100 protein-coding genes (2 of these 100 running past the window's edge) are annotated in these 115343 nt (G+C 42.4%); 56 read left to right on the forward strand and 44 right to left on the reverse strand.

The features are described 5' to 3' along the window. The 8 genes from A391_RS0104535 to A391_RS0104570 form a co-directional block, all read left to right on the forward strand. On the forward strand, nucleotides 1–491 hold the 3' end of the coding sequence (locus tag A391_RS0104535; RefSeq protein WP_051089095.1) for a M16 family metallopeptidase. Its footprint begins 835 nt before the window's first position; only the last 491 of its 1326 coding nucleotides appear in the window; its start codon lies off the left edge, out of view; it ends in the stop codon at nucleotides 489–491. 37 nt (nucleotides 492–528) lie between these two features. Next, nucleotides 529–1869, forward strand: a complete 1341-nt coding sequence (locus tag A391_RS0104540; protein WP_019897655.1) for a M16 family metallopeptidase — start codon at nucleotides 529–531, stop codon at nucleotides 1867–1869. 155 nt (nucleotides 1870–2024) lie between these two features. Next, on the forward strand, nucleotides 2025–2585 hold the full coding sequence (gene rsmD / locus A391_RS0104545; protein WP_019897657.1) for a 16S rRNA (guanine(966)-N(2))-methyltransferase RsmD: 561 nt from the start codon (nucleotides 2025–2027) through the stop codon (nucleotides 2583–2585). Next, nucleotides 2572–3072, forward strand: coding sequence for a pantetheine-phosphate adenylyltransferase (coaD, locus tag A391_RS0104550; protein WP_019897658.1), 501 nt, complete (start codon nucleotides 2572–2574; stop codon nucleotides 3070–3072). The genes rsmD and coaD overlap by 14 nt, the downstream gene beginning before the upstream one ends. 3 nt (nucleotides 3073–3075) lie before the next feature. Further along, on the forward strand, nucleotides 3076–3327 hold the full coding sequence (locus A391_RS0104555) for a YfhL family 4Fe-4S dicluster ferredoxin (protein WP_019897659.1): 252 nt from the start codon (nucleotides 3076–3078) through the stop codon (nucleotides 3325–3327). A gap of 16 nt (nucleotides 3328–3343) precedes the next feature. Next, the gene (gene gloA / locus A391_RS0104560) at nucleotides 3344–3733 is read left to right on the forward strand and encodes a lactoylglutathione lyase (protein WP_019897660.1); all 390 of its coding nucleotides are present in this window, start codon (nucleotides 3344–3346) and stop codon (nucleotides 3731–3733) included. Between the two features lie 167 nt (nucleotides 3734–3900). Continuing rightward, nucleotides 3901–4164 (forward strand): GIY-YIG nuclease family protein, encoded by a 264-nt coding sequence (locus A391_RS0104565; protein ID WP_019897661.1) that lies wholly within the window; start codon nucleotides 3901–3903, stop codon nucleotides 4162–4164. After that, complete coding sequence (locus tag A391_RS0104570) at nucleotides 4154–4399, forward strand: hypothetical protein (protein ID WP_019897662.1); 246 nt, start codon at nucleotides 4154–4156, stop codon at nucleotides 4397–4399. Before A391_RS0104565 ends, A391_RS0104570 begins: the two co-directional genes overlap by 11 nt. 181 nt (nucleotides 4400–4580) lie before the next feature. Here the strand turns inward: A391_RS0104570 and A391_RS13715 are convergent, their stop codons facing one another. From A391_RS13715 to creB, 4 genes are all read right to left on the reverse strand, one after another. Further along, nucleotides 4581–4934 (reverse strand): M23 family metallopeptidase, encoded by a 354-nt coding sequence (locus tag A391_RS13715; RefSeq protein WP_019897664.1) that lies wholly within the window; start codon nucleotides 4932–4934, stop codon nucleotides 4581–4583. 134 nt (nucleotides 4935–5068) lie between these two features. Next, on the reverse strand, nucleotides 5069–6457 hold the full coding sequence (creD, locus tag A391_RS0104580; protein WP_019897666.1) for a cell envelope integrity protein CreD: 1389 nt from the start codon (nucleotides 6455–6457) through the stop codon (nucleotides 5069–5071). 93 nt (nucleotides 6458–6550) lie between these two features. Then, the gene (gene creC, locus A391_RS0104585) at nucleotides 6551–8020 is read right to left on the reverse strand and encodes a two-component system sensor histidine kinase CreC (protein WP_019897667.1); all 1470 of its coding nucleotides are present in this window, start codon (nucleotides 8018–8020) and stop codon (nucleotides 6551–6553) included. Next, nucleotides 8020–8700, reverse strand: coding sequence for a two-component system response regulator CreB (gene creB, locus A391_RS0104590; protein ID WP_019897668.1), 681 nt, complete (start codon nucleotides 8698–8700; stop codon nucleotides 8020–8022). The genes creC and creB overlap by 1 nt, the downstream gene beginning before the upstream one ends. A 163-nt stretch (nucleotides 8701–8863) precedes the next feature. On the opposite strand from creB, the gene ybaL reads away from it, so the two are divergent. Continuing rightward, on the forward strand, nucleotides 8864–10555 hold the full coding sequence (gene ybaL, locus A391_RS0104595; RefSeq protein ID WP_019897669.1) for a YbaL family putative K(+) efflux transporter: 1692 nt from the start codon (nucleotides 8864–8866) through the stop codon (nucleotides 10553–10555). Nucleotides 10556–10676: 121 nt separating this feature from the next. On the opposite strand, the gene dnaJ is transcribed toward ybaL, so the two are convergent. The 3 genes from dnaJ to grpE form a co-directional block, all read right to left on the reverse strand. Then, entirely contained in the window at nucleotides 10677–11807 is a 1131-nt protein-coding gene (gene dnaJ, locus A391_RS0104600) for a molecular chaperone DnaJ (protein ID WP_019897670.1), read from the reverse strand. A 101-nt stretch (nucleotides 11808–11908) separates the two neighbouring features. Then, entirely contained in the window at nucleotides 11909–13831 is a 1923-nt protein-coding gene (gene dnaK, locus A391_RS0104605; RefSeq protein WP_019897672.1) for a molecular chaperone DnaK, read from the reverse strand. A 162-nt stretch (nucleotides 13832–13993) separates the two neighbouring features. Next, nucleotides 13994–14512 carry a nucleotide exchange factor GrpE gene (gene grpE, locus A391_RS0104610; protein WP_019897674.1) on the reverse strand — a complete coding sequence of 173 codons (519 nt, stop codon included), beginning with the start codon at nucleotides 14510–14512 and terminating at the stop codon, nucleotides 13994–13996. 243 nt (nucleotides 14513–14755) lie between these two features. Between grpE and A391_RS0104620 the strand changes: the two genes are divergently transcribed. The 4 genes from A391_RS0104620 to A391_RS0104635 are packed head-to-tail and all read left to right on the forward strand — an operon-like array spanning nucleotide 14756 to nucleotide 19331. Continuing rightward, nucleotides 14756–15574, forward strand: a complete 819-nt coding sequence (locus A391_RS0104620) for a glycosyltransferase family 2 protein (RefSeq protein WP_019897680.1) — start codon at nucleotides 14756–14758, stop codon at nucleotides 15572–15574. 11 nt (nucleotides 15575–15585) lie between these two features. Beyond that, nucleotides 15586–16695, forward strand: a complete 1110-nt coding sequence (locus tag A391_RS0104625) for a glycoside hydrolase family 99-like domain-containing protein (protein WP_019897681.1) — start codon at nucleotides 15586–15588, stop codon at nucleotides 16693–16695. A 2-nt stretch (nucleotides 16696–16697) separates the two neighbouring features. Beyond that, nucleotides 16698–17765, forward strand: a complete 1068-nt coding sequence (locus tag A391_RS0104630) for a hypothetical protein (protein WP_157261323.1) — start codon at nucleotides 16698–16700, stop codon at nucleotides 17763–17765. 36 nt (nucleotides 17766–17801) lie between these two features. Continuing rightward, on the forward strand, nucleotides 17802–19331 hold the full coding sequence (locus tag A391_RS0104635) for a hypothetical protein (protein ID WP_019897683.1): 1530 nt from the start codon (nucleotides 17802–17804) through the stop codon (nucleotides 19329–19331). Between the two features lie 34 nt (nucleotides 19332–19365). Here A391_RS0104635 and A391_RS13720 read toward each other — a convergent pair whose 3' ends face one another. Continuing rightward, nucleotides 19366–20088: a lipopolysaccharide kinase InaA family protein gene (locus A391_RS13720; RefSeq protein WP_019897685.1), complete on the reverse strand. Its 723-nt coding sequence runs from the start codon at nucleotides 20086–20088 to the stop codon at nucleotides 19366–19368. A 157-nt stretch (nucleotides 20089–20245) separates the two neighbouring features. After that, nucleotides 20246–21220, reverse strand: coding sequence for a lipopolysaccharide heptosyltransferase I (gene waaC / locus A391_RS0104645; RefSeq protein ID WP_019897687.1), 975 nt, complete (start codon nucleotides 21218–21220; stop codon nucleotides 20246–20248). Between the two features lie 28 nt (nucleotides 21221–21248). On the opposite strand from waaC, the gene rfaP reads away from it, so the two are divergent. Further along, the gene (gene rfaP / locus A391_RS0104650) at nucleotides 21249–23252 is read left to right on the forward strand and encodes a lipopolysaccharide core heptose(I) kinase RfaP (protein WP_019897688.1); all 2004 of its coding nucleotides are present in this window, start codon (nucleotides 21249–21251) and stop codon (nucleotides 23250–23252) included. Nucleotides 23253–23260: 8 nt separating this feature from the next. Here rfaP and A391_RS0104655 read toward each other — a convergent pair whose 3' ends face one another. Further along, nucleotides 23261–24139, reverse strand: coding sequence for a lysophospholipid acyltransferase family protein (locus tag A391_RS0104655; RefSeq protein ID WP_081621915.1), 879 nt, complete (start codon nucleotides 24137–24139; stop codon nucleotides 23261–23263). 335 nt (nucleotides 24140–24474) lie between these two features. Between A391_RS0104655 and A391_RS13725 the strand changes: the two genes are divergently transcribed. The 5 genes from A391_RS13725 (at nucleotide 24475) to A391_RS0104680 (ending at nucleotide 31289) form a co-directional block, all read left to right on the forward strand. Further along, nucleotides 24475–25896, forward strand: a complete 1422-nt coding sequence (locus tag A391_RS13725) for a lipopolysaccharide kinase InaA family protein (RefSeq protein ID WP_019897691.1) — start codon at nucleotides 24475–24477, stop codon at nucleotides 25894–25896. 46 nt (nucleotides 25897–25942) lie between these two features. Beyond that, nucleotides 25943–27661: a carbamoyltransferase family protein gene (locus tag A391_RS0104665; RefSeq protein WP_019897693.1), complete on the forward strand. Its 1719-nt coding sequence runs from the start codon at nucleotides 25943–25945 to the stop codon at nucleotides 27659–27661. 182 nt (nucleotides 27662–27843) lie between these two features. Continuing rightward, nucleotides 27844–29658: a phosphogluconate dehydratase gene (gene edd / locus A391_RS0104670; protein WP_019897695.1), complete on the forward strand. Its 1815-nt coding sequence runs from the start codon at nucleotides 27844–27846 to the stop codon at nucleotides 29656–29658. Nucleotides 29659–29879: 221 nt separating this feature from the next. Next, the gene (eda, locus tag A391_RS0104675; protein ID WP_015832665.1) at nucleotides 29880–30506 is read left to right on the forward strand and encodes a bifunctional 4-hydroxy-2-oxoglutarate aldolase/2-dehydro-3-deoxy-phosphogluconate aldolase; all 627 of its coding nucleotides are present in this window, start codon (nucleotides 29880–29882) and stop codon (nucleotides 30504–30506) included. Between the two features lie 123 nt (nucleotides 30507–30629). After that, nucleotides 30630–31289: an HAD family hydrolase gene (locus tag A391_RS0104680; protein ID WP_019897697.1), complete on the forward strand. Its 660-nt coding sequence runs from the start codon at nucleotides 30630–30632 to the stop codon at nucleotides 31287–31289. 85 nt (nucleotides 31290–31374) lie between these two features. On the opposite strand, the gene waaF is transcribed toward A391_RS0104680, so the two are convergent. The 6 genes from waaF to hrcA all read right to left on the reverse strand — a co-directional run bounded on the left by waaF (nucleotide 31375) and on the right by hrcA (nucleotide 37876). Then, the gene (gene waaF, locus A391_RS0104685) at nucleotides 31375–32403 is read right to left on the reverse strand and encodes a lipopolysaccharide heptosyltransferase II (protein ID WP_019897699.1); all 1029 of its coding nucleotides are present in this window, start codon (nucleotides 32401–32403) and stop codon (nucleotides 31375–31377) included. 49 nt (nucleotides 32404–32452) lie between these two features. Then, the gene (rfaE1, locus tag A391_RS0104690) at nucleotides 32453–33913 is read right to left on the reverse strand and encodes a D-glycero-beta-D-manno-heptose-7-phosphate kinase (protein WP_019897701.1); all 1461 of its coding nucleotides are present in this window, start codon (nucleotides 33911–33913) and stop codon (nucleotides 32453–32455) included. Between the two features lie 125 nt (nucleotides 33914–34038). Continuing rightward, the gene (locus A391_RS0104695; protein WP_019897703.1) at nucleotides 34039–34614 is read right to left on the reverse strand and encodes an SIS domain-containing protein; all 576 of its coding nucleotides are present in this window, start codon (nucleotides 34612–34614) and stop codon (nucleotides 34039–34041) included. Further along, the gene (gene rfaD, locus A391_RS0104700) at nucleotides 34614–35618 is read right to left on the reverse strand and encodes an ADP-glyceromanno-heptose 6-epimerase (RefSeq protein WP_019897705.1); all 1005 of its coding nucleotides are present in this window, start codon (nucleotides 35616–35618) and stop codon (nucleotides 34614–34616) included. The genes A391_RS0104695 and rfaD overlap by 1 nt, the downstream gene beginning before the upstream one ends. A gap of 78 nt (nucleotides 35619–35696) precedes the next feature. Beyond that, nucleotides 35697–36803 carry a ferrochelatase gene (hemH, locus tag A391_RS0104705; RefSeq protein ID WP_019897707.1) on the reverse strand — a complete coding sequence of 369 codons (1107 nt, stop codon included), beginning with the start codon at nucleotides 36801–36803 and terminating at the stop codon, nucleotides 35697–35699. A gap of 62 nt (nucleotides 36804–36865) precedes the next feature. Continuing rightward, the gene (hrcA, locus tag A391_RS0104710) at nucleotides 36866–37876 is read right to left on the reverse strand and encodes a heat-inducible transcriptional repressor HrcA (protein ID WP_019897708.1); all 1011 of its coding nucleotides are present in this window, start codon (nucleotides 37874–37876) and stop codon (nucleotides 36866–36868) included. 247 nt (nucleotides 37877–38123) lie between these two features. On the opposite strand from hrcA, the gene A391_RS0104715 reads away from it, so the two are divergent. Both A391_RS0104715 and recN read left to right on the forward strand, forming a co-directional pair. After that, nucleotides 38124–38993: an NAD kinase gene (locus A391_RS0104715; protein WP_081621916.1), complete on the forward strand. Its 870-nt coding sequence runs from the start codon at nucleotides 38124–38126 to the stop codon at nucleotides 38991–38993. Nucleotides 38994–39177: 184 nt separating this feature from the next. After that, nucleotides 39178–40830 (forward strand): DNA repair protein RecN, encoded by a 1653-nt coding sequence (gene recN, locus A391_RS0104720; RefSeq protein ID WP_019897710.1) that lies wholly within the window; start codon nucleotides 39178–39180, stop codon nucleotides 40828–40830. A gap of 31 nt (nucleotides 40831–40861) precedes the next feature. Here recN and fur read toward each other — a convergent pair whose 3' ends face one another. Further along, nucleotides 40862–41287: a ferric iron uptake transcriptional regulator gene (gene fur / locus A391_RS0104725; protein WP_019897711.1), complete on the reverse strand. Its 426-nt coding sequence runs from the start codon at nucleotides 41285–41287 to the stop codon at nucleotides 40862–40864. A 91-nt stretch (nucleotides 41288–41378) separates the two neighbouring features. On the opposite strand from fur, the gene A391_RS0104730 reads away from it, so the two are divergent. From A391_RS0104730 to A391_RS0104760, 7 genes are all read left to right on the forward strand, one after another. Then, nucleotides 41379–42395, forward strand: coding sequence for an outer membrane protein assembly factor BamE (locus tag A391_RS0104730; RefSeq protein WP_019897712.1), 1017 nt, complete (start codon nucleotides 41379–41381; stop codon nucleotides 42393–42395). A 42-nt stretch (nucleotides 42396–42437) separates the two neighbouring features. Then, nucleotides 42438–43247 carry a 4-hydroxy-tetrahydrodipicolinate reductase gene (dapB, locus tag A391_RS0104735; RefSeq protein WP_019897714.1) on the forward strand — a complete coding sequence of 270 codons (810 nt, stop codon included), beginning with the start codon at nucleotides 42438–42440 and terminating at the stop codon, nucleotides 43245–43247. Nucleotides 43248–43283: 36 nt separating this feature from the next. Continuing rightward, nucleotides 43284–43874 carry a DUF2238 domain-containing protein gene (locus tag A391_RS0104740; RefSeq protein WP_019897716.1) on the forward strand — a complete coding sequence of 197 codons (591 nt, stop codon included), beginning with the start codon at nucleotides 43284–43286 and terminating at the stop codon, nucleotides 43872–43874. A 165-nt stretch (nucleotides 43875–44039) separates the two neighbouring features. Beyond that, the gene (gene carA, locus A391_RS0104745; protein ID WP_019897718.1) at nucleotides 44040–45182 is read left to right on the forward strand and encodes a glutamine-hydrolyzing carbamoyl-phosphate synthase small subunit; all 1143 of its coding nucleotides are present in this window, start codon (nucleotides 44040–44042) and stop codon (nucleotides 45180–45182) included. Between the two features lie 208 nt (nucleotides 45183–45390). Beyond that, nucleotides 45391–48594 carry a carbamoyl-phosphate synthase large subunit gene (carB, locus tag A391_RS0104750; RefSeq protein WP_019897720.1) on the forward strand — a complete coding sequence of 1068 codons (3204 nt, stop codon included), beginning with the start codon at nucleotides 45391–45393 and terminating at the stop codon, nucleotides 48592–48594. A 90-nt stretch (nucleotides 48595–48684) separates the two neighbouring features. Continuing rightward, a complete protein-coding gene (greA, locus tag A391_RS0104755; protein ID WP_019897722.1) occupies nucleotides 48685–49167 on the forward strand; it encodes a transcription elongation factor GreA in 483 nt (160 codons plus the stop codon). A gap of 14 nt (nucleotides 49168–49181) precedes the next feature. Further along, on the forward strand, nucleotides 49182–49619 hold the full coding sequence (locus tag A391_RS0104760; protein WP_019897724.1) for a DUF4149 domain-containing protein: 438 nt from the start codon (nucleotides 49182–49184) through the stop codon (nucleotides 49617–49619). A gap of 59 nt (nucleotides 49620–49678) precedes the next feature. On the opposite strand, the gene yhbY is transcribed toward A391_RS0104760, so the two are convergent. Beyond that, the gene (yhbY, locus tag A391_RS0104765; RefSeq protein WP_019897726.1) at nucleotides 49679–49987 is read right to left on the reverse strand and encodes a ribosome assembly RNA-binding protein YhbY; all 309 of its coding nucleotides are present in this window, start codon (nucleotides 49985–49987) and stop codon (nucleotides 49679–49681) included. A 72-nt stretch (nucleotides 49988–50059) separates the two neighbouring features. On the opposite strand from yhbY, the gene rlmE reads away from it, so the two are divergent. The 5 genes from rlmE (at nucleotide 50060) to A391_RS0104790 (ending at nucleotide 55879) form a co-directional block, all read left to right on the forward strand. Further along, nucleotides 50060–50680 (forward strand): 23S rRNA (uridine(2552)-2'-O)-methyltransferase RlmE, encoded by a 621-nt coding sequence (gene rlmE, locus A391_RS0104770; protein ID WP_019897728.1) that lies wholly within the window; start codon nucleotides 50060–50062, stop codon nucleotides 50678–50680. Nucleotides 50681–50763: 83 nt separating this feature from the next. Then, entirely contained in the window at nucleotides 50764–52662 is a 1899-nt protein-coding gene (gene ftsH, locus A391_RS0104775; protein WP_019897730.1) for an ATP-dependent zinc metalloprotease FtsH, read from the forward strand. Nucleotides 52663–52867: 205 nt separating this feature from the next. After that, on the forward strand, nucleotides 52868–53707 hold the full coding sequence (folP, locus tag A391_RS0104780; protein WP_019897731.1) for a dihydropteroate synthase: 840 nt from the start codon (nucleotides 52868–52870) through the stop codon (nucleotides 53705–53707). A 52-nt stretch (nucleotides 53708–53759) separates the two neighbouring features. Next, on the forward strand, nucleotides 53760–55115 hold the full coding sequence (gene glmM / locus A391_RS0104785) for a phosphoglucosamine mutase (protein ID WP_019897732.1): 1356 nt from the start codon (nucleotides 53760–53762) through the stop codon (nucleotides 55113–55115). Nucleotides 55116–55342: 227 nt separating this feature from the next. After that, nucleotides 55343–55879, forward strand: coding sequence for a phosphatase PAP2 family protein (locus tag A391_RS0104790; protein ID WP_019897733.1), 537 nt, complete (start codon nucleotides 55343–55345; stop codon nucleotides 55877–55879). Nucleotides 55880–55907: 28 nt separating this feature from the next. Here the strand turns inward: A391_RS0104790 and A391_RS0104795 are convergent, their stop codons facing one another. Further along, entirely contained in the window at nucleotides 55908–56771 is an 864-nt protein-coding gene (locus tag A391_RS0104795; RefSeq protein ID WP_029143997.1) for a zinc dependent phospholipase C family protein, read from the reverse strand. 169 nt (nucleotides 56772–56940) lie between these two features. Between A391_RS0104795 and A391_RS0104800 the strand changes: the two genes are divergently transcribed. Continuing rightward, nucleotides 56941–58155: a glycosyltransferase gene (locus A391_RS0104800; protein ID WP_019897736.1), complete on the forward strand. Its 1215-nt coding sequence runs from the start codon at nucleotides 56941–56943 to the stop codon at nucleotides 58153–58155. A 142-nt stretch (nucleotides 58156–58297) separates the two neighbouring features. On the opposite strand, the gene pstB is transcribed toward A391_RS0104800, so the two are convergent. The 6 genes from pstB to A391_RS0104830 all read right to left on the reverse strand — a co-directional run bounded on the left by pstB (nucleotide 58298) and on the right by A391_RS0104830 (nucleotide 63935). Then, on the reverse strand, nucleotides 58298–59077 hold the full coding sequence (pstB, locus tag A391_RS0104805; protein ID WP_019897737.1) for a phosphate ABC transporter ATP-binding protein PstB: 780 nt from the start codon (nucleotides 59075–59077) through the stop codon (nucleotides 58298–58300). 44 nt (nucleotides 59078–59121) lie between these two features. Then, a complete protein-coding gene (gene pstA, locus A391_RS0104810; protein ID WP_019897738.1) occupies nucleotides 59122–60057 on the reverse strand; it encodes a phosphate ABC transporter permease PstA in 936 nt (311 codons plus the stop codon). A 2-nt stretch (nucleotides 60058–60059) separates the two neighbouring features. Then, entirely contained in the window at nucleotides 60060–61007 is a 948-nt protein-coding gene (pstC, locus tag A391_RS0104815) for a phosphate ABC transporter permease subunit PstC (RefSeq protein WP_019897739.1), read from the reverse strand. A gap of 95 nt (nucleotides 61008–61102) precedes the next feature. Beyond that, complete coding sequence (locus A391_RS0104820) at nucleotides 61103–62104, reverse strand: PstS family phosphate ABC transporter substrate-binding protein (protein ID WP_019897740.1); 1002 nt, start codon at nucleotides 62102–62104, stop codon at nucleotides 61103–61105. Nucleotides 62105–62266: 162 nt separating this feature from the next. After that, nucleotides 62267–63268, reverse strand: a complete 1002-nt coding sequence (locus A391_RS0104825; RefSeq protein ID WP_019897741.1) for an inorganic phosphate transporter — start codon at nucleotides 63266–63268, stop codon at nucleotides 62267–62269. A gap of 10 nt (nucleotides 63269–63278) precedes the next feature. After that, nucleotides 63279–63935 (reverse strand): DUF47 domain-containing protein, encoded by a 657-nt coding sequence (locus tag A391_RS0104830; RefSeq protein ID WP_019897742.1) that lies wholly within the window; start codon nucleotides 63933–63935, stop codon nucleotides 63279–63281. A gap of 286 nt (nucleotides 63936–64221) precedes the next feature. On the opposite strand from A391_RS0104830, the gene prfB reads away from it, so the two are divergent. From prfB to A391_RS0104855, 5 genes are all read left to right on the forward strand, one after another. Then, nucleotides 64222–65326 (forward strand): peptide chain release factor 2 gene (prfB, locus tag A391_RS0104835; RefSeq protein ID WP_157261324.1). Its coding sequence is split into 2 segments (ribosomal slippage): nucleotides 64222–64302 and nucleotides 64304–65326, totalling 1104 coding nucleotides; the frame shifts between segments, so codons are not numbered across the junction. A 40-nt stretch (nucleotides 65327–65366) separates the two neighbouring features. Then, nucleotides 65367–66890, forward strand: a complete 1524-nt coding sequence (gene lysS, locus A391_RS0104840) for a lysine--tRNA ligase (protein ID WP_029144001.1) — start codon at nucleotides 65367–65369, stop codon at nucleotides 66888–66890. Between the two features lie 208 nt (nucleotides 66891–67098). Continuing rightward, nucleotides 67099–68535: a porin gene (locus A391_RS0104845; RefSeq protein ID WP_019897745.1), complete on the forward strand. Its 1437-nt coding sequence runs from the start codon at nucleotides 67099–67101 to the stop codon at nucleotides 68533–68535. A 231-nt stretch (nucleotides 68536–68766) separates the two neighbouring features. Next, nucleotides 68767–69456, forward strand: a complete 690-nt coding sequence (locus tag A391_RS0104850) for a DUF2490 domain-containing protein (RefSeq protein ID WP_029144002.1) — start codon at nucleotides 68767–68769, stop codon at nucleotides 69454–69456. A 540-nt stretch (nucleotides 69457–69996) separates the two neighbouring features. Beyond that, nucleotides 69997–70968: a trypsin-like peptidase domain-containing protein gene (locus tag A391_RS0104855; protein ID WP_019897747.1), complete on the forward strand. Its 972-nt coding sequence runs from the start codon at nucleotides 69997–69999 to the stop codon at nucleotides 70966–70968. A 28-nt stretch (nucleotides 70969–70996) separates the two neighbouring features. On the opposite strand, the gene A391_RS0104860 is transcribed toward A391_RS0104855, so the two are convergent. Genes A391_RS0104860 through A391_RS0104870 form a run of 3 tightly spaced genes read right to left on the reverse strand, consistent with a single transcriptional unit; the run spans nucleotide 70997 to nucleotide 74274 of the window. Then, nucleotides 70997–71464: a response regulator gene (locus A391_RS0104860; RefSeq protein ID WP_019897749.1), complete on the reverse strand. Its 468-nt coding sequence runs from the start codon at nucleotides 71462–71464 to the stop codon at nucleotides 70997–70999. Further along, on the reverse strand, nucleotides 71461–73443 hold the full coding sequence (locus tag A391_RS0104865) for an ATP-binding protein (protein ID WP_019897750.1): 1983 nt from the start codon (nucleotides 73441–73443) through the stop codon (nucleotides 71461–71463). Before A391_RS0104865 ends, A391_RS0104860 begins: the two co-directional genes overlap by 4 nt. Nucleotides 73444–73494: 51 nt before the next feature. Further along, nucleotides 73495–74274 (reverse strand): LuxR C-terminal-related transcriptional regulator, encoded by a 780-nt coding sequence (locus A391_RS0104870; protein WP_019897752.1) that lies wholly within the window; start codon nucleotides 74272–74274, stop codon nucleotides 73495–73497. 115 nt (nucleotides 74275–74389) lie between these two features. Between A391_RS0104870 and A391_RS0104875 the strand changes: the two genes are divergently transcribed. From A391_RS0104875 to A391_RS0104890, 4 genes are all read left to right on the forward strand, one after another. Continuing rightward, nucleotides 74390–74659, forward strand: a complete 270-nt coding sequence (locus A391_RS0104875; protein ID WP_019897754.1) for a hypothetical protein — start codon at nucleotides 74390–74392, stop codon at nucleotides 74657–74659. 42 nt (nucleotides 74660–74701) lie between these two features. Next, nucleotides 74702–74974 (forward strand): hypothetical protein, encoded by a 273-nt coding sequence (locus A391_RS0104880; protein WP_019897755.1) that lies wholly within the window; start codon nucleotides 74702–74704, stop codon nucleotides 74972–74974. A gap of 159 nt (nucleotides 74975–75133) precedes the next feature. Beyond that, complete coding sequence (locus A391_RS0104885; RefSeq protein ID WP_019897756.1) at nucleotides 75134–76678, forward strand: SulP family inorganic anion transporter; 1545 nt, start codon at nucleotides 75134–75136, stop codon at nucleotides 76676–76678. A gap of 51 nt (nucleotides 76679–76729) precedes the next feature. After that, nucleotides 76730–77374 (forward strand): carbonic anhydrase, encoded by a 645-nt coding sequence (locus tag A391_RS0104890; RefSeq protein WP_019897758.1) that lies wholly within the window; start codon nucleotides 76730–76732, stop codon nucleotides 77372–77374. A gap of 107 nt (nucleotides 77375–77481) precedes the next feature. Here A391_RS0104890 and fdx read toward each other — a convergent pair whose 3' ends face one another. The 12 genes from fdx to A391_RS0104960 all read right to left on the reverse strand — a co-directional run bounded on the left by fdx (nucleotide 77482) and on the right by A391_RS0104960 (nucleotide 88299). Beyond that, a complete protein-coding gene (gene fdx, locus A391_RS0104895; protein ID WP_019897759.1) occupies nucleotides 77482–77823 on the reverse strand; it encodes an ISC system 2Fe-2S type ferredoxin in 342 nt (113 codons plus the stop codon). 105 nt (nucleotides 77824–77928) lie between these two features. After that, nucleotides 77929–79824, reverse strand: a complete 1896-nt coding sequence (hscA, locus tag A391_RS0104900) for a Fe-S protein assembly chaperone HscA (RefSeq protein ID WP_019897760.1) — start codon at nucleotides 79822–79824, stop codon at nucleotides 77929–77931. Between the two features lie 100 nt (nucleotides 79825–79924). Next, on the reverse strand, nucleotides 79925–80455 hold the full coding sequence (gene hscB, locus A391_RS0104905) for a Fe-S protein assembly co-chaperone HscB (RefSeq protein WP_029144006.1): 531 nt from the start codon (nucleotides 80453–80455) through the stop codon (nucleotides 79925–79927). A gap of 12 nt (nucleotides 80456–80467) precedes the next feature. Then, nucleotides 80468–80791, reverse strand: a complete 324-nt coding sequence (gene iscA / locus A391_RS0104910; protein ID WP_019897762.1) for an iron-sulfur cluster assembly protein IscA — start codon at nucleotides 80789–80791, stop codon at nucleotides 80468–80470. 167 nt (nucleotides 80792–80958) lie between these two features. Continuing rightward, nucleotides 80959–81354 (reverse strand): Fe-S cluster assembly scaffold IscU, encoded by a 396-nt coding sequence (gene iscU, locus A391_RS0104915; RefSeq protein ID WP_019897763.1) that lies wholly within the window; start codon nucleotides 81352–81354, stop codon nucleotides 80959–80961. Nucleotides 81355–81592: 238 nt separating this feature from the next. Continuing rightward, nucleotides 81593–82846 carry an IscS subfamily cysteine desulfurase gene (locus tag A391_RS0104925; RefSeq protein ID WP_019897766.1) on the reverse strand — a complete coding sequence of 418 codons (1254 nt, stop codon included), beginning with the start codon at nucleotides 82844–82846 and terminating at the stop codon, nucleotides 81593–81595. Between the two features lie 57 nt (nucleotides 82847–82903). Then, nucleotides 82904–84049 (reverse strand): cysteine desulfurase family protein, encoded by a 1146-nt coding sequence (locus A391_RS0104930; RefSeq protein ID WP_019897768.1) that lies wholly within the window; start codon nucleotides 84047–84049, stop codon nucleotides 82904–82906. 20 nt (nucleotides 84050–84069) lie between these two features. Next, nucleotides 84070–84597: a Fe-S cluster assembly transcription factor gene (locus tag A391_RS0104935; protein WP_019897770.1), complete on the reverse strand. Its 528-nt coding sequence runs from the start codon at nucleotides 84595–84597 to the stop codon at nucleotides 84070–84072. A 148-nt stretch (nucleotides 84598–84745) separates the two neighbouring features. Then, nucleotides 84746–85495: a serine O-acetyltransferase gene (gene cysE, locus A391_RS0104940; RefSeq protein WP_019897772.1), complete on the reverse strand. Its 750-nt coding sequence runs from the start codon at nucleotides 85493–85495 to the stop codon at nucleotides 84746–84748. A 167-nt stretch (nucleotides 85496–85662) separates the two neighbouring features. Continuing rightward, nucleotides 85663–86715: a trypsin-like peptidase domain-containing protein gene (locus A391_RS0104950; RefSeq protein WP_019897775.1), complete on the reverse strand. Its 1053-nt coding sequence runs from the start codon at nucleotides 86713–86715 to the stop codon at nucleotides 85663–85665. 129 nt (nucleotides 86716–86844) lie between these two features. Next, nucleotides 86845–87429: a type II secretion system protein gene (locus tag A391_RS14685; RefSeq protein ID WP_019897776.1), complete on the reverse strand. Its 585-nt coding sequence runs from the start codon at nucleotides 87427–87429 to the stop codon at nucleotides 86845–86847. 126 nt (nucleotides 87430–87555) lie between these two features. Continuing rightward, nucleotides 87556–88299, reverse strand: a complete 744-nt coding sequence (locus A391_RS0104960; RefSeq protein WP_019897778.1) for an RNA methyltransferase — start codon at nucleotides 88297–88299, stop codon at nucleotides 87556–87558. 122 nt (nucleotides 88300–88421) lie between these two features. Between A391_RS0104960 and A391_RS0104965 the strand changes: the two genes are divergently transcribed. Both A391_RS0104965 and A391_RS0104970 read left to right on the forward strand, forming a co-directional pair. Further along, the gene (locus A391_RS0104965; RefSeq protein ID WP_019897779.1) at nucleotides 88422–89234 is read left to right on the forward strand and encodes an inositol monophosphatase family protein; all 813 of its coding nucleotides are present in this window, start codon (nucleotides 88422–88424) and stop codon (nucleotides 89232–89234) included. Nucleotides 89235–89653: 419 nt separating this feature from the next. Further along, nucleotides 89654–91681 (forward strand): site-specific recombinase, encoded by a 2028-nt coding sequence (locus tag A391_RS0104970; RefSeq protein WP_019897780.1) that lies wholly within the window; start codon nucleotides 89654–89656, stop codon nucleotides 91679–91681. A gap of 88 nt (nucleotides 91682–91769) precedes the next feature. Here A391_RS0104970 and A391_RS0104975 read toward each other — a convergent pair whose 3' ends face one another. Together A391_RS0104975 and A391_RS0104980 are read right to left on the reverse strand one after the other, a co-directional pair. Continuing rightward, nucleotides 91770–94964 (reverse strand): methyl-accepting chemotaxis protein, encoded by a 3195-nt coding sequence (locus A391_RS0104975; RefSeq protein ID WP_019897782.1) that lies wholly within the window; start codon nucleotides 94962–94964, stop codon nucleotides 91770–91772. Nucleotides 94965–95071: 107 nt separating this feature from the next. After that, nucleotides 95072–96874, reverse strand: coding sequence for a GGDEF domain-containing protein (locus A391_RS0104980; RefSeq protein WP_019897784.1), 1803 nt, complete (start codon nucleotides 96872–96874; stop codon nucleotides 95072–95074). Nucleotides 96875–97129: 255 nt separating this feature from the next. Here A391_RS0104980 and mutS point away from each other — a divergent pair, with 255 nt between their 5' ends. The 11 genes from mutS (at nucleotide 97130) to A391_RS0105035 (ending at nucleotide 114047) form a co-directional block, all read left to right on the forward strand. Then, nucleotides 97130–99754: a DNA mismatch repair protein MutS gene (gene mutS / locus A391_RS0104985; RefSeq protein ID WP_019897786.1), complete on the forward strand. Its 2625-nt coding sequence runs from the start codon at nucleotides 97130–97132 to the stop codon at nucleotides 99752–99754. A 270-nt stretch (nucleotides 99755–100024) separates the two neighbouring features. Continuing rightward, nucleotides 100025–100588, forward strand: a complete 564-nt coding sequence (locus tag A391_RS0104990) for an ANTAR domain-containing response regulator (RefSeq protein WP_232416138.1) — start codon at nucleotides 100025–100027, stop codon at nucleotides 100586–100588. A gap of 228 nt (nucleotides 100589–100816) precedes the next feature. After that, nucleotides 100817–102121 carry a CmpA/NrtA family ABC transporter substrate-binding protein gene (locus tag A391_RS0104995; RefSeq protein WP_019897789.1) on the forward strand — a complete coding sequence of 435 codons (1305 nt, stop codon included), beginning with the start codon at nucleotides 100817–100819 and terminating at the stop codon, nucleotides 102119–102121. A 72-nt stretch (nucleotides 102122–102193) separates the two neighbouring features. Further along, nucleotides 102194–103003, forward strand: coding sequence for a nitrate ABC transporter permease (gene ntrB / locus A391_RS0105000; protein WP_232416188.1), 810 nt, complete (start codon nucleotides 102194–102196; stop codon nucleotides 103001–103003). Between the two features lie 28 nt (nucleotides 103004–103031). Continuing rightward, nucleotides 103032–103835, forward strand: coding sequence for an ABC transporter ATP-binding protein (locus A391_RS0105005; RefSeq protein ID WP_019897793.1), 804 nt, complete (start codon nucleotides 103032–103034; stop codon nucleotides 103833–103835). A gap of 55 nt (nucleotides 103836–103890) precedes the next feature. Beyond that, a complete protein-coding gene (locus A391_RS0105010; RefSeq protein WP_019897795.1) occupies nucleotides 103891–105324 on the forward strand; it encodes an alginate export family protein in 1434 nt (477 codons plus the stop codon). Nucleotides 105325–105564: 240 nt separating this feature from the next. Continuing rightward, nucleotides 105565–107994 carry a nitrite reductase large subunit NirB gene (gene nirB / locus A391_RS0105015; protein ID WP_019897797.1) on the forward strand — a complete coding sequence of 810 codons (2430 nt, stop codon included), beginning with the start codon at nucleotides 105565–105567 and terminating at the stop codon, nucleotides 107992–107994. Nucleotides 107995–108023: 29 nt separating this feature from the next. Continuing rightward, nucleotides 108024–109229 (forward strand): nitrate/nitrite transporter, encoded by a 1206-nt coding sequence (locus A391_RS0105020; RefSeq protein ID WP_019897799.1) that lies wholly within the window; start codon nucleotides 108024–108026, stop codon nucleotides 109227–109229. Between the two features lie 57 nt (nucleotides 109230–109286). Continuing rightward, nucleotides 109287–110981, forward strand: a complete 1695-nt coding sequence (locus tag A391_RS0105025) for a bifunctional protein-serine/threonine kinase/phosphatase (protein ID WP_019897801.1) — start codon at nucleotides 109287–109289, stop codon at nucleotides 110979–110981. Nucleotides 110982–111009: 28 nt separating this feature from the next. Continuing rightward, nucleotides 111010–111324, forward strand: a complete 315-nt coding sequence (gene nirD / locus A391_RS0105030; RefSeq protein ID WP_019897802.1) for a nitrite reductase small subunit NirD — start codon at nucleotides 111010–111012, stop codon at nucleotides 111322–111324. A gap of 5 nt (nucleotides 111325–111329) precedes the next feature. Further along, nucleotides 111330–114047 (forward strand): nitrate reductase, encoded by a 2718-nt coding sequence (locus A391_RS0105035; protein ID WP_019897804.1) that lies wholly within the window; start codon nucleotides 111330–111332, stop codon nucleotides 114045–114047. A gap of 173 nt (nucleotides 114048–114220) precedes the next feature. Here the strand turns inward: A391_RS0105035 and A391_RS0105040 are convergent, their stop codons facing one another. Further along, on the reverse strand, nucleotides 114221–114835 hold the full coding sequence (locus A391_RS0105040; protein ID WP_019897806.1) for a DUF4202 domain-containing protein: 615 nt from the start codon (nucleotides 114833–114835) through the stop codon (nucleotides 114221–114223). Nucleotides 114836–115074: 239 nt separating this feature from the next. Continuing rightward, nucleotides 115075–115343 carry the 3' portion of a hypothetical protein gene (locus A391_RS0105045; protein ID WP_019897807.1) on the reverse strand. Its footprint extends 223 nt past the window's final position, so only the last 269 of its 492 coding nucleotides appear in the window; its start codon lies beyond the right edge, outside the window; it ends in the stop codon at nucleotides 115075–115077.

Consider the following 115343-nt stretch of genomic DNA (forward strand, 5'->3'; position numbering starts at 1 on the left):
TAAGCGGTAATCCAGCAGCGCGTTTAAACCAAACATTAGTAAGAGACACACAGTTAGCCATTGATGCAAATGCTGGTTATGATTTGTTATCGCGTGGTCGTCAAAGCTTATTTTCATTAGATGGCACGCCTAGCGAAGGCAAAACCGTGGTTGAGTTGGAACAGGCACTATTGCAAGAAATCGAGAAGATCAAGAAAACAGGCGTTTCACAAGAAGAGTTAGATCGCGTTAAAGCAGGTGTAATTGCTGCTGACGTTTATCAGCGTGACTCTATGTTTTACCAAGGTATGCAGCTAGGTACAATAGAAACGATTGGTTTCTCATGGAGAATCATTGAAGACTATCCAAATAAGCTGCGTGCGGTGACTGCTGAGCAAGTGCAGGCTGTGGCAAAAAAATACCTACATCAAGACAATTTGACAATTGCGACTTTAGATCCTCAACCGATGGACCCTAATGCAAAACCACAAGGTAAGCCGCACGTACATTAATTAAACATGACACTTTAATTTTTTAAGGTAAAAAATAATGAGTTTGCAATTTATAAAAAGAATAGCCACATCCAGTCTTTTAGTGATCAGTTCGAGTGTTATGTTTGCCGTCACCAGTGCACATGCTGCGGTGAACATTCAGCAATGGCAAACTTCTACAGGTTCGGAAGTTTACTTTGTAGAAAATCATGATTTGCCTATTTTAGATATCAGTGTGAACTTCTCCGCTGGTAGTGCACGCGATACTGCAGAGAAGTCTGGTGTAGCGGGCATCACTCGCTACTTAATGACATTAGGTGCGGCAGGCATGACCGATGAAACAATCGCTAATAAATTTGCAGATGTTGGGGCAGTATTAAGCGGTAGCTTTGATGCTGATCGGGCTGCGTTATCGTTACGTACTTTAAGTAGTGAGCGCGAGCGTCTGCAGTCGCTCAATGTGTTTACACAAATTCTACAAAAGCCTGACTTTCCAGAGTCTGTACTAAGCCGTGAAAAAGCGCGCATTATCTCTGGCTTACAGGAGTCTGCGACACAGCCAGAGAGCATTTCCAATAAAGCGTTTATGTCTGCCTTGTATGAAAATCATCCTTACAGTTTAGATGAAAGCGGTGAAATCGATACTGTAGCCAAGATTAAGCGCGACGACTTACAAGCGTTTTACCAGCAATATTATGGTGCTAAGGGTGCTGTGATTGCCATTATTGGAGACTTAACGCGAGAGCAAGCAACGCAGATTGCAGAAAGCGTTAGTGTTGGATTGCCGGCAACGCCTGCACCAGCACCGATTGCACAAGTCACAATTTCGGCCAAGTCAAAAGAGCAGCGTATTGCCCATCCTGCCTCTCAGTCACATATCTTGTTAGGACACACAGGCATTAAGCGTACTGATCCAGATTTGTTTCCGCTATATATTGGCAACTATATTTTAGGTGGTGGCGGTTTTGTTTCTAGATTAACAGAAGAGGTGCGTGAGAAGCGTGGTCTAGTTTACAGTGTGTATAGCTACTTTATGCCGATGGCTGAAGTAGGGCCGTTTCAGATTGGCTTGCAAACTAAAAAAGATCAGGCCGAAGCTGCACTGACGTTGGTGCATGAAACATTGGAAAAGTTTATTAAAGATGGTGTTACCGAGGCAGAGCTAAAGGCAGCCAAGGCCAATATCATTGGAGGCTTCCCGATGCGGATTGATAGTAATAAGAAAATTCTAGACTATTTAAATGTGATTGGTTTTTATAAGTTGCCGCTTAACTATTTAGACGAATACAACAAAAGAGTGGAGAAGGTGACCGTGGCACAAATTAAAGACGCTTTCAATCGCCGTCTGAAGCCTGAAAATTTTGTCACAGTGATTGTTGGTGACCCAAAAGCTCAGTAGTTTTCAATTGAGTCTGGCTAGCTTAGGTATATGCAGTAGTTAAGATTCGATTCGCTAAATTTGAAGTAATTTCTGTTAACAATGACTTCAAATGAGTGCCGATTGAAATTGGTAGTAAAATGCGATTTTATTGCAATCCGTAGCACCGCATTAATATGACCGAGAAAAAATTAAATACAGTACGCATTAATGCGGGGGAATGGCGGAGCCGTTTGCTTAAGTTTCCTGACGCACAAGGCTTACGCCCTACGCCAGAACGTGTGAGGCAAACTGTATTTAACTGGCTAGGGCAAGACCTCACAGGTCAAACCTGTTTAGACCTGTTCGCAGGTACTGGTGTGATGGGCTTTGAAGCTTTATCCAGGAATGCTAAGTCTGTTGTGATAGTTGAAAAAACTGCGGCAGTTTATAAAGCGATTTTAGACAATAAGACCATGTTGAAAGCCGATGCTGCACAAGTACTTAACATGGATGCTTTGGTATTCTTAGATAAAAACCAGCAATTATTTGACGTGGTGTTTCTAGACCCCCCTTACCATCAAGGTTGGCTGGATAAAGTATTATTGCAATTACCCAAACACTTGAGTAAACAAGGCGTGGTCTATGTTGAGGCTGAATATGCTTTGGCAGATAGTGATGTTTGGCAAGTATTTAAACAGAGTAAAGCGGGTAATGTTTTTTATCATCTGATAAAATTGTGCTATGACAACAATTAAAAAACGAATCGCTGTTTACCCAGGTACTTTTGACCCGATCACCTTGGGCCATGAAGATCTTGTGCGTCGGGCTGCTTATTTGTTTGATGAGGTGATTGTTGCTGTAGCTGGTAGTACCAATAAAAATACGTTGTTTGATTTGCAAGAGCGTGTAGCGCTGGCAAGCGACTTGTTTGCTTCCTACTGCAACGTGAAGGTGGTTGGCTTTAGCGGACTGCTTATGCAATTTGTGCAAGATCAGGAAGCGCAAGTGGTGATTCGTGGGTTACGGGCCGCTTCAGACTTCGAGTATGAATTTCAGTTGGCAGGGATGAACCGTAAACTTTATCCTAAGTTAGAAACCTTGTTCTTAACACCCTCGGAGCAGTATATGTTCGTCTCTTCAAGTTTGGTACGTGAGGTGGCTAAGCTAGGTGGTGCGGTTGATCAGTTCGTATCTACATCAGTTGAAGATGCGATTAAGAAAAAATTAAAAGTGAGTCTCTAGTTTATGGCATTGATGATTACCGATGAATGTATCAATTGTGACGTGTGCGAGCCTGCATGCCCCAATAGTGCAATTTATCAGGGTGAAGAAATCTATGAGATCAACCCAGATTTATGCACGGAGTGTGTAGGGCATTACGATAAACCGCAATGTCAGCAGGTTTGCCCGATTGATTGCATTCCGCTAGACCCCGATAAAGTAGAATCCAAAGAACAGTTGTTGAATAAATATCATCAATTGACGGCAGCTAATTAAATACTAAGGACAGCAAATGCGCATGCTACATACTATGCTTCGTGTTGGTAACATGGAGCGCTCAATCAAGTTTTATACTGAAGTGTTAGGCATGAAGCTGTTACGCCAACATGATTTTCCTGATGGTAAATTTTCACTAGCGTTTGTTGGTTATGGCGCGGAAAGTGACCATACTGTATTAGAGCTTACCTATAATTATGGTGTTGAAAGTTACGATATGGGTAAAGCCTATGGACATATTGCGATAGAAGTGGATGACGCATACCAAGCCTGTGATGCAGTTCGCAATGCTGGCGGTAAAGTCGTGCGTGAAGCTGGCCCAATGATGCATGGCACCACGGTGATTGCCTTTATTGAAGATCCAGACGGTTATAAAGTCGAATTTATTCAGGCGGGTACCTACTGAGGTAAACCTTGCCCTGTGAAGAATTACGTTGATGCGTAGTGCTCAGAATGCTCATGAAATCTGCGTAGATCCGCTTCTTGTGCTCCTTGCGGTTAGTCGTTCATTCACAATCAGCAGTATTGGCCAGTTAAGTTTGTTCTGATAAACCAGTTTGAAAGGACATAAGATTGACGCAAGGTGTTTGGTGTTTATACCTGCTGGAATGTAAGAACGGTGCTTACTACGCAGGGATTACCAATGATTTGGCATCAAGATATTCTACTCATCTGGCAGGTAAGGGCGCACGTTATACTCGCGCCAATCCGCCTACCAAAATACTAGCCTCCAAGCCATACCCAGACCGCTCTACTGCAAGTATTGCCGAAGCAGAATTAAAACGATTACCCAGACATAAAAAACTCAATTTCTTTGCGGGTATGAATGATGGATAAAGTTGCTTTACTAAAAGCTGTTCAGGCTGCACAAGCAGGAAGCTGGAGTGATTCACATCAAATTGCACAAGACTACAGTGATGCTACTGCCAACTGGTTGCATGCGGTGCTGCATAAAATTGAAGGCGATGAATGGAATAGTAAGTACTGGTATGCGCGTAGTGCTGGGCGGAGTTATGAAGACTTCGTGGATGTTTCTTCAGAGCTCTCAGCTATCTATCAAAGTTTATTGTAAAAATAGGCTAGTCAAATAGGTTCATAATTGTCGAGTAGTTAAATGAAATGATCCTGCGGGTTCATATAGAACATGCGTTTCCAGCCCTGCAATTCGGTCGTGATGTTTGTGGGGTGTGGGATTAACGACACGACACTGTAGTGCAAATGAGGTGGTTTGCCAGCAGCATTGCCAGTGTCGCCTACTTTACCTCCTCTCCTTGTGATGCCCAGCTTAAAGTTGCTGTATCTATATCTTGAAGGTGGGCGTAATAATGAAGCTGCCATTGCGGACTGAGTACCGCCACCACCTTTCCGCCCATGTCGATATTGCCAGTAAATACGACTAATCCTCCAATACTTGAAAGCACAGGTTTACCGCGCTTTGCAAAGATATCAATACCTTTATGAACACCAGACTTACCCCAAGGGGAATACCAAAAGCTATGGTGATTCCAATCTTGAGGTGTGGCATCCTTTACAGGGATAATGCCTTTTGGTTTTATATTACAGCCGACAATGATGGCAATAAAAAATAAGATAGATAGTTTTTTCATATAGTTAACGCCTAAATGAGGTGAGTAAGAAATATCATGTGAGTGATGACGATTGTTTGATGGAAACGTTTCATATTCACTTAAGTCTGAGTAGTCCAGTCCTTTGTATAATTAACGAAGGACTGGACGTTTATTTAATTGCTATCTGGGCTACCAATTTGGTACCAATCGACTTTTCTTGTCACCACCATAGTGAGTGCTAGTAAGCCAAAGACTAAAAGTGTACCCATGAGCAGTGCGTTATCCTCTGAGGCTAATATGCCGTATAAGGCACCATATAAAGTAATAAGCATAGTGCTAAACACAAAGCCATGCATTTTGCTTTTTAGTACGTGGCTTAAGTAGTAGCCCAGTAAAATTACACATGATGTGCTTGCAGCAAGGTAAGACCAAGCAAAGCCAATATGTTCTGAAAATGAAACCAATAACAAATAAAATAGCGCCATACTTAGGCCAACCAATGTATATTGGGCTGGGTGAATGCGTAGTCGTTTTAGGATTTCAAAAATAAAGAACCCAGCAAAAGTTAAGCCAATGAATAGCAAACCATATTTAGTTGCACGGTCGGCTTGGCTGTAAACGTTAATTGGCTCAACAAAACTAACTGAGAGTGATTCAAGGTGGTTGCCAGCATCTACCATTGATTTATTTGCGTCAGCATCCCAGCGTTTAGTTAATGTATTGTTAAGCGTCGCTTGATTACTGCTTGAAAGTGATGATATCTCCCAATGTGCTTCAAACCCAGCAGGTGTAATCTTTTGCGTGGCAGCATTGGGTAAAAAGCTACCACTGAAATGTGGATGCCTCCAGCTTGATTGCAGCGATATCTTGTTGTTTTCTGCAATAGGAGAAAAGTTAAAGTTTTCCATGCCTCGTAAGTTAAGATTAAATTCAAATGGAATGTTCTGAGCCACCTCTGTGGTAATGATGCCAATCGTTGCGTGAATACCGTTTCCTAAAGACTCAATACTGCTACCTTGTTCAAATTTTAAAGCTTGTTTGTTCCATGTGAAATTTGGCTGACCTGTAATCCCACGTGTATCACTAATGCCTAATGCGATGTATGCAGGCTGAAAGGTAATCCTTCCATATTCGTGTGCAGGATTTATATTGAGATTGGCAGGGAGGTTGAAGTTGCCTTTTACCTTACCGCCCAGCTGATACATTAAGGCTTTGTAGATGCCTAACTTTTTATATTCATTAGAAAAACCACCTGTAAGCTCAAGGTTTTCTGGTAGGACGTAGGCAATAGAAGACGCTCGCTTACTGATAGGTTTTAATACTTTAATACCAGCGGCATTAAATTCCTCGTTGTACTCTATGTATTCCTCTGTGTATGGCACGGCGAGTACAGGCCCAATAATGGTTTGTGTGCCAGCGGAGCTTTGCGCAATGTTCTGTTTTACACTTTCTTGCCTACTTTGACGTTCAATAATGAGCGAGTTAACGTAACTTACCGCCCACGACATAAGAACAGTCAGTAAGAAAATGCCTAATACTTTTAAAAAAAATGGTTTATTCATGATGTGCTCCTGATGTTTTCTGGAGCCTCAAGAATAGAGCGCTAACGTGAAGTGTTAATGCGCTTGTGTGAAGTGAATGTGAAGTGGCTTAAGTTAGAGCGTAATTGTTGCTTTAACGCCACCCTCTTGGGCGTTACCAACAGTTAATGTGCCGCCATGCAGTAGTATGACTTCTTTGACAAAATTCAAACCCAAGCCAGTGCTTTTCTGACCCACGTTGGCGGAATATTCAGGGCGTGGTAGCGAGTAAAACTTATCAAATATTTTATCAACTGCAAATTCAGGTATGCCTGATCCTTGGTCTTTAATGCTAAACACTAGATGACTTAATGCTGGGGGACTTGGTTCTCGGTTTAATTGAATGCTGATCGTACTTTTGTTTGGGCTAAAATCCAGCGCATTTTCAAGCAAATTATTGATTGCCTGGCCTAATAAAAAGCGGTCACCCTCAAACACACCATCATCACTTGCAAGTAATTCAAACTGAATATCACGCTTGGATGCTTTGTCTTTGAGTAGCTGTATTTGGTCTGTGATGAGGTCTTTAATGTGTAAGGCAGTGCGATGCACGAGCTGTTGCTGATGCTCAAGCGCAGCTAAACCTAAGATGTTTTGTATCATCTTTTGCAGGCGTTGCGATTGTGTTTGAATGTTGCCTAGAAAGCGTTGTTGGTCAGCCGCTGGCATATCAGGAGACATTAATTCACTTGCCGCCTGAATCGCGGTAATTGGGCTTTTAAGCTCGTGCGTGATTTGATGAATAGCATCTTGCACATGCTGTTTGCCATCTAGCTCATGGCGCATAGATTGCATCGCGTTCGCTAACTCGGCAAGTTCATCATTGCTAGAGCTAGGGTTGCTTGCTTTTTTTCCTTGAGCCACTGCAATTGCGTAGTCTCGTAGCCGATGAATAGCGCTAGTAAAGCGCCATGTGAACAGCATGCCGATAGCGAGTGATAGCACAAACAGCAATAGGCCCCAGCGCATAATTTTTAGTTGCGCACGTTCAATAAACGGCAATAAAGTACGGTTAGGTTTAGCAACAGTGAGCGAGCCGATGATTTTTTTGCCATCTTTAATGGGCGCCGCAATGTACATGATGCTATCTCCATGTTCATCGCCAGCAATCACAGGGCTGGAGCGTACGCCATATTTTCCGCGTAACGTGAGATACACATCATTCCAGCGTGAGTAGTCATGCCCTAATGCAATATTAGCAGAATCATAAATCACAATACCTTGTGTGTTTGTAATGTAGATACGGTAATCCGTAGAGTTTTTGTGTACGCCCCAAATGTTGGCAGTATTCGGGTTATTTAGATATGCTTTGATCGCTTGAGAAAAATTGCCAGATTGTATTTTCCCAGTTTTAACTTCATTACTTGCAAGTGAGGCCAATACGTTAGCTGTATCTACCAAGGTGTTTTCCATGGCTTGTCGCACCCCTGGTTTAACCTCATCAACAAAAATGGTTAGCACAAACCAAGCAGCCAAACCCACTAGTAAAAAATAGCCTAGAAATATTTTCAGGCTGATGGTCATTTTAAAAGGTAATCGCATCATTAGTTAAGCAAGCTATAACCCATGCCCCTGTGCGTGACAATCACGTCAGACTCAGCACTCACTTCGCGTAACTTAGCACGCAAGGTTTTAATATGGGCATCTACCGTACGCTCTAACGTATTCTCTGCATTTACCCACACAATATCCATCAACTGATTGCGAGAAAACACGCGCTGTGGCTGGTTAATCAGTGTTTTTAGTAATAAAAATTCATAACGAGTCAGATCCAAAAATCTGTCGTGATATTGAATGCGGTTAGCTAACGCATCTACTACAAAGTGTGAGGTGTTTTTTGCTGGTTTAGCCATCTCAGCATGGTGCTCAGTCCGCCGTAAAATTGTTTTTACGCGGGTGACTACCTCACGCGGGCTGAACGGCTTAGTCACATAATCATCTGCACCAATCTCCAAGCCAACAATTCGGTCAATCTCGTGATTACGTGCTGTGAGAAATAGCAGTGGGATTTGTGTAGTTTCACGGATTTTTTTGCAAACATCAAAGCCAGACATATCGGGTAAACCAACATCTAGCAACACAAAGTCATAGCTGTGACGATTAAGCTCAATAAGCGCATCACCGCCAAGCGATTTATGTGTGGCTTGCATGCCGATTTCTTTAAATGCGTAAATCAGCGTTTCCGCTATAGCAGGCTCGTCTTCTATGATTAGCACGTGTGACATACGGCTATTTTAGATGAGAAACTTATTTTTATGTGATTTGGTTGTTTTTGTTGGTAGAATCAATCTGAGCGTACCTCATGCTTATCTTATCCTTAATCTAATCAAGAAATTATTTAATCAAACATCTAACTTAATTGTTAGTACTGTAGAGATGTAAAAGCCTATGGAACATAACGTAACCCTCATTACTACTATTGCTGCTGGATTTGGCCTTGCTTTGATTTTTGGCTTTATTGCAGAGCGCCTTAAACTATCAGCATTAGTCGGATATCTGGTGGCTGGTATTTTGATTGGGCCAGCGACCCCGGGGTTTGTTGCTGATGCACATATTGCTTCTCAATTATCAGAAATCGGCGTGATGTTGCTTATGTTTGGCGTGGGACTTCACTTTTCAATTGAAGATTTAATGTCTGTGAAGCGTATTGCAATACCTGGAGCTATCGTGCAGATGACGATTGCTACGCTTCTCGGGATGTATGTGTCTAGTGCTTGGGGATGGACTTTTGGTGAAGGATTGGTATTTGGCCTGTCGTTGTCTTGTGCAAGTACCGTTGTGCTACTGAAGGCACTAGAGTCCAGAAATTTGATGAAAAGCATCAACGCCAAGATTACGATTGGCTGGCTAGTGGTGGAAGATTTAATTACAGTATTGGTGCTGGTGCTCTTACCACCGCTAGCGAGCTTGCTCGGTGGCACTGCATTAGGCAACGAGTCTGTTTCCATTTGGCAAACGATAGGGTTGACTCTGCTGCAAGTCGGTGCATTTATCGTGATCATGCTAGGCATAGGTAAACGGCTATTGCCTTGGATGTTATGGCACATTGCAAAAACAGGCTCACGTGAGTTATTTACACTTGCGGTGATATCCGCTGCGATAGGCATTGCTTATGGTGCTTCTGCACTTTTCAATGTTTCGTTTGCGTTAGGCGCATTCTTTGCAGGCATGGTGATGCGTGAGTCGGAATTTAGCCATAGGGCAGCTCAGGAGTCGCTTCCATTAAGAGATGCATTTGCAGTACTTTTCTTTGTATCAGTTGGTATGTTGTTCCAGCCTTCTATTTTGATTGATAAACCGATGAGTGTGCTGGCAGTGGTTGCTGTGATTGTGGTTGGAAAATCTGTGGCTGCAATGGCGATTACCTTAGCGTTTCGTTACCCGCTTAATACTGCATTGGTGGTTGCTGCGAGTCTCGCACAAATTGGCGAATTTTCATTTATATTGGCAGGGTTAGGAGCTTCTCTTGGTATTCTTCCTGCAGAAGGCATGAGTTTAATTCTAGCTGGTGCATTAATTTCAATTGCAATTAATCCGCTGATATTCTCAGCGATTAATCCATTTAAAAAGTGGCTAGTTGGGTTGTCTGGTCTAGCCAGTGATTTGGAAAAACGAGTAGACCCTTTTGCTGAGTTGCCAATGAGCACTGAACGTAAGTATTTAGAAGGTCAAGTGGTGCTCGTAGGGTACGGTCGAGTCGGGCGTAGAATCGCTCAGGAATTGACAGCGCATGACATCCCTTTTGTGGTTGCAGAGCAAAACCGTGAAGTGGTTGAAGGGTTGAGAAAAAAAGGGATACCTGCAGTTTCGGGTAATGCATCAGAGCCTAGTGTGTTAATTCAAGCGCATATTGCCAATGCATCAATGCTAGTGGTCGCAACACCAGATACCATTGATGTGCGTAAAATGGTGGATACAGCCAAGGCACTACGTCCTGAGATTAGGATTGTATTAAGAACTCATAATGAAGATGAGTCTGAGTTATTGCGAAAAGATAACTTAGGTACTGTCTTTTATGGCGAAGAAGAGTTGGCGAATGGTATGTGTAAGTTCATTGTGAGCCAGTTTGCACCTAAATGATGATAGCTGTTGGTCTGATAGAAGGCGGCAGTGGTTGATGTGATTTCGATTAATCAAACAAAAAGGCCTGCATTAGCAGGCCTTTTTATTAAGCACGATAGTCTTATTTACTCAACTTTATTTAACCAAAAAAGTCTTTGGCTTTATCTACCCAGCTCTTATTTTTTGGGCTGTGCTTGCCAGCATCTGCCTGTGTGCTTTCTTCAAACTCGCGTAATAGCTCTTTTTGGCGTGTAGTTAGTTTTACAGGTGTTTCCACCACTACATGCACCATTAAATCACCGTGGTCGCTTGAACGTAGTGGTTTAATGCCTTTGCCACGCAATCTAAATACGCCACCAGTTTGTGTTTCAGCAGGAATTTTCATCTTGGCTGAACCGTCTAGTGTAGGCACTTCAATCTCTCCACCAAGCGCTGCCGTGCTGAAGCTGATTGGCATTTCACAATGCAAATTGCCACCATCACGTTGGAAAATCTCGTGTGTTTTTAGGTGAATCACGACATACAAATCACCTGTTGGGCCACCGTTGACACCAGCTTCCCCTTCGCCACTTAAGCGAATTCTGTCGCCTTCATCCACACCTGCTGGGATTTTGACTGAGAGTGTTTTGTTTTGCTTAACGCGGCCAGCACCATGACAGCTAGGACATTTGTCTTCTTCTTTAATGACTTTACCTGTGCCGTGGCACTTAGGGCAAGTTTGTTGAACAGAGAAAAAGCCTTGTTGCATACGGACTTGACCATGCCCAGCACACGTAGGGCAAGTAACCGGTGATTTACCTGATTTTGCGCCAGTGCCGTTACATGGGTCACATTTCGCCTGTACTGGTATGCGGATTTTAGTTTCACTGCCTTTGGCTGCGTCTTCAAGCGAGATTTCCATGTTGTAGCGTAAATCTGCACCACGATACACATTGCTGCGTTGACCGCGTGCGCCACCACCAAAGATGTCGCCGAAAATGTCACCAAATGCATCGCCGAAACCAGCACCACCAAAGCCAGCTCCGCCCCCACCCATGCTTTGGTCAACGCCAGCATGGCCGTATTGATCATACGCAGCACGTTTTTGGTCATCAGAGAGCATTTCGTAGGCTTCTTTTGCCTCTTTAAACTGATCTTCTGCTTTTGGGTTGTCAGGGTTGCGGTCAGGATGGTACTTCATCGCAAGTTTGCGATAAGCTTTTTTAATCTCTTCTTCAGAGGCATCCTTGTTGACACCTAGGACTTCGTAGTAATCTTTTTTAGCTGCCATAAATTTAGTCTGTAGTAGTTAGTTGGGACTTGCTTGTTAAATGGAAAAGTCGTTAGCATCTCTTGACGCTAACGACTGTCGACCATAAGCTAGCGCTAAAATTAGTCTTTCTTCACTTCTTCAAACTCTGCATCCACTACGTCACCATCCACAGTTTTTTCACCTTCTGGGCTTGGTTGAGCACTTTCAGTGTTAGCTTGCGCTTGTTGCTCAGCGTAAACTTTCTCGCCAAGTTTTTGTGATGCTGCAGTTAATGCTTCTGTTTTTGCCTCAATTGCTGCTTTGTCGTCTGATTTTAATGCTTCTTCAACGTCTTTAATTGCAGTTTCAATCGCTTCTTTTTCAGCAGCGTCTAACTTGTCACCATGCTCAGTGAGTGATTTTTTCACAGAGTGAACCATGCCGTCTGCAGCATTTCTCGCATCTACAAGTTCGCGTAATTTGCGGTCTTCTTCAGCATATTTAACTGCATCTTCTTCCATCTTCTTGATTTCTTCTTCAGAAAGACCGGAGTTCGCCTTGATGGTGATTTTATTTTCTTTGCCAGTCGCTTTGTCTTTTGCAGAAACATGCAAAATACCGTTAGCATCAATATCAAACGTCACTTCAATTTGTGGCATGCCACGTGGTGCTGGTGGAATATCGCTCAAGTTAAATTGACCAAGTGATTTGTTAGCAGATGCCATTTCGCGCTCGCCTTGCAACACTTGAATTGTTACCGCATTTTGGTTGTCATCAGCGGTTGAGAACACTTGTGATGCCTTGGTAGGAATTGTCGTGTTTTTCTTGATGAGTTTAGTCATCACGCCACCTAGTGTTTCAATACCTAATGACAATGGTGTTACGTCTAGCAACAATACGTCTTTCACGTCACCTTGTAACACACCACCTTGAATTGCAGCACCTACTGCCACTGCTTCATCAGGGTTCACGTCTTTACGTGGCTCTTTACCGAAAATCTCTTTTACTTTTTCTTGCACTTTAGGCATGCGGCTTTGACCGCCTACTAAAATCACGTCAGTAATGTCATCAATTGAAACGCCAGCATCTTTAATCGCAGTTTTACAAGGCGCCATCGTGCGCTCAATTAAGTCGTCTACTAAAGATTCTAATTTTGCACGAGTGATTTTTACAACTAAGTGTTTAGGACCAGTTGCGTCAGCAGTAATGTATGGCAAGTTCACTTCAGTTTGTTGAGCGCCTGATAGTTCAATTTTTGCTTTTTCAGCAGCTTCTTTTAAGCGTTGTTTTGCCAATAGGTCATTGCGTAAATCTAAGCCATTTTCTTTTTTGAACTCATCAGCCAAGAAGTCGATTAAGCGGTTATCAAAGTCTTCACCACCTAAGAATGTGTCGCCGTTGGTTGAAAGCACTTCAAATTGATGTTCGCCATCAATACTTGAAATTTCAATGATAGACACGTCAAATGTACCGCCACCCAAGTCATACACAGCGATTTTACGGTCGCCTTCTTGTTTGTCTAAACCAAAAGCCAATGCTGCTGCAGTTGGTTCGTTGATGATACGTTTAACTTCTAAACCAGCGATACGGCCAGCATCTTTAGTCGCTTGACGTTGGCTGTCGTTAAAGTAAGCAGGCACAGTAATCACAGCCTCAGTGACTTCTTCACCCAAGTAATCTTCAGCAGTTTTCTTCATTTTACGTAAAACTTCAGCTGAGATTTGTGGCGGAGCCATTTTGCTACCGCGCACTTCAACCCATGCGTCGCCGTTATCAGCTTTAGCAATGGTGTAAGGCATTAAACCGATGTCTTTTTGTACTTCTTTTTCTTCAAAACGGCGACCAATCAAACGCTTTACCGCATATAGTGTATTTTTTGGGTTAGTCACAGCCTGGCGTTTTGCAGGAGCGCCCGCTAAAATTTCGCCATCTTCTTGATACGCAATGATAGATGGTGTTGTGCGTGCGCCCTCTGCATTTTCAATCACGCGTGGCTTGCCACCTTCCATGACCGCTACGCAAGAGTTTGTTGTACCTAAGTCAATACCAATAATTTTTCCCATGTTTATGTCCTTTTACTTTTAATTTGTTTATCTGCATTTAATATGTATAAAAGCAGATTAATTCATAACCTTATTTGCTAGATGGTGATTGTTTTTTTTAATTCAAGTGTTTTTCTAAACTCAAGCGTTATATTTAAAAAATAATTATCTAGCCACCATCAATTATTTAGCCACCATGACTAGCGCAGGGCGCAATACGCGGTCGTTTAATGTGTAGCCTTTTTGCAGTACGCTAGTTACAGTGTTAGGTTCTCCACTGTTTTCTAGCATTGAAATTGCTTGATGTTTGTTTGGGTCAAACTTTTCACCCACTGGATTGATTTCAGCAATGTTAAATTTTTCAAATACGCTCGATAATTGTTTTGCAGTGAGCTCAACACCATCTTTGTAGCTTTGTACTTCTGTCGCCTCAATTGATAGCGCTGCATCTAAGCTATCTTTTACTGCCAATAGTTCACCTGAAAATTTTTCTAAGGCAAATTTACGTGCTTTATCAATATCATCAACCGCACGACGGCGAATATTCTCACCTTCAGCTTTTACATATAGCGCGCTTGCTTTGGCTTCTTCTAGTGCGGCTTCTAGTTCAGCAATTTTCGCCTCAGCGCTTTGTGCTTCATTTTCTTTCGCTTCTGTCGGTGTAACTGTAGGTTCAGTTTGCGTGCTCTGATCTTCTTGCATGTAGTTCCCCATTAATATAAGTAATTAACCTTTTTTGGAATGTGGGGGATGCTACTTTTGATTTCAAGTGTTTTGTTTAAATTTAAGTTCATTGTTTGTATAGGCGATAAATTAGTTTCATCTTATTTTCTAGCCAAAACAAAGGTTAATGGTGACTTTTATCAGGATATTAATATTTAGAGTTACTTCTAAAAAATTATCCTGGATTTAAAATATGATGGCTTATCCCCTATAATGTCGCTTATGGAACATTCAAAAAAACTGGTCACAATTTTAGTGCCCAACTACAAAACACTAGAAATCACAAAAATTTGTATGCGTTTATTACGTAAATATACGAATTTTGATCAAGTAGAAGTGATTGCCATTGACAATAACTCGCAAGATGCCTCTGTTGAGTACTTGCGTAGTCTGCCTTGGATTAAGCTAATAGAGCGTACGCCTGAGGCTGATGATACCGTGCCTTTGTCACACTCACGGGCCTTAGATCTTGCCTTAGCGCAAGTGGCCACACCTTATGTGTTGTCTATTCACACCGATACGTTTGTGAAGCGTGCAGATTGGCTAGAGGTACTGTTAAAGCCTTTTAAAATTAACGCTAAGTTAGCAGGCGTAGGTTCTTGGAAGTTAGAGTCTAAGAACTGCCTGCAACGTTGGGGAATTAGGTTCGAGCAAGCATGGAAAAAATGTTTGCATGATGTGTTTGGCTACCAAGGCTATAACGCAAATCGTTTAGATGAAAGTAAGTACTACTTACGCAGTCATTGCGCGATGTATCGCACGGATGTAATTCGTGATCTGAATACTAATTTTTCAGATGGTAATGTGACTGCGGGTAAAGTCATGCATGAAAAAATGGTGGCAGCAGGATACGAGATGTTGTTTTTAGATTCGCCTAGCTTAGGGATGTATGTTGACCACCTGAATCACGCTACGTTGATTTTTAACCCACAATTGGGCACTAGCAAAAAGAACATGCAAGAAGGCGCCAAACGCATCCGTAACAAGATGCGTGGGATTGATGGTGCAGCAATTTTGGCTGATGCGTCGTTAGACCTTTAGGTACATAGGCAATGACACAAACAACTAATCTGGTTAGCTTGGCCTATTATCTGCCACAGTTTCATGAAATTGAAGAGAACAATCGCTGGTGGGGTCAAGGCTTTACTGAGTGGCAGCAATTAAATGAGGCGAGTACTTATTTTGATTGGCATCGCTTACGTAAGCCTGATACGCCATTTGGACAGTATTCCTTGCTTAATCCTGATGTGCTTGCGTGGCAAAACGATATTGCACAAGCGCATGGTGTGGATGGTTTTTTGGTGTTCGATTACTGGTTTGGCCAAGGTAAGAAGTTGCTGGAAAAACCTATACAAATGGTATTGGACCAGCACGTTCCATTTCGCTATGCATTTTGTTGGGCTAACCATACTTGGTATAACAAGCGCGAGAATATTACGCTACAGCCGCAGCTATACTTAGGTGCTCAGGACTATACCGATTATTTCATGCAGTTATTGCCACACTTTCAGTCAGGGCAATACATAATTATTGAGAATAAACCAGTATTCTCGATATTTAATCCGAAAGAAATTCCCGATTTAGACGTATTTTTAAACACTTTTAATGCGTTGGCTAAGCAGCATGGCTTTGCTGGAATTTATTGGCTAGCTGACAATACAGACGATAGCAGTGTTTGGGCATCACAGTTTGATGGGTACACTAAATCTGCCACGATATTTAAATACCGTAAAAAAAATAGATTCTGGTCATATTGTTTAGAAAAATTGACACGTAAGTTTCATCTACAAAATTTGGGCCCATTTGTTTATGACTATGAGGCACTCGCAACCCGCTATAGCAGCTTATCTCAAGACAGCAAACAAGTGCCAGTGGTCTTCACTGGATGGGATACCAGCCCGCGCCATCTTAAACGCGGTACGATTTTAAAAGGGTTTGATATTGACCAATTTAAAGCACATTTGGAAGCGATAAAAACCCAATTACTAACTCGCTCTCAACATAACTCGACACAGGTTGTCTTGATTAAATCATGGAATGAATGGGCAGAAGGTAATGTGATTGAACCTGATGACCAGTTTGGATTTTCACTGCTAGAACTTTACCGTGATTTTGCTAAGTCTCTTTCACGTGACCTGAATGCTGTAGAGAAAAGAGGGTGAAATTGAGCGTTTATAACAAAGTCATGCACTTAATCGCTAAATTCAGACATTTAAGATATAGGCTAGTTAACCAGCCTGTTCATGAAAATGGCAAGATAAAAGTGACTTACTTATGTCCTGATGCTGTCAGAGCATCTGGCGGCACTAAAGTTATTTATGCGCATACCTCTATCATTAACACGTACTTCACAGACATTGCTGAGGCGCAGATTTTTCATGCTAAAAATCCAAAGTTTAGGTGTCATTGGCATTTTGAAAACTTAAAATTTAAAGATAATTATATTTTTGATAATAATCATGAGCTTTATATCGTTCATGAAATGTGGGCAGTACGTGAGGCCGCCATTCTTGCCAATAAGGGAATCAACTACGGTATTTTTGTACAAAATGGTTATTTAATTAATCGTAAAACACATTTTGAAAAAGCAAAAGTTGCCTACGAAAATGCACGTATCATTTTATGTGTGTCACAGGATATTTATGATTGTTTGGTTTATCTGTTTCCTCACGCCAAAGACAGAATCAAACGATTACATATCTCAGTGGATGCAGAGCTATTCAAACCTGCTATTACGAAGCAAAATGTGATTACTTATATGCCGCGTAAACTCAAAAAACATGCTGAGTTGGTTTTATTTTTCTTAGCTGCACATCTACCAAAAAATTGGCGCATAGAAGCTATTGATAAAATGGGCCCAGCAGAAGTCGCAACTAAATTAGGCGAATCAAAAATCTTTATGTCATTTAGTGAGTTAGAAGGTTTGGGTCTTCCACCAATTGAGGCCGCATTGGCTGGAAACCTTGTTGTTGGTTACACGGGTCAAGGCGGTAAAGAATATTGGCATGCACCGTTATTTGAAGAGATTGCTAATGGCGATATTCGAGGATTTTCGCAAGCCGTGCTTAATGCCATTCAGCGTCTAGATAATGGAGAAATTGACGTGCAGCAGTGTTCTGATGCTAGATCACGGTTGGCGCAGCAATATCATGCAGAACTTGAGCGGCAAGATTTAATGGAATTGACACAAATGCTTACGCAAGAGCTTCAATCACAAATGATTAGCCGGTAGCTGACGATGATACTTTTAAATAGATTGCCCCAATTAATGATGCGCAACCAATTAAGTATGCTGTTAATAGGCGCTGCGGTTCTGATTGCCTCATGGATTATTTATTCGCAGCATGGCTGGGTAACATCCGACTCCATTTTATATTTCGAAATGGCACGTTTGATTACTGATGGGCAATGGCAAGCTGCTACCACTATGTTCAAATGGCCTTTCTATCCTAGCCTGATCGCCTTGGTACACATGGCGACAGGTCTATCCATACAGACTAGTGCACAATGTTTAAGCATTGTTTTTTTTACAACGAGCCTATGGGCACTGATTAAAATCGTTACCCAGCTTGGTGGTAATCAACGAGCACAAATATTGGCTGCCTTGATGGTATTCGGCTCTACCTATATCGTTGGTGACATTATGCCTATGTCCACCCGTGACCAAGGTTATTGGGCGTTTATGTTATTGGCATTGTGGCAATTGATTGTATTTTATAAACACGGAGCCATTAAAAATGCGCTTGCTTGGCAGGTGTTGGTTTTGGTTGCGACATTGTTTCGTATTGAAGGTGCTGTTTATATACTTGCATTACCTTTAGCGTTATTACTGTTACCTAAACCTAGAGATAACGGTAATACTATTCTTCTGTTATTTCGTGCCTATGTGTTCTTTATCTTACTGGGAATATTAGGCCTGCTCGCAGTGGTTATGTCTAATAGCATTAATTTAGATGCATTAGGTCGCTTAAAAGAGTTGCTTACTGGTTTCTCTGATATTGAGCAGAATATTAAACAAAATTTGATTAATCGCGTGGATATTATGCGCGATCAGGTCATTGGTGAGCCATTTAAGGAATTTGCTTGGTTTACTTTTTTACTTTCACTTTTCAGTATCAGCGTGATTAAATGTTTTTTTGTTGCGGGGTGGTCACCAGCAATTCTTGCATTATCACATACGCATCAATCACGAGATTTACTGGATAAAGACACATTCAAGGTGTTGAGCGTGTTTGCAATGATTACCTGGGTGATTGCGTGCTTAATTATATTGAAAGTGAATATTCTGTCGGGGCGCTATGTAGTTCTATTTGGATTTGTGCTTATCGCTGTTGCGAGTGTCATTGCAGAAGCACATTTACAGCGTTGGAAGCATGCTACATTTAGTATTAAAGCAATACTGGTGGGCTGTGCCATCATGATATTGTTGGGCTTTATTAGTAATGTGTTGCCCAAGCGTGATGGATACCACTATGAAATTAACGCCGTGCAATATGTGCAGCAGTCGCTTGCCGATAGCAAACAACAGTCTGTACTTTACACCTCAGAGAAACAGAGGTTTTATGCACAAAAGCCTTATGAAGATAGAAATTACGATGAGTGGCAATATTTAGTTGAGCGTATTGAAGATGGTCGTGTTAATGAATATGAGTTTGTGGTGATTAACCTCAACATAAAAGCGGATAGTGCAGCTAAAGAGACCTATTTGCAAACGCACTTAACTCAATTTAAACAAGACAAAGTGTTCTATGGGTATAAAAAGAAAAAAAGAACATTTGTCTATCGTCGCATACCTTAACTCAATGCTAAGTTCAATCTGGCTCAGTCATTTATTAATGTGGTGGATTGTCTAAAAACGTTTTCATTGTTTTCTGAAATACTAGTGCTTGTTTGCTAGTTAATTTGGCTTGTTGAATATAAGCGACGGTTAGCAATTGCCAATTTTTCTGACCAAATTGTTCGTTTAGTTTGGCATAGCGTGTCACATGGCGAAAGCTCCGCAAGCGTGTGTTAAACCATAATGCCCATGGATAAATGCACATATCAGCAACATCAATCAATCCCATTTCTTCTTCTGGTGTTAGCACGATATTGCCTAAATGTAATGATCGAAAGTGCACGCCTGAACTGTGCAAACGTGCAATAAAAGCACCTAACTGCGCAATATGTGCGGTGCTTAACTCTTCACTCATGAGTAACTCTTTAAGTGTTTTACCAGGTAATGGCATGTATTCAACAGCGTAAGTTTGCGCGTTGTTTTTCTTTGGTTTAAATACAATAGGTGCAGGTAGTGCGCTAAAAATTGCGTCATCTGCTAATAAGTAAGTGTCAACGACATTTACGGTGGGTATGCGCAGATGATGTAGGCGCTTAGCATTTGCACAAAAGCGTTGTGCATAGCCATACCACCTAGCAATGCTCCATTGATTACGTAGTCTGAATAATTTGAGTATATTCCCATTGGCAAGCTTTAATACTTTGAGACCTCTCGGGTCAAACTCAATAATCTTTGCACCTTCTAAAGACTTTGCTGACAATGACGATGAGTTACGCATAAGTTTTAATCTGTGAGTGTCACTAACCGTGACGATGTTTAGACAATAATTGCTACATTATACAACTTGCGTTGGTTTGTTAGGTTTTAGCTGCAAACTTTAGCCTCAGCCTTAGTGTTAAGTCCTAGATTAGAAATGGTTGTAAATTAGATTGAGTTTAAGTTGATAGTGTTTCTAGTACTTTGAGAACCTCATCAACACTAGGAATCATATTAATGTTACCTAGGTTTATGGCGGGGGCATTGGCACCTGCCATGACGCCCGTAAGTTCAGGATTAGTATCCGTATAGATGGCAACAGTAGGTGTGCTTAAAGCTGCACTTAGGTGAGATAAGCCTGTATCTACGCCGATTGCATAGCGTGCTTTTGAAATTAGGCTGGCCAATTGTGCAATTCTGAGCTTAGGTAACACAACCACATTGGTCGCTGCACTGGCAATTCTTAGTGCGCGCGTATATTCAGCCTGGCTGGCCCAAGGTAGTAATAGTTTTAACTGTTGTGCTTTAAGTGCAGATGCTAAATTAATCCAATGAGATTCTGGCCATAATTTACTGTCTCGGCTGGTGCCATGTAAGCCAATCACATAAGGGCTGTTAATCTCAATGTTTAGGGATTCGATCTCTAAAAGAGGGGCTTGAATGCCGTAGTCTGGTGCGCCGTTGGGAACAATGTAACCCAAGCTTTGTGCCACCAATGAGCGATTGCGAGTCACTGCATGCTGTTGGTATGAAATATTGTAGGTGTGTTGATAGAAATGGCTGGCAAATGATTCGCGTATAGAGTGTTTATCGTACCCATATCTTGACCCCGATGCACCGCAAGCAATGATTGCACTCTTTACCAAGCCTTGTGTATCAATAATTGCATCATAGGGTTGTGCTGATAGTAAATGCTTACATTCGCTTATTTCATGCCAAGTGCTTTGTTTTAATAGATTCTTCCGCCAGCGCCTGATTGCCACGTGGTGAATGTTCTTCACTTTTGGGTGTAAGCGTGGAATGTCAGCAAATGCTTCTTCAACCACCCAATCAATATGCGCATCAGGGTAATGATGCAAAATATCATTGATGACAGGCAGATTGTGTATGACATCACCAAGTGATGAGGTTTTAACCAGCAAAATACGTTTCATAGTGATATTTTCGCATACAATTCTATAAATGAAATTCGCTTTTATTATCTTTAAATATTTTCCTTATGGTGGTGTGCAGCGCGATATGTTACGTATCGCCCAAGATTGCATTGCACTAGGTCATGAAGTCACTGTTTTTACTGGGCAATGGCAGGGTGCGAAACCAGATAATCTAAAAGTCGTGGTATGCGAGAGTAAGGGTTGGTTAAATCATCAAAAGCATGAAAATTTGATTCAAAATATTCAACAAGAAATAAACGACAGCCATGTAGATTTAATCGTAGGGTTCAATCGAATGGCTGGTTTAGATGTGTATTTTGCAGCCGACTCTTGTTTTGTAGCCAAAGCTTATGATGAGCGGCCTTGGTGGTATCGCTACACACCTCGGTTTAAGTGGTTTCAACGGGCAGAGGATGCTATTTTTAATGTGAACGGACACTGTCATATTTTCACGCTGACGCAGGCTGAGCAATCCTTATTCCAACGTTGGTATTACACCCCCGATTCACGTTTTCACTTAATACCACCATTTTTATCACCACTGCGTTTTGGTATGCCTCGTGATGAGTACAGTGACGTGGATATGGACAAGCGTCAAGTATTGCGCTCTGATATGCGTGCAAGTTTTGGCTTTAAGGCTGAAGATCTGGTTTTATTATTAGTTGGCTCTGGCTTTAAAACTAAAGGCGCTGACCGTGCGGTGCTGTCCGTTCATGCCTTGCCTGTTGCGTTACGTCAGCAGGTGAAGCTGTTGATTATTGGACAAGATTCAGCGCAGCATTTGAACAAGCAAATTGCAGAGTTAGGGTTAGTGTCGCAAATTAAAGTGCTGGGTGGGCGTGATGATATTCCTCAGTTAATGCAAGCGAGTGATGTGATGATACATCCTGCAAGACGTGAGTTAGCTGGCCACGTGCTGTTAGAGGCGATGGCTTGTGGTTTGCCTGTTATTACTACCGACCAATGTGGTTATGCGTCTCATATTGAACAAGCAAAGGCTGGCGTTGTATTAAAGTCACCATTCTCACAGGATGCTCTTAACTCAGTTTTGCTTGATTTTCTGCAAGGACATCTTCAGGCTTACCAAAAGACTGGACGACGCTATGCGCAGCAACTTATGCAGCGTAATCCAGGGCAAGCGGAGGCGCGCATACTGACTAATATTGTAGATACCATGAAAACATCACCACTTAAAGTAGCGTCGGATAAGAACAATAAAGACCTTTTGTTATGGATTGCACCTGAGCATGATGCGCAATTAAAAGGCATGTCTTTTAATGATTTTATGGCGCTGAGTGGTTTTACGGTGCGCGCTGCTGCAAATCGTAAAACCATGCGAGTAGGTATTAAAGACCGCTCATACTTTGTTAAACAACATGGTGGCGTGGGTTGGAAAGAGCTCGTTAAAAACTATTTAAGTGCAAAGCGCCCTGTGATAGGTGCGATGACAGAAGTGCATGCGATACAAACGCTCACTACCTTAGGTATACGCACAACGCCAATGGCAGCCTATGGTGTAAGCGGACGGTGTGCAGCTACACAACAGTCATTCTTGCTCACTGAAGACTTAGGCGACATTGTTTCATTAGAAGACATATGTAAAACATGGGTGACGAACCCGCCTAGCCAAACAGAGCGCCAGACTATGTTGATTGCTGTTGCTAAGTTAGCCAAGCGTTTTCATAGTGCAGGTTTAAGTCATCGCGATTTCTATCTGTGTCATATTGCACTTCAGCGTAATGTAATCGTGACGGAAGATACTGAGTTTTATTTGTTAGATCTACATCGAGTGCTGCATCACCAGCCTGTTCATGGCAGTGCTGTGCGCAAAGACATTGCCGGTTTGATATTCTCATGCATGGATTACGGCTTTACTGCGCAGGACTGGGATATATTTAAGGCGCACTATTTGCCGCAGGATGCAAAGTTCTGGCAACAAGTTGATAAGCGTGCACACAAGTTATACGCCAGGTTTAACAGTGATAAGTTCCAGAAGCGAGTGAAAGCGGAGAGAGACGCTGTAGATTACTAAGCGGTTACTTAATCTTTAGGCGCATTCAATTTCTGCATCGCATGTCGCCTTGCTTTGTAGCGGTTATATTGCCATAAATACTGTTCTGGTTTTTGGGCGACTTGGTGCTCAATTGCTTGGTTTAATAAGGTAGGCGTGGCGATTGTATCTACTTTATTAAAATAGATATGATAGCCACTTCCGTTGCTGAGTCGTTCTCCGAACACCATCATTACCTTAGCGCCAGTTTTTTCTGCTAATTTACTTGCTAAAGTCATGGTGTAGGCGGGTTTGCCAAAGAAGTCAGCCCACTCGCCTTCGCCCTCAGCGGGGATTTGGTCAGGCAGTATGCCGATTGCTTCGCCGCGTTTAAGCGCCTGCATAAGCTTGCGTACACCGTTAGCATTTGCTTCAGCAAGCGTTACGCCAGTGCGTGATCTGCCTTTTACAATCAGATCCTGTAAAAATTTTAGCTTTGGTGGTCGATAAAGTACTGTCACAGGGTGCTTAGCGCCGTAGCAAATAGAGGTTATTTCAAAGCAACCTAGGTGAGGGGTTAAAAAGATAAGACCTTTACCCAATGATAATGCGGCTTCTACATCCTCCCAGCCGACAATTCCTTTGACTAAGCTAGATAGCTCGGACTCACTTTTCCCCCATATTGCTAGGGACTCTAATAATGACTTTCCTGTTTCTGTGATATTTGCATTAATCAGTTGTTTGATTGCATCTTCATTTTTACATAAACTACTTTGCTCAATATTACTGCGTTGTATACGTGCGCTTTTGGTGTTACAGAAATACAGTATCCAACCAAGTGCTTTTGCAATTTGGTGGATAAAAGGCAGTGGTAAAAAAGCTAAGAGTTTGCTAAAAAATATGAGCATATGGTTAATGTATTTAATCACCGAGCAGTAGTGATGGGGTTGGGGTGGCGAATAAAAGCTAAGCGCTATTATTACATGAAATTTGATATGATAATTTTCAACTAGAATTCATCATTCACAATTGCCATGAATAATCACATGAAAAAAGTAAACCTAGAAGTTATAATCATAGTGATGTCATCAATTGATGTTTGTTGTTTTCTTGAGTTGTAAAGTACAAAACGACACGTGAAGACCCATAATTAAACGTTTTGATGGTAAATTGATTTCGACGTGCGCTTGGATTGTAACTAACTTGTTTTAACTACTGAATTTAACGCTAAACTCCCAAAACTATCATCATTTAAGTCACTAGCTTGCAGCAAATTTTACTAAATAATTCAGAGCCTATCCTTGTTGATGAGACTGTTCGAACAGTCCCGCATCAGCGCATAGTGGTGCGTGGCGTCTGGAACGGGCAAGCAGTCTTTGCTAAAGTTTTTTATGGTGCACGTGCCAAGCAGCATTATTTACGAGACTTGTCTGGCGTTAATTATTTGGCAGCAGCAAATATTTTAACGCCATCCCTGCTACACAAAGACGAGTCTATTGTTGATGGTGCATTGGCCTATGTATTAATTTTTACCGCGATTGCTGACGCTGTGAATACAGAGCAGTTATTAGCTACATCAAGTCATCAGGGCAGATTTGATTTGGCGGTCAAATTGGTGAAGGTCGTAGCAAGCCATCACCAAGCTAATTTGCTACAAACGGATTTGTACCCAAAGAATTTTTTAGCTACAGCTGAGCATGTTTATACGATTGATGGAGATGGTATACGCCATTATGCAAAGTTGGATCAAAAAACTGCTTTGCAAAATCTGAGTTTATTATTATCGAAATTTGATGTTTTAGATATTGAATATTGGATCGACGATTTATTGGCTGTTTACGCACAAACTCGAGATTGGAAGACCTTTCCGCATCGAGCCACTGTGCCGGGGTTGGTTAATGCTTATCGTCAAAAAATTGCATCGATGTATGCTGATAAGAAAGTGTTTCGCCAATGTACCGATATCAATACTCATCAATATCGAAATAGCTTTATCGCTTGGGCTAGCGCTTATTCAAGTTTACCTATTCCTTCGGAAATCAAGCAACTCGATGCCTTAATTGCTAAGGCTAACTTGCTTAAAGACGGCAACACGTGTACGGTAGCGTTGGCTAAAATTGATGATACGGACGTGGTCGTTAAGCGCTATAACATCAAAAACGTGACCCATCGCTTAAGTCGAATGTTCCGCCAAACACGGGCTTCCATTTCTTGGGCAAATGCCTATCGGTTAAATTTTTTGGGGATTAATACCCCTAAACCTATCGCGTTGATAGAGCAGCGAGATTTTTACTTAAGAGGAAAAGCTTACTTTTTAAGTGAATATGTAGAGGCGCCAGATGTAGCGACCTATTTTGCACAGGCTCAAGACCCTGCGGTGAGTGATGAGGCTGTTAAAGAGATTGTCCAGTTGTTCTATCGCCTTTATTTGCTAAAACTATCTCATGGCGATATGAAGTTCAGTAACATCAAAATGTTGGGCACCCGTCCTATGTTGATAGATTTAGACAGTATGCAACAGCATCATTGCCAATATTTTGCATCAAAAGCCCATGCAAAAGACTTGCGGCGCTTTATGCGAAATTGGAAAGATGACACATCCCTGTATAATGCGTTCTTACAGGCTTTTAAAGTGGTTTATGTAGACCATTCACCGCTCAAAAAAGCGAAAATTTTAAGTGATTGAATTTTATTTACATGAAATTCGACAATAATTTAGTAGAGTTAACTCAATGATTGTATTAGGTTTATCAGGTGCATTAGGGCACGACGCTTCAGCGGCCATTTTGGTCGACGGTAAAATTATTGCAGCAGCGGAAGAAGAACGTTTTATTCGCGATAAGCATGCGAAAAATAAATTTCCGTATGAAGCTGCAAAATTTTGTATGAAGCAAGCTGGTATCAAACCAGAACAGGTTGATATCGTTGCTTTCCCCTATGCGGAAATTCCATTAAGTACGAGTGCGCGTTGGCATTACGCTAAACGTCACTGGTACGCGCCTGATCGCGCGCTTGATGCCATTTTTAACGGTAATCGTCGTTTCCGTCGTAATCGTGATAAATCATTAAAGTTAATGGCAGACTTAGGCTTAACTAACGCTAAGTTCGTGCCAGTTGAGCACCACTTGGCGCATGCTTCAAGTGCTTATCATTTGAGCGGTTTCAAAGAGAAAACAGCGATTGTTGGTATCGATGGTAAAGGTGAGTACGCGACCACATTCTTTGGCTATGGTGAAAATGGGAAGATCCATAAAATCAAAGAATTTTATGATCCTGACTCATTAGGTGGTATGTATGGTGCAATCACCGAGTATCTTGGATTTGAGATGCTAGATGGTGAGTTTAAAGTCATGGGCATGGCGCCTTATGGCGATGCAAGTAAATATGATTTATCTAAATTGGTGACGTTTGAGAACGGTGATTTACGTGTCAATACTGAATTAGTGAACGTGGTTGGTTTACGCCGCTATAAAGAAAATGGCAAGGGCTATTATTTCACACCTGAGTTGATTGAGTGGCTAGGTCCTAAGCGCCACGGCGATGAAATTGACGATCCTTATATTCACTATGCAGCTTCTGTGCAAGCATTGTTAGAAGATGTAGCACTAAAAATGATTGATTATTACCTCGGTGATATTATCAAGGAAACTGGCCGTATTGCGATGGCGGGTGGCGTTGCACTTAACGTGAAATTGAACCAACGCATTATTGCGATGCCTCATGTTAAAGAGCTATTTGTTCAACCTGCATCAGGTGATAACGGCACTTCCTTGGGAGCAGCTACCTATGCGGCGCACTTAGCTGGTGATTCAATTCAGAAAATGGAGCATGCTTACTTAGGGCCAGCTTTTACATCAGAAGAATGTGTCGCGGCATGTGAGGCACATCCGCAGAAGCCAGTCTTTACCCGCGTCGAGAATGCACCGCAAAAAGCTGCTGAATTGCTAGCGAGTGGTAACCCATTAGCATGGCTGCAAGGCCGTATGGAGTTCGGTCCACGTTCACTTGGTTGCCGTAGTATTTTAGGCGACCCAAGTTATCCTGGAGTGGCTGATAGAATCAACGCGCAAATTAAATATCGTGAGCGCTGGCGCCCATTCTGCCCAAGTATGCTGGATCGTGTTGCGTCTGATATTTTGCAGACTGAGCATCCTGCGCCTTATATGACGTTTACGTTTGATGTGGCGGAGCATTGGAAGTCACGCATTCCAGAAGTTGTGCATGAAGATGGTACTGCGAGAGCTCAAGTCGTTACAAGAGAAACTAACCCTCGCTACTATGAGTTGATAGAACATCTTGAGAAGTTACGTGGCGTGCCTGTGGTGCTAAACACTTCGTTAAATCGTCGTGGTGAGCCTATGATTTGTTCACCGACTGATGCGTTGAATATGTTTTATGGTTGCGACCTAGAGTATTTGATGATGGAAGATGTTTTAGTGACTAAAAAATGATTTGATGTAAATTAAAAGGTCTAAATTGACGTCAAACAAAAGCCGCTTATTAGCGGCTTTTGTTTGACGATATGCCTTAGTTTAGCGATAATCGGGGTTGATGTTTATCTTTACTTAGTAAGTCATTTTTATTATTAAGTTCCGCTAGTTAAGTCAGTTATCTGAGTAGAGTATCTAAAATTATGAAACAGTCCCATATAGAAGTTACTGAACGTATTATTGAGAAAAGCCGCCCAACGCGCACGGCCTATTTGAACCGTTTGGATGATATCGTTAATCGACCACGTGGTGCAGACCGTCTGGGTTGTGCAAACGTGGCACATGCTTTTGCTGCAATGCCAGCGAATGATAAATTGCGTGTGGTGGTAGAAAAAGCACCTAATATCGGTATTGTTACCGCCTATAACGAGATGCTTTCCGCGCATCAGCCTTATGTTAACTATCCTGATATTATTCGTGATGAAGCACATAAATACGGTGCAACTGTTCAAGTGGCTGGTGGCGTACCAGCGATGTGTGACGGCATTACCCAAGGTGAGCCAGGCATGGAGTTGTCGCTATTTAGCCGCGATACGATTGCGATGGGTACTGCGATTGCACTTTCACATGATGTGTTCGATGCGGCATTGTTATTAGGTATCTGCGATAAAATCGTGCCAGGTCTTTTGATTGGTGCGTTACAGTTTGGACATTTGCCTTGTGTATTTGTGCCAGCCGGTCCAATGAGCACTGGTATTGATAACACGACTAAATCTAAAGTACGTGAGCAGTATGCACAAGGTAAAGTCGGTCGTGAAGAGTTGCTTGCTTCAGAGTCGGCGGCGTATCATGGTGCTGGTACCTGTACGTTTTACGGTACTGCTAACAGCAACCAAATGTTGATGGAAGCCATGGGCTTGCATGTGCCTGGTGCTGCTTTTGTGCATCCTCACGAAGGATTGCGTGAGTTGCTCACGCGTGAATCTGTAAAAATGGTGTTAAATAACATCAAAAGTAAAAACTTCACGCCGATTGGCCGCATGGTGGATGAGCATGTGATTGTGAACGCAATGGTTGCTTTGTTGGCTACGGGCGGTTCTACTAATCATTTGATTCACTGGGTCGCTATTGCGCGCGCAGCAGGCATTATTATTGATTGGACTGATTTCTACCATTTAGCTAAAACAACGCCACTATTAGCGAGTGTTTATCCTAATGGTAAAGCAGACGTGAATGAATTCCAGTCTGCTGGCGGTCCAGCATTTGTGATTCGTGAATTGATCGAGGCTGGTTACATGTTCCCTGACGTATTAACCGTTGCGCACGGTGGTTTACGTGAGTACGGTAAATTGCCAGTGAAAGAAGAAAATAAAGTAGTTTGGAAAGATTTGCCAAAAGAAAGCAGTGATGAAACGATCGTGCGCACAGCGGCATTCCCATTCAGTGAGTCAGGTGGCTTGCGCTTACTTAAAGGTAATTTGGGTCGTAGTGTGATTAAAATCTCAGCAGTGCCTGAAGACCGTCACATCATTGAAGCACCAGCGATTGTATTTGATGCGCAGGAAGAGTTATTAGCCGCGTTTGACCGTGGTGAGCTCGAAAAAGACTTTATTGCAGTGGTGCGTTTCCAAGGCCCTAAAGCCAACGGTATGCCAGAACTACACAAGTTAACACCGCCGATGGCTGTGTTGCAAAACAAAGGGTTTAAAGTGGCTATTGTGACCGATGGCCGTATGAGTGGGGCATCAGGCAAGATTCCAGCAGCTATCCATTTAAGCCCTGAAGCCTCAGCAGGTGGTCCACTAGCTAAAGTGCGTGATGGCGATATTATTCGCCTCAATGCGACTGTAGGCATGGTGAACGTGCTGGTTGATGAAGATGAATGGGCAGAGCGTGAAGTTGCCGAGCTTTCTGATAGTAAGCGTCATAGCAACTCACACGGTTTTGGTCGTGAGTTATTTGGTGGTATGCGTAAAAACGTACTATCAGCCGAAGAAGGCGCAGTCACCTGGTTATAACCTTGCAAATCAAACGATAACGTTGTTGCATCTCGCTTGCCGTACTAGTTGTACTGTCTGCGCTCATGCGCCTAGTTATCCTTTGATTATCAAAGTTTTTGAACGCGTTTGGAAATATAATTAATTTTGAAACGGTTTCTAGTTTTGCAAAACTTTAAAACACTGGATTCATGCTTGCGCATGAGTCCAGTAAAAATAAATTAACATCATAGGTAGAAAAAATGAGTACATTAGATTTAGCTAATCACGGTCCAGTGATTCCAGTGATTGTGATTAACAGAGTAGAGGATGCTGTGCCAATGGCAGAAGCGCTACTTGAAGGTGGTATCAAAGTGTTAGAAGTAACGTTGCGTACCTCATGCGCATTAGCCGGTATGGAGCAAATTGCTAAACACGTACCTGATGCAATTTTAGGTTCAGGTACAGTACGTAACCTTAAAGATGCGCAAGCTTCTAAAGATGCTGGTTGTCAGTTTGCAGTTAGCCCAGGCTATACCAGTGAACTAGGTCAATACGCACGTAAAATCGGTTTGCCGTTATTGCCAGGCGTTTCTACTGGCTCAGAAATCATGATGGCAAATGCTGATGATTACTACTTCTTAAAACTATTCCCAGCAGTTGCTGTGGGTGGTATTAACTTGCTAAAAGGTTTTGCTGGTCCATTCGGCGATGTGAAATTCTGTCCTACAGGCGGTGTTACTGTTGAGAGCGCACCTCAATTCTTGGCGTTACCTAACGTAGTCGTTTGCGGCGGTACATGGTTAACGCCAGCCGATGCAGTTGCACGTGGCGATTGGGCACACATTACTAAGTTAGCCAAAGAGGCGAGTGCTATTAAAGCGGCTTAGGTGAGCAGTCTGAAATAGTGAGCTAAATTCACTAAACAGTTATATCAGAAAGCTATCATCGGGCTTTGTACTAAGTTTTAGTGCAAAGCCCTTTTTCATTAAGATTCAAAGTTTGGATAGAATTTGCAAATAGATATCAAAAAATATAAAACCATTGTATTTGATTGCGATGGCGTGGTGCTCGACTCTAACATAGTTAAAACTGAAGCCTATTTTAGAACAGCAAAGAGCTTGGGTGCTACCGACGCTCAAGCGCAGGCCTTAGTTGATTATCACGTGCGATTAGGGGGCATTTCTCGCTATCATAAGTTTGATTACTATCTGCGTGAAATAACGCATCAGCCCGTTACAAAAGAAGCCATTCAGATATTATTAGATGAATTCGCTCGAGAGCTTGAAGTGGTATTGATGGAGTGTCAAATAGCTGAAGGCTTAAGTGCATTGCGACAAGCTACACCAAAAGCGAGTTGGATGATACTATCAGGCGGAGATCAGCAAGAAATTCGCACCTTGTTTGCTAAGCGTGATTTGGCAAAGTATTTTGATGGTGGCTTGTTTGGTAGCCCTGATAACAAAGATACGGTGCTGGCACGTGAGAAAGAAAACGGCCATTTGCAGTTCCCTGCTCTGTTTATTGGAGATAGCAAGTATGACTTTGAAGCAGCAACACGTGCCGGATTAGATTTTGTATTCCTAAGTGACTGGACTGAGGTGGCCGATTGGCAAGCGTACTGCCAAATGCACCGAATTCATGTGGTGAAAAACTTATTAGCTTTAATGTAAGTAATTAGGCGAATCCTATTAGCTAAATCCTAATAGCCAAATCTAAGTGAGTTTAACTTACGCCTAGTCTGGCTTTGGCGCCTACTCAGCTTTGGGTAATGGGAATCACTTTTTTGATGACATCATTCGGCTTGATGTTTACAAGGCAGTTTAGGTGGCCGAGAGGGCACTCACGTTTGAAGCATGGACTACATGCTAAACCTAGATATTCAACTACTGCGTTTGGGTGCATCGGCGGTGTGTGGTGAGGGTCAGACGATCCGTAGATGGCAATCAGGTGCTTGTCTAATGCTGCGGCAACGTGCATCAGACCTGAATCGTTGCTGATGATGCTGTCGCACATGGCCATCAGGTCAATCGCTTCGCCAAGTTTGGTTTTTCCGCCAAAATCAGTACAGCGGTTTTGCGTTATCTGGTTGATAGCGGAGGTGACTGGAATGTCTTTTTCTGAACCAAATAGCCATACTTGCCAACCTTGATTTAACGCTTGATTCGCGACCTCTGCGTAGTGCTCAATCGGCCAGCGTTTTGCCTCGCCGAACTCCGCACCAGGGCATAAACCTAGTATCTTGCTTGTTGGCTCAGTCAAACCAATCTTATTTAATATCGATAAAGCATTAGTTTTACTATATTTCAGCGTCGGAATAGGTATTGGTGAAGTTAGCGTTTGCGCTCTGCTTAGACCTAAGTTTACAAAGCGCTCTACAGTTTTCTTTAGTTTGGTTTTGTCCAGAGGCCGAACATCATTAATAAGGCCATAACGCATTTCACCTAAATAACTCGTTCGCTGTTTAATATTGGCAGCCCAAGGGAGCAAGGCAGATTTGAGTGAGTTAGTTAAAACAATGGCTTGTGTGTAGCCTTGGTTTCTCAGTGATTTCCCAAATTTTATTCTATCAAAAAATGCTAGTTCACCATGCTTGAACGGTAGTGGAATCTTGCCGGAAACTTCAGGCATGCGTTCTAGTAAAGGCAGTGTCCAAGCAGGAGCTGCAACGTCGATTATGCAATCTGGGTGGTTGCTTTTTAGTACTTTAAACAAACTTTGCGCCATCACCATGTCGCCGACCCAAGCGGGGCCAAGTATTAGAATTTTGTTGGTTGTGTTTGTCATTAATGCGTTAGCGTTGATGCTGGTGTTCTGGTATTTTTACAGGAGAGTATTAACTATTCATTTTTTTAATGATGTTACTGGTACTACGGCCAGCGACTAAGTCGATTAGCGCGATTTCACCACCCCAGGACTCAACCTCTTTTCCACCCACTACTTGGTCTGCTGTGTAGTCACTTCCCTTTGCAATCACATGAGGTTTAACCGCATTAATTAAACTAAGCGGCGTATCTTCATCAAATAGGATAACTGCATCGACAGATTCTAACGCTGCCAGTACGCGCGCACGATCATTTTCATGCACAACTGGGCGGGTTGGTCCTTTAATCGCACTGACTGAGCGATCGGTATTTAATCCTAAAATTAGTTTATCGCCGCGTTTCTTTGCTGCTTCTAAATAGGTGACGTGGCCAGCATGTAACAAATCAAAGCAGCCATTGGTAAATACGATTTTTTGATTAGCTTTTTTCCAAGCATCTACTTTTTGCATAAGATGGGGTAAGTCACACACTTTATGCGCTTGCTCAGAAGATTGCTCACTGGCTAAAGCTTCAATTAAGTCATCGCGGCTAATGGGCACTGTGCCTACTTTACCTACAACAACGCCTGCAGCAATGTTGGCAAGTTGCAATGCTTCTAATGGGCTGAGTGCGTGTATGAGGCCTGCGGCAAGGGTGGCAATCACAGTGTCACCTGCGCCAGAAACATCAAACACTTGTTTGGCTGTGGCTGGTAATAAGTGGCTGCTGTCATCAATCAATGAAATACCCTCTTCACCACGTGTAACCACTAAAAAAGCTAGATCCAGCGTATTTTTGAGTGCTGTTGCTTTATCAATTAAGTTGGCATCATGGATAGAAACAGCGCAAGCCTCTGCGGTCTCTTTTTTGTTTGGTGTAAGCGCTGTGGCGCTTTTGTATTTGCTGTAATCATGCCCTTTAGGGTCAACCAGCGTGGTAATACCTTGTGCATTACACATTTCAATAATTTTCTGGCAAACGTCGGTGCTCAGTAAACCCTTGGCATAGTCAGACAAAATGACGACCGCGGGTTCAAGTGCAATTTCTTCAGCAATCGCATGTAATAGCTGCGAATTCTCGTTTGCACTGAATGTGGTGCTGTCTTCCTGATCTAAGCGCATCATTTGTTGATGCCCGCCTAAAATGCGGGTTTTGGCGACGGTCGGGCGTTGGTTTGAGCGAATGACGTGATTGATATTAATTTTTGTATCAATCATTAAATTTAGCAGAATATTAGCTTCATTATCTGCACCAACGCAGCCAATGATATGTGTTTTGATGCCAAGTAAGGATAAATTGGCGGCCACATTCGCGGCGCCACCAGCTCTATCTTGCTGTGACTTGATTAATACGACCGGAACTGGCGCTTCTGGAGAAATACGGTTTACTTCTCCCATTAAGTAACGATCTAGCATCACATCGCCAATCACTAGTGCATGCTGATTAAGATTACCGAATTGTTTAACAGTATCGAGAAGTGTTTGTTGGGTCATGGTGGATGAGATTATACATCTATCAATGTTATATTCGTTTTTGTCATTGCTACCAAAGCAGATGTTTGGTGTCTTCTAAGTACATAGGGATTTCAATGTAGGTTGTCATCCCTATGTTAAGTATTTTATTCAGACTCTAAAATCTCACAAAGTGAATGCCCAACAAAGATATGTGCTTCTTGAATGCGCGCAGTCACGCTAGATGGGATAACGATATTGTAAGTACATAGATTATTCAGTTTGCCGCCAGTACCACCAGTTAAGCCGACTGTTGTTGCGCCAATAGCGTTTGCAGCCTCTATGGCACTGACAACATTTGCGCTATTGCCACTTGTAGTAAGGCCAATTACCAAGTCTTCTGGGCGACACAGTGCTTCGATTTGCCGTGCAAAAATGTAGTCGTAGCCGTAATCGTTGCCAACCGAAGTGAGAATAGATGTATCAGTTGTTAACGCAATAGCAGGCATCCCTTTACGCTCTTTTTTAAATCGACCCACAATTTCAGCGGCAATATGTTGGCTATCTGCTGCACTGCCACCGTTACCCATTAGTAGAATTTTCCCACCATTTTTAATGGTGTTCTGCATGGCGATGCCTACATCGCTAATGAGTGGAAAAAGTGGCTCTAAGGCATTGAACATCGCCATATGTGCAGCGTGTTCGCCTTTGAGATAATCAACATACTTATTAGTCGTACTCATTAGCAGTATTTATCCTCTTGCGTTAAGTAATTTTGCACATAGTCACGTACGCCATCTTCTAGGCTGTGAAAAGGGTGAGTGTAACCTGCGCTTGCAAGTTTGCTCATGGCGGCCTCTGTGAAGTATTGATACTTGCCTTGTAAGTCTTGCGGCATATCGACAAAGGTAATATGTGGCTCACGATTCATGCTTTGCATGACATTGGTCGCCAAGTCTTTAAAGCTACGCGCTTTGCCAGTACCAATGTTGTAGATGCCATTGGGTACTGATTTCTTAGCCAGTGCAGACTCAAGGAAGTAGTTTACAACGGCAGCAGCGTCTTTGACATAAACAAAGTCACGCATCTGCATGCCGTCTTCAACCCCTGCTTTTGTGCCTTTAAATAACTTCATCGTGCCAGTTTCGCTGAACTGATTGAAAGTGTGGAATGCTACGCTTGCCATCCGTTCTTTGTGGTACTCATTTGGACCATACACGTTAAAGAACTTAAAACCTGCCCAATTAGGCGGTGTCGGTAACTTTTTGTTAACCTGACGCAATGCCCACTGGTCGAAAAAGTGTTTTGAATAGCCATAGCCATTCAGTGGGCGAAGGTTCTCTATACTTGCATCGTCATAACCCAAATTACCATCACCATAAGTGGCAGCTGAGCTTGCATAGAAAAACGGTACTTGATGATTTGCACACCAAGTCCATAGATTTTGTGAGTATTGAATATTGGTTTCAACTAGTTTGTTGAAGTCGCGCTCAGTGGTGGCGCTGATAGCCCCCATATGAATCACTGCTTCAATATCCGTGCGACCTTTACTGTCCGCACCCTCAAGCCAAGACATGAGCTGGTCTTTATCTAAATAATGCGCGTATTGGCGATGTGTAAGGTTTTGCCACTGCTCTTCATGCGTGATGCGGTCGACAATCACGATATCATCACGGTTAAGCTTGGTGTTGAGATGCCATGCGATGATAGAGCCTATCATGCCGGCGCCGCCAGTAATTACAATCATGGATTAATACCTAATTCATTAATGCACTGCTAAAAATTAAGCAGCATCAGTAAAATTATAAAGCATTGAGTATAACGCTTATTGATTATTGGCTAAACTTTCTGCCCTTAATTTCGTCAGTTCAGCATCTTTTTTAGCCATATTCGCATCCCACTCAGTGCTCACCCAGCCTTGCAGGTTCTCTAGAGCAATGGTTGTCATGGCGTGTATCCAAGCATCGTTCTCATTGAGCGCCGGAACGTAGTGATATTCTCCGCCGCCGTTGCTTTGGAATATATGTTTACCTTCTATGGCAATTTCTTCTAGTGTTTCTAGGCAGTCGCTAGAAAAGCCAGGACAAATGACATCAATACGATTTACTTTTGCTTTACCCAAAGACTCCAACATATTTGCTAAGTAAGGTTTTAGCCATTCTTGCTTACCGAAGCGAGATTGAAATGCGATGGCATATTCATCCTTATTTAACCCAAGGGCCTCTGCTAATAATCGCCCAGTTTTGTGGCATTCGCAGTGGTACATATCCCCTTTAAGTAGATGGAATTTGGGTACACCATGAAAGCTCATGATTAATTTGCTGGGCTTGCCATTGATGCGCCAATGCTCGCGCACGCTTTGTGCTAATGCTTCAATATAAGCCGGGTGGTCGTGATAGTGTTTAATGGTGCGAATCGCTGGCACATTACGTGTTTTGAGTAGTGTGCGCCAAACTGCATCTAATGCACTTGCTGTGCTGCTTGCAGCATATTGTGGATATAAAGGGAACACTAATATACGGTCACAATGTTGCGCTTTTAGTTTTTCAATTGCACCTGCCATCGAGGGGTTGCCGTAACTCATACCCAACTCTACTGTGAACGGGGAGTTGATTTTTTGTGCCAGAAATCCACGTAGCAACAGTGTTTGTTTTTTTGCATGAACCATTAAAGGTGAACCCTCACTAGACCATACACTAGCGTATTTTTCAGCTGATTTTTTGGGGCGAATCACTAAGATAATGCCATTTAAAATAAGCCACCAAATCAGCCTTGGAATTTCTACGATACGGCGATCGCTTAGAAATTGACGTAAATAAGGTCGTAATGCTTTTGCCGTAGGCGCATCTGGCGTGCCTAAGTTTGCAAGTAGGATACCTACTTTGAGCTGGTCTCCATGGTCGTACTTTGGTTCTGGGTTGTAATATGACATGTTATCAATCTATTTATAATGGATTTAGTATCAACTTCTTAAGTAGAGGCTGTTTTGATTGTTTACTGAGAAGAGAGTGCATTTGACAATAACTTTGCAGTGACATCGACAATAGGAATCACTCTTTCGTACGCCATGCGGGTTGGGCCAATCACGCCTAGTGTACCTACGACTTGCCCATCTGCTTCATAGGGTGCGGTAATCATGCTGCACTCGTCCAGAGGTAAGTAACCACTTTCGCCGCCGATAAAGATCTGTATGCCTTCTGCACGTTGGCTATTGTCTAATAACTGCATCAGGCTAGTGCGGCGTTCAAAAATCTCAAACAACTTGCGCAAGCTTGTCACATTGGTAGATAAGTCGTCCACTTGCAATAGATTGCGTTCACCTGCAATCACTACGCCATCATCATCTGTCTTCTTGCTGCTTGCTTCGAGTGCAGCGGTCATCAGTTGGTTCATGTCATTCTGCATTTGCTTAAGTTCAGCATGTAGTTTTTGCTTAACTTCCTCGAATGTATGACCAGAAAAGTGTGCGTTAAAGTAATTGCCTGCTTGTGTCAGCTCACTTGCACTAAAAGGTTTTTCAGTGAGGATAATGCGATTTTGTACATTTCCATCACTGGTCACAATGATGACCAATATTCTTTTGTCTGAAAGTGTCAAAAACTCCAAGTGCTTAAATGCAATTCGTTTGCGTTTTGGTGTCATGACGACGCCTGCAAACTGAGTCAGTTGAGATAGCATGTCTGCTGCATTTGCAATCAGCTCGCTAGGGTTGGGTGAGGATAGGCCACTTTTAAGTTGTTGCAGAACAATTGAGTCTAGAGGTTTTACCGTCAGGAGAGAGTCTACAAATAAGCGATAACCTTTTTGTGTCGGTATGCGACCTGCTGAGGTGTGTGGGCTGGCAATAAATCCAAGCTGCTCTAAATCACTCATTACATTGCGAATAGTCGCAGGGCTGACATCTAAGCCAGAATGTTGCAGTAGGGTGCGAGAGCCAATAGGTTGACCATCACTAATATAATGTTCAACTAAGGTTTTAAGTAAAATTTGCGAGCGTTTATCCACAACTCAAATTATCAGGTAGTTAGCTTAATTAGGCAATCTTATTAAATTGTTCAGGCTATTTCTTTTATAGGAAATAGGCGTTTTTAAAATATAAAATCTATCACGCCAGTATCAGTTTTAGTCTGTAAGTGAATGAATGGCAGTCATCTTGAGATGTTTTGGATAAATTCATGACTTAATACACTTTTTGTAAATATATTTTGTATCTAGCTTTGCTAAGATTTCCTGACTATGTTTTAATTCTGCCGTGCAGACAAACTTTAAAAAAATAGCGCTTATCGGCAAATATATGAACGTATCGGCTTTACAGTTGATGCGGAGTGATTTGGCTGATTTAGCACAGCATTTAGCCGCCAAAAACCACGAAGTCTGGATTGAGGCCAATACAGCACATCATGCTCAACTTACTGAATATAACACCTTAACCTTGGATGAAATTGGTCAAGCAACTGACCTTGCGATTGTCATGGGTGGTGATGGCACTATGCTCAGTGTAGCTCGAAGTCTAATTGATACGGAAGTTCCACTGGTCGGTATCAATCGTGGTCGCTTTGGGTTCTTAACTGACTTGCGTGCAGAAGATATGCTGGTTGAAATAGATCGCATGCTTGCAGGTGATTTCATCAAAGAACCTCGCATGTTGCTTTCTACGGACGTGGTAAGAGATGGTCAGATTGTTTACAGTAGTCATGCACTTAATGATGTAGTGATTAAAAGCGGCTTGCGTTTAATTGAGCTGGAAATCGAAATAGACAATAAGTTTGTTTATAAACAGCGCAGCGATGGTTTAATTATAAGCACGCCAACAGGCGCAACTGCATACGCACTGTCGGCAGGTGGCCCAATTTTACACCCCAATTTAGAGGCAATTTCACTGGTGCCAATTTGCCCGCATACATTGAGTAACAGACCAATTGCAGTGAATAGTGCCAGCAATATCGTGGTGACTGTCGTGCAGTTTGATGAAGCGCAAATAAGTTTTGATGGACAGTTCCAGCTAGGCTTGGAAATTGGCGATAAAGTGATGGTGCGGCGTGCGGAAAAAACAATCTCGCTACTACACCCAATAGAGTATTGTTATTTTGACATGCTCAGAAATAAGCTTAACTGGGGTTGATACAACAGCAACTTTTAAAAGTCGCTGTTGCTGCTTGTATTCATGCCGTTTTTCTTCTGGTAGGTGACTAAGTTTTTACATTCGATATAGGCGAAAACTAAACTATTTTAATTGTATTAATGCTAGCCAATATTGCTTAAAGCCTTGTCATTTCGATATGGCTATAAAATGGATTAATTGAATTATGCTACACACGCTTTCAATTCGAGATTTTGTCATTGTTGATCGGCTTGATCTTGATTTTCAATCCGGATTTACCGTGCTGACAGGTGAAACCGGAGCAGGTAAATCTATTTTAATCGATGCGCTATCCCTTGCATTGGGTGCGCGTGGCGAAGGTGGTGTTACTCGAATTGGCTGTGATAAAGCTGAAATTAGTGCAAGTTTTTCATTGCAAAATAACGATGATGCTTTAACTTGGTTGGCTGCGCAGGAAATTGCCCACGATGAGCCTGAGTTGTTACTGAGGCGTGTCATTTATGCTGATGGACGTTCGCGCGCTTTTATTAACGGCACTTCAGCAACGATGCAGCAACTCAAAGAGTTGGGTGAGTTTTTAGTTGATATCTACAGCCAAAATGCCCATCATTCTTTACTCAAGCCTGCAACGCAACGCCAAATTCTAGATGAGTTTGGCGGCTTGTTTGATGTAGCCACTCAAGTTGCTGAGCAATATAAGCTTTGGCACCGCTTACACGTCACGCGCTTGGCACTGGAAAAGAACGCAGAAGCGTATGCGGATGAATTAGCGCTATTGCGAGATAACGTGCGTGAGTTGACTGCATTAGCATTTAATGCGGAAGAGTGGGCTGCGCTCCAGCATGAGCATATGCTTCTTTCAAATGGCGCTAGCTTAATTGCTAGTGGAGAAGCTTGTGTAGAGTTACTCAGTGAAGGTGAGTTGTCAGCGTTAAGCTTGTTAGCGCAAGTGCAGCATCATCTGCAAAGCATGCATACCTACGATGCTAGTCTGGGTGAGGTCACCGAGTCTGTTGATTCGGGCATGATTCAGCTGCAGGAAGCTAGCAGGTCTTTAAATCGATATATTCAGCGTACGGAGTTAGATCCTGCGCGTTTGAGTGAGGTGGATGCGAGAATTCAATCGATTCACTCCGCGGCACGTAAGTATCGGTCTCGCGTAGAAGATCTACCAGCTCTACTGGAAAGCTGGCAAGCTAGAATGTTAGAGTTGTCTGGTATTGCGGATGACGGTGCGCTTGCGGAGCAGGAGGCCGCGGCATTTGATGCGTATAAAAAACAGGCTGAGAAACTAAGTGCAGGTAGAAAAGATGCTGCATTAACCTTGCATCAAAAAATTACAGCAGAGATGCAGCGCTTATCCTTAAGCGGAGGGCAATTTTGGGTGGAGTTGGCGCCAGTCGCACCAAGTGTTAATGGTTTAGAGCAGGTCGAATTTTTAGTGGCTGGACATGCCGGCGTCGCGCCACGTCCCTTAAGTAAAGTGGCTTCAGGTGGCGAGTTGTCTAGAATTAGTCTGGCGATTCGTGTGGTGACTGCGCAGCAGGGTAGTGTGCCAACCATGATTTTTGATGAAGTCGATGTTGGTATTGGCGGCGGAGTGGCTGAGGTGGTTGGTAATTTGCTCAAGCAATTAGGTGAGCAACGTCAAGCGTTAGTGATTACACACTTGCCACAAGTTGCAGCACTTGGTAAGCACCATTTGCGTGTAAGTAAATCTCAGGAAAATGGTCAAACTTTGAGCACTATTAATTCGCTGAGTGCTGCTGACCGCATAGAGGAAATTGCGCGAATGTTAGGCGGGATTGAAATTACCGAAACAACAAGAGAGCATGCGAAGGAGATGTTGTTAAGGTAATTTGTCGCTATAGTTGTGAGTGGCCAGTTGCTTACTCTTTACTTTCACAAGGCTGTTTAGTACAAACGCCGTAAATAGTAAGCGAGTGATCCTGCATGGTAAAACCCAGTTTTGCGGCTGCAGTTTCTTGCCTCTTCTCAATTTCAGGATCGTAAAATTCTTCAACACGACCACATTTGATACAGACGATATGGTCATGATGTCCCCCGCTGTTGAGTTCAAACACAGCTTTTCCGCTTTCAAAATGGTGTCTGACTAACAGGCCTGCTTGTTCAAACTGAGTGAGTACGCGATATACAGTTGCTAGCCCAACATCTTCACCAGAGTTAATCATGATTTTGTAGATGTCTTCAGCAGATAGATGGCGGTCTTTACTATTTTCAAATAGGTTTAGTACCTTGAGTCGCGGCAAGGTGGCTTTTAATCCCGCATTTTTTAAATCTTTTTGATCTTGCATAATTTTAGATTGTTCACAATTAGTAAAGTTGGATGTTTTTGCTTGAGGCGCTACGTGGTATATTAACGCTAATTCAAATTAAAGTCATGATATGCGTTATTTTTCTACTTTACGTTATCTAGTTGTTTTGCTGGCGCTACTGTGTTCTGCATGTGGTACTGCATTGCCAAGCATTAAGCCATATAAATTAGATGTCCAGCAAGGCAATGTGGTGACATCCAAAATGCTATTGCAATTGCGTCCTGGTATGACGAAGTCGCAAGTTCGCTTTATTATGGGTACGCCACTTATTCAAGATAGCTTTCACGGTAACCGTTGGGACTACGTGTATCAAATGCGAGAGGCTGGAAAGATCACTGAGCAGCGTCGCGTTATTCTTGATTTTGAGAAAGATTTGTTGAAAACTGTGCGTGGTGATGTGATTCCAAGCGGTAGTAGTAAATCCGAAGGCGCAGACACAAACCCTAATACTGGTACCCGGGTAGTCGAGCCCTATAAGAAGCCAGAAGAAAAAAGCTTAATCAATAAACTGAAATTTTGGGAAAAAGACGATGCTGCACAAGCTAAGTCTGTTGTAGAAAAGGAAAGTGTCATTAAAGACGCTGGCGCAGAGAAGAAAGATGCTGGTGCGGAGTTAAGTACGCCAGTGATAGTGCCAACTGAAGCAGCTTCCGATGTTGATGCCTCTAGATCAATGCTTGCGGTTCCTTTAGAAGTGCCTGTTGCACCATCTCCTGTGACGAATGTGGTTGATGCGCCTGTCGTGCCTATTGCTGAGGAAAGTCAAGCAGCAACTTTATCCAATGAGGCTGTAGTGTCGAGAGGGACTGATGTTGCTGGTGATACTTTGTCTCCGAAGGCTGAGCCAGCGGTGGTTGTGCCGCCAGTTGTTGATCAACCAGTTAACTCACCATTTTATGACTCACCGTCAGGAATGTTGTTTGATCGTCAGTTACGTTCATTAATTGAAGATGAGTTGGAATCAGAGGTGGCTGCAGAGATTCCTTCAACCCGTGTAGGCAACAAAACAGCACCAACACCAAAAGGCTTGCCACCAGAGAATGAGCCTAGCTTTTTTGATCGCATGTTGGAAAAGATTGGTTTTTAATCTTTTTTAGAAGTAATTTATAGAATTTGATAGGTTGTTGATATGGGTAATCCGTTAAAAGTTGTCATTGCTGGTTGTTCTGGACGTATGGGGCATGCTTTGTTGGAAGGTGTGTTTGCGGATACTGAGTTAGTGTTGCATGGTGCTTTAGATCGTGCGGATAATGCTCACCTTGGTCGAGATGTTGGTGAGCAATTGGGTCGAGTGTCAGGTGTTAAAGTGGTTTCTGATATCGATATTGCACTAAAGGATGCTGATGTGCTGGTTGATTTTACGAGACCAGAAGCAAGTATGATTTACCTTGCTGCATGTCAAAAACATGGTGTGAAAATGATTATTGGTACGACAGGGTTTTCTGCTGAAGAAAAGAAAGTCATCGAGGCTGCTGCAAGAAATATTTCAATTGTGTTTGCACCGAACATGAGTGTGGGGGTGACGTTGCTGATTAACCTGGTTGAGCAAGCTGCCCGCGTGCTAAATGAGGGTTACGATATTGAAGTGGTGGAAATGCATCATCGACATAAAGTAGATGCGCCATCTGGAACAGCTTTGCGTTTGGGTGAGGCTGCTGCGCAAGGCTTAGGTCAAGATTTGAAAGATTGTGCAGTTTATGCACGCGAAGGTGTGACCGGTGAACGTGAGGCTGGCAAAATTGGTTTTGCAACTTTACGTGGTGGGGATGTGGTTGGTGACCATACTGTTGTGCTTGCTGGTATTGGGGAGCGTGTAGAGCTTACCCATAAAGCGAGCAGTCGTGCTACTTTCGCGCTGGGTGCATTGCGCGCTGCCAAATATTTAGCTGATAAAACATCTGGCTTATACGATATGCGAGATGTATTGGGCTTACGTTAATAACGCCAAATGGTGCGAGTCTATCGTCACTTCTACATGGTTTTACTCAGCATCCTTGGTGCTGTATTTGTTTGGTCTGCGATTAATCCTGCTGATAGGTTAACATGGGTGCTAGAAGTGGCCCCTGTAGTGATTGCATTACCCCTGCTGTTTTTTACTTATCGTTCCTTTGTTTTTACTCCCCTAGTTTATGCGTTGATCTTGATTCATGCGCTCATCTTATTGGTTGGCGGACATTACACTTATGCTGAAGTGCCTTTATTTAATTGGTTGCGTGACACGTATGAACTCTCACGTAATTATTACGATAGGGTTGGGCACTTTGCACAAGGTTTTGTGCCTGCGATGGTCGCTCGTGAAATCTTATTGAGAAAGTCTCCATTGGTGGCTGGTCGATGGCTATTTTTCATTGTGAGCTGTATTTGTCTCAGTATCAGTGCCTTTTATGAGTTTATCGAGTGGTGGGTAGCGGTTTATGAAGGCGGCGCTGCGGATGCTTTTTTAGGAACACAAGGCGACGTGTGGGACACGCAGTGGGATATGTTGATCGCATTGGCGGGGGCTGTCACCGCGCAAGTGTTTTTAGTAAAAGTTCATGATCGGCAGATGATGAATGTCTCACGTTGACATTGATTAGTCGGAATTTTTTCGCTATAATTCGTTAATTCTGAAACGGGAAGAGTATATACAAGCTCCTCCCGTTTTGCACATCTGCCATCTGTTCATGATGGACTAAAGATTAGAAGTTTTTAATGTCGTAAATTTTAATTATCGTAAAACCGAGGAGTTATTGTGTCACAAAACCTGCCCGCCATACTTGTACTAGCAGATGGAACCGTGTTTCGTGGCATGTCGATCGGAGCTTCTGGGCATGCTGTAGCTGAAGTTGTGTTTAATACTTCGATGACAGGCTACCAAGAAATATTGACAGACCCATCATATACCAAACAAATTGTGACACTGACTTATCCGCATATCGGGAACTATGGTGTTAACAATGAAGACGTCGAATCTGGCAAAGTTTATGCCAGTGGTTTGGTCATCAGGGATTTGCCACTAATACACAGTAACTTTAGAAATACACAGTCTTTATCTCAATATTTAGTCGCTAATAACGTGGTGGCGATTGCTGATATTGACACGCGTAAATTGACAAGAATTTTGCGTGAAAAAGGCGCACAAACAGGCGTAATCGTTGCTGGTGAGTCTGATGAGGCTACTGCACTTTCATTAGCGACTCATGCAATTGCCGGCTTCCCTGGCTTGGCTGGTATGGACTTGGCTAAAGTAGTGAGTTGTGATAAACCATATCAATTTACTGAAGGTGAGTGGGCCCTTGGTCAAGGCTTTGCTAAAGCGCCCCAAGAGCAATTTCATGTGGTTGCATTTGATTACGGCGTTAAACGTAATATTTTACGTATGCTGGTTTCACGTGGTTGTAAAGTGACTGTTCTGCCTGCACAAGCAACTGCAGAAGAGGCGTTGGCGCTTAACCCTGATGGCGTGTTCTTGTCAAACGGCCCTGGAGATCCTGAGCCATGTGATTATGCAATTTCTGCAATCAAAACAATTGTAGATAAAGGTATTCCGACTTTTGGTATCTGTTTAGGGCATCAACTTTTAGCGCTTGCTTCAGGCGCTAAGACGCTTAAAATGAAATTCGGACATCATGGTGCGAACCATCCGGTCCAAGATCTTGATACGAAGCGTGTGTACATTACAAGTCAAAACCATGGTTTTGCAGCAGATGCCGCTAGTTTGCCAGCGAATATCAAAGTAACACACGTATCGTTATTTGATGGAAGCTTGCAAGGGATTGCGCGTACGGATAAGCCAGCATTTAGTTTTCAGGGGCACCCAGAGGCTAGCCCTGGACCAACGGAAATGAGCTATCTGTTCGATAAGTTTATTGAGTTAATGCGCACCAGTAAATAAAATTCATCCGCCTATCTTTTAAGTTAAGGCTGGTGAGTGGGTTTTCACAAAAGAGCGAACTGAGATAGTGAAAAGCTGCCCACCTTTTGATTGCTGTGGTGTTTTCAGCAATAGTAGTTTTTGTATGATATTAGGCGTTACACAGATTCGCATGTGTTGATGCAAGATAAATTCGATAACAAGATAAATTCGTTAAAAAGTAGATCTAATGGCAAAACGTACAGACATAAAATCAATTCTTATCATCGGTGCTGGTCCAATTGTAATTGGTCAGGCTTGTGAGTTCGACTACTCAGGGGCGCAGGCGTGTAAAGCGCTGCGTGAAGAGGGTTACCGTGTTATTTTGGTTAACTCTAACCCTGCAACGATTATGACCGATCCTGAAATGGCGGATGCTACCTATATCGAGCCAGTCACTTGGCAAGTGGTTGAGAAAATTATTGAAAAAGAACGTCCAGACGCCCTGTTGCCTACCATGGGTGGTCAAACAGCGCTGAACTGTGCTTTGGATTTAGATAAGCATGGCGTGTTGGCTAAATTTAACGTTGAGCTAATTGGTGCTTCAAAAGAGGCGATTGATAAAGCGGAAGATCGTCAGAAATTTAAAGAAGCCATGACCAAAATTGGTTTGGGTTCTGCGCGCTCTTCTATAGCACACAGCATGGAAGAAGCATTACAGGTGCAAGCCAGCATTGGTTACCCAGCGATTATTCGTCCATCATTTACCATGGGTGGTAGTGGTGGTGGTATTGCTTATAACCGTGAAGAGTTCATTACGATTTGCGAACGTGGTTTGGACGCATCGCCAACTAATGAGTTGTTAATTGAAGAATCCCTACTCGGCTGGAAAGAGTATGAGATGGAAGTGGTGCGTGATTCTGCTGATAACTGCATCATTATCTGTTCAATTGAAAATCTGGATCCAATGGGTGTGCATACAGGCGACTCTATCACCGTAGCGCCAGCACAAACACTGACAGATAAAGAATACCAAATTATGCGTAACGCCTCACTGGCAGTGTTGCGTGAAATTGGCGTTGATACTGGTGGTTCAAACGTTCAGTTTGCAATTAATCCAGATGATGGCCGCATGATTGTGATTGAGATGAACCCGCGCGTGTCTCGTTCATCAGCGCTTGCTTCAAAAGCAACAGGTTTCCCAATTGCTAAAGTGGCCGCAAAATTGGCTGTAGGCTTTACCTTGGACGAGTTGCGTAATGAAATTACCGGTGGTGCAACACCTGTGTCATTTGAGCCAAGTATTGATTACGTAGTGACAAAAATCCCTAGATTCGCCTTTGAAAAATTCCCACAAGCAGACTCTCGCCTCACAACGCAGATGAAGTCAGTTGGTGAAGTCATGGCTATCGGTCGTACATTCCAAGAGTCGTTCCAAAAAGCATTACGCGGCCTTGAAGTTGGTGTGGATGGCTTGGACGAAAAAACAACGGATCTAGATACCATCACCAAAGAAATTGGTGTGCCTGGTCCTGAGCGTATTTGGTACGTTGGGGATGCGTTCAGAATGGGCTTGAGTGTTGATGAAGTATTTAATATTTCCAAAATTGACCCATGGTTCTTAGTGCAGTTGAAAGACATTATTGACCGTGAGCAAGCACTAAAAGGCAAACATATTGCTGATTTAGATAAAGCGGCTTTATTACAACTGAAGCGCAGGGGCTTTTCTGATAGGCGCTTGGCTAAGTTATTAGATACTGACCAGCATGCTGTGCGTGCATATCGTCAAGCATTGAGCGTGCGCCCTGTGTATAAGCGCGTAGATACCTGCGCAGCTGAGTTTGCGACGAATACTGCCTATATGTACTCTACTTATGAAGAAGAGTGTGAGTCCAAACCTACAGATAAAAAGAAAATCATGGTGTTAGGTGGTGGTCCGAATCGTATCGGCCAAGGTATTGAGTTTGACTACTGCTGTGTGCATGCTGCATTTGCAATGCGTGAAGATGGTTATGAAACCATTATGGTGAATTGCAACCCTGAAACAGTTTCTACTGATTACGATACTTCAGATCGTTTGTACTTCGAGCCAGTCACGTTGGAAGATGTGTTAGAAATCGTTGCACTAGAAAAGCCAGTGGGCGTGATTGTGCAGTATGGTGGACAAACACCGCTTAAGCTTGCGCGTGATTTAGAAAAAGCTGGTGTGCCAATTATTGGCACAACGCCAGATGCAATTGATAAAGCTGAAGACCGTGAACGTTTCCAGAAAATGTTGCAAGAATTAGGATTAAAACAACCACCAAACCGTACAGCCAGAACGCCAGAAGAGGCTATTCGTTTGGCAATGGAAATAGGCTATCCTTTAGTAGTGCGTCCTAGTTATGTGCTAGGCGGCCGCGCGATGGAGATCGTGCAGGAGCAAAGTCAACTTGAGCGCTATATGCGTGAAGCTGTTAAAGTTTCTAACGAGTCCCCAGTATTGCTTGATCGTTTCTTAAATGATGCGCTTGAAGTGGATGTGGATGCGTTGTCTGATGGGCAAGAAGTGATTATTGGCGGTATTATGGAACACGTTGAACAAGCGGGTGTTCACTCTGGTGACTCAGCATGTTCATTGCCACCATATAGCTTGTCAGCTAAGTTGCAAGATGAGCTACGCGTACAAACCAAGCAAATGGCAAAGGCGTTGGGTGTGGTTGGGTTAATGAATGTGCAGTTTGCGATTCAAGGTGAAACAGTATATGTCCTTGAAGTGAATCCTCGTGCATCTCGAACAGTGCCTTTCGTATCTAAGGCATGTGGTTTGCAGTTGGCTAAGGTTGCTGCACGCTGTATGGCAGGCCAAACACTTGCATCGCAAAATGTGACGCGAGAAATTATTCCGCCATTCTATTCAGTCAAAGAAGCCGTATTCCCCTTTATTAAATTTCCTGGCGTAGATACGATTCTAGGTCCTGAAATGAAATCAACAGGTGAAGTCATGGGGGTAGGCAGTACTTTTGCTGAGGCCTTCTTGAAATCACAGCTTGGCGCTTCAACTAAGCTACCTGAAGGTGGTCGCGCATTTATTAGCGTGCGCAAAGAGGATTACCTGAAAGTAGTGGAAATTGGCCAGCAGCTTCATCAGTTGGGTTTTGAGTTAGTCGCTACAAAAGGCACAGCCTCGGCATTAGTTGAGCATGGCTTAAAAGTGCAAGCAGTTAATAAGGTGGCAGAAGGTCGTCCACATATTGTTGATATGATTAAAAATGGTGACATAAGCTTTATTGTGAATGTGACTGAAGATAAGCGTGCTGTTGCAGACTCATATGAAATTCGTCGCACAGCGTTGCAAAATAAAGTGACTTACTACACGACCATTGCGGGTGCTAAAGCAGCATGTATTGGTATGGCGCATATGCAAGAGTTGCAGGTAGAATCATTGCAGAACTTGCATAAACAGCTAAGCTAAAATAAACTAAAGCTAATTAGTATATAATCAATTTTACTTTTGAAACCACGCTCATGTGAGTGTGGTTTCTTTTTTATTCGAGGGTGTAGTATGGCATTGAGTCAATTTCCGGTAACTATTCGCGGTGCAGAATTGTTAAAAGAAGAATTACAGCGTTTACGTGGTGTTGATCGTCCAAATATTATTCAGGCAATTGCAGAAGCACGTGCACAAGGTGATTTATCAGAAAATGCAGAATATGAGTCAGCAAAAGAACGTCAAAGTTTTATTGAAGGACGCATTGCTGAGTTAGAGGCAAAGCTGTCTAACTTGCAGATAATAGACCCGCAAACATTAAATGCGGAAGGCCGTGTTGTGTTTGGCGCAACAGTTAATATTGAAGATTTAGATTCAGGTGATAATAAAACTTATCAAATTGTTGGTGAAGATGAAGCTGATATTAAGAATGGTAAGATTTCAGTAAGCTCACCAATTGCACGTGGTTTAATTGGAAAATCTGCAGGAGATATTGCAGAGGTTTCAGCACCTGGTGGCGTAAAAGAGTATGAAGTGCTAGATGTGCTGTATATCTAAATAAAGGTGAAGCTGTGGCTTATCGACTATCTTTGATTTTTATTGCTTTGTGGGCAGGTGCTTTATGGAGCACTGGCATGAGTGCATATGTGCTTTTTGATAGTCTACAAGACAAGCAGTTGGCAGGTAGTCTTGCTGGGAAGTTATTTAATGTTGTGACATATATCGGCTTTGCGAGTGCATTTTATTTGCTTATTCATCGCTTGGTGCAGTTTGGTACATCAGCACTTAAACAGTCGTTCTTTTGGGCTGTTTTTGTGATGTTGCTATTGGTGCTGGCCGGTCACTTTGGTATTCAACCTATATTAGAAGGGTTGAAATCTCAAGCTTTTCCAGCGGATGTGATGCAGAGTGTATTTGCGGATAGGTTCAGAAACTGGCATGGTGTTGCCAGTTTAGCCTATGTATTTGAATGTGTGCTTGCGATTGTGATGGTACTAAAAGCACGCTAATGCTTGATTGCTAAACAGTTCAAACAAATCGGCCTACTTCTTGGAGCAGGCCGGATGTATTAAAGTTTAGGAATTACCACTTTAGCACTTTCTTTGATAGTGCTGCTTGCACGGTAGAATACCAGTTGTTTCCCAATGTGATGCACAGCAATAGCATTAGTAAGTTTGCAGACTTCATCAAACATAGCCTTCCGTGCCTCACGGTCATCCCCAGCTACTTGCACTTTAATGAGTTCATGAGCATTTAAGTTAAGTTCGATTTCTTTAACTACATTTTCCGTTAAACCGTTATTGCCTATCATGACAACTGGGTTTAAGCTATGAGCAAGGCCTCGTAGGTGTGCGATTTGTTTGGTACTTAGTTTCATATTTTTTAGCAGTATTAATTAGTTAACTATTTTAACACGAAGCAATGTTTATTTGATGGCAAAGTATCAACAATGAAACCTACACGTACCAGTAAAGCTTGGATGCAAGAGCATCTAAACGACCCTTATGTAAAACTTGCGCAAAAAGATGGATATCGTGCACGAGCAGCATATAAGCTCATGGAGATAGATGATAAAGATAGGTTAATCAAGCCTGGCATGACGATTGTGGATTTGGGATCTGCCCCGGGCAGTTGGTCTCAAGTTGCTGTGCAGCGCTTAAAAGGACACGGAAAAGTAATTGCGCTTGATATATTGGACATGAGCCCAATTGGTGGCGTGACCTTTTTGCAGGGCGACTTCCGTGAAGAGTCAGTGCTTAGATTGTTAGAGCAAACATTAAATAATGTGAAAGTAGACCTTGTAATTGCAGATATGGCCCCCAATATCAGTGGAGTAAAAGATGTGGATCAGGCTGGCGCTGCTTATTTAACAGAGTTGGCATTGGATTTTAGTCAAGAGTGGTTGAAACCAAGTGGAAACTTTTTGGTCAAGGTATTTATAGGTGCAGGTTTCGAAGAAATTTTGCAAAATATGCGTCAAATGTTTGATAAAGTAGTGACTCGTAAGCCAAAAGCATCACGTGATAGAAGCAGTGAAGTTTATTTGCTAGGAATAGGTCGTAAACCTTAAAAAATTGGGTTAAACTGCTTTTATAAGACCTAAAATACTTAAGAAATTTAAGCGTAGTAGTTGTTGATAAAAGGATAAAGATTTTGAACAACGTGTTTAAGAATGTTGCTATTTGGTTAGCAATCGCCATGATACTGATGGCGGTATTCAACTTGTCTGGCGTAAAGGGTAACGCCGACGACCAAATTGTATATTCACAATTTATTCAAGACGTTAAAGACGGACGTATTGCCAAAGTGCAGATAGATGGCCGCGTGTTGCGTGGCACTACCCAAGAGGGTAAAAAGTTCAATACTTACGCACCTTCTGATCCTTGGCTTGTATCTGACTTACTTAAATACAATGTTGCGGTTGAGTCTAAACCTGAAGAAGAGCAATCATTGCTCATGAGCATTTTTGTGTCATGGTTCCCGATGATTTTACTGATTGGTGTTTGGATATTCTTCATGCGCCAAATGCAAGGCGGTGGTAAAGGTGGTGGCCCATTCTCTTTTGGCAAAAGTAAGGCTCGTCAATTAGATGAAGGTAACAACCACACAACATTCGCTGATGTCGCAGGATGCGATGAGGCTAAAGAAGAAGTATTTGAGTTAGTAGAATTTTTGCGAGACCCATCGAAATTCCAGAAGCTAGGTGGTCGTATTCCACGTGGTGTGTTAATGGTAGGTCCTCCAGGAACAGGTAAAACCTTACTGGCGCGTGCCATTGCGGGTGAAGCTAAAGTTCCATTCTTTACGATTTCGGGTTCAGATTTCGTCGAAATGTTTGTTGGGGTTGGTGCGTCACGTGTGCGTGACATGTTTGAAACTGCTAAAAAGAATGCACCATGTATCATTTTTATTGATGAAATTGATGCGGTTGGTCGTAGCCGTGGTGCAGGCACTGGCGGTGGCAACGATGAGCGTGAGCAAACACTCAACCAAATGTTGGTTGAAATGGACGGCTTTGAAGCTAATTCTGGCGTGATTGTGATTGCGGCTACTAACCGTGCTGATGTCTTGGACAAAGCGTTGTTGCGTCCAGGCCGTTTTGACCGCCAAGTAATGGTCGGGTTGCCTGATATTAAAGGCCGTGAGCAGATTCTATTAGTGCACATGCGTAAAGTGCCGATTGATCCTGATGTTAAAGCAGATATCTTGGCACGCGGCACGCCTGGTTTTAGTGGTGCGGATTTGGCAAATCTTGTGAATGAATCAGCATTATTTGCTGCGCGTCGTAATAAGCGCACTGTAGATATGCAAGATTTTGAAGATGCTAAAGATAAGATTTTCATGGGGCCTGAGCGTAAGTCGATGGTGATGCGTGAAGATGAGCGTCGTAATACCGCTTACCATGAGTCTGGGCATGCAGTAGTTGCTAAGTTGCTACCAAAAGCAGACCCTGTGCATAAAGTGACGATTATGCCGCGCGGTTGGGCTTTAGGTTTGACATGGCAGCTACCAGAGTTTGATCGCATCAGTAACTACAAAGACAAAATGTTGGAAGAGATTTCTATTCTGTTTGGTGGCCGTATTGCAGAAGAAATCTTTATGCATCAAATGTCTACAGGTGCCTCAAACGATTTTGAACGTGCGACAAAACTAGCGCGGGATATGGTGACGCGTTATGGTATGAGTGATGCAATGGGCACGATGGTCTACACCGGAAGTGAGCAGGATTCATTTTTTGGTAGTATGAGCTCTAAAACCGTTTCAGAGGCGACACAGCAAAAAGTTGACGCTGAGATTCGTCGCATTCTTGATGAGCAATACAATATTGCGCGTAAGCTGCTTGAAGATAATAGCGATAAAGTTGAAGCAATGACAGCTGCTTTATTAGAGTATGAAACGATTGATGCAGACCAGATTAATGACATCATGGCTGGTGTACCTGTGCGTGAACCAAAACCACGCCAAGCTAAAGTTCCTCCAGCGAGTGATGCAGGATCTTCTGGACCAAGTGCGGCACCTACAGGAGCGCCTCAACATAGCGCGAATACCTAAGTTAATTAAATTGCTAATATAGGGGTTGACTTAGTAATGAGTTGAAAAGGCTAGATTTAATCTAGCCTTTTTTATTGGCTGAAATTGTGAACAACTGCATCAGCGTTGACTCATAGTTTTAGGTTTAGTTTAAACACCATGCTTAAACTGTTAGCAATGACTTTACGCGCTAACGGCTTTTATGCAGATTTAGTATAATTAGCATATGCAGACTCAATATCTATTTAATTGCGGTAAATATCAGCTCAACTTAGATCGACCTCATGTGATGGGGATTGTTAATGTGACGCCTGATTCATTTTCTGATGGCGGTAAATATTCCAGCACTGATCTAGCTGTGGAGCATGGTTTAGCATTAATTGCAGAAGGTGCTGATATTTTGGATATTGGCGGGGAGTCTACAAGGCCTGGTGCGCCACCTGTCAGTCTTGATGAAGAGTTAAGACGAGTGATGCCTGTTATCGAGGCATTAGCTGCGGTATCAACTGTGCCGCTGTCGATTGATACCTATAAGCCAGAAGTCATGCGTAGCGCGATTGCTGCAGGTATTGATATCGTGAATGATGTACGTGCGCTACAAGAAGATGGTGCTGTCGAAATCGTTGCTAATAGTGATGTTGGCGTATGTTTGATGCATATGCAGGGTATGCCGCAAACGATGCAGTTAGCACCAAGCTATCAAGATGTTGTGAGTGAGGTGGTGCATTTTTTATCAGACAGAATGCATGTAGTGACTTCGGCGGGCATTGCGATAGATCGTATTGTATTAGACCCGGGCTTTGGCTTCGGAAAAACCACTGCACATAATATTGCATTAATACAACATCTAACAGAGATTGACGCTATTGGTAGGCCTTTGCTGGTAGGATTATCGCGTAAATCCGTATTAGGAAAAATTGCTGGTGGCGATGAACAGCAACGTTTGCATGCTGGGCTTGCCGCTTCGGTAATATCAGCAATGAAAGGTGCTAAGATTGTGCGCGTACATGACGTGAAGGCGACAGTTGATGCACTTAAAATTGTCACGGCTGTGATGCCTGTTTAATGTGCACATTCGTTAGCAAGTTTTTTAAAGAAAATGGTTGGAAGAAATAGTGATGAGTAAAAAATACTTTGGTACAGATGGTATTCGTGGACGTGTAGGCGATGCATTAATTACGCCAGAGTTTGTCATGCGCTTAGGTTATGCAGCAGGGCGAGTGCTGACCAGTATTGATAGTCATTTAGCTAAAGGGGCGCACCCTGCTGTGTTAATTGGTAAAGATACTCGTATTTCTGGCTATATGCTTGAAGCAGCATTAGAGGCAGGCTTGTCAGCAGCAGGGGTAGATGTTTTATTGACAGGACCTATGCCAACTCCAGCAGTTGCTTATTTAACACGTGCGTTGAGAGCGCAGGCTGGTATTGTTATTTCCGCATCTCATAATCCTTATTATGATAACGGGATTAAGTTTTTCTCAAGCCTAGGTACTAAGTTGCCAGATGATGTTGAACATGCAATCGAGGCTGCGCTTGATGAGCCAATGCAAGTGATGGAATCAGCTAGGCTTGGTAAGGCGCGTCGTATTGATGATGCAGCAGGTCGCTATGTTGAGTTCTGTAAAAGTACTTTTCCTAACCAATTAGATTTGCGTGGATTAAAAATCGTTTTGGATTGTGCGCATGGTGCTACTTATCATGTGGCGCCACCTGTGTTTCATGAGCTAGGTGCGGAAATCGTTGTCATTGGCAACCACCCTGATGGCTTGAATATTAATGAAAAAGTGGGCTCTACTCATCCACAAGCGCTGCAGGAAACGGTAGTTAAGCATCAGGCAGATTTGGGTATTGCTTTTGATGGTGATGGTGACCGAGTAATGATGGTCGACCATGAAGGACGATTGTTAGATGGGGATCAGTTGCTTTATATTATTGCCGCAGCGCGTCAGCAGGTTGGTCTATTGCAGGGTGGTGTGGCTGGCACGTTGATGACGAATTTAGCTTTGGAACATAAGCTTGCCGCGATGAATATCCCTTTTGGGCGTGCAAAAGTAGGTGATCGCTATGTACTTGAACTACTAAACCAAAATAACTGGCAGTTAGGTGGTGAGAATTCTGGGCATATCTTAACTTTAGATAAACATAGTAGTGGGGATGGCATTATCGCCGCCTTACAAGTGTTGCACGCAGTGATTCAGACTGGTAAAACTTTAAGCGAGCTAGGTGCGGGCTTAACACTTTATCCGCAGGTGTTAATTAATGTAACGACTAAGCAAAAAATCGATTTGGATAATGCGTTGATTCAAGATGCAGTGAAGCAAGCTGAAGCGGAGTTAAAAGACTCAGGTCGTGTGTTGTTAAGAGCATCAGGAACCGAGCCAAAAATTCGCGTGATGGCTGAGGGTGAAAATCAGGTTCAGGTTAAAGCATTAGCCCAAGCCATTGCTGACGTAGTGAACCAGGTTGCATCTTAATCTATGATCTATCAGTTTTATTCGCTTAGCAGCAGGCTACAGTGACTTTATCAGCACCCAGATAGGACTGCTTTAGTTGTAGACATCTGATTTAATATTTCATTTACTTGTTGGGTTAAACCTAACTATTTTTATGTTCAATTCAACAAAGCTTCATTTGTTGTTCATCAATTCTTCATATTTCAATGACAAGCTAACTCCAGTTTAACTAACATTGGAGGTGAATGATGACATCTAAAATGCGATTGTATTTACATCGTATGCATCAGTTAGATAGCAATGTATGCGTAGCGGTTAATCATACAAGCCGCTATAAACTGGTGCGTGATGGTTTTAGAGTGGTGAGTCGATTGGGCGACGGTGTGTTCTGGTATGTGCTGATGACGACAATCTTAGTGATAAAAGGAAGTGATGGCTTAGTCCCAGTGTTGCATATGGGTTTGGCTGGGTTGTCTGGCACGTTGCTATATAAGTGGTTAAAAGGTAAAACCCTGCGTCCTCGACCTTATGAAGTTAGACAGGATATTTGGTTAACTGGGACGCCGCTTGATAAATTTAGTTTTCCATCAGGGCATACGTTACATGCAGTTGTGTTTAGTGCGGTAGCGATAAGTTACTATCCACAATTATCTGTCGTGTTGTTGCCTTTTACGCTAATGGTTGGGTTGTCTCGTGTTGTTTTAGGGCTACACTATCCTAGTGATGTATTAGCAGGTGCTCTTATTGGTGTCACGTTAGCGATGCTGTCTTTTCTAATAATCTAGTCGGATGCAACATCTGTGATCTGGTGTTTTAATCACCAAGTGATGATAACTGGTTTGGTTTTATAAAATATTGCACAGGTTGCGGGTGCGTTTGGCGTAAGTGATTTAAACATGCTTCACGCCATAGTTCTAATTGATCTATGCTGAAATTTTTTAGCTCAGCTTCATAAGCAGGTTGGCTTCCGTTAAGTACTTTACCAATATCAGCTAACGCTATCTGCGTTTTTGATACGTAGTAAATGAAATTGTGATTAACACTTCGGTCAATCACAAGTGCGATTCTGTGAATCATCTGAGGCAGTTTTATGCTTCTTAATAACCTATCACCCAATGCAAGACGCTTAATGGCAGTGCTGGTGATGTGTTCATCACAGTTAAAGTGCACTGAAATAAATCTCGTTATGATGGTGCTGTGTTTTTTTAGCAATCTATGTGGTGAGGTGTTGAGCAGTGGTGCTAGATAAGCATCCATTGCCCATTCAGAAGTGATGTGTGTAAACATTGTGTTTTTAAACCACATGGCTTCATGGGCTGGCACAAAATGATGATGCGCAATCACATCAATATATAAATGACTGGCATATCCGATTGCAATCGCAATTTCTTCGTCAGATTCAGCGTTGTTAATCAGATGGTGCGCGTTTTCCCATAAGTGGGTTTTTTTGAAATGTTGATGAATCAGCGCTAAGTCAGGGATACATGCGCCAGCCATTACTAGATCTGGGAATTTTTTAATCGCCCTTTGCAATTTTGGGTCTAATAGTGGCATTGCCCATAATAGTGATTGCGCAAAATAAAGATGGGTAAACAGACCCCATGCATTTGCATCAGCAGAATATGCAAAGCATGGAAGCCACCAGTAATATTTTTTAATGCATTCTGGTATTTTCATATCGGCCACTGTGCCAATGAGATGTGATACTAATATGACATTGTGATGATGTTTTTATGCAGTGGATGGAGGATGTTGTTGTATCTGCTTGTTCATGAAACTGTCATACAGCGTGTTTATATTGTTGATGACGGAATAGAATTTATTAACAAATAGGTGAACAACGCGTATGAAGATACTATTCATTTCTGATGTATATTTCCCACGTATCAATGGCGTATCAACTTCTATCAGAACCTTTGTTGAGCAAATGCAAGGCTTGGGACATGAAGTGCATTTAATCGCACCAGACTATGGTGTTTCCTCTCAAGATGAAACTTGGATCAAGCGTATACCAGCACGCAATATTTATTTTGATCCTGAAGACAAGCTCATGAAATATGGAGAGGCAATGCAACGTTTACCGGGGCTGCGTCGTGAAAAGTATGACATTGTGCATGTACATACTCCTTTTGTGGCTCACTATTTAGGGCTTGAATTGGCGCGCGAGTTAAATGTACCTTGCGTGGAAACTTATCATACATTTTTTGAAGATTATTTGCATCATTACTTGCCATGGATACCTAAACTAATGGCGCGAGGAGTGGCCAGAATGATTTCTAAGCGGCAATGTAATGCTGTTGATGCAATCGTTGCACCATCTCAGCCTATGCTTGATGTGTTACGCGGATATGGTGTAAATGTGAGTGCTGAAGTAGTCCCTACAGGCTTGCAAATGCAAAGCTTCAAGGCTGCTGACGGTAAGGCGTTTAGGCAAAGGTATGGGATTTCTTTGGAGCGGCCAATGCTCTTGTATGTGGGTCGTGTTGCGTTTGAGAAGAATATTGCATTCTTGATTGAAATGGCAAATGTATTAGTTAAAGAGGTGCCTGATGTATTGCTAGTCATCACCGGTGAGGGGCCAGCTGAAGCAAGCCTACATAAACTAACACAGCAACTTGGAATCTCAAATAACGTTAAATTTATCGGGTACTTAGATCGTGAGCGTGAGCTAAATGCTTGTTATCAGGCTGCAGATGTATTTGTGTTTGCTTCAAAAAGTGAAACGCAAGGTCTTGTGCTACTTGAGGCTATGGCACAAGGTACACCAGTGGTAGCGATTGCTGAACTTGGTACAGCATCAATATTGGTGAATGGTGAGGGTGCGCTGATTGCACCCGACAATATTAACCGGTTTGCAGAGAAGGTTAAGCATTTATTGATGTACCCTGAAGAGCGATTTGAGCTTGGTGTTCGTGCAAGATCCTATGTGCTCGCTAAGTGGACTGCGTCAATACAGGCAGAGCGCATGGTGCAGTTCTATGCTGATATTATGCATGCAAAAGCGTCAGCTAATAAGAATAGCCAGCTAACCATTACGCAGAAACACGTTGTGATTGATTAACTGATAATTGTACACGCTAGCGTAGGTGGAGATTAAATAACAAAGGCCAACATTGTTGGCCTTTGTTATTTACGTAAGAGTTTACTTGATTTGACTTTTACTAGCTAACTAGATGGATGAAGTTAGCTAGCTAGTAAAATATTTAGCCGAACTTACCAGTAATGTAATCTTCAGTTTCCTTACGGGTAGGACGTGTAAAAATACGGTCAGTTTCACCATGTTCGATCAGTTCACCTAAGTACATATAGGCTGTGTAGTCAGAAACACGTGCTGCTTGCTGCATGTTGTGCGTTACGACAAGAATCGTTAACTTATTTCGTAGCTCACTCATCAACTCTTCAATATTTGCGGTTGCGATTGGATCTAATGCTGAAGTTGGTTCATCAAACAGCATAATCTCAGGGTCGGTTGCCAAGGCACGTGCAATGCATAAACGTTGTTGCTGACCGCCCGATAAATTGAAGGCTAGGTCTTGCAGCCTGTCTTTTACCTCATTCCAAAGTGCAGCACCTTTTAATGCTTCCTCTACTTTATCGTCAACCACACGTCTGTTTTTCTCACCACGTACACGTAAACCATACGCCACATTTTCATAAATAGATTTTGGAAATGGGTTAGGTTTTTGAAACACCATGCTAATGCGCATGCGTACTTCAATTGGATCTACATTTTTTTCTAAGATATTAGTGTTATCTGGATGCATGATAATTTGACCATCGTACTTATTGCCAGGGTACAAATCATGCATACGATTAAAACAGCGTAAAAAAGTAGATTTACCGCAACCTGAAGGTCCAATTAGTGCAGTGATTTTATTTTCATATAAAGGCATTGAAACGTTTTTAACTGCATTGTTGCCACCGTTATAAAAAAAGCTGAGGTTACGTGCTTCAGCTTTTACAGGTGTAGTTGATGTCATCATGAGAATTTAGATTCCTATTGATATATATTGAGATAGTGAATGAATTACCACTTAATGTTTTTACGCATTTTGTAACGCATTCTGATGGCAAAGCCATTCATAATCAGCGTGACTAGAATGATAATCACACCTGCTGCAGCTGCGTTTACATGAAATGCCTCGCTTGGGCGTGATAACCAGCTAAACATTTGAATTGGTAACACTGTAAAGCCCGATGACAGCCATTCGAAGTTAAGGAACGGGGCTGATGTTGTTACTGGGGATGGCGGCAAGAACGCAATGAAGGTGAGCGCGCCAATTGTGATAATAGGTGCGGTTTCGCCAATAGCCCGTGCCATACCGATGATGACGCCAGTTAAAATACCGCCGAAAGAGTATTTAATCACATGGTCATACACTACTTGCCATTTGGTTGCGCCCACTGCGTAAGCTGCTTCACGAATCGCAATTGGGATGCTTCGAATTGATTCACGGGTTGCAACAATCACGACAGGTAAAATCAATAAACCTAGTGTTAAGCCTGCTGTCACGATACTTTGGCCTAAATCTAAAATGTACACAAATAAGCCCAGCGCTAATAAGCCGTAGATAATGGAAGGCACTGCTGCTAAGTTTGATACGTTAATTTCAATTAGATCAGAGAACCAGTTTTTTGGCGCGTACTCTTCAAGGTAAATAGCAGCCATGACACCCATTGGCACTGCTGACAAAAAAGTCACCAGCATCACGAGTGATGAACCAACTAATGCAGATAATAATCCAGCACTAGACGCGCGACGTGATGGAAAGTCCGTGTAAAAGCTTAGTGATAGTAACTTAGGGTAACCTTGAAGAATTAAATCAATAAAGAGCGTTAATAGTGTAATAAGACCGACCATTAAGCACAGTAAGCCAATGATAGAGAAAATATAGTCATTGAGTTTGTGCCGTTGAATCATGGCACGTACTTCTTGAAGATTTTCAGGGGATTGATTATTCATTTTTAATATCTCTCGCTATATTTCTTGCGTGTAATGTGGCCAATAATATTGAGTGTCAATGTCATTAGCATCAACACTAAGCCTGCTGCAAAAATACTTTGGTAACCAATACTGCCATGCGGTAAGTCACCCATCGCAACTTGCACAATATAAGCAGTAATCGTGGCCGCGGCATCCATCGGGTTAAACGTTAAATTTGGCTGCTGGCCAGCGGCAATAGCGACGACCATGGTCTCACCAATCGCACGTGATATGCCTAAAATGTATGCAGCAACAATTCCAGAAACTGCGGCAGGAGTGACCACTCTGATCGCAGTTTGAAAACGCGTTGCACCCATCGCGTAAGAGCCTTCTCGCATACTCATTGGTACTGCACGCATTGCATCCTCAGATAGCGAGGCAATGTATGGAATAATCATAATGCCAATCACAATACCTGAGCTCAGCATATTAAAAGTTGGCAAGTCTGGCATGATTTTTTGTAAAAGAGGTGTGATAAACAGCAGTGCAAAAAATCCGAACACAATGGTTGGTACGCCTGCGAGTAACTCTAGGATTGGTTTTACTGTTTCACGTACACGATGCGACGCAAACTCTGAAAGGTAAATGGCGCTAATGGTGCCGATAGGCACCGCGATTACCAGAGCAACTCCTGTCACCGTGAGTGTGCCAGAAACTAAGGGCAATATGCCGTAGCGTGGATTTTCAAACAATGGTGTCCACACGGTGTCCGTTAAAAACGCTGTAACAGAGACGTGTTCAAAGAACCCATAAGATTCATACAGCAGAATACCCATAATTGCTGCAGTCGTTAACACGGCAGAGAATGCTGCTAGCATTAAAATAAATTCGATTACGCGCTCTTTTAAATGGCGAGTAAAATTTTTTGATAAACGATCACTAATTTGAGGCGTTAATGAGTTATTTAGCACTTGGGTTACCGTATTCACGTTATATATACCAGCTAGTTTATATTATTTGTAAAACGACGATTGTTTGAAATACACATTTGTCAGTGTCTTCAAACAATCGTCAGCCAAGCATGTTATTTGATACGTGCTAGCAATTCTTCAATTTTTACACCTACTTCAGCTTTACCACCAAACCCTGTACCTGGTTTTAGTGCTTTCCAGTGAGTAATCACTGCTTTTTGCTCTTTAGCTGGTAGTGCAACGTATTTTACTTCTTCAATTAACGGTTTGCTATTTTCAAGGTAGTAGTTAACAAATGCCTTTACTTCTGGTTTGAACGCTGCAGCCGTTGCATTGACATAAATAAAGATCGGACGAGCAAGTGGTTGATAAGAGCCGTCTTCAATCGATGCTTTTGAAGGTAATACTGCAGGTTTTCCTGCTTTTTCGATAATTGCTACGGCAGTTAACTTGTCTTGGTTTTCTTCGTAGTAAGCGTAGCCAAAATAACCAAGTGCACCTTTGTCACCTACAACACCTTTAACCAAGACATTGTCATCTTCAGAAGCGGTAAAGTCACCGCGGCTTGATTTTGCCTTACCTACGATTGCCTCAGTGAAGTAGTCAAAAGTACCTGAATCAGCACCTGGACCATATAATTTAACTGGTGTATTTGGCCACGCTGGGTTTACTTGGTTCCAAGTCTTTACTTTACCCTGAGCTGCTGGTTCCCATAGTTTTTTAAGTTCAGCTGCTGTCATTTTCTTTGCGAACTCATTTTGCGGATTAATCACGACAGTTAAAGCATCATAAGCGACTGGTAGCTCAATAAACTGTACACCAGCTTCTTTACAAGCATCAATCTCTTTTTGCAAGATAGGGCGAGAAGCGTTCTGTACATCAGTTTCACCGCGGCAGAATTTCTTGAAGCCACCGCCGGTACCTGAAACACCCACTGTGACTTTAGTTTTTGTTGCTTTTTGAAACTCTTCAGCAACTGCTTCTGTAATTGGGTAAACTGTGCTTGAGCCATCGATTTTAACGATTTTTTCAGCAGCAATTGCCATGGTTGGTAGTGCAAATAATGATGCAACTAAACCGGCTATTGATGAGTATTTAGTAAACTGGGATTGCATGTGTTGCTCCTTATGAGAGTAGTCTGTTGTTAAACTTTACGTATCATATGAAGCTAATGTGACAATATAATGACAAAAAATAAATTAGCAAAATGGTCCAATAAAAAAAAGGCTCGAATAGAGCCCTTTTTTACAATCAGTACAAATTATGCGTGTGATTGATTACATAAAACTGCGACCTAAGTGATAGCTTGCTGCAGCCATTAAGCCTGCACATGGAATGGTAAGCACCCATGCCCAAACAATTCTAGAAGCTAAGCCCCAGCGTACCGCAGAGGCGCGGCGAGATACCCCTACACCTACGATTGCACCTGTAATAGTGTGTGTGGTTGAAACTGGAATACCAAGCGATGTCGCTAAAAATAATGCGATAGAGCCAGAGGTTTGTGCGCAGAATGCGCCAGTTGGACGAACTTTGGTGATGCCCATACCCATGGTACGTACAATACGCCATCCGCCCATCAATGTACCTAGGCCCATTGCTAGCTGACATGAAATCACTACCCAAAAGGGCACATGAAAATCGCCGTGCAAGTAGCCGTTTGCAAATAGCAGCACGGTGATAATACCCATCGTTTTCTGCGCATCGTTCGCGCCATGGCCTAGGCTAAATAGAGAAGATGAAATAAATTGCATCTTGTTAAAGCGGTTTTCTGTTTTGTAAGGTGAAGACCTTTGAAATAGCCACAGCACAATGACTGAAAACAACATGGCCAGTATCATGCCGAATAAAGGTGACAGGACGATGGCAACACCGGTAGTAATTAATTTGCTACCGATAATAATTCCTTGAGTACCTGCATGTGCAACACCAGCACCTAGCAAGCCACCAATCAATGCGTGTGATGATGATGACGGGATGCCAAACCACCAGGTGATGATGTTCCATGCAATTGCACCAACTAGCGCGCCAAATATTACTGCATTGTTCACAATGTTGGGGTCGATGATACCTTTACCAACGGTATCAGCGACATGTAAGCCAAAAAACAAGAATGCACTAAAGTTGAAAAATGCTGCCCAAGCAACCGCAGCCTGCGGTGTGAGTAAGCGTGTTGAAACCATGAGTGCAATAGAGTTGGCTGCGTCATGGAAGCCGTTCATAAAGTCAAATATGAGGGCAACCACCACGAGAAACGCCATGATGAGAATTGCGTGATCCATTGTTTACCCCTTAGATGCGCTCAAGTACAACGCCATGGATTACATCTGCAACGTCTTCACAGCTATCAACTGCTTCTTCAAATAGATCGTAGAGTTCTTTTGAGCGGATTAAGGTACGAGCATCATCTTCTTCAGCAAATAAACGATGCATACCTGAGCGCATCACGTGGTCAGCTTCACCTTCAATGCTACTGATTTCTTCACATGCTTGTAAAATGCGGCCAGAATTTTTCATGTCTGGCAACATGCTTACGGCCTCACGTACTTTTTCAGATGCACGTAACAGTATTTGGCCTAGGGCTACCATTTCAGGGGTAAATGCGGTGTGACCGTATATTTTTGCGCTTTGTGGGATAGCTTCCATATAGTCGATGATGTCGTCTAACGCCATGGCAAGCTCACGAATTTCACGGCGGTCAAATGGTGTAATAAATGTTTTATGTAAGGAGAGTAAAATTTCTTTTGTGTATTCATCCGCTTCAGATTCGATTTTTCTAATTTCAGCAAAATGCTCATCGAATTTTTCGCTATCTCTTACTGCGGCCATCATGGCTAGTACTTTTGACCCTTTGACAGCACAGTCTGCTAGGCTGTTGAAAAGTACAAAGTAATTGTCATTACGTGGTGAAATTGCAGCCATTAATCGACCAAGTGCAGCATTTGCCATAGTTTTTTAACTCCCTTATTTGTTACAGTTTTGTTACTTTTAGATTAAAAATTCTTGAATATCGCAAGTTTAACCGTCTAGGCCGAAATCTGCGAGTATTTATATGTATTTAATAGAACTTTTTTGAGGGTCATCAATAACTTTTGTATTTGATAGAAATGATTAACAGCAGTGAGACGTCAATTATATTTTGTTGTTTTATGAATAGTAAGTGCTCGTTAATCCTGCAATATGGCGTGGTAAGCCTTTGCTGTATAATGACGTTTTTTAGCAACACGTAAGCATTATGGAAGCAGAACAACTCAATATTATTGCTAATCGCTTAAGCGATTTAGGCGAGCGTAACCTTGCTCTTCGGGGGTATCTTTGACTTTGAGACTAAGAGCCAGCGTTTAGAAGAAGTGAATGGGTTATTAGAAGACCCGAAAATTTGGGATGACAATGCCAAGAGTCAGGCACTAGGTAAAGAAAAACGTAGTCTTGAAATGGTGGTAGAGACCCTCACGCATGTGCAATCTGGGCTTAAAGACGCGCAAGAATTGTTTGAGATGGCGCGTGAGGAAAATGACGACGACACTTTACTTAGTGTTGAGCACGACTCACTTGCACTCGAAAAGCAAATTGCGGAGATGGAATTCAGACGCATGTTTTCTGGCGAGTTGGATTCTGCGAACTGTTTCATTGAATTTCAGTCTGGTAGTGGTGGCACTGAGGCACAGGATTGGGCCAATATGTTGTTGCGTATGTATTTACGCTACTGCGAGCGCAAAGGCTTTAAGGTCGAGGTGTTGGAAGAATCTGAAGGCGATGTTGCGGGTATTAAGGGCGCATCGATTAAAGTATCTGGCGATTACGCTTACGGTACGCTAAGGACTGAGAACGGTGTGCATCGTTTGGTGCGTAAATCTCCATTTGATTCTAATGCTAAGCGACATACAAGTTTCGCAAGTGTGCAGATATTTCCTGAAGTAGATGACTCGATTCAAATCGACATTAACCCTGCCGATTTGCGTGTCGATACCTATCGTGCCAGTGGTGCTGGTGGGCAGCATATTAATAAGACAGATTCTGCGGTGCGTATCACGCATATTCCCACCAATACGGTGGTGCAGTGCCAAAATGATCGTTCGCAACATCGTAATCGAGAAGAAGCGATGAATATGCTGAAAGGTGCGCTTTATAATTTAGAGTTGAATAAGCGTAATCAAGAAAAACAAGCGCTTGAAGATGCCAAAACCGATATTGGTTGGGGTCATCAGATCAGGTCTTATGTGTTAGACCAGTCACGTATTAAAGATTTACGTACTGGTGTGGAAATTGGCAATACGCAAGGCGTGCTGGACGGCGACCTTGACCCATTTATTACCGAAAGTTTGAAGCAGGGAGTGTAGTGTGAGTAACGTGCAAAATAATGAACAAAATAATCAACAGATGAATGAAGTGCCTGCCATTGATGAAAATCACGTGATCGCGGAGCGCCGTGAGAAATTAAAAGCAATCCGTGAAAATGCTAAATTAAATGGCAGTGTTGCTTTTCCTAATGACTTTAAACCAGAGCATCAAGCGGTAGCGTTACATGCTGAATTTGGTGGTTTTGATAATGAAGTGCTACAGCCGAGAGTTGTGCATGTGAGCATTGCTGGTCGCATGATGCTTAAGCGCGTAATGGGTAAAGCGAGCTTTGCCACGGTTCAAGATAGCACTGGTCGCATCCAATTGTTTGTGTCTAAAGATAACTTCACTGATGAAAATAGCGAAGCCGTTTATGAGGCATTTAAACATTGGGATTTAGGCGATATTATTGCGGCTAAAGGTTTGTTGTTTAAGACTAAAACGGGTGAGCTTTCAATCAAAGTCTCTGAGCTGCGTCTGTTGACTAAATCATTACGTCCGTTGCCAGAGAAGTTTCATGGTTTACAAGACCAAGAAGTTAAATATCGCCAACGCTATGTTGATTTAATGGTATCTGAAGAAACACGCGCAACCTTTATTGCACGTAGCAAAGTGGTTTCAGCGATTCGTAGCTTTATGCTTGAGAATCAGTTCTTAGAAGTAGAAACGCCAATGTTGCACCCGATTCCTGGTGGTGCATCAGCTAAGCCTTTTATTACACACCACAATGCATTAGACATGCAAATGTATATGCGTATTGCCCCTGAGTTATATCTAAAGCGTTTGGTGGTAGGTGGTTTTGAGCGTGTGTTTGAGGTGAATCGTAACTTCCGTAACGAAGGCTTAAGCGTACGCCATAATCCAGAGTTCACCATGATGGAGTTTTATGCGGCTTATACCGACTACCTATGGTTGATGGACTTTACTGAGCGTTGCATCCGCACGGCTGCAATTGCTGCTTGTGGTACTGCGGTATTGCAGTACCAAGGTCGTGAGTTAGATTTAAGCAAACCTTTCCAACGTTTAACCATTGTTGGCGCCATTCAAAAATATGCACCGCAATACACGCTTGAGCAATTGAACGATGCAAGTTTCTTGCGTGCAGAAATACTGAAATTTGGTACTAAGCCGTTTGACCATGCTGGGTTAGGTGCGTTGCAATTAGCTTTGTTTGAAGAAACAGCCGAAAGCCAGTTGTGGGAGCCTACCTATATCATTGATTATCCTGTCGAAGTCTCGCCTTTAGCACGTGCATCAGACAAAAACCCTGAAATTACAGAGCGTTTTGAGTTGTTTGTGACAGGGCGTGAAATCGCTAACGGTTTTAGTGAGTTAAATGACGCAGAAGACCAAGCGGCTCGTTTTCATGCACAAGTGAAAGCCAAAGAAGCGGGCGATCATGAAGCCATGTATTACGATGCGGATTTTATCCGTGCTTTAGAGTATGGCATGCCGCCCACAGGTGGCTGTGGTATTGGTATTGATCGCTTAGTGATGATGATTACGGATAGTGCAAGTATTCGTGATGTAATTCTATTCCCACATATGCGTCCAGAAGCTTAAGCATGAATATACTTTAAGCTTTATCGAGTAGTTTTACTTGGGCCCCGATTAGTGAATGCTAATCGGGGCTTTTTGTTGCATAAAAACAACATGTGAATAATTTATTTTTATAAATTTAGTTCTGTCATCAAACTGTCATACAGCTATCGCAAAATCCCTCCTGTTGAAAAAACGCAGTAAATAATTATTAAATTAAGAGGGAATTTAAATGAACTACAAATTACGTAGCTTGGTGGCAGCGACTATCACAGGTTCACTTATGTTAGGTCTTGCACAGCACGCTACAGCAGACTCTACTACTGATATTGTCAATGCGTTGGTGACTAAAGGGGTGTTAACCGAGGAAGAAGGTGCGTTGCTTACCAAGGGACGTGATAATGAAGTTGACACACAAAAGAAAAAAGAAAAGAAACAATGGTCAAACAAACTGTCTATCCGTGGTTACTTGCAAACACGTAATACTGCCATGGTGGGTGGTGATGACGTAGGTGTCAACTTGTTTTCAGATCGTTCAGTTGGTAATGATCGCTCACTAGGTGATCAAGATAAAAGCTTTTTAATTCGTCGTGCACGCGTTGTTATTTCAGGTGATGTAGGCGATCGCTTAGGTATTTATATCCAGCCAGATTTTGCTTCATCTGCTACTGGCGGCAATAATTTAGGACAGTTACGTGATTTTTATGGTGATTTGTATTTAACTAAAGACAAAGTGCATCGTATACGTGTTGGCCAATCTAAAGTACCATTTGGTTTTGAAAACTTACAATCTTCACAAAATCGTTTAGCATTAGATCGTGCTGATGCATTAAACAGTGCGGTAAAAGATGAGCGTGATCTAGGTGCTTTTTACTACTACACACCTGAAACAACACAAGCCATGTTTAAAGAAATTATGGACTTGGGTTTAAAACACAGTGGAAACTATGGTCAGTTTGCTCTAGGTGCTTACAACGGCCAAGGTGCAAACCAACGTGAAGTGAATGACAACTACCATATTGTAGCGCGCTATACTCAGCCTTGGAAAACAGAAACTGGCCAATTTTACGAAGCAGGTATTCAAGCTTATTCAGGTAACTATATCCCAGTTTCAACAGGTACTTACAGAAGAAGAAACCCTACAACAGGCGTTATAGCAACTACAGCAGCAGCACCGACTATTGCTGATAGAAACGGTATTAAAGATGAGCGCGTAGCGTTAAGCTTTATGATGTATCCACAGCCATTTGGTCTCCAAGCAGAATGGAACTGGGGTAAAACACCAGGTTTAGACATCAATAAAGGTACAAATGGGACTATTGAAGAGCAGAGCTTAAACGGTGGTTATGTGCAAGCAATGTACAAAATTGATAATTTCAAATTCCTAGATACAAATGGCACTTTAATTCCGTTTGTTAAGTGGCAGTACTATGATGGTTATAGCAAGGCAGAATCTAATGCAGCTCAAAACCGTGTAAATGATTGGGAAGTTGGTGCAGAGTGGCAAATTGCTCCTGAGGTTGAGTTTGTTGCATACTATCACCGTATGAAGCGCTCTAATCTAGTTCTTGGAGCAACTGCAGCTAATGCAGCGCTAGGTGGACCAAATACTGATTATGAAACATTTACTGCTGATGCTATACGTATGCAACTGCAGTTTAATTATTAGTAATCTGATGGTTGCTTAATAGTGAAACCGTCGTGTTAAATTGACGTGACGGTTTTATCTATTTTAATTAGCTTCAAATAGAAACCCGCATAAGCGGGTTTTTTTAATTAGTAAGATAATGGTTGAAAAGTATGTGTGAGTTAATTAAGTTTGCTGAAGAAAGAGTGACTTGCTGACTTATCAAAAGATTTAACGGTGAAGATTTTTATTTTTTAAAGGGTTGTCGTATTGATGAGAGTCACATTTTTGTCTATTTGGATGTTCTTCACTATGTTATTTTGCTCTGCACACGTCATTGCAAATAGTACGGAGGAAGATGGGCGTGTTTGGCTTAACATTCTGGCAAATGGGGCAACAGGTATCGATAAGTTGCGCTGGTATATGGAGCTACAGCCACGGTGGCGTGAAGAGGGTTCGCGTTTAGACCAAACATTATTACGTCCTGCAATTTATTATAAATTAACTGAGCAGAGTAGTCTGTGGGCAGGCTATGCCTATGTAGTAACAGACCCTGCAGGTAAATCTGCATTTGATGAGCATCGTGTATGGCAGCAATATCTATATCAGTTTGCACCTATTCGCAATATATCTATACAAAGCCGTACGCGTTTTGAACAGCGATATATTGAAAATTCGGATGATACAGGGTATAAGTTCAGACAAATGCTCAGAGTTGTAACACCGTCTGGTGTTCATTCCAAATTGAGCTGGGTGTTTTATGATGAGTATTTTGTAAATCTTAATCATACAGATTATGGTGCGCGAAAAGGTTTTGATCAAAACCGTGCATTTTTAGGTGGGAATTGGGCGCTTAATCCCGATACAAAACTAGAGATAGGTTATTTAAATCAGTACGTCAACACTAAGCAAGCTGATCTTGTGAATCATGTATTTTCAACCACCCTCAATTTTTCATTTTAGAGTTTAACTGAAAAAATTTATCTGTATTTAAATGCGGTCATTGATGTAGTAATAACCGCACTATAAATGTCTGTAACACTTCAATTTAATAATTTGCGTTACCACTCCCAGTTGAGAGCTTGTTAATGTTGAAGTCAGTACATGTTTAACTAAGACACTTTTTGATTTAATTGATAATCGTCACAGCTTAATCATGTTTTTTATTCATTAAGTTCATCATATACAAATGGTTAGCATAAATATTTCTCCATTCTATAGTCCAAGCATCACTAGGTTTTTGGTATTAAATTGATTGTCGATCATTATTGTTTTGCACCAGTTTGTACGATTTGCGCACTGTAAAAGTGCGTATTTTCAATTCATTATGCTTAGTTTTGATTGAAAAATAGCTGGTTATTACAGCTACTTTGAGCATATACGCCAACTGTAGCCATGTTTCTTAAAGTTGGAATGAGAATTGCTATTTATTCATGTAAGTAATCCTGTTTTGTATTGAATAAGTCTTAGTTGACTTGGTTTGATTGTAGCGAGGAGTGCATCATGAATAAACATCTTTCCGCTTTATTATGTACTGTATTGGTTCATTTGTTTTTTACAGGCATAGCATCCGCATTACCATCCTCTGAGATGGTGAGTAAGCTCAACGCACAAGTTTTGCGCGTACAGGTTAAACACAATAATGGCAGCAACGGTTTAGGCTCAGCGGTAGTGATTGCTAAAGGCCAAGTGGTGACAAACTGCCATGTGGTGACTGATGCGCATGATGTTGAAGTGATTGTGAATGGTATCGCACATGTTGCTACTGAAGTTAAGCCTGATTGGCATCATGATTTATGTATTTTGACAGTCTCTGGCTTGGATGCGCCTGTTGCAAAGATTGGTGCCAGCAAGAATCTTAAATATGAAACCCCAGTTTTTACTATTGGCTATCCTGATAAAACAACTGAACCAGTGAATACCTTTGGCGTAGTGAAGGGAATGTTTCCCATGGATGATAGTGTCGTGATTCGTGCGACCAGCCCATTTAGGTTGGGTGCCAGTGGAGGTGGTGTATTTGATGATACTGGCACTTTAGTGGGAATTATTACTTTAAAAAGCCGTGGTGACCAAGCGCATTATTACTACATGCCAGTAGAGTGGGTACAAGCTTTAATGGCTAAGCCTGCTCAGGCTTTGGGCGCTAAAAGCGAAAAACCTTTTTGGGCACTAAGCGATCATCAACGGCCTTATTTTATGAAGGTAGTTCAACCTTACCTCTCACATGATTGGAAATCATTGCTGACTGTTTCTAGTGCGTGGGTAAATGCTGAGCCTAATACTGCTGAGTCATGGTTTTATTTAGCGATGGCTGAATATGAAACTAAGGCTTACGATAAGGCAGAGGCGCATTTTAATAAAGTATTAGCACTGAATGAAAGCCATCGCCAAGCCGTTGAGTATTTAAATAAAATTAATGAAAGAACTGCTGGTATTAACGCTTCTCTCAATAAGTTGGCGTTATTATCTGACTAAATACTGGATTATCAATTTAATCAATTAATTATTCAGAAGTTTGCGGTAGATGTAATGCTGGCTTTATTTCAGCATTAAGTGCTTTTAGGTGACGGTACAAGATGCGTGTTTCTAGTAGGTTCCACACGCGTAACATTGCTTCTATTGTATCAAACGGTTTGGTCAAAAAGTCTTTGGCACCTAGTGCCAAAGCTTTTCTTTTTGCGCTAATTGTTGCGTCTGCTGTCAGCACTAATACTGGTAAATACTCATCTTTAGGGATATGACGTGATAGCATTTCTAGCACTGCATAACCGTCTAGTTCTGGCATCATTAAATCAAGCAAGATTAAATCAGGTTCAAAAGCTTTATATAGATCTAACGCGCGTGTAGAGTCTGCGGTACTGATGACTTGATGAAAGCCTTCCCTTGATAACAGATCCTCTAGTAGTTTTAAGTTAGCTTCTGCATCATCTACAATTAAAATCTTGGCATTTAATATATCAGCCTCGTTCATTTTATTTCCTGACTGTGGATTAACTCTCTTATTTGTTTATTAAACAAGGCGACATCAAGTGGCTTGGTCATGTAATACGCTACACCTGCGGCCTGCAAACGGCTTATTGTGTCGGGCAATGCGTCAGCACTTAAGATCATCATCGGGATATCTTTTAGGCGAGGTTCTGACATGACATAATGCACGAGGCTCTCTCCTGAACCATCTGGCAAGTTTAAATCAATTAACAACACCGATGGCTGCATCTCGTTTAAATATTGTTTAGCATCTTTTATTGTGGATACACAATGAATGCGTAAATCGCGTTGGCGTAAAATAATTGCTTCAACGAGTGCACGGTTGCTAATGTTGTCTTCTACATAAAGAATTGAGTGTTTGTTCGATAGATTAAGTTGTTTTGAATTTTCTGATTGTTTGGAAAGGTTGTTCGTTTCTGTATTGGCCTCGCATGCTGCAATCTCAACCCAAAATAAACTTTTATCATTCGCAAGATGAATGCTTCCATGCATGGCTAGCATAATCTGCTTAGACAACGCCAAGCCGAGGCCAGTCCCTTCCACTTTGGTGTTTTCCGCACCTAGTCTATCAAATGGGGTAAAGACTCTTTCCCTTAACCCGCTTGGAATGCCTGGGCCGTCGTCTTGCACCTCAATGACAATGTGATGATCACGACGATAGGCATTTAATTGGATAACAGAGCTCACTGGACCATATTTAAGTGCATTGGAAAGTAAGTTTAATACAACTTGCAGTAACTTCTGCCGGTTGGCCATTGCCCATAGGTTTGGCGCAATTGCACATTTAATTTCTATATCCCGTATTTTACCTATCGGTGCAATATAGTGAGTTGCCTCTTCTAATAAGCTACTCATCAGTGTAGGCGCTAATTCTAGTGAAACCTCACCAGATTCAATTCTTGCAATTTCGAGCACCTCATTAATCAGCTTGAGCAAATGTTGCCCCGCACCTTTAATGAGTGAAACGCTGTCACGTTGTTTTCCTGGCGACAGGTCTTGCTCCAGTAACTGAGCAAACCCTAAAATCGCATTCAATGGTGTTCTAAGTTCGTGGCTAGTTCTTGATAAAAACATGCTTTTTGAGGCGCTAGCTTCCTCTGCTTCCTGCCTTGCCTGCATCGCGTCGCTGATGTTTTTGGCTAGTAATTGCGATGCATGATCTAGCTCATCAGAAAGTTGCCCCAATTCATCTCGGCTACTTGAGGGTAAATCTAGCGCTTCTGCACGTGCCAAATGTCCCGCACTATCTCGTAGCAAGCGCACACGTTTGACGATGGTGCGTGAAAATATCCACACGGCAACGAGTGAGCCTATGATGCCTGCAATCGTGGCAATGAGCGTCGCTGAAATACTTTGCTGACGTTGTAGAAAAATTTCCTGCTGATCTTGCTCTACCAGTAGCGCTTCTTCTGCGTTAAGTGCTTCAATTTCATTTCGGAGCTTATCTAGTGTGTCAACTTGTGATTTAAATTGTGTAATTAACCTATCAGAGGCTATTTCTGAATCATGGTTTGACAGCGCTTTCAGATCTGCTAGATTTTTGGCCACTAGCGGTACGATGACGGATAAACGATGTTTTTGCTGATTACTTTCTAAGCGATCTTCTAATGTGTCGATAATCTCTGGCAGTATTCTTTCTGCTTCATAGAAAATGTTTAAAAAGTGTCGATCACCAGTAAGCAGATAGTCTCTCACACCTGTTGATGCTTCTAAAAGCTGGGAGTGTACTGTTTGAATGTCGCGTTGATTTTGTAAAGCATACTTTAGCTTGTTTTGTAGCATGGTTGATTCTAGTTCACGGATATAGAGTGAAGCCAACGATGCTAACAATACAGCCAAGGGCAGTGCAATCACAAACACACCTTTAAAACCAAGAGGTAAATCTTGCCATGCCTGCGCTGCCCAGTGCAGGGGGCGCAAAGTTTTTTTTACTTTATCTGGGGCGATTTGCTTATTCATCATCAAAATTATTGGGTATGCTAAAGTTGATTGCTCTTTAAGATTTCTAACTTATTAAGATTTATAACCAAGTTCAATTGCCTTCACCGCTGCTTGTGTTCTGTCTTTGACACCAAGCTTATTTAAAACCCGTTCTACATGTATTTTAGCAGTGCCAGACGCAATGCCAAGCTTGATGCCTAACTCATTATTGCTTAAGCCAGATGGAAGTAGCGCTAAGATTTCACGTTCTCGAGGTGTTAGTTTTTCTAGTATTGATAAATCTGCTTCACTGCGGGCTGGGCCTTGGTGTTGAGAGATGGCGAGTGCAATGAGCCCTGAAGTTGCTTGTAAGGCTTCTAATTCGGCTTGGTTGAGTACCAGCTTCTTACCTGATAGTGCTATCACGCCTTTACCATGCTGACCTAACGCGATCGGGATTAAACATTCATGATGCTGTACATCTGCATGTGTCCATAATTGTGTATTTTTATTTTCATGGACAGCAAATTGAACGGGATTCTTTAGCATCATGGCGAGTATCCCCATCATCGGAACTCTCGCACCTACTGGTAGCGTTTGTCCAATTTGGGTGTATATCACTAACTTGCCGGAATTTTCGATTGCTAAAACTGCGTGTTGTGCTGAGAGTAAATTACAGAGTGAGTGCAGTAGGTTATTAGCTGCGTTTACACTCCAGCCATAAGTAAATAATTGCTGACCAAAGTTAAGATATAAGCGTAAGTGTGTGTCGTTTGCCTGCGTTTCTTTTAGGCTTTGTCTAAGCGCACGGGCGCTACTGGGCTGATTGATGTTTTCATGTAGGTCATTTGGCATATGCTGATCAGTATACACCGTTATACCTATAACGGTAGATTTTTCGTTGACTAAAACCGTCCATAATGCACTCCATCAACAAAGCAATTAAAAGAACTTAAACGAACGTAGCGTAGTACTCTAGGAGAAAAAAATGAAAGCTTTAAATTTAGTAGCAGTTGTTTCTTCAGTAGTGTTATTAATGGCAGGTGCAGCACATGCTGATGAAACTTATAAAAATAACACCCACAACCATCACTTTATGGCGAAAAGACCATATCAGCAAGTCATTGCAAATAGTGATCAGAAAAAAGATCAACAATGGGAAGGTGCAACACTGATTGATGATGAAGTGAAGGGTGATATTGGTTCAAAAAACCGTAACACAATGCGCTTAAATATGTTGAGTAAACGTGCATACTAAAATAGTGTCACTGAATAGAGATAGAATAAATTGGAGAATGTCATGAAAAGTAAAAGTTTAATCACACTAATGTCTACAGCAGTTTTACTGGTAGCGGGTTCAGCTTATGCTGATGAGGATTACAGTCAAATTAATAAACAGAATTTGTCTAAACGTCCATATCAGCAAGTGCCAGCAGCTACTGAATACAATAAAAAAGATGGTTTTGAAGGTGCAACATTAATTAATGAAAATGCTGAAGCTGACGGAAAACATAAACAAATGCGTCTGAATATGCTGGGTAAACGCCCATATTTAGAGAAAAATACAGATTAATGTCATAGATATGTCATATTAAGTTTTTAAGCTTGCCCTGCCTTTCTTAGAGAGGTAGGGCTTTTGCGATTAAAAACAATTAATGTAGTATTCTTTAGCGTTATATAAATCTTATGAGCTGATTTTTATCATTTGAATAAAAAGGAATTAAAATAAAAAATGGATTTATTTAAAGAATTTAAAAACGACTTTCCAGCTAGTATTGTGGTGTTTTTTGTAGCGCTACCCTTATGTTTAGGTATTGCGCTTGCATCTGGAGCCCCTCTATTTTCTGGTGTGATTGCCGGTATTGTTGGCGGCATTGTGGTGGGTATGTTTAGTGGTTCCCAGCTCGGTGTAAGTGGTCCTGCCGCGGGCTTGGCTGTGATTGTACTTACTGCGATTGGAACACTAGGTTCTTTTGAGGCGTTCTTACTGTCTGTGATGGTCGCTGGTGTGATTCAGTTTCTATTGGGATATTTCAAAGCTGGTTTCATTGCTTACTTTGTACCTTCATCTGTGATTAAGGGGATGTTAACGGGTATTGGCTTGTTAATCGTACTGAAACAGATACCACATGCATTAGGTTATGATTTTGATTATCAAGGCAGTGAGTCTTTTGAACAAGCTGACGGTAGTAATACGTTTAGTGCTCTAGCCGATGCTTGGAATTTATTAACACCAGGTGCATTACTAATCGCTGCTATTTCTATGGTGATTCTAATTTTATGGGATACAACACTCACAAAGAAACATCGTTTATTTGAGATACTGCAAGGGCCGATTGTGGTGGTGCTGGTTGGTATTTTATTCAATTATCTATTTCAAACTGGTGTGCTCAATTTCTCATTGGCTGAAAATCAGATTGTTCAGCTACCCGTTGCCAATAACCTTGGTGAGTTTGTTGGACAGTTCACTTCGCCAGACTTTTCACAAATTACTAATATTGAAATATATAAAGTTGGTTTAGTGATGGCAATTGTGGCAAGTTTAGAAACACTATTGTGTGTGGAAGCTACTGATAAGCTAGACCCCGTAAAGCGCATTACACCAACGAATAAAGAGCTGAAAGCACAAGGTATTGGTAATGTGTTGTCAGGCTTGGTAGGTGGTTTACCTATTACGCAAGTGATTGTGCGTAGTTCTGCAAATATCACTTTTGGTGCAAAAACTAAACTGTCAGCGATTTTGCATGGTATTTGGCTGTTATTAAGTGCTGTGACGATTGCTGGTCTATTAAATATGATTCCTTTAGCGAGTTTGGCGGCAATTTTGATTATGGTGGGTTATAAGTTAGCGAAGCCATCATTGTTTTCACATATGTATAAATTGGGCTGGGAACAGTTTGCGCCGTTTATTGCAACAGTTGCCGCTATCTTGCTAACAGATTTGCTGACGGGAATTGCGATAGGTTTGGTGGTTGGTATCTTCTATACCTTGCATCATAGTTACCGTAACTCTCATTATCTGAAAGAAAGTACTACAACTGAGGATGGCCGTGAGGTTCACCATATTGTATTAGCTGAAGAGGTCTCATTCTTTAACAAGGCGAGTATTTTACAAGTGCTAGAGGCGATACCTAAAAATGCAAAAGTGATTATTGATTGCTCTAATTGTAAATCGATTGCGTATGATGTCGTCGAGTTCATTCGTGATTATCCACTTCACGCAAAATTAAAAAACATTGAAGTAGAAACAATTAATTTTATTCAGCCTAAGTATTAATGAATATGAAGGTAAAACTTGTTAACAACGATCAAATATAGGAAATAAAAAATGTATAAACACCCATTACTTAATCGCGACTTAATGACGCCAAGAGAGGCTTTAGATATTTTAGTGGAAGGTAATGCTCGTTTTATGAATAACTATTCAGACGATAAAGACTTTCAAAGTTTGCTGAATATCACTAAAGACAAGCAACATCCTTTTGCATCTTTTTTAAGTTGCAGTGACTCCCGTGCACCAGTTGAGCTTTTGTTTGACCAAGCTTTAGGTGATATTTTTAGTGTACGTTTGGCAGGTAACATTGCTTCTGATAAAGCTATTGGTAGTTTGGAGTTTAGTTCTAAATATCTTGGCAGTAAATTAATTGTAGTCATGGGCCATACTAGTTGTGGCGCCGTTAAAGCTGCGTGTGATGATTTTAAAGATGGCCATATTGGTGAAATTATTAACTTTATCAAGCCATCAATTCGCCATGAGAAATCTGTAGTGAATCTTGATGATAGAACTTCCAAAAATCCGGATTTTGTTGAAAAAATTAATGCACTGAACGTAAAGCATCAGATTGATACGATTATTCGCCAAAGCGATATCGTGAATGACATGATTGAAGCTAGACAGATTGCGATTGTTGGATCTATTTATGATCTTGCTACAGGTAAAGTTAACTTCTTAGAAGACACTTATGTTGGCTAATATTTAGCACGTAAAAAAAGCCGCCAGTTGGCGGCTTTTTTACGCATAAGCGATGATGAAGTGAGCTCTACTCTTTGTTGAATGTCAGTAGTTGTTCTGACTATTTCTTAGCGATGACCTTCTTTTGCCATGTTAATGCTGTATTTTGGAATTTCTACCACCAGGTCTTCTGTGCCAACAACGGCTTGGCATGAGAGCCTAGAGTTCGGTTCTAAGCCCCATGCTTTATCAAGCAAATCATCTTCTTGCTCTGTAGATTCGCTGAGTGATTTAAAACCCTCACGTACGATGACATGGCATGTTGTACATGCGCAGGCTTTGTCGCAGGCGTGATCGATATCAATATCATTGTTTAATAAGACATCACAGATAGATTCGCCAGTTTGTGCTTCAATAGCAGCGCCATCTGGACATAGTTCTACATGTGGCAGAATAATAATTTGTGGCATGTTGGTTTTCTCATATTACTGTCGTTGTCATTGGCTTTAGATCGCATGTGTTTAATGGCATGCGCAACATAAGCTTCATTAATCAGTGCGACATTGTTTTCAAAGTTATAAATCTAGATTTTCTAAACTCTTACCAGCAAGTGCACGACTCACGCTCGCGTTCATGCGGGCTGCGGCAAAGGCTTCCGTTGCGTGGTTGAGTGTGTCTACGGCTTGGTTAATCGCAGTAGCGTCGTTTGCCGCTGTCAGTTGTTGTAGCTTGTTAATTTCCAACTCAATTGCTTCAACTTCGGCAGGGCTAATCAGCTTGCTGTCTATCGCTAAAGCGGCAGTGACTGAGCTGATAATTGCACCAGCATTCACTCTTGCTTCAGCAAGCATGCGCGCTTTTTTGTCTTCTTCTGCGCTGTTAAATGAGGCTTTAAGCATGCTGGTGATTTCATCTTCTGTGAGTCCGTAAGAGGGCTTCACTGCAATGTGTGCTTCGATTCCTGTACTTTGCTCTCGGGCGGATACTGATAATAAGCCATCTGCATCTACCGTAAATGTGACACGAATTCGTGCCGCCCCTGCTGCCATCGGAGGTATACCACGCAATTCAAAACGGGCTAAGGAGCGACAGTCGCTGACCAGTTCTCGCTCACCTTGCACAACATGAACGCTCATTGCAGTTTGACCATCTTTATAAGTGGTGAACTCTTGGGCACGTGCGATGGGTAGTGTGCTATTACGATGAATCACTTTTTCTACAAGCCCCCCCATAGTTTCTAAGCCTAAAGAGAGTGGGGTAACGTCTAGTAGCAATAAATCATCGTCACTCTTGTTGCCAGCCAAGATATTTGCTTGAATCGCGGCGCCCAATGCAACCACTTTGTCAGGGTCTAAATTGGTGAGGGGCTCTTGTTGAAAGTATTCTTGTACTGCGTGTCTGATATGTGGCATACGCGTAGCACCACCGACAAGTACCACACCATTGATATCTTCAATGCTAAGCTTGGCATCACGCATGGCTTTGCGTGTTGGAGATAAGGTTTTGCTGACTAAGTGTTCGGTGACTTCAATCAATTGAGAGGCTGTAAGCGTCACATCTACCAATGTACCATTACTTAATTTACAAACAATTTGTGCTTCAAAGTTATCAGTGAGCCACTCTTTGGCTTGCCGAGCTTTTGTGAGCAAGAGTCTAGTATCTTCTTCTGTGAGTGGTGAAAAGTTTGCATTGTTTTCGCGTACTTTATCTAACACCCAGCAGTAGATGCGATGGTCAAAATCGTCACCGCCAAGTGCTGCGTCGCCATTGGTAGCAAGTACCTCAAATACACCTTTAGATAAGCGCAGGATAGAGACATCAAATGTGCCACCACCTAAATCGTAAATGACAAAAGTGCCTTCTGCTGCATTGTCTAAGCCATAAGCTACCGCTGCAGCCGTTGGTTCATTGAGTAAGCGTAATACATTTAACCCTGCTAAACGTGCGGCATCTTTGGTGGCTTGGCGTTGCGCATCATCAAAGTAAGCCGGCACAGTAATAACAGCACCCACTAATTCACCGCCTAGTGATTTTTCTGCACGTGCTTTAAGAGATTTTAAAATTTCAGCTGAAATTTCAACTGGTGTTTTAAGCCCAGCTCGAGTTTGTAGTTGTAAGCTTCGAGTAGTGGTTGAGTCAGTGCCTTCAAAAAATCGATACGGAATATGCGCTTTATTGGCGATGTCGTTTAAACTACGGCCCATAAAACGTTTGACTGATGTAATGGTATTGATTGGGTCTTCGCTTTGGTGCGCTTGTGCCTCGTGGCCAACGACAATGTCACCATTAGGCATGTAGCGCACAACAGAAGGCAGTAAAGCATGACCGAAATCATCTTGCAAAACGGTGCTCATGCCACTACGAACAGTGGCAATCAGTGAATTGGTAGTGCCTAGGTCGATGCCTACAGCAAGTCTGTGCTGATGTGGTGCGGCACTCATGCCTGGTTCTGAAATTTGGAGTAATGCCATAAGTTTACTAGTTGCTTATCTATTATTTGCTATATTTATGTGATTGCTATGCTAATGATATAGCTGTTTAATTCGCTAACTTTTAATCATCTAGATGTATTTAGTCATCTAACTGTTCGATGACTTGGTCAATGTCTGCACAAACTTTATCAATGAAGATAAGTTTACGAGTGACTGCTGTTGCCGAAGTTAGATCTTTCTTAATGTCCAGTAGCTCATGTAGCTCATTGACTAATAAATTAGTTTCTAATTTCAACTCGCCTGCAATCTCATCTAACTCAGTGATGCTACGTGCCATTTTTGCATCTTCAATGCGTTCACGCCACTCCATTTGCTGCATCAAGAACTCGGTAGGCATCGCAGTATTTGTCTCTGCGATGGCATCTATGCCATGCTGTTCTAGCATGTATTTAGCGCGTTTGGCAGGGCTTTTTAACACGCTGTAAGCTTCATTAGCTAAGGTTGCTAGTTGCATGGCTACGAGTTTTTCTGATGCTGGCGCACTGACAAATCGGTCAGGGTGGTTTGCAGATTGAGTTTTGCGGAAATTGCTTTCTAGCGTAGTTACATCAAGGTCAAACTGTTCTGCAATAGCAAATAGTTTAAAGTAGTTAATTGAGGTGCTCTGCATGTGCATCTATGTTTAAACAGTAAAGCTCTCACCACAGCCGCATTCATCTTTAACGTTAGGGTTGTTAAATTTGAAGCCTTCGTTCAAACCTTCTTTAGTAAAGTCTAACTCTGTACCGTCAATGTAAACCAAGCTTTTTGGATCAACAATTACTTTAACGCCATGGCTCTCAAAAGCAACATCCTCTGGCTGCATATCATCTACGAACTCTAGTGTGTAAGCCATCCCTGAACAGCCTGTGGTTTTAACGCCCAAGCGTAGACCTACGCCTTTACCACGATTTGCAAGAAATTTTTCAACGCGGCTTGCCGCTGTTTCTGTGAGTGTAATTGCCATGGTGCTTAAATTGATCCTTTTAAACTACTATTTTATACCACAAAGCCACGTTACTTTTTTTAACATGCTTTTTAGTGCCAGCATTAATAAGCGTCATTAGTTCAGCGCCGATATTTCTCGGTTAATGTCACTAGCTTGTGTGCCATGCTTCTTGCATAGCATGCTTATTAAGCCGCTTCTTTTGCCGCTTGCTTAGCTTTAATATCTGCTACGGCAGCTTTAATTGCATCTTCTGCTAGTACTGAGCAGTGAATTTTTACTGGAGGCAATGCAAGCTCTTCTGCAATTTCAGAGTTTTTAATGGCATAAGCCTCTTCAATGGTTCTACCTTTTAGCCATTCTGTGACTAATGAGCTAGAAGCAATCGCAGAGCCGCAACCATAAGTTTTGAATTTTGCATCTTCAATAATGCCGCTATCATTTACTTTGATCATTAGCTTCATTACATCACCACAAGCTGGTGCACCTACCATGCCAGTACCTACCTGTGGATCGTTTTTATCTAGTGAACCAACGTTACGTGGGTTCTCGTAGTGATCTAATACCTTATCTGAATATGCCATTTTGGTTCTCCTGTGATGAATTAAAATGCATCGCAAACTCTGCGTTGGCAAGCCTTGCCGTACTATTCGTACTGTCTGCAGCTTGCCGTCTTGATTTTGCTTCGCTTTTTAATTCATTTAATAATATAACTACTAAAAAACGTAGATTTACTTGTATAACTAAGCGGAAGTGCATGAAGTTTAGTTTTTCTAAACGAATGCGCTGTCACCATTAGTCAGTGAAGCAAAGAATATTTTTCTAATGCGCTGCCCATTCTACTTTTGACAAATCTACACCATCTTTAAACATTTCCCAAAGTGGTGATAGTTCTCTTAATTTATCAATTTTGCCCTTCATTAAACTGATGGTGTAATCTACATCTTCATCTGTTGTGAATCGACCAATTGAAAAACGGATTGAGCTATGTGCTAATTCATCACTACGGCCCAGTGCACGTAACACATAGCTAGGCTCTAGACTGGCTGATGTACATGCTGAGCCGCTAGAAACTGCAATGCCCTTTACCGCCATAATCAGTGATTCACCTTCAACATAGTTAAAACTAATGTTTAAATTATGTGGTATACGTTGCTCTAGGTCGCCATTGACATAAACTTCTTCAATATTTTGCAGACCATTAAGTAGTTTATCGCGTAAGCGACGGATACGAATATTTTCTTCATCCATTTCCTCACGTGCAATACGGAATGCTTCACCCATACCAACAATTTGGTGTGTTGCCAGTGTGCCTGAACGCATACCGCGCTCATGACCACCACCGTGCATTTGTGCCTCAATACGGATGCGTGGTTTACGACGCACGTACAGTGCACCAATACCTTTAGGGCCGTATGTTTTATGTGCACTAAAGCTCATTAAATCTACTGGCAATTTTTCTAGATCAATATGTACTTTGCCCGTTGCTTGCGCAGCATCCACGTGAAATATAATGCCATTTTCACGACAAATATTACCAATGGCGGTGATGTCTTGTATCACACCGATTTCGTTGTTCACTAACATGACAGAAGCTAGCACTGTATCAGGACGAATAGCCGCTTTAAATTTATCTAAATCCAGCAAGCCGCTTGGTTCTGGGTCTAGGTAAGTGGCTTCAAAGCCTTGACGTTCCAGTTCACGCACAGTATCAATGACCGCTTTATGCTCAGTGGTCACGGTAATAATATGCTTACCCTTGGCTGAGTAAAAATTAGCAGCGCCTTTAATAGCAAGGTTGTTAGACTCTGTCGCACCAGATGTCCAGACAATCTCACGAGGATCTGCGTTGACTAATTTAGCGACTTCTTCACGAGCGTTTTCTACCGCTTTTTCTGCTGTCCAGCCATAAGGATGGCTACGTGAAGCAGGGTTGCCAAAATGTTCTGTAATGTATGGAATCATTTTTGCGGCAACACGAGGATCGACAGGCGTAGTGGCTGAGTAATCCAAATAAATTGGATGAAGGTCATGCTCTGAGCCTTTCAATACTTGCATTTCAATTGATGCTGACATTTCTTAATTATCCTTACCTGTTACGTTATATATATTGTTAGCGCTGATATTGGCTGCTTATGCGGCAATACTAGTGAGCTGTTTTAATCTCAAAATTTCATTCTTAAGCGTTGTTAAAAAGTCTGTTACCTGTAATAAGGTGTTATGAGCACCAAAGCTCACACGCACCGCGCCGCGTGCTAAGTCTGGCGCAACTCCCATCGCTAATAACACGTGACTTGGCTCGGTGCTGTCACTCGAGCATGCTGAGCCACTAGCCACTGCAAAGCCTTTGCGATCTAATGCTGTCACTAATGTTTCACCTTCAATACCTTCTAATGCAAAAAAACTGGTATTCGGTATGCGTCGTGCACTACCACTAAATACTGTGACATTGAGTGATTTTAATCCATGCTCGAATGCATCACGTAACATTTGCGTATGACTGTTAAAGTCTGCCAAGTTTGCAACGGCAAGTTCACATGCCATCCCAAAGCCAACGATTGCTGCAACATTTTCTGTGCCACTACGTAAACCACGCTCTTGGCCACCGCCATGTAATAGTGGCTGTATATCAACACGTTTATCTAAAATTAATGCTGCTGCGCCTTGTGGGCCATGAATTTTATGGCTTGAAATCGTCATCGCATGCACGTTTAAATCAGTAAAATGAACAGGTATTTTACCTAGGCCCTGCACCGCATCGGTGTGTATAAAAGCGCCTGCCTTACGTGAGATTTCCGCAATCTCTGTCATGTTTTGGATCACGCCTGTTTCGTTATTGGCGAGCATCACTGACACAATACTGGTTGTTGTTTCAAGCGCTTGCTGTAATTGAGCAATATTTAATATGCCATTTGCATCTACGCCAATTTCACTACTTAACCATCCTACTTGCTGTAACGCTTTTGCCGGACGAGATATGCAAGGATGCTCAATGGCGCTATATAGAATCTGGCTTCCGACTTGGTTAGCGGCAATACCTTTTACTGCAAAGTTGTTCGCTTCAGTACCTGATGCGGTAAAAATCACTTGCGACGCATATGCACCACAAGCTTCAGCCACTTGCGCTCTCGCGTGTTCAACTGCATCTCGTGCTGACCTACCGAATATATGGCGGCTTGTTGGGTTGCCACTTTGGTTTAGCATCCATGGCAACATGCTTTCTAGCACACGCTGATCAAGCGCTGTCGTCGCGTTGTGATCTAAATAGATGCTAGACATGGGTTTAACCTAATCAAACTTTAGTTAACAACCGCGGTTGCTGTATTAATCGCTACACTTTTCTCGTGTGTGTTAGCTTTTTCATGAGTACCACTACAGTTGCGCGGCGTGATTAACACTTTTTGGCCACTTTGCTGTGATGCGACCATATCTGCTAGCGTGACACCTGCTAAGTATTCTAAAATTTTAGTGTTTAACGAAGACCATAAATCATGCGTCATGCAACGACCTTCATCTCGGCAATTTTCATGGCCACCGCATTGTGTAGCATCAATTTGTTCATCGACTGCATTAATGATTTCAGCCACTGAAATATCTGCATAATTTTTAGCCAAATTATAGCCGCCACCTGGGCCACGGATACTTTTGACTAAACCTTGTCTGCGCAAGCGACTGAACAACTGCTCTAAATATGAGAGAGAGATATCTTGGCGCTCACTAATACCAGCGAGCGTCACTGGTTTAGTTTCTGGTGCGTCTTTTGTCTCGTTGATCGCTAGGTCTAACATTGCTGTGACAGCAAATCGACCTTTAGTGGTTAATCGCATAATATTCTATATGGGTATGTATCATTGATGAACGAATTGTATAATTCCTTACAAATTTAGTCAACTATTATGCGGTTCAGTTCAACGCTTCCTGAATTAATTTAAAAACGGTCTAATCATTGCATGCTAATTGTATAGCTAGCTTAAGTTACGGCTTGCTATTTGTTGGGGGAACATTAAAGGCTTCAGCTACTTCTGTATCGCTATGTTCGTCAGTATTCAGGCGTGCTAGCTGAGTTTGCAGTTCAGTAATCGCTTGATCTTGTTTCGATGCATGATCAAGCAATGAGTGTATTGCTTTAATCATGGGGTCATTTTCATCATTACCAACTGCATAGGCCGCAAATCCAATTTTTTGTGCGGTTTCTTCGCGTTTTTTTGATTTTTCTTCCTCTAAAATACGTGCAGGAATACCCACCGCAGTTGCGTTTGCGGGCACATCTTTGACGACAACAGCATTGGAGCCGATTTTTGCGCCCTCACCAATTGTAATAGGGCCCAGTACTTTAGCGCCTGCGCCAATGACGACACCTGCTTCCAATGTTGGATGACGCTTACCTTTATTCCATGAAGTGCCACCTAGCGTAACACCGTGGTATAGCGTACAGTCGTTGCCAATAATCGCTGTTTCACCGATGACAACACCCATTCCGTGATCAATGAAAACACGACGTCCGATTGTAGCGCCTGGATGAATCTCGATCCCCGTGAACCAGCGACCTAAGTGTGACAAAAAGCGACCGAGCCAGAAAAAATTAGCCTTCCATAGCCAATGGCTCAGGCGGTGCATCAATAAAGCATGTACGCCAGGGTAGGTAGTTAAAATCTCCCAATGTGTGCGAGCAGCAGGGTCGCGCTCGAAAACGATAGAAATATCTTCTTTGATGTGGTCAAACATGAGGTTTGGCAATGGATTTAAATAGGACGTAATTATGCCATAAATCAACAATGGTTGACTAATTTACTAGGGCTCTGTGGTCAGCACGTTTTTCATTAATTTAGGATCAGTATGTAAGGGTGCTAAATCCATTAACTGACTAGCGCTGACCTGCATGATGGCTATATTTAGCATTGCTTTACTTGGCACTCGTTGTCAGTTGCAATGCCTAGTTTTTCGTTAAGTTGGTTTGCAGCGTCTTTGTCTAATTGATCAAGAAGGGTGGCTGTCTTGATTGCCTCATCTTTGTTACCAGATTCTGCCGCTATCATGCCTAAATATAATAATGCGTTAGCATGATATTTGTTGTCAGCATAAACTTGTCCGAAATGCTGCTGAGCATTTTTAGTTTCTTTAAGGTTGTATTCGGCAATGGCTAAGTAATTGAGCGCTTCGCTTGTTTTTGGCTCTAGTTGTAACCATTCTGTAGAAAGTTTTTTGAGTGTTACCCAGTCTTTGGTTTGATACGGTTGAATCACGCGCATGAAATAGGGGCGTTTTTCTTCAGGGGCATCCCAAAAAGGTAATTCACCTTTAGTATTAATGGCGATTTCAGGTTGTTTTAACAGATTTTTAATCCATTCAACTGGCATATTGTAATAAAACGCGTTCCGACCAGGACTTTTTAGGGTGATGATGCCTACTAGTTTGCCATCATCACTGAACATAGCGCCACCACTAGCGCCCAATCTAAAATCATTCGTAGTGCGGATAATCACGCTATCATCCATTGGGTATAGCGCTTTAACTGCACCGTAAGTGGTGAGCGGTCTAGGAGAGTTGTTGGGAAAGCTGATGGTGAAAACGGATTGCTCATATTGTAAGCTGGTACTTTCACCTAGCGTTACAATCGTTGTGTTTAAGCCATCAAAGCCGACAATGCACAGGTCGTGTTCCCAGTCTGCCTTTAGGCTAACGGCACGGTGGCTTTCACCAAATTTAATCACATTAATCGCATGGGCATTTGCCACAACATGGCAATTGGTGACTACTTGGTCTTTAGCGACCACAACGCCAGAACCTACACCATAGTGGCCGTTAGGAAGGATGACGCGAATTTTTACAACGCTAGATTTGAGTGCATATACCAAGCCGTCTGGCGGCGCCGCGACTGCAAGGTTTATCGTGAAAGTAAGACTAATGCTGAGTATGAAACCAAGGCCAAGTGTCAGTGTGCGCATCAGTGAGTCTCCAAAAGATGGATATAAGTAGTACCATTTTGGTAAGAGAATGTTGGTGATGAAAAGTTCTATTTTGGCATGTAAACCAATTGCTTAGTATGAGTTAAGCTTGTACGCTAGTGTTTTTACCTAACATCCACTGGTATGTGCTGTTATCGCTGGAGTTCCGCTGCCATTGTATACGTACTGCACAGCACACGCTGAAGGGGTGCTGGCTGATTCAATTCTCCAGCCTGCATCTCCGCCAGGGATGGCGGAATTGCCAAATCCGTAAAAAGTTAGTCCATTGTTTTCAATGGGAGCGTTGCTTAGATAGCATCCCGCGGTTGGGACGATAAAACCTTGTTGCAGAACGCCTATGCCATCGCACCATCGGTCTGGATAGCCACTCCAAACTCTAACATCAGTGCCATCTGCCAGTTGGATCCAAGTGATATTGGGTTGCTGACCAGCCGAGCCCATCCCTTTTATCATCACTTGACCTTCTACAAGGTGCATTGAACTGCGCACTGACCCAGCTAAGCTTTGTATAGATGCAACTCTTGCATCTCTATTTAGATTAATGAACCTAGGCAATGCTGTTGAAGCCAGAATCCCTGAGATGACAATGACCACAACTAGTTCGATTAGCGTAAAGCCACGTTGTCTAGAAACGTGGGCGCTAATATTGTTTTGTGGAATTCTAATTAAATTTTTAATAGATTTCTTATACATATTCCCAATAATGTATTGATACAAAATGTATTGATCAAGTACATGTTGTCATTATCAAACACTTAATTAATATAAGGTTATTGTGGTTGCAAATGTATACTTTTTTATTCTAGTGTACTGCCTGGTTTAGTATTTGTCGTGTTTTTTTGGCGTGATTGATAAAGTTAGGATCCCTCTTAATAGATTGACTTCCTCCTTCTCTAGTTTTGCACGAGCGTATATGCGGCGTATGCGCTCACTGAGCTTTTTGGGAGCAGTTGGATTTAGATAACCAATTTTGATGAGCGTGTCTTCCAAATGTGCATAAAAACCTTCAAGCGCCTCATTGGTGGCGAGTTCTGGTTGGTTTGTTGGACCCTCTAGTTTGCCATCTAATATAGCCATGCGGATTTCATATGTCATGACTTGTACTGCTGCAGCAAGGTTGAGTGAAGAGTATTCTGGGTTTGCCGGAATCATCGCGAGTAGTTGGCAGCAATCAAGCTCTGCGTTTGAAAGACCACTCATTTCTGTACCAAATACAAGGGCAATGGGTTGATTGTGTGCGATAGAGACCGCACGCTCTGCGGCTTCACGCACGTTAACTAGCTCATGAGAAATTTGTCTTTTACGTGCGCTCATGCCGATGGCTAATACACAGCCAGTAAGGGCCTCTTGCAGGCTAGTGCAAACTGTTGCCGTTTCTAGTAGGTCAGCAGCGCCAGTAGCAAGTGAGGTGGCTTGTGGGTCAGGAAAGTGTAACGGATTAACCAAATATAAATGGTTTAAACCCATGGTTTTCATGGCGCGTGCTGTAGAGCCAATGTTGCCAGGATGACTGGTTTGGCATAAAACGACACGAATGTGATTGAAAATATTTTGTTTATCCACTTGGCTGGCCTAATTTGTTAAAAATTATTCACTTAGCGAACCTTAATTTGATATAAGAATTTGGTATTAAGGTCGATAAAAGCTAAAATAGCATTTTATCAGCTCTTTTAGAAAATCTAGTCATGCATCCAATGCTATCTATCGCAGTAAAAGCCGCTCGTGAAGCGGGACGTATCATTAACCGAGCCTCGCAAGACGTAGGTTCTATCAGCATTCAAACTAAAAACTATAACGATTTTGTCAGTGAAGTGGACAGGTCAGCCGAGCAGGCGATTATTGATGTATTAAAAGATGCGTATCCTGACCATGGTTTTTGGGGTGAAGAAAGCGGACATGATAATCATGAAGCCGATAACATTTGGATTATTGACCCATTAGATGGCACGACCAACTTTTTACATGGTTTTCCACAATATTGTATTTCAATTGCTTTGCAGCAAAAGGGTGTGCTTACTCAAGCGGTGATTTACGACCCAGTGCGTAATGATTTGTTTACCGCAACCAAAGGTCGTGGCGCATTTTTAAATGACAAGCGTATTCGTGTGACTAACCGTAGTAAGTTACAGGACTCACTGATTGCAACCGGTTTCCCATTCCGTGACTTTACACACTTAGATACTTACTTGGGTATGTTAAAAGACATGATCAAGAAAACAACAGGTATCCGCCGTCCGGGTTCGGCTGCATTGGATTTGGCTTATGTTGCAGTGGGTTGGGTGGATGGTTTCTTTGAAATCAACCTATCACCTTGGGATATTGCTGCAGGTGGCCTGATTGTGCAAGAAGCGGGAGGTATCGTAGGTGATTTTGAGGGTAATGAGAGTTGGATTGAAACAGGTAATATTGTGGCAGCCAACCCAAAAGTGTTTGCACAAATGTTACAGACATTGAACCCTCACCTAACAGATGCACTGAAGACGCCTAAAAACGCTTAATTCTTTGATTTCAATGCGCCTGCCAGGCTTTGGCAGGCGTTCTCAATAGATTCAACGCTATGTTGAATTGTTACAAAAGCTGATTACCATCATAAAATCGCAGTAGAACCGATGTCTCTAACTAATACTGAATTAGCTCAGTTAAGTTTGGTTGGTTTGAATTTTATTAATTTGCGTAGGTCTTTTTAGCCATGTGATTTTGAATCATTGGCTTTACTCTGTAGGCTGTTTCTGCATTAACGTTAGCTTGTTATTATCGTTTGATGTGGATGTCATCTCAGTAGATGCATTCATATACTCAATATCATCAAGCTAAATATTGATCACAGTATTAGACTATTATTTAGTAGGCTAACAAATAAATCTTATAAGCGTGCTGTTAATCTAAAAAATTATCCTGTTTGCAATGGAACTTCAATATGAATAATAAAGAGAATAAAAATACTAATTTGATGGAACAAGTGTTCGAGCAGTATGCGCGTCATGATGATGCACCAAGATTAATTGCAGAGTTGTTGGCGCAGATTCGCCCAGAGAAGCCAGAGCAAACTGATTCCGCGATAAAATCAATACAAGCATTGTGTTATTTATTAAGCACGGATGCAGAAAAAGCGCGTCAGCTCAGAAGTGCCATTTTATTACTGTTAAGTGCGTATAACCCGATTTCACTATTTTTAATTGCACGCCATTCAGTGTTTACTGGATTTTTTTCTGAGATGCGGAGAAGAATCTCGCACAAGATTCTGCCAGAGGCGATAGATGATAGTTATTTGGTTGATCTATTTGCAGTTTTCTTCACAAAGACGACTGATGAAATCTGGGTGAGTGCTGTGCCAGATGATGTGTGGTCGCAACTGATTAAAGTGATGCGCTTTGACTTAGCCGATAAAGCGCTTAGTTTATCTTGCCAGCAGAACTTGTTTGCGGCATCGCAAGTGCTTTCTTACAGAACCGCTGCACTTGGATTAGAGCCGGAGTTGTTGCGAAATTACCCTGAGCTAGAGCAACATAGTTCACCATTTGTCATGCAGCAGGCTGAGTTGGCTGAGTTTATGGGGGCGCAAGATGTAGATGATGCGCACACAGATATCAAGCATATTTTGGTCATGTTAGATCAATGTAAGGTGATTGTTGCAAAAGTCAGAAGGAACAGTGCGCTTACCGGGACGAGTATTCATCTAACGCAACTGTTGCAACGCATACTAAGACAGATTGAACGACTAGAAGAGCTACTTGGTATTTTGCACTGCTTTCAACATGACCAACCTGCAGATACTGTGATTGTAAAATTGTTTAAGGACTTGGTTTACAGCGAGTGCCATAAGAATGACCTTCATGAGTATTGGCAAGAAAGCATGGAGGTCATGGCCGTCCGTGTGACTGAAAATGCAAGCCGTGCTGGTGAGCATTACATCACGGAAAATCGTAGTGAGTACTTTGCACTGATGCGCTCAGCAATGGGAGCTGGAGTGATTATTGCCATGATGGCAATGTTTAAAATTGTGATCGCTAAACACCACTTTGCACCGTTAGCTGAAGCTATATTCTTCAGTTTGAATTATGGTATTGGTTTTATGATAATACATATCTTTCATTTTACGGTGGCGACTAAGCAGCCGGCGATGACCGCAGCTGCCATTGCTGCCACTATTGATAATGCTTCTGATGGTAAAACTAAAGATATGCATAATTTAGTGACCACAGTGACCAATACGATGCGTAGTCAGGCAGTAGCTATTTTTGGTAATGTGGTAGTAGCGATTCCAGTAGCCATGTTACTTTCTTGGGCTGTGCTTTATTTGTCTGGGCAACACTTTGTGACGCCAGATAAAGCCCATCGACTACTGGGTGATATTCATCCACTTACTAGTGGTGCATTCTTTTACGCGGCCATTGCCGGTGTCTGTTTGTTTCTATCAGGTTTAATTGCTGGTTATCATGATAATTTGGCAGTGTATAACAAGATTCCTCAGCGCTTAAAAGCGATTAAGTGGTTGCAACGTCTTTTGGGTGTGGAGCGTTTAGCGCGAGTTGCACATTATGTAGAACACAACTTAGGCGCATTAGCCGGTAACTTCTATTTTGGCTGCTTACTAGGCGGGATGGGGTCTGTTGGCGTGTTGTTAGGACTGCCGATTGATATTCGGCATATTTCGTTTTCCTCTGCGTTTGTAGGGTTCGCCAGCTTTAGTTTAGATTTTATGCTAACTTGGCAAGCTGTTGCCTTTGCGGCGCTAGGTCTTGCTTTGATTGGGCTTGGTAATTTGATGGTGAGCTTTAGTTTGGCGCTGTATGTGGCAATGAAATCTAGAAAAGTACGTTTTAATGATTGGCGACTATTGTTGCGTCATTTAGGTAGTCGGCTCAATCAGCATCCTGCTGAGTTTATATTTCCACCAAAAAATGTAGCGCCAGAAGCATTGGTTAAGCAAGTTGAACCAGAGTAGGTTGCTACCATGTAGCCGCTGAATTAGACGATTAGGTTTGATGAATGACAGGTTTTCGTTTGCCTGCCATTCATCATGATTTTATCTATTAAAAACTATCCCAATGTCCATTAACGGCATCAGCAGCTCGGATTTTATGGAGATGTTGCTGAGGAATGTTCGTCGGTAGTTTTGCGATACGATGCATACTAATGACATTATCTGTCTGCTTAAGGTGATGCTCATCCAGTTTAAATACACTCACCGCATCGGCCAAAGCGCTTGCTTGTTCTAATAGTGATTGTGCGGCAGCGGTTGCTTCCTCTACCAGTGAGGCATTTTGTTGCGTCACTTCGTCCATGCTTGTCATGGCTGCGTTGACTTGGTCTATTCCAGTGCTTTGTTCTATAGATGCGGCGGCGATTTCACTAATGATGTCTGCAACCTGTTTAACTGAAGCGACGACTTCTTCCATGGTTTTACCTGCATTTTCCACTTGCTTTGTTCCTTCGTAGGTTTTAGTAACAGAGTCGTTAATAAGCCCCTTAATTTCTTTAGCCGCACCAGCTGAGCGTTGTGCCAAACTTCTTACTTCACCAGCGACTACCGCAAAACCACGACCTTGCTCACCGGCTCTTGCCGCTTCAACCGCGGCATTGAGTGCGAGAATGTTAGTTTGAAATGCAATGCTATCAATTACGCTAATAATGTCTTCAATCTTGCGTGCACTTTCATTAATAGCGGTCATAGTAACGACAGCGTCTGAAACGACCAAGCCACCTTTGACAGCAACTCCTGAAGCATTTAATGCCAGTTGATTGGCGCGTTTGGCATTATCTGCATTTTGTTTAACAGTAGAGGCTAGTTCCTCCATGCTGGCTGCAGTTTCCTCTAAACTGGCCGCTTGTTTTTCGGTGCGTGCAGATAGATCATTATTGCCTGAGGTAATTTCTGCTGCAGCGGTGTTAATAGTTTCAACAGATGATTTCACAGTGGCAATCGGACCTACAATCATTTCTAGTGTTTCGTTAACACCCTCTACTATCTTTCTGAAGTCACCTGAGTGTGTATTTGCATCAACACGTACTGAAACTCTTCCGTCATGTGCTGCATCAGATAGTGTATTGATATCAGTGACTAAGGCGTTAATCGAGGTGATGCAGGTGTTGAGGTTATCTTTAATGTGATTGAAGTCACCATTGAAATTTTCTGTTATTTTTTCAGGAATATCACCACGTGCGATGAGTTCTAAGTGATTGGCGGCCATATTGAGCGGTGTGACAATAGCATCTAGTGTCGCATTGAGGCCTTCAATCACTTTACGGTATTCACCAAGATGCTTTGTGCTGTCCGCACGAATTGTTAAAGCACCAGCCTCTGTACTGCTTGCTAATAAGCTTGCATCAGACACGAGTGCTTTGATGGCAAGCCCGCAAGCGTTTAGGTTGTTTTTGATGATGTTGAAATCGCCTTGGTAGTCATCAGTGATTTCTGCAGGAATATGACCTTTAGATAAGTTGTCCACATAATTTGCCGCCATGGTGAGTGGGGTGATGATTGCGTCTAGTAGCTCATTGATGCCACTACTAATATCTCGAATCACGCCTGTTGGTAATGTATTAGTGTCGATCCTCTTACTGAGGTTGCCTGCAACCGCTTGTTGGATAAGCTCTGCTACATTTTTTTCCGCAATCACTTCCGCAGTGCGGTTGTTCCATTGTGTCATAGTACCTAATGCATAACCGTCGGTTTCATCATATACAGGATTAATCACTAACTGCAGGTGTTGATCCGCAATCGTGGTGTCGATGACTTTCTGTTCATTTTGAATGCTAGAGAACGCTTCACGATCTGTAGCATCTTCCAAATATTGGTCTAGGCGTTTGCCCATCATGGACGATGGAGAAAAGTCTGGATGATGCTTTTGGATGCCAGTGCTCATGTTGCTAAATAGCGTTTTTGCTGCATTATTAAGATAGATGAGTCTGTTATCTTGATTTGATAACGTGACGGCAATCGATGCTTGGTCTAGCGTCGATTTAATACGATGGATACTGCTGACAGTTTCTTTATGGTCGAAATCAAGTCTGGTTTTGAGTGCATGGTAAGCATCGACAACATCGGTTAGCTCATCTCTGTGTGTTGATCTAGGCACTAGCTTGTTGTTCATCTCCTCAGCGCTTTCTCGCAAGTTACTGCCAATCGCACGCAAGCGTGGAATAATCGAGCGATTGAGGTTCCAGCCAAGTAATCCACATATCATGAGTGCGACAATAATAAATGCAATCGCGTAATTTCTATGCTTTATGTAATTAAGTTGTGTCGTTTCATATTCAGTGGCAACACCAGCATAGTGCAGATTAATCAGTTGGTTGAGGCTTTCAGTCAGAGGGTCAATCGCTTTATAAACATCGGAGGTATTGAAGGTCATCAGTCGTTCTATGTCATCAGCGCGGATAATTCCTTGCAGTAAAACAGCAGATTCTAATGCTGTATCAAATAGAGGTTGAATTTCTTTCGCTAATTGTGACTCTGCTTCGTCATGAGGGCTTGCTAAATACTCTTTCCACTGCTTATCTAATACTAGCAGCGCTTGGTCAACATTAGCTGCCGCGTCGCTGGATGCAATAATGCCTCTTTGTAACTTCTGAGCAGTGCTTACAATATTGTTGCTGTACATGTCGTTGATGATTTTTAATTGTTTTAATGGCAATACTCTGTTCTTGTAAACGTTTTCTAAACCATTGTTACTTTCTTTAATCCCAGATACGCCACTAAAGCCAAGCATACAAGTGGTGAGTGCAACCATCATAAAAATACATGCAATTTTATTGTTAATGGTGATGCGATTACTAAACTCTCTCACTCTTCTTAACATTGCCGTATGCCAGCGCTCTTCATGTTTGATTGCGCGGTAGTGCTCACGTGCTTTTTCAACTTGCTCAGAACTTGCTTTTTTGCTTACAGAGATATAGCCAACCACTACTCCTTTTTCACGGACAGCCGTGACGCAGGAGTAAACCCAAAAGTGGTCACCATTTTTACAGAGGCCAAGCTCTACACCAATCCATGGTTTTTTAGCTTGTAGTGTCTTCCATATATCAGTCAGTACTTCTGATGGCATATCCGGGTGATGGATGATGCTTTGCTTTTGTCCAATTAAGTCTTGCTCACTAAACCCGCTCACTTCCATAAAGTCGCGGTTGATGTAAGTGATTTTTCCTTCTAAATCAGTTTTTAAGACGATGGAAACTGATTCGTTAATCTCACGTTCACTTTGCGTTAATGTGATATCTTTTTTCATTACACACCTTTTATTATTTGAGTAACTAACAATTGAATAGATCTGGTTGATGACGATGGCTTGGCAATTTCTTTGTACTCGCTAATGTGCCGTCATGGTTGATGTGGTTATGCTGCCATTTCCACCATAGATTCTTGTGGGCTGCGCCGCTCTATGAAAAGGCTATTGCCTGAAATGGCCTTGGCTTGTTTTTTTGCATTGACGCACGCGGTTGAAACCTCGTGGTGTGAGTGATAAAGCGTCGAGTCAACAATCAGCGCACCAATAGAAAGGCTAATAAATGGATGAAATCGTTGATCACCTTGACGGTCTTGTGTAGTGATCCCGCCATTTGTTTGATCTTGTGCTGAGTAAAATGATGGGAATGTTTTTGCAATATGAGATAACAATGTATCGCAACGACTTTCCCAATTTCTGCTTTGAAACAACACGATAAAATCATCACCGCCAATGTGCCCAACAAAGTCATACGGGCCACAGGCATCTGAAAGTAGCTGACCTGTTTTCTGGATGACTTCATCGCCTTTTTTATAGCCATACACATCATTAAAAGGCTTAAAGTGATCCAAATCGCAATAGCAAGCAACAAATGGCGTCCCTGATTGTAATAAGCTATCAATTTGCTCACTAATCGGTACATTGCCAGGCAATAAAGTCAGTGGATTAGCGTAGCGTGCAGTGTCTATCTGCATTTTAGTAATCAACCTAAGTAAGTCATGACCACTGGCCATGCCGATATATTGGGTATTTTCTGTAATGATGAACCCAGCAGAAAGATGGTGCGGTTTGCTTTGCAATATTAAGTCGCTGAGGTCTTTAAGACTGGTATCTTTGTCTACGATGAGTGCAGATTTGTCCATCATCATTTCACATGGGCGCTGGCCATATAGTTCCCTGCGAAAAGGACGTGCATAATCGTTAATCATGACTGAGCGATTGATTAGCCCAACAGGCTTTCCATCCAGTACTACAGGGATAGAGTAAAGCTCTGCATTTTCGTCGAACATTTTAAACACATCTTCGTTATGGCATTGGGGGCCAACAGGCGCCATTTGTTTCAGCAGTTTTTCGACAGTCGCTCTATTTTGTAATAGATTCTCACGCTCTATTTCAAATCTAACCAGTTGATTAGTGATATCTGGTGATGCCTGATGTAAAGGATCGGCATGCGGTCTAGCAATGTGATAACCTTGGCTATAGGCGATACCTAAGTCTCTAATTGCCATCAGTTGTTCATGGGTTTCTATTCCCTCGGCGATCACTTTGGCGCCTGATTTAGCAGCAATCTCTTGAATTGATCGAGCAAACTGCATTTTCACTGGGTCTAGATGAATGTTTTGCGTGAAATGTTTGTCTATTTTCACGTAGTCAGGACGAATCTCAGACCATAAGCGTAGCCCAGAAAAACCTTCACCTAGGTCATCGATGGCAATTTCAAAGCCCATATTTCGATAGTGGTGGGTTGCATCACGCATAAGCTGGTAATCCAGTGTTTGTGCGTTTTCTGTTAGCTCAATAATGACTTGATTAGGCTGTAGGCCAAGTGCTTGGATGTATTTAAGTGTTTCGCCTGATTTTGAGTATTTATGTAATAAGATATCAGGGCTAATATTAAGAAATATTTTGCCAGGTAGTTGGAGGCTGGCAAAAGCTTCTAGTACGGTTTGGCGAGCAAGGTACTCTAACTCTGCAACCAAGCCACATTTTCTCGCCATCGCAAATAAAGCCATTGGCGTGTGAAGCACACTGTTAATTGGGCCTCTGATTAGGCCTTCATAACCAATAAACTTGCTTTGCTGCATATCGAGTATTGGTTGAAAAACAGCGGTGAGCTGTTTGCCTTGGATAATGTCATGTAGGTGTAGGCAGGCAGCCTCATGAGAGCATGCTGTATCAGTCAGGGTACTCATTCAAATCTCTTATTTATTAATTTGAGTAGGCATGTTGACTTACCAATATGACATAAAAGTGACAGTTTGATGAATATTGCAAGTGTTCTGAGTTAGCTGAGGTGTGATGCCGAAACGTAGTATTTTTTAATGCATAATTCAACTCAGTATTTAAATTAAAGCGTATTTAAAAGTCAGATTAGTCACGAGTTAAGTGCTTTCATTTGAGCGTGATAGGTTAAAATCAAACTTAATTAAAAATCTGTGAATTGTTGAATGACTATCGCACCATCTTCTAATGTTTCTGGCTCTTTAACTCCCAACGAAAGCCATACGCCTATGATGCGCCAGTACCTTGGCTTAAAGGCACAGCATCCTGATATGTTGCTGTTTTATCGCATGGGAGACTTCTATGAGCTGTTTTTTGAAGATGCTGAAAAAGCGGCTAGGTTGCTTGGTATTACCTTAACGCATCGTGGAAGCAGTAATGGGCAACCCATCAAAATGGCAGGGGTGCCTTATCATGCGGCTGAGCAATATTTAGCTAAACTCGCGAAAATGGGTGAGGCGGTCGCTATCTGCGAGCAAGTGGGTGATCCCGCCACCAGTAAAGGCCCCGTGGCACGTGAAGTGGCACGTATTTTAACGCCAGGTACGCTCACCGATGCTGCATTGTTAGATGAATCTCGTGATAACCAATTACTGAGTATTTTTCAGGCGAATGGTGTTGTTGGACTGGCGCGCCTGAATCTAGCTTCAGGCAGTTTTATTCTGAGCGAAATTGCCGTAGGTCTATTGGGGCAGGAGCTCGAGCGTATCGCGCCTAGTGAAGTATTACTTTCGGATGATTTTCAACACAGCTCGTTAAGTGCTAGCAAAGTGGCTACACGTCGCTTAAGTACATGGCAGTTTGATTTTGATAGTGCATTTACTACGCTGACTAAACAATTTAATACTTACGATTTAAATGGTTTTGGCTGTGCTGATATGCATCCTGCGATTTGTGCGGCAGGCGCCTTGCTTGATTATGTGAAACATACACAACGCACCACTTTGCCACATATTAATGCTTTAAGCGTAGAAACGACCACCGCTTATTTGCAACTAGATGCCGCAACTAGACGCAACCTTGAAATTGACATGACCTTACGCGGTGAGGCTAGCCCCACGCTGTATTCATTGCTTAATACTACACAAACCGCAATGGGTGCACGCCTGTTAAGACATTGGTTGCACCATCCCTTGCAAGACCGTAGTTTAGTCATGAAGCGTCATGAGGCTGTTGCTGATTTAATACATACCAACCAATACATTCATATAAGACAGACCTTAAAGTCTGTGGCTGACATTGAACGTATCACGGCACGTGTTGCCCTTAAAACAGCTCGCCCTAGAGATTTATCTGGTTTGGCTGTTAGCCTACAACAGTTACCTTTATTGCAAGCGCAACTTAATCTGCAATCTGCCAGTTTATTGCAAACTTTAGCGGCCAATCTAATGCCACCAGCAGTTGTAATGAACCTGCTTGTCACCGCTATTAAAACGGAGCCTAGTGTGGTGCTTCGTGAGGGCAGTGTGATCGCGGATGGCTATGATGCGGAGTTGGATGAGCTACGTGCGATGCAAACGAATCATGGTGAATTTTTGTTGCGATTTGAAGCGGCAGAAAAAGAGCGAACAGGTATTACTAACCTGAAGGTGGAGTATAACAGTGTGCATGGTTTCTATATTGAAATGAGCCGTGCACAGGCGGAAAGTGCACCAGCAGAGTACAGACGCCGCCAAACCTTAAAAAATGTTGAGCGCTTCATTACGCCAGAGCTCAAAGCATTTGAAGATAAAGTATTGAGTGCAAATGAACGTGCATTAGCTCGTGAAAAAATGTTGTATGAACAAGTGTTAGTGCAGCTTGGGCAGTATATCTTGGCACTGCAAACCAATGCAGGCGCTGTGGCTAGTTTAGATGTGCTATGTTGTTTTACTGAGCGTGCGATCACCTTAAACTATGTAGCGCCTACTTTTATAATAGAAGCTGGATTAGAAGTCGTGAACGGTCGACACCCTGTTGTTGAGCAGATTTCTGTGCAAACTTCAGGTCAGCCGTTTATTGCTAATGATGTGACACTTAATCCATACCGCCAACTATTGCTGATTACTGGGCCGAATATGGGCGGTAAATCTACCTTTATGCGTCAAACCGCATTGATTGTATTGCTGGCGTACTGTGGCTGTTATGTACCAGCGACTTCAGTAAAAATTGGTGAGATTGACCGTATCATGACACGTATCGGTGCATCAGATGACTTGGCGGGAGGGCGTTCGACCTTTATGGTGGAAATGACCGAAACGGCGAATATTCTACATAACTCAACAGATAAGAGTTTAGTGCTGTTAGATGAAATCGGGCGCGGCACCTCTACATTTGACGGATTAAGCCTAGCTTGGGCGGTTGCCAAGCAGTTATTAGAGAAAAATCGTGCCTATACTTTGTTTGCAACGCATTATTTTGAGCTAACACGTATTGTTGATGAGTTTAAATATGCAGCGAATGTACATTTAGATGCAGTTGAACATGGCAATAGCATAGTGTTTATGCATAAAGTAGAAGAAGGCGCGGCTAATCAGAGTTATGGATTACAAGTTGCTCAGTTGGCGGGGATTCCTAAGCCCGTTATTAGTGCAGCAAAAAGAAAATTAGCGCAATTAGAGTTAAATCAAGTCGCAAATCAAGATGCAACAGCAGTGCCGCAAGTTGATATGTTCATGATGAACGAGCAAGTCGTAGAGGTCCCATTGCATCCTGTACTCACTGAATTGGAGTCATTGCAAGTGGATGATCTCACGCCTAAGCAGGCTTTAGATCTGCTATATAGGCTAAAAGCGACTGTTAATCAAACATGAGTATAGATTCTCTGCTTTCTTGAAAGTTGGCAGACATAAAAAGCGATACGTATTAATCTTGGTGCGCATCATTGAAGTGCGTTCTATCTGGATACAAGACTGTGCATTTGCACCTTATTTGTGCGAACAATCATCACTGAAGTTATTTTCTGAATCTCCTGCAGCGCGCTATTCCATATTAAACAAGTGGTTATGCTGGTATTAAATAGTTGGCACACCTATTGCTTATACTAGATTAGTCGATTGAGTTAAGCAGCTATGTTAAAAGTAATGATTGTTGATAATAATTTGGAGCGTGTTAAACCACTCAAGCAGTCTTTGCTTGATAACGGTTACGATGTCATCGCTCATCTTAGAGATACCATCAACTTAAATGATGCATGCAGTAAATTACAACCAGATGTGGTGGTGATTGATACAGACTCACCAAGTCGTGACACATTAGAGCACATTTGTGTCATGACAATGAATGACCCTCGTCCTGTGATGATGTTTACACATGATGGCGATAAAGAGCAGATTAAATTGGCAACGCAGGCAGGTGTGTGTGCTTATGTGGTGGGTACTTTACCAAATGAGCGTTTGCAACCAGTGATTGATGCGGCGGTTGCTAGGTTTGAGGAATTTAAGAATTTACGGACTGCCTTGCAGGAGGCAAATACCAAGTTAAGCGAACGTAAAGTGATTGAACGTGCAAAAGGTTTGATCATGAAACAGCGCAACGTTGATGAAAACGAAGCGTATAGCATGTTAAGAAAAATGGCGATGGAAAAGCATACGCGCATCGGGTCTTTAGCAGCACAGATAGTTGAAGCGGCACAATTGCTACTTTAGCTGGTAACTAAGAATTTGGTGGTGGTTGAGTCCAAAAGTCCAATGAAGGACTAGTGAGCTAAATCATCCAAGCAGTAAAAAAGAGCCAATGGTGGCTCAGATCATGTAATACAAGACAAAGGCGTCTTGATAAGCAATCAACTCTTTTATTTAAGAGCTGGTTCAACTTATCAGACGCCTTTTTTTATGAATTTTTTAGATTGTTTGGATTATTTTAGGAGAACTAAGATGGGCAATGACAATATCAGTAACAAAGAAAGTAAATTAGGTCAGCAATCGAATTTGGTGGTTGATTCAGCACGTCGTGACTTTTTTAAAATGAGTGCAATGGGTGCACTAGGTGCTGCAGCGATGATGGGTTTAGTGCCAAATGGTATTCGCACACAAGCTTACGCGGCAGGTTCTGACGCCCCAGAAATTACCAATGTCAAAATTGGTTTTATTCCACTCACAGACTGTGCACCAATTATCGTGGCAGCTGAAATGGGTTTTGATAAGAAATACGGCATCAAAATTACCCCTTCAAAAGAAGCGTCTTGGGCCGCCGTGCGCGATAAAGTTTCTAATGGCGAGTTACATGCAGCACATATTCTGTACGGTATGGTATACGGTGTACAGCTAGGTATTGGTGGACAGCAAAAAGATATGGCGGTCTTGATGGGCTTAAACCATAACGGTCAAGGCATCACGCTTTCTAATCAGCTCAAAGAAAAAGGTGTGAAAGACGGTAAAAGTCTTAAGCGCTTAATTGATAACGAAAACCGTGACTATACATTTGCACAAACATTCCCAACAGGTACCCATGCAATGTGGTTGAACTATTGGCTAGCTGCAAATGGTATTCACCCAGTGAAAGATGTTAAAAATATTGTCGTACCACCGCCACAAATGGTGGCCAATATGCGTATCGGCAATATGGATGGCTACTGCGTGGGTGAGCCTTGGAATGCTAGGGCAATTTTCGACAAAGTAGGCTTCACTGTTGCAACAACGCAAGATATCTGGGTAGATCACCCTGAAAAAGTATTGGGAGCTACAGCGGAGTTTGTAGAGAAAAACCCAAATACTGCACGTGCCATGATGATGGCGATTCTTGATGCATGTCGTTATATCGATGCCGCAGAAAATCGTGCAAAAGTGGCTAAGTTAATTTCAGGTAAAGCCTACGTCAATGCACCAGAGCAAGTGATTGCAGGCCGCTTTGTGGGTGATTACGACAATGGTAACGGTAAGGTATGGAAAGATCCTAACTACATGAAGTTCTTTGATGATGGCAAAGTGAACTATCCATTCTTATCAGATGGCATGTGGTTCTTAACACAACACAAACGTTGGGGCTTGCTCAAATCTGACCCTGATTACTTAGGTGTTGCAACGAAGATCAACCAAGTAAAACTTTACTCAGAGGCCGCATCGCAATTAGGTATTAATGTTCCAAAAAGCGCAATGCGCAGTAGTAAGTTAATGGATGGCGTAGTGTGGGATGGTTCTAACCCAGCTGCTTATGCTGCATCGTTCAAGATTAAAGTGTAGGCCATGATGTATTGCACAAATAGAGTTGCGCCTTAAGGAGTTGAAATGACAAATACTACTGTAAATAAAATAATGCCTACCGCTAAATCTTTCTCTTTAAGCAGTTTAAACACGCAGGCTTATCGTTTTTTTAGATGGGTGCTACCGCCAATTTTTGGATTGTTCTTGCTGGTTGTGATTTGGGCCTTAATTTCAGAGAAAACACCAGAGTTGCCAGGGCCAATTAAAACTTGGGCCTCAGCGGTTGAGTTGTTTAGTGACCCGTTTTATGACCACGGTATCAATGATAAAGGGGTGGGTTGGAATATCCTGGCATCATTGCAACGTGTTGGTTTGGGTTTTGGTTTAGCTGCACTGATTGGAATTCCGCTTGGTTTTATCATTGGTCGTTTTGAGTTTATTTCAAGAATGACCGCACCAGTGATTAGTTTGTTACGTCCGGTCTCTCCACTTGCGTGGTTGCCGATTGGGCTTCTGGTGTTTAAAGCGGCAAATCCAGCAGCGATATGGGTAATCTTTATTTCGGCAGTATGGCCCATGATTATCAACACGGCAGTTGGTGTAGGTAAAGTGCCACAAGACTACATGAACGTGGCTAAAGTGTTGAACTTAAGTGAATGGAAAATCGTGACCAAAATACTGTTTCCGTTTGTGTTGCCTTATATGATGACCGGTGTGCGCCTTTCTATCGGTGTTGCATGGTTAGTGATTGTTGCAGCAGAAATGCTAACGGGTGGCGTTGGTATCGGTTTCTGGGTGTGGGATGAGTGGAATAACTTAAATGTTGAACACATCATCATCGCGATTTTTGTTGTAGGTATTGTTGGTTTATTGCTTGAGTTAATTCTCACGCAAATTGCTAAACGATTTAGCTACGAATAACCCATTTAAATATCCTTTAGGAACGATCATGGAAAAAGCAAACGCTGACAAATATGTACAATTAGAGCACGTGGATATGACCTTTCATACCAAAAAAGGGACATTCAATGCACTTAAAGGTATTAATCTTAATATTAAAGAAGGCGAGTTCATTTCAATTATTGGGCACTCTGGTTGCGGTAAATCTACAGTGCTGAATTTAATCGCGGGCTTGTTACAACCATCTGAAGGCTTGTTATTTTGTGCGGGCCGTGAAATTGCAGGACCGGGACCTGAGCGAGCCGTAGTGTTCCAAAATCACTCTTTATTACCATGGCTAACTTGTTTTGAAAACGTGTATCTCGCAGTAGAACGCGTATTTAGCACCGAGACCAAAGCACAACTTGAGGCGCGCACGCATGCCGCTATCGAGTTGGTAGGGCTGTCACACTCTAGCGACAAACGACCTAATGAAATATCAGGTGGGATGAAGCAGCGTGTTGGCATTGCCCGCGCTTTGGCCATGGAGCCCAAAGTGCTACTGCTGGATGAGCCATTTGGTGCGTTAGATGCGCTCACTCGCGCTAACTTGCAAGATGAGTTAATGAAGATTATGGCGAAGTCAGGTTGTACAGCAGTGATGGTAACGCATGATGTGGATGAGGCTGTGTTGTTATCAGATCGCGTAGTGATGATGACGAATGGTCCAAGTGCAACTATCGGTGAGATACTGGAAGTTAACTTACCACGTCCAAGAGCACGTTTAGAATTAGCTGAAGATAAAGAATACAACCATTTACGTAGTGAAGTATTGCGCTTCTTATATGAGCGCCATGCTAAGAAATCGGCATAAAAGACACTGATTTAAATTTACTACATCAATATTATTATTTAAAAAAGGGATTAACATGAAAACCAAAACAGTATTCAAAATGAATATGGTCATGGCCTGTACTGTGCTAGCATTGGCTGGTATGGCACACTCAGCTTACGCAGCAGAGGAAGAGGCCGTTGCTGAATATACATTTTTAGATGCGATCAAAGACGGCAAGCAAATGACCAACTTCCGTTTACGTTATGAAAATGTGAACCAGGAAGCATTTAGTAGCGGTAGCAAGCTTAAGACTGGCGAAGCATTTACTTTGCGTAGTTTAATCGGTTGGCAAACTGCACCATACAAAAATTTTAGTATTGGTGCACAAATCACCGACGTACATGAGTTTAACGATGACTTTAATGATCGTAGAAACAATCTGTCAGAACACAGCAATGGTGGCGCAGCAGGTGCTGGTCTAAATAAAGCGCAATATCCAAATATTGTAGACCCTGGCTTTACTGATATTAATCAACTTTATGTGGATTGGACTGGTATCAAAAACACTAAAGTACGCTTAGGCCGCCAACAGCTCAACTTAGATAATGTTCGCTTTATCGGTGACATTGCATTTAGACAAAATATGCAAGTGTTTGACGGTGTTTCTGTATTGAATAAGAGCATTCAAGATGTGGAGCTTTTCGCAGCTCACTTTGATAAAGTGCGTCAAATTACGACCAAAGACCGTCATGGCAATATCGATATCGTGAATGCAAAATACCGCATTTCGCCTTCAGAGTCGTTGGTTGGTTACGGCTATTTAATTGATGTCGCTAACTTGGGTCAAAACAATGGTAATCCAGCCGCAATCGGTACTGCTGCACAAGGTGGTAACGGTCTTGGTGCTAGCCAAGATACGACTAAATCAGCAACTACGGATGCTAGTAGTAAAACTTTTGGTACACGCTTAGATGGTGTACGTGCAGTTAACCCTGATTGGAAAGTATTGTACACAGCAGAATACGCTAAGCAAACAGATATGAGTGGTGGTAGTCCGTTAATCGACGCACACTATTTCAAATTAGGTGGTGGTGCGGCATACGGTGCTTGGTCTGTTCGTTTAGATCATGAAAAGCTTTCTAGTAACGATGGTCAGTATGCATTTCAGACGCCATTAGGGACTAACCATCTATTCCAAGGTTGGGCAGATCACTTTCTAGCAACGCCACGTCAAGGGATGGAAGATACCTTTGTCACAGTAGCTGGTGCTATCGATAAGGTGAAACTTTATGCTGAGTATCATGTGTTCAAGTCTGATGTTAAATATCAGTCTACCGGCGGGCGCTTGGGTGACAAATACGGTAGCGAATTTGACATCAGTGCAACTTATCCTTTCAGCGATAAGGTGTTAGGGAAAGTTGAATATGCAAACTTTAATGAAAGTGATATTTATGGCACTACTTTACAAAATGCCGCACGTAAGGGCGACAAGGAAATTATTTGGGTAACTGGCATGTACACATTTTAAGTCTTAGCGATAAGTAAAATTGCCTACAAAAAGTGCAATTAAAAATAATGCACCATTATGGAATTCCATAATGGTGCACTGGCACTGTTAAAGAGCCCATTGTAATAATATGGTTATTGTGTAGTGAAAATAAGTATCTGTTTTGAATAGAAAAAAATATTTTAATGAATTGTTAAAGTTGGCATGATTACTGCCTATATGTGAGCGAAACGACAATTTAGATTAATTGATGGTGAAAACATGCAAAAGATGAAATTAGTAGTAATTGGTAACGGTATGGCCGGGATGCGTACAGTAGAAGAGTTGCTGAAAATAGCACCTGATCTTTACGATATCGCCGTGTTTGGCGATGAACCTTACCCTAATTACAACCGCATTATGTTGTCTCCAGTGCTTGCAAATGAGCAAACGATTGATGACATCATTTTAAATACCAGAGAATGGTATGCAGAGAACAATATCACCCTGCACACAAGTGCGCGGGTGAATAAAATCGATCGTAAAAACCGTGTGGTTTATACAGAAGACGGTATCAGTGCTGAATATGACCGACTCTTAATCGCGACAGGCTCTAAGCCGTTTATGCCACCAATCCCAGGCAACGAGTTTGAGGGTGTGTTGGGTTACCGTGATATTAAAGATACGAACGACATGATTGAGGCTGCAAAAGTCTATAAACATGCTGTGGTAATCGGTGGCGGTTTATTAGGTCTAGAAGCAGCAAACGGCTTAAAAATTCAGGGCATGGATGTAACAGTTATCCATAAAAACGAGTGGTTGTTAGAGCGTCAGTTAGATAAAACTGCAGGTGGAATGCTGCAAAAAAATCTAGAAGCTAAAGGCCTTAGTTTCTTATTAAATAAAAATACAGAGCAGTTGGTTGGCGATGAAAAAGGTCGCGTGAAGTCTGTGAGATTTAGCGATGGTCAAGAGATCCCAGCAGACTTGGTAGTGTGGGCAGTTGGTATCCGCCCAAATTACGCATTAGCTGAGTCGGCAGGTATTTATTGCAATAGAGGTATTGTGGTCAATGACACCATGCAAACTTATGATCCACGCGTGTATTCAGTGGGTGAGTGCGTAGCGCACCGTGGTATCTCTTACGGACTTGTTGCACCATTATTTGAAATGGCTAAAGTGTGTGCTACGCACTTGGCTAACTTTGGCATAGGCCAATATAAAGGATCAGTCACATCAACTAAACTTAAAGTAACAGGTATTGATTTGTTCAGTGCCGGTGACTTTATGGGCGGTGATGATACAGAAGAAATTGTTTTGCACGATGCAGTTGGTGGGATTTACAAAAAGCTCATCATCAAAAATGACAAAATCGTTGGTAGCGTGCTTTATGGGGATACCACGGATGGTTCGTGGTATTTTCAGATGTTAAGAGATGGTAAGGCCATCCACGAGATTCGTGATCACCTCATGTTCGGCCAAGATTCACTAGGTAATAGTGGTCATCAAGGCCAAGATAAAGCAGCTTCCATGACCAATGAAATGGAAGTGTGTGGCTGTAATGGCGTATGTAAAGGCACGATTGTTAAAGCCATTCAAGATAAAGGTTTATTCACGATTGATGATGTGAAGAAACAAACTAAAGCTGGTTCTAGCTGTGGTTCTTGCGTGGGCTTGGTTGAGCAGATTCTGGCATCTACTTTAGGTGGTGGTTATGCGCCTCCATCTACAAGTAAAGCAGTGTGTGGATGTACTACAAAGAGCCATGAAGAGGTGCGTGCAGAAATCCGCACCCATAAATACTTGAACATTCCAGATGCTATGCAAGGCATGGCTTGGTCTACACCAAACGGTTGTGCAACTTGCAGACCAGCACTTAACTACTATTTACTTTCAACTTGGCCACACGAGGCAAAAGATGACCCGCAATCACGTTTTATTAATGAACGTGTGCATGCAAATATCCAAAAAGATGGTACATATTCCGTGATTCCACGTATGTACGGTGGTGTAACTACCCCTGATCAGCTTAGAAAAATTGCAGACGTTGCAGATAAATATGCAGTGCCGATGGTGAAGGTAACTGGCGGTCAGCGTATTGACTTACTTGGCGTGAAAAAAGATGACTTGGTCGACATGTGGAAAGACTTAGACATGCCATCAGGCTATGCTTATGGTAAGAGTATCCGTACTGTGAAGACCTGTGTAGGTTCAGAGTTCTGCCGTTTTGGAACACAAAACTCTACCCAATTAGGCATTGATATCGAAAAAGCATTCGACCATATGTGGGCACCACATAAAGTGAAGTTTGCGGTTTCTGGATGTCCACGTAACTGTGCTGAGTCTGGTGTTAAAGATGTCGGTATTATTGGTGTGGATTCAGGCTGGGAAATTTATGTAGGCGGCAACGGTGGTATTAAAACTGAAGCAGCACAGTTTCTATGTAAAGTAAAAACCTCAGATGAAGTCATGGAGTACTCAGGTGCATTTATTCAGATTTATCGCGAAGAAGCGCGCTACTTAGATCGTACGGTGCATTGGATTGAACGTGTTGGTTTAGAGTATGTAAAACAACGTATTCTTGAAGATGCAGAAGGACGCAAAGCGGCATATGAGCGCTTAATTTATGCGTTGCAAGGTGCATCAGATCCTTGGGCTGAGCGTGTGCAAAATCGTGAGCAACATAAAGAATACGAAACTATTACTGTTTAATGCATTGTTAAAGATTAGGAAACAATATAATGAAATCTAGTTTTTGGAAATCAGGTCATACACCGACCTTGCTATCATCTTTTTTATATTTTGATTTAAGCTTTATGGTGTGGGTGCTGTTGGGGCCGTTAGCTGTGCAGATTGCGACAGACCTACAATTGACACCAGCAGAAAAAGGCTTAATGGTGGCAACCCCTGTGTTGGCGGGTGCACTATTACGTATCGTGATGGGTGTTTTAGTTGACCAGATTAAACCTAAAATGGCAGGCTTAATCGGTCAAGTGATTGTGCTTGCTAGCTTATTGGTAGCATGGTTACATGGCTTACAAACTTTCCAGCACACGTTAATGTTAGGTTTAGGACTAGGCTTTGCGGGTGCTGCGTTTGCTGTTGCATTGCCGTTAGCAAGTCGTTGGTATCCACCAGAGCATCAGGGTACAGCATTGGGTATTGCTGGCGCAGGTAACTCTGGTACAGTGTTTGCTGCATTGTTTGCACCTGGTTTAGCCGTGGCATATGGTTGGAATAACGTATTTGGTCTAGCGTTAATTCCATTAAGTATCGCAATGTTTATTTATATCATTTTTGCAAAAGACGCACCTGATGCGCCAGCAGCAAAATCGTTAAGTCAATACGTACAAATTCTTAAAGATAAAGATGCTTGGTGGTTCATGTTTTTCTACAGCGTTACCTTTGGTGGTTTTGTAGGTCTTGCGTCATCTCTTACTATTTATTTCAATGACTTATATGCATTAGGGCCTGTGGTCGCTGGCTACTGTACCGCAGCGTGCGTGTTTGCAGGTTCGCTTGTGCGTCCTTTAGGTGGATGGTTAGCTGACCGTGTGGGCGGTATTCGTACTTTGCTTACAATGTATATATTAGCTTCTGTATTGTTGGTGGTGATGAGCTTTGGTCAGCCAACTTATCAATTGGCGTTATGGGTAATCGTGCCAACAATGGCGATTCTAGGTATGGGTAACGGTGCAGTATTCCAGTTAGTGCCACAACGCTTCCGTAAAGAAATTGGCGTAATGACCGGTTTGGTTGGTATGGCAGGTGGGGTTGGTGGTTTTTACTTAGCATCAAGCTTAGGGATTATTAAACAAGCGACTGGTAGCTACCAAGTTGGTATACTGATTTTTGCAGGGTTAGCTGCTTTGGCTGTGCTTGGTTTAGTTGGCGTTAAAACTCGCTGGCGTACCACTTGGGGAGCAGCAACAACTGCTAAAGTATAGCGCTTGTCTTAACTAACTATACTAAACCAAGTATAAAACTAGGTATAAAAGTCAACTATGTCACTTCAATTCACTGTGGGCCAATCTAGCCTTACTGGCCCTAGATCACGTAATGAAGATTATGTTGGCTTAGTAACGCCATCAGGTGAGCAATTGAGTGTAAAAGGTGCACTTTTTGCAATCGCCGATGGCGTAAGTGGCAATGCTGGCGGTGGTGAAGCTTCTGAGATGACGGTGCGTACCGTCACGACAGATTACTATGCCACACCAGATACTTGGGAGCCGCTTACTTCTTTAGATAAGGTGCTAACGGCTGCAAACCGTTGGCTCATTGCACAGGCGAATGCGAATAGTGATATGGTGGGGATGGCGACAACCTTGTCATTGCTCGTGTTGCGTGGACAGCGCTACTATGCAGCGCATGTGGGCGACACCCGTATCTATCTACTGCGAAATGGCGTGCTGAAACAACTGACGACTGACCACGTTTGGGACAGACCTGATATGCGTCATGTTTTAAAGCGCGCAGTTGGTTTAGATCGACATCTAGAAGTAGACTTTTCTGAAGGAGCATTGCAAGAAGGTGATGTGTTTGCTTTAATGAGCGACGGCGTGTGGGACAGCGTAGGCGAGCAAACTATCCATAAGCTTTTGGGCTTATACAATAACCCTCAAATGATTTGCGATCATCTCACTAAAACGGCGATTGAAAAAGGCAGCCAGGATAATTCTACTGCAGTTGCGTTAAGAGTTACCGCATTAGGTGAGGATACCTTATTAGAGCTTTTAGCAGGTGGTAAGCACCTTACAGTACCTGATAAGTTAAGTGTGGGTGCCCATATTGACGACTTTGAAGTACTTGAGTTGATGTATGAGTCACGAGCTAGTTTGCTGTATAAAGTGAGGCATACGACAACTAAGCAACTGTTTGTATTAAAAACCCTGCAACCAGCATTAGCAACAGACACGGAGAGTTGTCATGGCTTGCTGAATGAGGAGTGGTTAGCAAAACGGGTGGTTTCTCAGTACGTGCCCCAAGTGTTTCCAGTTTCAGTTGAGAAGCGAAGCAAGCTTTATTATGTGATGAGCTGGCATGAAGGTGCAACCTTACAACAAAGATTAGATAGCGGACACCACTTTACGGTAGCTGGTATTCTTAAAGTTGGCATCGATATGATGCGCGGTATTGGTGCCTTGCATCGTCTAAATATTGTGCATAGAGATATTAAACCTGCTAATGTGCATCAAGGCAGTGATCAGCGACTACGTATCCTAGATTTAGGCGTTGCATCGAGCATGCAAACAAATAAATCAGATGTGGTACAAAATCCAGGCACACCTAGTTATATGGCGCCGGAATTGTTTGAAGGTGAAACGGCAACGCCTCAGAGTGATATTTATGCGGCAGGTGTTACGCTGTATCATTTACTAACACGTAAATATCCACATGGCGAAATTGAGCCTTTTCAGCATCCTAAGTTTGGTAGCCCTACGGCACCGACCAGATACCGCCCGGATATTCCATATTGGTTAGAAAATATTGTATTAAAAGCAATTGCAACAGACCCTAAAGTGCGGTTTGAAACAGCTGAGGAAATGCTAATCGCACTAGAACATGGTGAGTTAAAGCCTATTTTGCCACCAGTACGTACACCTTTGATTGCCCGCGCTCGGTTAGTTAAGTGGCAATGGATAGCGATTTTTTCGTTAATCTTAAATTTTTTATTGATTTATTTGTTAGTAGTTTCGTGATTAATCTAGATATAAAGGTAGGACAAAAATGAGTAATTGGGTAAGAGTTGCACCTCTTGAAGAAATCCCTAAGTTAGGCGCACGTGTTGTGCGCAGTAAAGATATTGATATCGGTGTGTTTCGTTTAGAAGATGACCGTATTTATGCTGTGAATAATAGTTGCCCACACAAAGGCGGCCCACTATCAGAGGGGATTGTGTATGGTGACAAAATTGCTTGTCCATTACATAGCTGGAAAATCAGTTTAGTCGATGGCAAAGCTGATGAGCCAGATGAAGGTGCGACAGCATGTTTCAATACTAAGATTGAAGATGGCGTAGTTTATTTAGAATTAAAAGAGTAATTGATTTGATTAAGCAAACTAAAAGTACTTGTTGTTACTGCGGCGTTGGCTGCGGGGTGATTATTCATTCTGAAAATGACAAAATTATCGATGTTAAAGGTGATCCACAACATCCAGCAAACTTTGGACGTTTGTGTACCAAAGGGTCAACACTACATCTATCAGCTAAGCTGGATAATCGACTTCTGTACCCTGAGATACGCACGAATCGTGATTTACCTCGGAAGCGAGCGACATGGGATGAGTCACTCAACTTAGTGGTTGAGAAGTTTGCAACATTAATAGAAACACACGGTCCTGATAGTGTTGCTTTTTATATTTCTGGGCAATTGCTGACAGAAGATTATTATGTCTTCAATAAATTAGCCAAAGGCTTGATTGGTACCAATAATATTGATACAAACTCAAGGCTTTGCATGAGCTCAGCCGTTGCCGGTTACAAGTTAACGCTTGGCGCTGATGCTCCGCCGGCTTGTTATGAAGACATTGATCATACTGATTGTTTATTTATTGCCGGCTCTAACACTGCATTTGCACATCCGATTATTTATCGTCGTATTGAAGATGCAAAAGAGAAGAATCCTAATTTAAAAATAGTCGTCGTCGATCCACGCCAGACGGATACCGCTAAGGCAGCAGATTTGCACTTAGCAATCTTGCCGGGTACGGATGTGGCGCTGTTCAACGGTATGTTGCATGTCATGTTATGGGAAGGCATGTTAGATAACGCCTATATTGATGCCTATACCAATGGCTTTGCTGAGCTCAAAGAAACTGTTCGTGAATATACGCCTAAAATGGTGGCCGATATTTGCGGTATTAAAGAAGCAGACATTATTACTGCAGCAAAGTGGTTTGGTAAAGGCCCAACGCTTTCTATGTACTGCCAAGGCTTGAATCAGTCGGTAAATGGTAGCGATAAAAACGCAGCCTTGATTAATCTGCATTTAGCCACAGGTCAAATTGGTAAACTCGGAGCAGGGCCGTTCTCATTGACTGGCCAGCCTAATGCGATGGGTGGGCGTGAGGTTGGCGGAATGGCTAACTTGTTATCTGGTCACCGTGACTTAGCTAATCCAGAGCATCGTGCTGAAGTCGCTAGTTTGTGGGGTATTGAAAGTGTACCTGATGTACCAGGTAAGTCCGCTGTTGATATGTTTAAGGCAGTTAAAGATGGCAGTATTAAAGCAATCTGGATTGCCTGTACAAATCCTGCACAGTCTATGCCTGATCTTAATGAGGTATTAGAAGCGTTAGAAAATGCTGAGCTAGTGGTTGTGCAAGATGCCTTCGATAATACTGAAACTTGCCAATATGCTGATGTCTTACTACCAGCTAGCACATGGGGTGAAAAAGAAGGGTCGGTTACCAATTCTGAGCGCCGCATTACACGTGTTAATCCTGCTGTCATCCCACCAGCCGAAGCACGCCATGATTGGGCAATTGTTGTAGATTTTGCACAACGTTTAGAACAAAGACTCGCAAAAAATACCAAGTTGTTTCCATACGCGACAACTGAACAGATCTTTGATGAGCATCGTGAAACTACGCGCGGGCGAGATTTAGACATTACTGGCCTCAGCTACACATTACTTAATGAGCAGGGCCCGCAACAATGGCCGTTTAAAACTGGTGATGTAACAGGTAAGGCACGTTTGTATGCAGACGGTGTGTTCCAGAAGCCTGATGGGAAAGCACAGTTCCTGAATGCTACTTATAAAGGCACTGCAGATAAAACAGATGCACGTTATCCACTGCACCTATTGACGGGTCGTCTACGCGACCAGTGGCATGGTATGAGTCGTACTGGTAATGTTGCGCAGTTATTTAACCATGCAGAAGAGCCTGTGATTCATATGAGCGCTGATGATATGATGCGCCGCTCCATTAAAAATGGAGATATTGTCAGAGTGAGCAATAAACGCGGTAGCTTGGTATTACCTGCTCAAACGTCAGATGAGGTGAAACCCTCCCAGACCTTTATTCCGATGCACTGGGGTAGCCAGTATATGCATGGTTTAGGCGTTAATGCATTAATGCCTTCGGCTTATGACAAAGTTTCTAAGCAACCCGAGCTTAAGCATACTGCGATTAAGTTAGAAAAGTTAGAACTGCCCTGGCGCATGACCGTGATGCGCACGATACATAATCTAGAAGTGTTGCAAAAGTTAAAAGGATTTTTATCTCATTTTGAGTACGCTAGTTGTGGCTTGTTTGGGCGTGAGACAGAAAACCATTGTGGCATGCTCATCCTAAGAGCAGCGCACACAGAGGCACCTGATGAGCAAGTGATTCAGGACATCGATGCGCTGCTGGGCATGACGGGGGATGCTCCATTGCTTAATTATCTCGATGCTAAGCGTGGCATCAGTAAACGTATTCTGGTTGAAACCAACTTAGAAAATAAGGCAGAGGTCACTGGGGTTAGATTAGTGGGTGAGACCTTAGCTGCTGCTTGGCTTAAAGATGTCATGGGAACTGGCGAGTTTAGCCCTGAGCTACGTCGCTGGGCATTAGCGCCGTTAAGTGCACCGCCAGCTGGTCAGCGTAGCCGCGGCAAGATTGTATGTAACTGCTTGGATGTTGCAGAGAATGAAATTATCGATAATATTCAATTGGGCGCAGATTTGCTCACATTGCAGAATAAGCTCAAATGCGGTACACAGTGCGGGTCTTGTGTGCCTGAGTTAAAACAGTTGGTGCGCATACATGCTAAACATTAAGGTTAGATGTTAAGTCGACTCACTATATTGGCTGCTGTTTCTTAGCCTTAATGTTTTGGCTTAATAGCGGCTGTCACTAAAATAGAAAAGCGCGCTATGAGCATTCATGGCGCGCTTTTCTATTCATCGTTTCTTGATATCGCAGTGATTGCTGGGTGATAGTTCGACTTTTTTTAAAAGTGTTCTGTGACTAATTTTTTTACCATTGGCGCTAATGCTGTTGGTAAGGTAGTCATCGTGAGGATAAACTGGCGAGCCTCCTTAGAAGTTTTTCTTAAAGACTTCACTAAGATGTCTATGAATTTTGATTCTTCATAGTCGCTGTGTGTCGCAACAAATTGTTCAAGATAATGTTCAAGAAAGACTAGCACGATCACGTCTTCCAATGTTTGTGCTTCACGATCAGTGCTTAACAGTTCCTTTTTCACTAGCACACAAACGCGTTCTATCAGCGAAGTATCATATTCCAGCTCTTTTAAAATGCTTCGTGCGGTATCTGCATGGAACGTTTTTAGCGCATTTCGCCACTGATGGTATCCAGCTTTAGTCATTGGGTAGTCAGTACGAGGTGTTTTCCAACGGCCAATATGCTGACATCTCGCAGCAAGCTGCAAAGCTTCCGATGCGTTTGCTGTGTAACGATTGAGCATTGCTGTCATCCGCTGCGCATAAAGCAACTCTTTTGCATAAGTCATGCCGTCAGCAACCTCTAAGTTAGGGTCCGCCTCATTAAATGCATCGAAGCGCTCAATCGCTTGGGCAAGTTTTGATGAGTTTGAGATATTCATTTGTTGAAGAATGTCCTGATGAATTGAATCTACGTTTTAACATAACCAATGAGTTAACTCTTAGTATATTTCGCTTAAGGTATTTAACCTCTTTAAATTGGGCGATGAGTGAAGTCGGTTGCTAGCATCCAGTTAGGATAAGCCATCTATGCGTTTATCGTGGCTTGCTCAATACGCCAGAGTCAAGCGCAAGGTTGAGTTAATCGTTGATCAATGATTGGTACTGGGATTGCCTGTGGTTAATATTTTTCTGATGCAGTATTGCCAGAAGGGGTGTATGGCGTTTTCTTCAGCCGCTTCGCTTCTTTTAACAGTTCTTCAGCAAGCTTATTTTGCTCTTTTTGCTGCATGCATGATTGCTCAATCGCATTTTTTACTTCTAAAGTAGTGCCTCGGTTGTTGTAAACCTCGTTCACTAGTGCCTGAGCCTGCTCGTCTTGTGCACTTTCCAATTGCTCTTCTTTTGTCTTACCTGTCTGACGAAGCCACATCATTTTTTTTGCTGCAT

The organism is Methylotenera mobilis 13, from assembly GCF_000384255.1.
GTDB classification, from domain to species: domain Bacteria; phylum Pseudomonadota; class Gammaproteobacteria; order Burkholderiales; family Methylophilaceae; genus Methylotenera; species Methylotenera mobilis_B.

Coding starts and splice junctions, on each gene's coding strand:
- A391_RS0104830 (WP_019897742.1), bottom strand. CDS start 63,935: ATGGCAAATGCTGCACTTGGTCGATTAATGGCTGCAATTTCACCACGT.
- A391_RS0104695 (WP_019897703.1), bottom strand. CDS start 34,614: ATGAGTACGACTAATAAGTATGTTGATTATCTCAAAGGCGAACACGCT.
- rsmD (WP_019897657.1), top strand. CDS start 2,025: ATGACCGAGAAAAAATTAAATACAGTACGCATTAATGCGGGGGAATGG.
- hemH (WP_019897707.1), bottom strand. CDS start 36,803: ATGTCATATTACAACCCAGAACCAAAGTACGACCATGGAGACCAGCTC.
- dapB (WP_019897714.1), top strand. CDS start 42,438: ATGGGTAATCCGTTAAAAGTTGTCATTGCTGGTTGTTCTGGACGTATG.
- A391_RS0104665 (WP_019897693.1), top strand. CDS start 25,943: ATGATTGTATTAGGTTTATCAGGTGCATTAGGGCACGACGCTTCAGCG.
- rfaE1 (WP_019897701.1), bottom strand. CDS start 33,913: ATGACCCAACAAACACTTCTCGATACTGTTAAACAATTCGGTAATCTT.
- A391_RS0105025 (WP_019897801.1), top strand. CDS start 109,287: ATGTCACTTCAATTCACTGTGGGCCAATCTAGCCTTACTGGCCCTAGA.
- A391_RS0104875 (WP_019897754.1), top strand. CDS start 74,390: ATGAAAGCTTTAAATTTAGTAGCAGTTGTTTCTTCAGTAGTGTTATTA.
- rfaP (WP_019897688.1), top strand. CDS start 21,249: ATGAAATTCGCTTTTATTATCTTTAAATATTTTCCTTATGGTGGTGTG.
- A391_RS0104890 (WP_019897758.1), top strand. CDS start 76,730: ATGTATAAACACCCATTACTTAATCGCGACTTAATGACGCCAAGAGAG.
- A391_RS0105010 (WP_019897795.1), top strand. CDS start 103,891: ATGAAAACCAAAACAGTATTCAAAATGAATATGGTCATGGCCTGTACT.
- ntrB (WP_232416188.1), top strand. CDS start 102,194: ATGCCTACCGCTAAATCTTTCTCTTTAAGCAGTTTAAACACGCAGGCT.
- dnaK (WP_019897672.1), bottom strand. CDS start 13,831: ATGGGAAAAATTATTGGTATTGACTTAGGTACAACAAACTCTTGCGTA.
- hscB (WP_029144006.1), bottom strand. CDS start 80,455: ATGCAGAGCACCTCAATTAACTACTTTAAACTATTTGCTATTGCAGAA.
- A391_RS0104995 (WP_019897789.1), top strand. CDS start 100,817: ATGGGCAATGACAATATCAGTAACAAAGAAAGTAAATTAGGTCAGCAA.
- A391_RS0104845 (WP_019897745.1), top strand. CDS start 67,099: ATGAACTACAAATTACGTAGCTTGGTGGCAGCGACTATCACAGGTTCA.
- rlmE (WP_019897728.1), top strand. CDS start 50,060: ATGAAACCTACACGTACCAGTAAAGCTTGGATGCAAGAGCATCTAAAC.
- pstB (WP_019897737.1), bottom strand. CDS start 59,077: ATGATGACATCAACTACACCTGTAAAAGCTGAAGCACGTAACCTCAGC.
- fur (WP_019897711.1), bottom strand. CDS start 41,287: ATGCAAGATCAAAAAGATTTAAAAAATGCGGGATTAAAAGCCACCTTG.
- recN (WP_019897710.1), top strand. CDS start 39,178: ATGCTACACACGCTTTCAATTCGAGATTTTGTCATTGTTGATCGGCTT.
- glmM (WP_019897732.1), top strand. CDS start 53,760: ATGAGTAAAAAATACTTTGGTACAGATGGTATTCGTGGACGTGTAGGC.
- edd (WP_019897695.1), top strand. CDS start 27,844: ATGAAACAGTCCCATATAGAAGTTACTGAACGTATTATTGAGAAAAGC.
- ybaL (WP_019897669.1), top strand. CDS start 8,864: ATGGAACATAACGTAACCCTCATTACTACTATTGCTGCTGGATTTGGC.
- A391_RS13720 (WP_019897685.1), bottom strand. CDS start 20,088: ATGCGTAACTCATCGTCATTGTCAGCAAAGTCTTTAGAAGGTGCAAAG.
- pstA (WP_019897738.1), bottom strand. CDS start 60,057: ATGAATAATCAATCCCCTGAAAATCTTCAAGAAGTACGTGCCATGATT.
- creD (WP_019897666.1), bottom strand. CDS start 6,457: ATGAATAAACCATTTTTTTTAAAAGTATTAGGCATTTTCTTACTGACT.
- A391_RS0104820 (WP_019897740.1), bottom strand. CDS start 62,104: ATGCAATCCCAGTTTACTAAATACTCATCAATAGCCGGTTTAGTTGCA.
- A391_RS0104790 (WP_019897733.1), top strand. CDS start 55,343: ATGACATCTAAAATGCGATTGTATTTACATCGTATGCATCAGTTAGAT.
- grpE (WP_019897674.1), bottom strand. CDS start 14,512: ATGCAAGAAGATCAGAGCACGCAAACTGAACCTACAGTTACACCGACA.
- A391_RS0104935 (WP_019897770.1), bottom strand. CDS start 84,597: ATGCGATTAACCACTAAAGGTCGATTTGCTGTCACAGCAATGTTAGAC.
- A391_RS0104570 (WP_019897662.1), top strand. CDS start 4,154: ATGATGGATAAAGTTGCTTTACTAAAAGCTGTTCAGGCTGCACAAGCA.
- greA (WP_019897722.1), top strand. CDS start 48,685: ATGGCATTGAGTCAATTTCCGGTAACTATTCGCGGTGCAGAATTGTTA.
- A391_RS0104620 (WP_019897680.1), top strand. CDS start 14,756: ATGGAACATTCAAAAAAACTGGTCACAATTTTAGTGCCCAACTACAAA.
- cysE (WP_019897772.1), bottom strand. CDS start 85,495: ATGTTTGACCACATCAAAGAAGATATTTCTATCGTTTTCGAGCGCGAC.
- creB (WP_019897668.1), bottom strand. CDS start 8,700: ATGTCACACGTGCTAATCATAGAAGACGAGCCTGCTATAGCGGAAACG.
- A391_RS0104850 (WP_029144002.1), top strand. CDS start 68,767: ATGAGAGTCACATTTTTGTCTATTTGGATGTTCTTCACTATGTTATTT.
- A391_RS0104800 (WP_019897736.1), top strand. CDS start 56,941: ATGAAGATACTATTCATTTCTGATGTATATTTCCCACGTATCAATGGC.
- iscU (WP_019897763.1), bottom strand. CDS start 81,354: ATGGCATATTCAGATAAGGTATTAGATCACTACGAGAACCCACGTAAC.
- A391_RS0104555 (WP_019897659.1), top strand. CDS start 3,076: ATGGCATTGATGATTACCGATGAATGTATCAATTGTGACGTGTGCGAG.
- waaF (WP_019897699.1), bottom strand. CDS start 32,403: ATGACAAACACAACCAACAAAATTCTAATACTTGGCCCCGCTTGGGTC.
- yhbY (WP_019897726.1), bottom strand. CDS start 49,987: ATGAAACTAAGTACCAAACAAATCGCACACCTACGAGGCCTTGCTCAT.
- lysS (WP_029144001.1), top strand. CDS start 65,367: ATGAATGAAGTGCCTGCCATTGATGAAAATCACGTGATCGCGGAGCGC.
- A391_RS0104885 (WP_019897756.1), top strand. CDS start 75,134: ATGGATTTATTTAAAGAATTTAAAAACGACTTTCCAGCTAGTATTGTG.
- A391_RS0104880 (WP_019897755.1), top strand. CDS start 74,702: ATGAAAAGTAAAAGTTTAATCACACTAATGTCTACAGCAGTTTTACTG.
- A391_RS0105005 (WP_019897793.1), top strand. CDS start 103,032: ATGGAAAAAGCAAACGCTGACAAATATGTACAATTAGAGCACGTGGAT.
- A391_RS0104925 (WP_019897766.1), bottom strand. CDS start 82,846: ATGTCAGCATCAATTGAAATGCAAGTATTGAAAGGCTCAGAGCATGAC.
- A391_RS0104740 (WP_019897716.1), top strand. CDS start 43,284: ATGGTTTTACTCAGCATCCTTGGTGCTGTATTTGTTTGGTCTGCGATT.
- nirB (WP_019897797.1), top strand. CDS start 105,565: ATGCAAAAGATGAAATTAGTAGTAATTGGTAACGGTATGGCCGGGATG.
- A391_RS0104980 (WP_019897784.1), bottom strand. CDS start 96,874: ATGAGTACCCTGACTGATACAGCATGCTCTCATGAGGCTGCCTGCCTA.
- A391_RS0104990 (WP_232416138.1), top strand. CDS start 100,025: ATGATTGTTGATAATAATTTGGAGCGTGTTAAACCACTCAAGCAGTCT.
- eda (WP_015832665.1), top strand. CDS start 29,880: ATGAGTACATTAGATTTAGCTAATCACGGTCCAGTGATTCCAGTGATT.
- A391_RS0104730 (WP_019897712.1), top strand. CDS start 41,379: ATGCGTTATTTTTCTACTTTACGTTATCTAGTTGTTTTGCTGGCGCTA.
- A391_RS0104930 (WP_019897768.1), bottom strand. CDS start 84,049: ATGTCTAGCATCTATTTAGATCACAACGCGACGACAGCGCTTGATCAG.
- waaC (WP_019897687.1), bottom strand. CDS start 21,220: ATGAAACGTATTTTGCTGGTTAAAACCTCATCACTTGGTGATGTCATA.
- A391_RS0104975 (WP_019897782.1), bottom strand. CDS start 94,964: ATGAAAAAAGATATCACATTAACGCAAAGTGAACGTGAGATTAACGAA.
- A391_RS0104795 (WP_029143997.1), bottom strand. CDS start 56,771: ATGAAAATACCAGAATGCATTAAAAAATATTACTGGTGGCTTCCATGC.
- A391_RS14685 (WP_019897776.1), bottom strand. CDS start 87,429: ATGTATAAGAAATCTATTAAAAATTTAATTAGAATTCCACAAAACAAT.
- A391_RS0104970 (WP_019897780.1), top strand. CDS start 89,654: ATGAATAATAAAGAGAATAAAAATACTAATTTGATGGAACAAGTGTTC.
- A391_RS0104860 (WP_019897749.1), bottom strand. CDS start 71,464: ATGAACGAGGCTGATATATTAAATGCCAAGATTTTAATTGTAGATGAT.
- A391_RS13715 (WP_019897664.1), bottom strand. CDS start 4,934: ATGAAAAAACTATCTATCTTATTTTTTATTGCCATCATTGTCGGCTGT.
- gloA (WP_019897660.1), top strand. CDS start 3,344: ATGCGCATGCTACATACTATGCTTCGTGTTGGTAACATGGAGCGCTCA.
- A391_RS0104825 (WP_019897741.1), bottom strand. CDS start 63,268: ATGGATCACGCAATTCTCATCATGGCGTTTCTCGTGGTGGTTGCCCTC.
- iscA (WP_019897762.1), bottom strand. CDS start 80,791: ATGGCAATTACACTCACAGAAACAGCGGCAAGCCGCGTTGAAAAATTT.
- rfaD (WP_019897705.1), bottom strand. CDS start 35,618: ATGATTGTAATTACTGGCGGCGCCGGCATGATAGGCTCTATCATCGCA.
- coaD (WP_019897658.1), top strand. CDS start 2,572: ATGACAACAATTAAAAAACGAATCGCTGTTTACCCAGGTACTTTTGAC.
- A391_RS0104865 (WP_019897750.1), bottom strand. CDS start 73,443: ATGATGAATAAGCAAATCGCCCCAGATAAAGTAAAAAAAACTTTGCGC.
- nirD (WP_019897802.1), top strand. CDS start 111,010: ATGAGTAATTGGGTAAGAGTTGCACCTCTTGAAGAAATCCCTAAGTTA.
- A391_RS0104855 (WP_019897747.1), top strand. CDS start 69,997: ATGAATAAACATCTTTCCGCTTTATTATGTACTGTATTGGTTCATTTG.
- folP (WP_019897731.1), top strand. CDS start 52,868: ATGCAGACTCAATATCTATTTAATTGCGGTAAATATCAGCTCAACTTA.
- A391_RS0105020 (WP_019897799.1), top strand. CDS start 108,024: ATGAAATCTAGTTTTTGGAAATCAGGTCATACACCGACCTTGCTATCA.
- A391_RS0104965 (WP_019897779.1), top strand. CDS start 88,422: ATGCATCCAATGCTATCTATCGCAGTAAAAGCCGCTCGTGAAGCGGGA.
- mutS (WP_019897786.1), top strand. CDS start 97,130: ATGACTATCGCACCATCTTCTAATGTTTCTGGCTCTTTAACTCCCAAC.
- dnaJ (WP_019897670.1), bottom strand. CDS start 11,807: ATGGCAGCTAAAAAAGATTACTACGAAGTCCTAGGTGTCAACAAGGAT.
- A391_RS0104950 (WP_019897775.1), bottom strand. CDS start 86,715: ATGCGCACACTGACACTTGGCCTTGGTTTCATACTCAGCATTAGTCTT.
- A391_RS0105040 (WP_019897806.1), bottom strand. CDS start 114,835: ATGAATATCTCAAACTCATCAAAACTTGCCCAAGCGATTGAGCGCTTC.
- carB (WP_019897720.1), top strand. CDS start 45,391: ATGGCAAAACGTACAGACATAAAATCAATTCTTATCATCGGTGCTGGT.
- hscA (WP_019897760.1), bottom strand. CDS start 79,824: ATGGCATTACTCCAAATTTCAGAACCAGGCATGAGTGCCGCACCACAT.
- A391_RS0104635 (WP_019897683.1), top strand. CDS start 17,802: ATGATGCGCAACCAATTAAGTATGCTGTTAATAGGCGCTGCGGTTCTG.
- fdx (WP_019897759.1), bottom strand. CDS start 77,823: ATGCCACAAATTATTATTCTGCCACATGTAGAACTATGTCCAGATGGC.
- A391_RS0104540 (WP_019897655.1), top strand. CDS start 529: ATGAGTTTGCAATTTATAAAAAGAATAGCCACATCCAGTCTTTTAGTG.
- creC (WP_019897667.1), bottom strand. CDS start 8,020: ATGATGCGATTACCTTTTAAAATGACCATCAGCCTGAAAATATTTCTA.
- A391_RS0104625 (WP_019897681.1), top strand. CDS start 15,586: ATGACACAAACAACTAATCTGGTTAGCTTGGCCTATTATCTGCCACAG.